The organism is Streptomyces sp. CA-278952, from assembly GCF_028747205.1.
Lineage (GTDB): Bacteria > Actinomycetota > Actinomycetes > Streptomycetales > Streptomycetaceae > Streptomyces.
In genome coordinates this window covers 6,607,501-6,722,064 of record NZ_CP112880.1, presented here as the reverse complement: position 1 = coordinate 6,722,064, position 114,564 = coordinate 6,607,501, and the positions used below count along the sequence as shown (strand labels likewise).

97 protein-coding genes, 2 rRNA genes and 3 pseudogenes (2 of these 102 cut by a window edge) are annotated in these 114,564 nt (G+C 72.2%); 31 read left to right on the top strand and 71 right to left on the bottom strand.

Annotation, left to right across the window (positions count from 1 at the left end):
* A protein-coding gene (locus N7925_RS29775; RefSeq protein WP_274345703.1) for an acyl-CoA dehydrogenase family protein crosses the window boundary here: on the top strand, positions 1-482 show its final stretch. 733 nt of this gene lie to the left of the window's left edge; only the last 482 of its 1,215 coding nucleotides appear in the window; its start codon lies beyond the left edge, outside the window; the stop codon is at positions 480-482.
* Positions 483-552: 70 nt separating this feature from the next.
* Here N7925_RS29775 and N7925_RS29770 read toward each other — a convergent pair whose 3' ends face one another.
* The 4 genes from N7925_RS29770 to N7925_RS29755 form a co-directional block, all read right to left on the bottom strand.
* Positions 553-1,887 carry a M28 family metallopeptidase gene (locus N7925_RS29770; RefSeq protein ID WP_265602477.1) on the bottom strand — a complete coding sequence of 445 codons (1,335 nt, stop codon included), beginning with the start codon at positions 1,885-1,887 and terminating at the stop codon, positions 553-555.
* Between the two features lie 311 nt (positions 1,888-2,198).
* Positions 2,199-2,792, bottom strand: a complete 594-nt coding sequence (locus N7925_RS29765) for a TetR/AcrR family transcriptional regulator (protein ID WP_265602476.1) — start codon at positions 2,790-2,792, stop codon at positions 2,199-2,201.
* A gap of 49 nt (positions 2,793-2,841) precedes the next feature.
* Positions 2,842-4,554, bottom strand: coding sequence for a class I adenylate-forming enzyme family protein (locus N7925_RS29760; protein ID WP_274345702.1), 1,713 nt, complete (start codon positions 4,552-4,554; stop codon positions 2,842-2,844).
* The gene (locus tag N7925_RS29755; protein WP_274345701.1) at positions 4,551-5,321 is read right to left on the bottom strand and encodes an SDR family oxidoreductase; all 771 of its coding nucleotides are present in this window, start codon (positions 5,319-5,321) and stop codon (positions 4,551-4,553) included. The genes N7925_RS29760 and N7925_RS29755 overlap by 4 nt, the downstream gene beginning before the upstream one ends.
* Before the next feature lie 201 nt (positions 5,322-5,522).
* Here N7925_RS29755 and N7925_RS29750 point away from each other — a divergent pair, with 201 nt between their 5' ends.
* Complete coding sequence (locus N7925_RS29750; protein ID WP_274345700.1) at positions 5,523-6,803, top strand: exo-beta-N-acetylmuramidase NamZ family protein; 1,281 nt, start codon at positions 5,523-5,525, stop codon at positions 6,801-6,803.
* Between the two features lie 247 nt (positions 6,804-7,050).
* Positions 7,051-7,665 (top strand): hypothetical protein, encoded by a 615-nt coding sequence (locus N7925_RS29745; RefSeq protein ID WP_274345699.1) that lies wholly within the window; start codon positions 7,051-7,053, stop codon positions 7,663-7,665.
* Between the two features lie 53 nt (positions 7,666-7,718).
* Here the strand turns inward: N7925_RS29745 and soxR are convergent, their stop codons facing one another.
* Entirely contained in the window at positions 7,719-8,195 is a 477-nt protein-coding gene (gene soxR, locus N7925_RS29740; protein WP_265602471.1) for a redox-sensitive transcriptional activator SoxR, read from the bottom strand.
* 114 nt (positions 8,196-8,309) lie between these two features.
* On the opposite strand from soxR, the gene N7925_RS29735 reads away from it, so the two are divergent.
* Entirely contained in the window at positions 8,310-8,771 is a 462-nt protein-coding gene (locus N7925_RS29735) for a MaoC family dehydratase (RefSeq protein ID WP_265602470.1), read from the top strand.
* A gap of 56 nt (positions 8,772-8,827) precedes the next feature.
* On the opposite strand, the gene N7925_RS29730 is transcribed toward N7925_RS29735, so the two are convergent.
* The 3 genes from N7925_RS29730 to N7925_RS29720 form a co-directional block, all read right to left on the bottom strand.
* Positions 8,828-9,460, bottom strand: coding sequence for a TetR/AcrR family transcriptional regulator (locus tag N7925_RS29730; RefSeq protein WP_265602469.1), 633 nt, complete (start codon positions 9,458-9,460; stop codon positions 8,828-8,830).
* A gap of 88 nt (positions 9,461-9,548) precedes the next feature.
* Positions 9,549-9,839 carry a YiaA/YiaB family inner membrane protein gene (locus tag N7925_RS29725; RefSeq protein WP_069754201.1) on the bottom strand — a complete coding sequence of 97 codons (291 nt, stop codon included), beginning with the start codon at positions 9,837-9,839 and terminating at the stop codon, positions 9,549-9,551.
* A gap of 85 nt (positions 9,840-9,924) precedes the next feature.
* Entirely contained in the window at positions 9,925-11,076 is a 1,152-nt protein-coding gene (locus N7925_RS29720) for an acyl-CoA dehydrogenase family protein (RefSeq protein WP_274346574.1), read from the bottom strand.
* 92 nt (positions 11,077-11,168) lie between these two features.
* On the opposite strand from N7925_RS29720, the gene N7925_RS29715 reads away from it, so the two are divergent.
* Both N7925_RS29715 and N7925_RS29710 read left to right on the top strand, forming a co-directional pair.
* A complete protein-coding gene (locus tag N7925_RS29715) occupies positions 11,169-11,936 on the top strand; it encodes a TetR/AcrR family transcriptional regulator (RefSeq protein ID WP_274345698.1) in 768 nt (255 codons plus the stop codon).
* Positions 11,937-11,990: 54 nt separating this feature from the next.
* A complete protein-coding gene (locus N7925_RS29710; protein WP_274345697.1) occupies positions 11,991-12,971 on the top strand; it encodes a DMT family transporter in 981 nt (326 codons plus the stop codon).
* 202 nt (positions 12,972-13,173) lie between these two features.
* Here the strand turns inward: N7925_RS29710 and N7925_RS29705 are convergent, their stop codons facing one another.
* Entirely contained in the window at positions 13,174-14,256 is a 1,083-nt protein-coding gene (locus N7925_RS29705; RefSeq protein WP_274345696.1) for a Zn-dependent alcohol dehydrogenase, read from the bottom strand.
* A 34-nt stretch (positions 14,257-14,290) separates the two neighbouring features.
* Positions 14,291-15,685 (bottom strand): aldehyde dehydrogenase family protein, encoded by a 1,395-nt coding sequence (locus N7925_RS29700; RefSeq protein WP_274345695.1) that lies wholly within the window; start codon positions 15,683-15,685, stop codon positions 14,291-14,293.
* Between the two features lie 318 nt (positions 15,686-16,003).
* Here N7925_RS29700 and N7925_RS29695 point away from each other — a divergent pair, with 318 nt between their 5' ends.
* The gene (locus N7925_RS29695) at positions 16,004-16,504 is read left to right on the top strand and encodes a DinB family protein (RefSeq protein WP_265602464.1); all 501 of its coding nucleotides are present in this window, start codon (positions 16,004-16,006) and stop codon (positions 16,502-16,504) included.
* A 13-nt stretch (positions 16,505-16,517) separates the two neighbouring features.
* On the opposite strand, the gene N7925_RS29690 is transcribed toward N7925_RS29695, so the two are convergent.
* The 5 genes from N7925_RS29690 to N7925_RS29670 form a co-directional block, all read right to left on the bottom strand.
* On the bottom strand, positions 16,518-17,888 hold the full coding sequence (locus N7925_RS29690) for an ABC transporter ATP-binding protein (protein ID WP_274345694.1): 1,371 nt from the start codon (positions 17,886-17,888) through the stop codon (positions 16,518-16,520).
* A 126-nt stretch (positions 17,889-18,014) separates the two neighbouring features.
* A complete protein-coding gene (locus N7925_RS29685; protein ID WP_274345693.1) occupies positions 18,015-19,394 on the bottom strand; it encodes an MFS transporter in 1,380 nt (459 codons plus the stop codon).
* A complete protein-coding gene (locus N7925_RS29680; RefSeq protein WP_274345692.1) occupies positions 19,394-20,839 on the bottom strand; it encodes a CitMHS family transporter in 1,446 nt (481 codons plus the stop codon). The genes N7925_RS29685 and N7925_RS29680 overlap by 1 nt, the downstream gene beginning before the upstream one ends.
* A 135-nt stretch (positions 20,840-20,974) precedes the next feature.
* A complete protein-coding gene (locus N7925_RS29675; protein ID WP_274345691.1) occupies positions 20,975-23,179 on the bottom strand; it encodes a molybdopterin oxidoreductase family protein in 2,205 nt (734 codons plus the stop codon).
* Positions 23,180-23,549: 370 nt separating this feature from the next.
* Positions 23,550-24,170 carry a TetR/AcrR family transcriptional regulator gene (locus N7925_RS29670; protein ID WP_274345690.1) on the bottom strand — a complete coding sequence of 207 codons (621 nt, stop codon included), beginning with the start codon at positions 24,168-24,170 and terminating at the stop codon, positions 23,550-23,552.
* Positions 24,171-24,393: 223 nt separating this feature from the next.
* Here N7925_RS29670 and hmgA point away from each other — a divergent pair, with 223 nt between their 5' ends.
* From hmgA to N7925_RS29650, 4 genes are all read left to right on the top strand, one after another.
* Positions 24,394-25,713 carry a homogentisate 1,2-dioxygenase gene (hmgA, locus tag N7925_RS29665; RefSeq protein WP_265602458.1) on the top strand — a complete coding sequence of 440 codons (1,320 nt, stop codon included), beginning with the start codon at positions 24,394-24,396 and terminating at the stop codon, positions 25,711-25,713.
* A gap of 40 nt (positions 25,714-25,753) precedes the next feature.
* Complete coding sequence (locus tag N7925_RS29660) at positions 25,754-26,641, top strand: GntR family transcriptional regulator (protein ID WP_274345689.1); 888 nt, start codon at positions 25,754-25,756, stop codon at positions 26,639-26,641.
* 71 nt (positions 26,642-26,712) lie between these two features.
* Positions 26,713-28,068 (top strand): type ISP restriction/modification enzyme, encoded by a 1,356-nt coding sequence (locus N7925_RS29655; protein WP_274345688.1) that lies wholly within the window; start codon positions 26,713-26,715, stop codon positions 28,066-28,068.
* 70 nt (positions 28,069-28,138) lie between these two features.
* The gene (locus N7925_RS29650) at positions 28,139-29,335 is read left to right on the top strand and encodes a CaiB/BaiF CoA transferase family protein (protein WP_274345687.1); all 1,197 of its coding nucleotides are present in this window, start codon (positions 28,139-28,141) and stop codon (positions 29,333-29,335) included.
* Between the two features lie 44 nt (positions 29,336-29,379).
* Here N7925_RS29650 and N7925_RS29645 read toward each other — a convergent pair whose 3' ends face one another.
* Positions 29,380-29,643 (bottom strand): hypothetical protein, encoded by a 264-nt coding sequence (locus N7925_RS29645; RefSeq protein WP_003970092.1) that lies wholly within the window; start codon positions 29,641-29,643, stop codon positions 29,380-29,382.
* A gap of 275 nt (positions 29,644-29,918) precedes the next feature.
* A complete protein-coding gene (locus N7925_RS29640) occupies positions 29,919-30,722 on the bottom strand; it encodes an SGNH/GDSL hydrolase family protein (protein WP_265602454.1) in 804 nt (267 codons plus the stop codon).
* 236 nt (positions 30,723-30,958) lie between these two features.
* Here N7925_RS29640 and N7925_RS29635 point away from each other — a divergent pair, with 236 nt between their 5' ends.
* Entirely contained in the window at positions 30,959-32,053 is a 1,095-nt protein-coding gene (locus N7925_RS29635) for a DUF5925 domain-containing protein (RefSeq protein WP_265602453.1), read from the top strand.
* Between the two features lie 38 nt (positions 32,054-32,091).
* On the opposite strand, the gene N7925_RS29630 is transcribed toward N7925_RS29635, so the two are convergent.
* A complete protein-coding gene (locus N7925_RS29630; RefSeq protein WP_007448684.1) occupies positions 32,092-32,466 on the bottom strand; it encodes a GntR family transcriptional regulator in 375 nt (124 codons plus the stop codon).
* A gap of 70 nt (positions 32,467-32,536) precedes the next feature.
* Between N7925_RS29630 and N7925_RS29625 the strand changes: the two genes are divergently transcribed.
* Both N7925_RS29625 and N7925_RS29620 read left to right on the top strand, forming a co-directional pair.
* On the top strand, positions 32,537-33,454 hold the full coding sequence (locus N7925_RS29625; RefSeq protein ID WP_274345686.1) for a GNAT family N-acetyltransferase: 918 nt from the start codon (positions 32,537-32,539) through the stop codon (positions 33,452-33,454).
* The gene (locus N7925_RS29620; RefSeq protein ID WP_274345685.1) at positions 33,438-33,947 is read left to right on the top strand and encodes a DUF402 domain-containing protein; all 510 of its coding nucleotides are present in this window, start codon (positions 33,438-33,440) and stop codon (positions 33,945-33,947) included. The genes N7925_RS29625 and N7925_RS29620 overlap by 17 nt, the downstream gene beginning before the upstream one ends.
* Before the next feature lie 173 nt (positions 33,948-34,120).
* Here N7925_RS29620 and N7925_RS29615 read toward each other — a convergent pair whose 3' ends face one another.
* From N7925_RS29615 to N7925_RS29600, 4 genes are read right to left on the bottom strand one after another with little or no spacing between them, the layout of a single operon-like run.
* Positions 34,121-35,614, bottom strand: a complete 1,494-nt coding sequence (locus N7925_RS29615) for a trifunctional class I SAM-dependent methyltransferase/NUDIX hydrolase/VOC family protein (RefSeq protein ID WP_274345684.1) — start codon at positions 35,612-35,614, stop codon at positions 34,121-34,123.
* Between the two features lie 13 nt (positions 35,615-35,627).
* Positions 35,628-37,157 carry a tripartite tricarboxylate transporter permease gene (locus N7925_RS29610; protein WP_274345683.1) on the bottom strand — a complete coding sequence of 510 codons (1,530 nt, stop codon included), beginning with the start codon at positions 37,155-37,157 and terminating at the stop codon, positions 35,628-35,630.
* A gap of 3 nt (positions 37,158-37,160) precedes the next feature.
* A complete protein-coding gene (locus N7925_RS29605) occupies positions 37,161-37,754 on the bottom strand; it encodes a tripartite tricarboxylate transporter TctB family protein (protein ID WP_274345682.1) in 594 nt (197 codons plus the stop codon).
* The gene (locus N7925_RS29600; RefSeq protein ID WP_274345681.1) at positions 37,751-38,734 is read right to left on the bottom strand and encodes a Bug family tripartite tricarboxylate transporter substrate binding protein; all 984 of its coding nucleotides are present in this window, start codon (positions 38,732-38,734) and stop codon (positions 37,751-37,753) included. The genes N7925_RS29605 and N7925_RS29600 overlap by 4 nt, the downstream gene beginning before the upstream one ends.
* A 125-nt stretch (positions 38,735-38,859) precedes the next feature.
* Between N7925_RS29600 and N7925_RS29595 the strand changes: the two genes are divergently transcribed.
* Both N7925_RS29595 and N7925_RS29590 read left to right on the top strand, forming a co-directional pair.
* The gene (locus tag N7925_RS29595; protein WP_265604047.1) at positions 38,860-39,537 is read left to right on the top strand and encodes a response regulator; all 678 of its coding nucleotides are present in this window, start codon (positions 38,860-38,862) and stop codon (positions 39,535-39,537) included.
* A gap of 163 nt (positions 39,538-39,700) precedes the next feature.
* Positions 39,701-40,738, top strand: a complete 1,038-nt coding sequence (locus N7925_RS29590; RefSeq protein WP_274345680.1) for a lytic polysaccharide monooxygenase auxiliary activity family 9 protein — start codon at positions 39,701-39,703, stop codon at positions 40,736-40,738.
* Positions 40,739-40,868: 130 nt separating this feature from the next.
* Here N7925_RS29590 and N7925_RS29585 read toward each other — a convergent pair whose 3' ends face one another.
* From N7925_RS29585 to N7925_RS29575, 3 genes are all read right to left on the bottom strand, one after another.
* The gene (locus N7925_RS29585) at positions 40,869-41,762 is read right to left on the bottom strand and encodes an esterase/lipase family protein (RefSeq protein ID WP_265602445.1); all 894 of its coding nucleotides are present in this window, start codon (positions 41,760-41,762) and stop codon (positions 40,869-40,871) included.
* 237 nt (positions 41,763-41,999) lie between these two features.
* Entirely contained in the window at positions 42,000-43,598 is a 1,599-nt protein-coding gene (locus N7925_RS29580) for an MFS transporter (RefSeq protein ID WP_265602444.1), read from the bottom strand.
* A 208-nt stretch (positions 43,599-43,806) separates the two neighbouring features.
* Positions 43,807-44,202, bottom strand: coding sequence for a winged helix-turn-helix transcriptional regulator (locus N7925_RS29575; protein ID WP_416222941.1), 396 nt, complete (start codon positions 44,200-44,202; stop codon positions 43,807-43,809).
* A 122-nt stretch (positions 44,203-44,324) separates the two neighbouring features.
* Here N7925_RS29575 and N7925_RS29570 point away from each other — a divergent pair, with 122 nt between their 5' ends.
* Complete coding sequence (locus N7925_RS29570; RefSeq protein ID WP_274345679.1) at positions 44,325-45,374, top strand: DUF3533 domain-containing protein; 1,050 nt, start codon at positions 44,325-44,327, stop codon at positions 45,372-45,374.
* 202 nt (positions 45,375-45,576) lie between these two features.
* The gene (locus N7925_RS29565) at positions 45,577-46,074 is read left to right on the top strand and encodes a phospholipase (protein WP_274345678.1); all 498 of its coding nucleotides are present in this window, start codon (positions 45,577-45,579) and stop codon (positions 46,072-46,074) included.
* Positions 46,075-46,168: 94 nt separating this feature from the next.
* Here the strand turns inward: N7925_RS29565 and N7925_RS29560 are convergent, their stop codons facing one another.
* Positions 46,169-47,254: a S1 family peptidase gene (locus N7925_RS29560; protein ID WP_443032269.1), complete on the bottom strand. Its 1,086-nt coding sequence runs from the start codon at positions 47,252-47,254 to the stop codon at positions 46,169-46,171.
* Positions 47,255-47,692: 438 nt separating this feature from the next.
* On the opposite strand from N7925_RS29560, the gene N7925_RS29555 reads away from it, so the two are divergent.
* Positions 47,693-48,604 carry an alpha/beta fold hydrolase gene (locus tag N7925_RS29555; RefSeq protein ID WP_265602440.1) on the top strand — a complete coding sequence of 304 codons (912 nt, stop codon included), beginning with the start codon at positions 47,693-47,695 and terminating at the stop codon, positions 48,602-48,604.
* 18 nt (positions 48,605-48,622) lie between these two features.
* Here the strand turns inward: N7925_RS29555 and fxsT are convergent, their stop codons facing one another.
* The 4 genes from fxsT to fxsA form a co-directional block, all read right to left on the bottom strand.
* Complete coding sequence (fxsT, locus tag N7925_RS29550; protein ID WP_274345677.1) at positions 48,623-52,558, bottom strand: FxSxx-COOH system tetratricopeptide repeat protein; 3,936 nt, start codon at positions 52,556-52,558, stop codon at positions 48,623-48,625.
* Entirely contained in the window at positions 52,555-53,895 is a 1,341-nt protein-coding gene (gene fsxC, locus N7925_RS29545; protein WP_228924939.1) for an FxsC protein, read from the bottom strand. Before fsxC ends, fxsT begins: the two co-directional genes overlap by 4 nt.
* A gap of 74 nt (positions 53,896-53,969) precedes the next feature.
* Entirely contained in the window at positions 53,970-56,312 is a 2,343-nt protein-coding gene (gene fxsBH / locus N7925_RS29540; RefSeq protein ID WP_274345676.1) for a radical SAM/SPASM protein FxsBH, inactivated beta-hydroxylase extension form, read from the bottom strand.
* A 30-nt stretch (positions 56,313-56,342) separates the two neighbouring features.
* Complete coding sequence (gene fxsA, locus N7925_RS29535) at positions 56,343-56,507, bottom strand: FxSxx-COOH cyclophane-containing RiPP peptide (RefSeq protein ID WP_274345675.1); 165 nt, start codon at positions 56,505-56,507, stop codon at positions 56,343-56,345.
* Between the two features lie 800 nt (positions 56,508-57,307).
* On the opposite strand from fxsA, the gene N7925_RS29530 reads away from it, so the two are divergent.
* Positions 57,308-58,234: a DUF4231 domain-containing protein gene (locus N7925_RS29530; protein ID WP_274345674.1), complete on the top strand. Its 927-nt coding sequence runs from the start codon at positions 57,308-57,310 to the stop codon at positions 58,232-58,234.
* A 70-nt stretch (positions 58,235-58,304) separates the two neighbouring features.
* Here the strand turns inward: N7925_RS29530 and N7925_RS29525 are convergent, their stop codons facing one another.
* From N7925_RS29525 to N7925_RS29510, 4 genes are all read right to left on the bottom strand, one after another.
* Complete coding sequence (locus N7925_RS29525; RefSeq protein WP_274345673.1) at positions 58,305-58,784, bottom strand: hypothetical protein; 480 nt, start codon at positions 58,782-58,784, stop codon at positions 58,305-58,307.
* Positions 58,785-58,985: 201 nt separating this feature from the next.
* Positions 58,986-59,885: a S1 family peptidase gene (locus N7925_RS29520; protein ID WP_265602435.1), complete on the bottom strand. Its 900-nt coding sequence runs from the start codon at positions 59,883-59,885 to the stop codon at positions 58,986-58,988.
* 230 nt (positions 59,886-60,115) lie between these two features.
* A complete protein-coding gene (locus N7925_RS29515; RefSeq protein ID WP_274345672.1) occupies positions 60,116-60,937 on the bottom strand; it encodes a DUF1684 domain-containing protein in 822 nt (273 codons plus the stop codon).
* A gap of 76 nt (positions 60,938-61,013) precedes the next feature.
* Positions 61,014-62,246 carry a DUF5685 family protein gene (locus N7925_RS29510; RefSeq protein WP_274345671.1) on the bottom strand — a complete coding sequence of 411 codons (1,233 nt, stop codon included), beginning with the start codon at positions 62,244-62,246 and terminating at the stop codon, positions 61,014-61,016.
* Positions 62,247-62,554: 308 nt separating this feature from the next.
* On the opposite strand from N7925_RS29510, the gene N7925_RS29505 reads away from it, so the two are divergent.
* Positions 62,555-62,998 carry a cell division protein SepF gene (locus N7925_RS29505; RefSeq protein WP_274345670.1) on the top strand — a complete coding sequence of 148 codons (444 nt, stop codon included), beginning with the start codon at positions 62,555-62,557 and terminating at the stop codon, positions 62,996-62,998.
* A gap of 67 nt (positions 62,999-63,065) precedes the next feature.
* Here N7925_RS29505 and N7925_RS29500 read toward each other — a convergent pair whose 3' ends face one another.
* Complete coding sequence (locus tag N7925_RS29500) at positions 63,066-64,286, bottom strand: acyl-CoA dehydrogenase family protein (protein ID WP_274345669.1); 1,221 nt, start codon at positions 64,284-64,286, stop codon at positions 63,066-63,068.
* Between the two features lie 102 nt (positions 64,287-64,388).
* Positions 64,389-66,182 (bottom strand): MFS transporter, encoded by a 1,794-nt coding sequence (locus tag N7925_RS29495; RefSeq protein WP_274345668.1) that lies wholly within the window; start codon positions 66,180-66,182, stop codon positions 64,389-64,391.
* A gap of 498 nt (positions 66,183-66,680) precedes the next feature.
* Here N7925_RS29495 and N7925_RS29490 point away from each other — a divergent pair, with 498 nt between their 5' ends.
* Entirely contained in the window at positions 66,681-67,724 is a 1,044-nt protein-coding gene (locus N7925_RS29490; RefSeq protein ID WP_274345667.1) for a phosphatase PAP2 family protein, read from the top strand.
* Positions 67,725-67,879: 155 nt separating this feature from the next.
* Here N7925_RS29490 and N7925_RS29485 read toward each other — a convergent pair whose 3' ends face one another.
* From N7925_RS29485 to N7925_RS29470, 4 genes are all read right to left on the bottom strand, one after another.
* Positions 67,880-68,095 carry an I78 family peptidase inhibitor gene (locus N7925_RS29485; protein ID WP_265602428.1) on the bottom strand — a complete coding sequence of 72 codons (216 nt, stop codon included), beginning with the start codon at positions 68,093-68,095 and terminating at the stop codon, positions 67,880-67,882.
* Positions 68,096-68,474: 379 nt separating this feature from the next.
* Entirely contained in the window at positions 68,475-69,440 is a 966-nt protein-coding gene (locus N7925_RS29480) for a helix-turn-helix transcriptional regulator (protein WP_274345666.1), read from the bottom strand.
* Between the two features lie 159 nt (positions 69,441-69,599).
* Positions 69,600-70,445 carry a transferase gene (locus N7925_RS29475; protein WP_274345665.1) on the bottom strand — a complete coding sequence of 282 codons (846 nt, stop codon included), beginning with the start codon at positions 70,443-70,445 and terminating at the stop codon, positions 69,600-69,602.
* Positions 70,442-71,725, bottom strand: a complete 1,284-nt coding sequence (locus tag N7925_RS29470) for a glycosyltransferase family 4 protein (RefSeq protein WP_274345664.1) — start codon at positions 71,723-71,725, stop codon at positions 70,442-70,444. Before N7925_RS29470 ends, N7925_RS29475 begins: the two co-directional genes overlap by 4 nt.
* 487 nt (positions 71,726-72,212) lie before the next feature.
* On the opposite strand from N7925_RS29470, the gene N7925_RS29465 reads away from it, so the two are divergent.
* Together N7925_RS29465 and N7925_RS29460 are read left to right on the top strand one after the other, a co-directional pair.
* Entirely contained in the window at positions 72,213-72,995 is a 783-nt protein-coding gene (locus N7925_RS29465; protein WP_274345663.1) for a hypothetical protein, read from the top strand.
* Positions 72,996-73,132: 137 nt separating this feature from the next.
* Entirely contained in the window at positions 73,133-73,474 is a 342-nt protein-coding gene (locus tag N7925_RS29460) for a hypothetical protein (protein WP_265602423.1), read from the top strand.
* Positions 73,475-73,580: 106 nt separating this feature from the next.
* Here the strand turns inward: N7925_RS29460 and der are convergent, their stop codons facing one another.
* From der to aroH, 5 genes are all read right to left on the bottom strand, one after another.
* Positions 73,581-75,050, bottom strand: coding sequence for a ribosome biogenesis GTPase Der (der, locus tag N7925_RS29455; protein ID WP_265602422.1), 1,470 nt, complete (start codon positions 75,048-75,050; stop codon positions 73,581-73,583).
* A gap of 68 nt (positions 75,051-75,118) precedes the next feature.
* Entirely contained in the window at positions 75,119-75,775 is a 657-nt protein-coding gene (locus N7925_RS29450) for a lysophospholipid acyltransferase family protein (RefSeq protein WP_265602421.1), read from the bottom strand.
* Positions 75,772-76,467 (bottom strand): (d)CMP kinase, encoded by a 696-nt coding sequence (cmk, locus tag N7925_RS29445; protein WP_265602420.1) that lies wholly within the window; start codon positions 76,465-76,467, stop codon positions 75,772-75,774. Before cmk ends, N7925_RS29450 begins: the two co-directional genes overlap by 4 nt.
* Positions 76,468-76,613: 146 nt before the next feature.
* Positions 76,614-77,699, bottom strand: a complete 1,086-nt coding sequence (locus tag N7925_RS29440; protein WP_274345662.1) for a prephenate dehydrogenase — start codon at positions 77,697-77,699, stop codon at positions 76,614-76,616.
* Positions 77,696-78,058: a chorismate mutase gene (gene aroH / locus N7925_RS29435; protein WP_265602418.1), complete on the bottom strand. Its 363-nt coding sequence runs from the start codon at positions 78,056-78,058 to the stop codon at positions 77,696-77,698. The genes N7925_RS29440 and aroH overlap by 4 nt, the downstream gene beginning before the upstream one ends.
* A 251-nt stretch (positions 78,059-78,309) precedes the next feature.
* On the opposite strand from aroH, the gene N7925_RS29430 reads away from it, so the two are divergent.
* Together N7925_RS29430 and N7925_RS29425 are read left to right on the top strand one after the other, a co-directional pair.
* Entirely contained in the window at positions 78,310-78,783 is a 474-nt protein-coding gene (locus tag N7925_RS29430) for a Rieske (2Fe-2S) protein (RefSeq protein ID WP_274345661.1), read from the top strand.
* A 55-nt stretch (positions 78,784-78,838) separates the two neighbouring features.
* Positions 78,839-79,618: a nucleotidyltransferase domain-containing protein gene (locus N7925_RS29425; RefSeq protein ID WP_274345660.1), complete on the top strand. Its 780-nt coding sequence runs from the start codon at positions 78,839-78,841 to the stop codon at positions 79,616-79,618.
* Here the strand turns inward: N7925_RS29425 and N7925_RS29420 are convergent.
* From N7925_RS29420 to N7925_RS29355, 14 genes are all read right to left on the bottom strand, one after another.
* Positions 79,584-80,027: an SRPBCC family protein gene (locus N7925_RS29420; RefSeq protein ID WP_265602415.1), complete on the bottom strand. Its 444-nt coding sequence runs from the start codon at positions 80,025-80,027 to the stop codon at positions 79,584-79,586. The two genes, N7925_RS29425 and N7925_RS29420, sit on opposite strands and share 35 nt — an antisense overlap.
* Before the next feature lie 119 nt (positions 80,028-80,146).
* Positions 80,147-81,172, bottom strand: a complete 1,026-nt coding sequence (locus N7925_RS29415; protein ID WP_274345659.1) for an ADP-ribosylglycohydrolase family protein — start codon at positions 81,170-81,172, stop codon at positions 80,147-80,149.
* Between the two features lie 103 nt (positions 81,173-81,275).
* Complete coding sequence (locus tag N7925_RS29410; RefSeq protein WP_274345658.1) at positions 81,276-82,025, bottom strand: NUDIX hydrolase; 750 nt, start codon at positions 82,023-82,025, stop codon at positions 81,276-81,278.
* Positions 82,022-83,101 (bottom strand): AAA family ATPase, encoded by a 1,080-nt coding sequence (locus N7925_RS29405; protein ID WP_265602412.1) that lies wholly within the window; start codon positions 83,099-83,101, stop codon positions 82,022-82,024. Before N7925_RS29405 ends, N7925_RS29410 begins: the two co-directional genes overlap by 4 nt.
* Positions 83,098-83,754: a nicotinamide riboside transporter PnuC gene (pnuC, locus tag N7925_RS29400; RefSeq protein WP_265602411.1), complete on the bottom strand. Its 657-nt coding sequence runs from the start codon at positions 83,752-83,754 to the stop codon at positions 83,098-83,100. The genes N7925_RS29405 and pnuC overlap by 4 nt, the downstream gene beginning before the upstream one ends.
* 130 nt (positions 83,755-83,884) lie before the next feature.
* On the bottom strand, positions 83,885-85,309 hold the full coding sequence (locus N7925_RS29395) for a pseudouridine synthase (protein WP_274345657.1): 1,425 nt from the start codon (positions 85,307-85,309) through the stop codon (positions 83,885-83,887).
* Positions 85,309-85,965, bottom strand: coding sequence for an SMC-Scp complex subunit ScpB (scpB, locus tag N7925_RS29390; protein WP_274345656.1), 657 nt, complete (start codon positions 85,963-85,965; stop codon positions 85,309-85,311). The genes N7925_RS29395 and scpB overlap by 1 nt, the downstream gene beginning before the upstream one ends.
* On the bottom strand, positions 85,962-86,936 hold the full coding sequence (locus tag N7925_RS29385; RefSeq protein ID WP_274345655.1) for a segregation and condensation protein A: 975 nt from the start codon (positions 86,934-86,936) through the stop codon (positions 85,962-85,964). The genes scpB and N7925_RS29385 overlap by 4 nt, the downstream gene beginning before the upstream one ends.
* Before the next feature lie 83 nt (positions 86,937-87,019).
* On the bottom strand, positions 87,020-87,586 hold the full coding sequence (locus N7925_RS29380) for a hypothetical protein (protein ID WP_274346573.1): 567 nt from the start codon (positions 87,584-87,586) through the stop codon (positions 87,020-87,022).
* A complete protein-coding gene (locus tag N7925_RS29375) occupies positions 87,583-88,701 on the bottom strand; it encodes a ParA family protein (RefSeq protein ID WP_007448578.1) in 1,119 nt (372 codons plus the stop codon). Before N7925_RS29375 ends, N7925_RS29380 begins: the two co-directional genes overlap by 4 nt.
* A 368-nt stretch (positions 88,702-89,069) precedes the next feature.
* Positions 89,070-90,185, bottom strand: coding sequence for an alanine dehydrogenase (gene ald / locus N7925_RS29370; RefSeq protein ID WP_265604044.1), 1,116 nt, complete (start codon positions 90,183-90,185; stop codon positions 89,070-89,072).
* A 143-nt stretch (positions 90,186-90,328) separates the two neighbouring features.
* Positions 90,329-92,461 carry an ATP-binding protein gene (locus N7925_RS29365; RefSeq protein ID WP_274345654.1) on the bottom strand — a complete coding sequence of 711 codons (2,133 nt, stop codon included), beginning with the start codon at positions 92,459-92,461 and terminating at the stop codon, positions 90,329-90,331.
* 189 nt (positions 92,462-92,650) lie between these two features.
* A complete protein-coding gene (locus tag N7925_RS29360) occupies positions 92,651-93,277 on the bottom strand; it encodes an NUDIX domain-containing protein (protein ID WP_265602406.1) in 627 nt (208 codons plus the stop codon).
* A gap of 88 nt (positions 93,278-93,365) precedes the next feature.
* A complete protein-coding gene (locus N7925_RS29355; protein WP_265602405.1) occupies positions 93,366-95,033 on the bottom strand; it encodes a CTP synthase in 1,668 nt (555 codons plus the stop codon).
* A gap of 442 nt (positions 95,034-95,475) precedes the next feature.
* Between N7925_RS29355 and N7925_RS29350 the strand changes: the two genes are divergently transcribed.
* The gene (locus N7925_RS29350) at positions 95,476-97,278 is read left to right on the top strand and encodes a glycoside hydrolase family 15 protein (RefSeq protein WP_274346572.1); all 1,803 of its coding nucleotides are present in this window, start codon (positions 95,476-95,478) and stop codon (positions 97,276-97,278) included.
* 59 nt (positions 97,279-97,337) lie between these two features.
* On the opposite strand, the gene N7925_RS29345 is transcribed toward N7925_RS29350, so the two are convergent.
* Positions 97,338-98,144 carry an aminotransferase class IV family protein gene (locus tag N7925_RS29345; protein WP_274345653.1) on the bottom strand — a complete coding sequence of 269 codons (807 nt, stop codon included), beginning with the start codon at positions 98,142-98,144 and terminating at the stop codon, positions 97,338-97,340.
* A gap of 63 nt (positions 98,145-98,207) precedes the next feature.
* Between N7925_RS29345 and N7925_RS29340 the strand changes: the two are divergent.
* Positions 98,208-98,417 (top strand): annotated as a pseudogene (locus N7925_RS29340) (MerR family transcriptional regulator); the annotation flags it as partial.
* A 427-nt stretch (positions 98,418-98,844) separates the two neighbouring features.
* Positions 98,845-100,470 carry a PucR family transcriptional regulator gene (locus tag N7925_RS29330; protein WP_274345652.1) on the top strand — a complete coding sequence of 542 codons (1,626 nt, stop codon included), beginning with the start codon at positions 98,845-98,847 and terminating at the stop codon, positions 100,468-100,470.
* Between the two features lie 33 nt (positions 100,471-100,503).
* Here the strand turns inward: N7925_RS29330 and N7925_RS29325 are convergent, their stop codons facing one another.
* The 5 genes from N7925_RS29325 to N7925_RS29305 all read right to left on the bottom strand — a co-directional run bounded on the left by N7925_RS29325 (position 100,504) and on the right by N7925_RS29305 (position 105,730).
* Entirely contained in the window at positions 100,504-101,601 is a 1,098-nt protein-coding gene (locus N7925_RS29325; RefSeq protein ID WP_274345651.1) for a glycosyltransferase family 4 protein, read from the bottom strand.
* Positions 101,602-101,870: 269 nt separating this feature from the next.
* Positions 101,871-103,613, bottom strand: a complete 1,743-nt coding sequence (recN, locus tag N7925_RS29320; protein ID WP_274345650.1) for a DNA repair protein RecN — start codon at positions 103,611-103,613, stop codon at positions 101,871-101,873.
* Positions 103,614-103,708: 95 nt separating this feature from the next.
* A complete protein-coding gene (locus N7925_RS29315; RefSeq protein ID WP_265604042.1) occupies positions 103,709-104,614 on the bottom strand; it encodes an NAD kinase in 906 nt (301 codons plus the stop codon).
* Positions 104,615-104,622: 8 nt separating this feature from the next.
* Positions 104,623-105,438, bottom strand: coding sequence for a TlyA family RNA methyltransferase (locus N7925_RS29310; protein ID WP_265602400.1), 816 nt, complete (start codon positions 105,436-105,438; stop codon positions 104,623-104,625).
* Positions 105,439-105,445: 7 nt separating this feature from the next.
* Complete coding sequence (locus tag N7925_RS29305) at positions 105,446-105,730, bottom strand: hypothetical protein (protein ID WP_265602399.1); 285 nt, start codon at positions 105,728-105,730, stop codon at positions 105,446-105,448.
* A gap of 42 nt (positions 105,731-105,772) precedes the next feature.
* On the opposite strand from N7925_RS29305, the pseudogene N7925_RS29300 reads away from it, so the two are divergent.
* A pseudogene (locus tag N7925_RS29300) lies at positions 105,773-106,119 on the top strand (SCP2 sterol-binding domain-containing protein).
* Positions 106,120-106,249: 130 nt separating this feature from the next.
* Here the strand turns inward: N7925_RS29300 and N7925_RS29295 are convergent.
* Positions 106,250-107,053, bottom strand: a complete 804-nt coding sequence (locus N7925_RS29295) for an ABC transporter ATP-binding protein (RefSeq protein ID WP_265602397.1) — start codon at positions 107,051-107,053, stop codon at positions 106,250-106,252.
* A 223-nt stretch (positions 107,054-107,276) separates the two neighbouring features.
* Positions 107,277-108,308: an HAD-IIA family hydrolase gene (locus N7925_RS29290; RefSeq protein WP_274345649.1), complete on the bottom strand. Its 1,032-nt coding sequence runs from the start codon at positions 108,306-108,308 to the stop codon at positions 107,277-107,279.
* A 71-nt stretch (positions 108,309-108,379) separates the two neighbouring features.
* Between N7925_RS29290 and N7925_RS29285 the strand changes: the two genes are divergently transcribed.
* Positions 108,380-109,660, top strand: a complete 1,281-nt coding sequence (locus tag N7925_RS29285; RefSeq protein WP_274345648.1) for a DUF1015 domain-containing protein — start codon at positions 108,380-108,382, stop codon at positions 109,658-109,660.
* 89 nt (positions 109,661-109,749) lie between these two features.
* Here the strand turns inward: N7925_RS29285 and N7925_RS29280 are convergent, their stop codons facing one another.
* The 4 genes and pseudogenes from N7925_RS29280 to N7925_RS29265 form a co-directional block, all read right to left on the bottom strand.
* On the bottom strand, positions 109,750-110,514 hold the full coding sequence (locus N7925_RS29280; protein ID WP_274346571.1) for a tetratricopeptide repeat protein: 765 nt from the start codon (positions 110,512-110,514) through the stop codon (positions 109,750-109,752).
* A gap of 120 nt (positions 110,515-110,634) precedes the next feature.
* Positions 110,635-111,579 (bottom strand): annotated as a pseudogene (locus N7925_RS36245) (hypothetical protein); the annotation flags it as partial.
* A 470-nt stretch (positions 111,580-112,049) separates the two neighbouring features.
* Positions 112,050-112,166, bottom strand: a 5S ribosomal RNA gene (gene rrf, locus N7925_RS29270).
* Positions 112,167-112,277: 111 nt separating this feature from the next.
* Positions 112,278-114,564: ribosomal RNA gene (locus N7925_RS29265) — 23S ribosomal RNA — on the bottom strand (it continues 838 nt past the right edge of the window).

Genomic DNA, 114,564 nt, shown 5'->3' with positions numbered 1-114,564 from the left:
TCGGCGAGGAGGGCGGCGGCTTCGCCATCGCGCAGGCGCGGCTGGGTCCGGGGCGGATCCACCACTGCATGCGGCTCATCGGGATGGCGGAGCGGGCCATCGAGCTGATGTGCCGGCGGGCGGTGGCGCGTACGGCGTTCGGCAAGCCGCTCGCCCAGCAGGGCGTCGTGCAGAACTGGATCGCGGACGCCCGGGTCACGGTGGAGCAGTTGCGGCTGCTGGTGCTGAAGACGGCCTGGCTGATGGACACCGTGGGCAACAAGGGCGCGCACACCGAGATCCAGGCCATCAAGATCGCCACCCCGCGCGCGGTGGTGGACATCCTCGACTCCGCGGTGCAGCTGTACGGCGCGGGCGGGGTGAGCCAGGACTTCCCGCTGGCGGAGCTGTGGGCCTCGGCGCGGACGCTGCGGCTGGCGGACGGGCCGGACGAGGTGCACCAGCGGTCGCTGGCCCGGCGGGAGATCAAGCGGTACGTGTGACGGACAGCGGTGCGGCCCCCTCCCGAGGTGCTCTTCGGGAGGGGGCCGCACCCGTACGTATACGGCAGGCTCAGAAGGTGAGCTTCCAGCTGTCGATGTAGCCGGTGTCCTGGCGGGCGACGTCCTGGACGCGGAGCTTCCAGGAGCCGTTGGCCACCTCGGCCGAGGCGTTGACCGTGTACGTCGTGATGACGTTGTCGGCCGAGTCGCCGCTGCTGGAGTTCTTCAGCCGGTACGCGGTGCCGTCCGGGGCCACCAGGTCGACGACCAGGTCGCCGCGCCAGGTGTGCTTGATGTCGACGCCGACCTGGAGGGCGGCCGGGGCGTTGCCCGTCCGTCCGGTGACCGCGACCGGCGAGGTCACGGCCGCTCCCCCGTCCGGGATGGCGACATCCGCGGTGTTGCTGAACACGTCCCCGGCGGGCGGTTCGCCGGCGGGGGAGGACAGGGTCCAGATGGCGTGGGCGGCGGCGTCGCTGTTGCGGTCCAGGGCGGTGTCGTTGATGTTGCTCGTGGTGTCGCAGGACGAGTGGTAGCAGCGGTCGAAGGCCTGCCCCGCGGTCCCGCCCCACTTCTGCGCCTGGGCGGCGGACTTGGTGTAGCCGGCGCCGGTGAAGAGGCCTCCGACAGGGACGCCGACGTTCTTGAACGGGGCGTGGTCGGAGCGGCCGTCGCCCTCGGTCTCGATCTCGGTGGGGACGTTCAGCCCCGCGAAGTAGTCCTTGAAGGTCTTCTCGATGACCGGGTCGTCGTCGTAGACGAAGTAGCCGGCGTTGGGCGAGCCGATCATGTCGAAGTTGAGATAGCCGGAGAGCTTTGAACGCTCTGCGGACGGCAGGTTGTTGACGTAGTACTTCGAGCCGATCAGGCCCAGCTCCTCGGCGCCCCACCAGGCGAACCGCAGGTGCTTGTCGGGCTGGTACCCGGCGCGGGAGACGGCCAGGGCGGTCTCCAGGACGCCGGCCGAGCCGGAGCCGTTGTCGTTGATCCCGGCGCCGGAGGAGACCGAGTCGAGATGGGCCCCGGCCATCAGGACCTTGTTCGGGTCGCCGCCGGGCCAGTCGGCTATCAGGTTGTAGCCGGTGGCTCCGTTGGAGGTGAACTGCTGGAGCGTGGTGGTGTATCCGGCGGCGTCGAGCTTGGCCTTCACGTAGTCGACGGACGCCTTGTAGCCGGGGCGGCCGTGGGCGCGGTTGCCGCCGTTGTTCGCGGCGATCGTCGAGAGCTGCGTGAGGTGGGCCTTGACGCCTGCCAGGGGGATGTCGGGCGCCGCGACGGCGGCTGTCGCCGGTGCGGGCTCGCCGGCGGCCTGGGCGGCCGGTGCTCCGGCTCCGAGGACGGCGGCGAGGGCGAGCGCCGCGACGGCCGTCGGGGATCTGCGCAGGGTGAAACGGTTCGGTCTCATTCACGGGCTCCGGATTCCGTTGGGGACTGACGGAACGTGCGGGGGGTCCCCGGCCGTGCGGTGATCCGGCCGGGTCCTGGAGCATGGGCCCGGACAGGCGGCCCAGAGGTGCGCGATGCGTGACCGATGCTCAAGGAAATGACCGTGCTCCGTCAAGAGCGGAAACCGGACACAGCCGTTCTATTAACGAACAGCGGTTCGCCCGTGAACCTCAACACCTCATCGGGAGGCAGGACATTCGTCATACATCCAGACTCGCCCCGACCGGCGGAGCGGGCCAGTGGACGGCCCCGGTTCCGGTCCGGAGCCGCTTACGGGCGCAGGGCCCGCAGCAGCAGATCCGCGAGGTGGTCGGCGACCTCCTGGCGGCTGAGCGGGCCGTCCGGGCGGTACCAGGTGGAGAGGTGGTGGACCGAGCCGAAGTGGTAGTCGACGACCAGGTCGGCGGGGGTGGCCGAGGAGAACACGCCGCCGCGCTGGCCCTCCTCGACCAGGGCCCGGAAGCGCTCGTGGTAGCGGCGGCGCTCGACGCGCACCTGCTTGTTCTTCTCGGGGCTCAGGTGGTGCATGGAGCGGAAGAAGATCGCCGCGTCGTCCAGGTTGTCGATGGTCGTGACGACCACGTCGGCCGCCGCGTCGCGCAGCCGCTGCTCGACGGGCGCCTCGGCGTCCGCGAAGGCGTCCAGCCGCTCCTGCTGGAGCCGGAGCACCCGGGCGTAGACCTCCTGGAGCAGGTCCTCCTTGGAGCCGAAGTAGTGGTAGAGCGCCCCCTTGGTGACGCCCGCCGCCTCGACGATCTCCTGGACCGAGGTGCGGTCGTACCCGCGCTCGGCGAAGAGCCGGGTGGCGGCGGCCAGCAGCCTCTGAGGGACGGGAGTGCCGTTCTGATCCGTCGCCTTGGCCATGAGCCGCCACCTTCCTTTCGTACCGTGCGCGCGCTGTTTCGACGCCGTTCTAACGGGGGGAACGCAGTTCCCGCCTGAGGATCTTCCCACTCGCCGTCTTCGGCAGCTCGGCCAGGATCTCCACCTCGCGCGGATACTTGTACGCGGCGAGCCGTTCCCCGCAGTAGGCGCTCAGCTCGCCGGGCTCCACCGAGGCCCCCGGACGCAGGCTCACGTGCGCCCGGACCGTCTCCCCGCGGTACGCGTCGGGCACGCCCACGACGGCCGCCTCGCGCACCGCCGGGTGGGTGTAGAGGACATCCTCCACCTCGCGCGGCCACACCTTGAACCCGGAGGCGTTGATCATGTCCTTCTTGCGGTCGACGACGTACAGCCAGCCCGCCGCGTCCATGAAGCCGATGTCGCCGGTGCGCAGCTCGCCGTCCGGGAAGGCGGCGGCCGTGGCCTCGGGGAGGTTCCAGTAGCCGGAGACGACCTGGGGGCCGCGCACCGCGATCTCGCCCTGCTCCCCGAAGGGGACCTCCCGGCCGGTCTCGTCGAGGATCCGTACGAAGGTGTCGGGGCCCGGGACGCCGACGGAGAGGGTGCCCGATACCGGGTCCACCGGGGCCTCGTGCTCGGGCGGGACCGAGGCGCAGGGGGCGGTGCACTCGGTGAGTCCGTAGCCGTTGCGGAGGTACGGGCCGAAGCCCGCGCGGAACTTCTCCACGAGCGCGGGCGGCAGGGGCGCGCCGCCGGAGGAGATCACCCGGAACGAGGCGAAGTGGTCCGGGGTGGCGTCCGGATGCGCGGCCAGCGCCATGAAGGCGGTGGAGGGGCCGACGGTGTAGGCGGGGCGGTGGGCGGCGAAGGCTTCCAGGACGACGCCCGCCTCGAAGCGGTAGGCCAGGACGAGTGTGCCCGCGTTGGCGACGCAGGCGGCGAGCTGGCAGACCATGCCGGTGATGTGGAAGAGCGGGGCGAGGGCGAAGTAGGAGGAGCCCTCGGCGATCGGGTGGCCGGTGCGCTGGCGTTCGGCGTTGACCATGATGTTGCCGTGGGCGTTCATCGCGCCCTTGGGGGTGCCGCTCGTCCCGGAGGTGTAGCTGATCAGCGCCGTGTCGGCTGAGGTCAGCTCCCGGTCCGCCGGGGCCGGGTTCCCTGCTCGGGCGGCGGTCAGCAGGTCGTCCGCCAGGTCGTCGGGGCCGGGGGCCGGGAGCCGTTCGAAGCCGAGGACGCGGGGGTCGTTCACGGTCTGGAGGTCCAGCTCGCAGGCGGTGAGCGCGACGGTGAGGTGCGGGGCCGCCGCCGCGGTCTCCCGCAGATACGCCTCCCACGCCCGGTCCGAGCAGATCAGCGCGGTGACTCCGGCGTCCGCGAGGACATGGCCGACCTCGCCCGACTTGTACATCGGGTTGAGGGGAACGACGACGGCCCCCGCCTTCCACGCGCCGAGCAGCGCTAGGACGAAGTGCGGGCTGTTCTGGAGCATGATCGCGACCCGGTCGCCGCGGCGCACCCCGCGGGCGGCGAGGTGTCCGGCCACCGAGTCGGACAGCTCGTCGGTCTCGCGGTAGGTCAGGCGGCCGTCGAAGTAGGCCAGGGCCGGGTGCCCGGGTGCGCGCCCGACCGCGGCGCGGAAGGCGTGCAGCACGGTCGCAGGCGGGGTGACGGGGGCGCGCTGGGCGTCGCTGAGCAGGGCGAGCCACGGCTGGGCCGCGTAGACCGAGCCGTCGGATCCGGGGGCGTCGGAAGCCGGACGGCCGGGGGTCGGGTCGTTCATGCGCCGCTCGCCTCCCACTTCTGCTGGAGGCGGTTCATCTGGCCCATCCACCGGTCGGGATCGGTGGCGCGGGCCTGGTAGTAGCCGGCCACCTCGGGGTGCGGCAGGACCAGGAAGCGGTCGGCGTCCATCGCCTCGAACAGCGCGTTGGCGACCGCGTCCGGCTCGATGGCGCCGGGAGCGAGGACCAGCTCGCCGGCCGAACCGGCGGCGGTGAGCATGTCGGTGCGCACGCCCTGCGGGCAGATCGCGTGGACCTTGATCCCGCGGTGGCGGTAGGTGAGGGAGAGCCACTCGGCGAAGGCGACCGCACCGTGCTTGGTGACGCTGTACGGGGCCGCGCCGATCATCGTCAGCAGCCCGGCGGCGGAGGCGGTGGTGACGAAACGGCCGCTGCCGCGCTCCAGCCACTCCGGCAGGAGTGCCCTGGCCGCGCGGACGTGGGCCATCACGTTGACGTCCCAGGCGGCGGCCCAGACCTCCTCGTCGGCGAACGCGTCGCCGGGCGAGGCGAGGCCCGCGTTGGCGCAGTAGACGTCCACCGTGCCGTCCAGCGCCTCCCGGGCGGCGTCCACGATGCCCGAGGCGTCCCCGGCGACGGCGAAGCCGCCGATCTCCTTCGCGAGCGGTTCGACCCGCGCGAGGTCGAGGTCGTTGACGACGACCCGTGCGCCCCCGGCGGCGAACCTGCGGGCCAGAGCGGCTCCGATGCCGCCTCCGGCCCCTGTGACCACTACGCCGGCGCCCTGCACCGTACCCATCGTCATCCCGCCCTTCCCATCCGGCTGCACCGGCAGACTAACCGGTCGGTATGTGATCCGGAAAGGGTCGGGAACGAGTCGGGCGGGGCCCGTACGGATCCCAGGGCCCGGCCGGGGGAATCGGCGCGGTCCAGGTCGTTCCGTGCGGCCCCGGCCCGCGCTAGCGTGCGTGGCCATGACAGTCGACGTGATCATGGAGGTAGCGGAATGAGCCTGTCCCGACGTGGTGTGCTGGCCGCGGGAGGCGCCGTGGGCGCGCTCGCGGCTACAGCGGCCGGCACCGGTATCGCCGCGGCGTCGGCCGCCCCCGGCCGCGGCTCGGGGCACGGGCGCGGCCGGGTGCTCACCGGTTTCGACCGGCTGGCGGCCGACGGCTACCGGATGCTGCGGGACCAGAAGGTCGGGATCGTCACCAACCCGACCGGCGTCACGGCCGACGTCCGGCACATCGTCGACGTGATGCACCCGGACGCACGGGTGGAGCTGACCGCCGTCTTCGGCCCCGAGCACGGGTTCCGGGGCACCGCGCAGGCGGGCGGCTCCGAGGGCCGCTACGACGACCCGGCGACCGGGCTGCCGGTCTACGACACGTACCTCAAGAGCGGGCAGCCGCTCGCGGACGTCTTCACCGCCTCGGGCGTGGACACGGTCCTCTTCGACATCCAGGACGTGGGCGCGCGCTTCTACACGTACATCTGGACGCTGTACGACTGCATGGAGGCGGCGGCGCTCGCGGGCAAGCGCCTCGTCGTGCTGGACCGGCCGAACCCGATGACCGGGCGGGCGGCGCTGGGCCCGGTGCTGGACCCGGCGTTCGGCACGTTCGTCGGCCGCCGGGAGATCGCCCAGGCGCACGGGATGACGGTGGCGGAGCTGGCGCTGTTCTTCAACGCCGAGTTCCTGCACGCGAATCCGGTACGGCTGGACGTGGTGACGATGTCGGGGTGGCGGCGCTCGGACTTCTTCGACGACACCGGGCTGCCGTGGGTGCCGCCGAGTCCGAACATGCCGACGCCCGAGACGGCGCTCGTCTACTCCGGCACCTGCCTCTTCGAGGGCACGAACCTCTCCGAGGGCCGCGGCACCACGCGCCCCTTCGAGCTGCTGGGCGCGGAGGGCGTCGACCACCGCTGGGCGGCCGCCGCGAACGCCCTGGAGCTGCCGGGGGTGTCCTTCCGCGAGGCGTACTTCGCGCCGACCTTCTCCAAGTTCGCGGGGAAGACGGTGGGCGGGGTGCAGGTGCACGTCCAGGACCGGGACGTCTTCGACCCGGTGCGCACCGGGATCGCCCTGCTGGTGACGGCGAAGCAGACGTGGAGCGGCTTCGCCTGGCGGCCGGACAACTGGATCGACAAGCTCACCGGGAACACCCGCGTCCGCACGATGATCGACGCGGGCGCGGACACCGACACGGTGGTACGGGCGTGGCAGCGTGACCTGTCGGCGTTCCGGGCGAAGCGGCGGAGGTATCTGCGGTACGGAGGGTAGGCCCCCGCGTCCGGTCGGGCGCGGCCCATGGGATTCCGGGCGCGCCCGCGAGGCCGGGCGCGCTCGCGAGGCCCGTCCGCACGCCCGCGCACCACCCGTCCGCGCGCCGCTTCGCTCCCGCCCGGGCGCCCCTTCCCCATGGGGAGTCTCGGCCAATGGACGGATTTCATCTTTCGATGGATCCGAAACGGGCAGGCGTACGTCCATTCCTTGACGTCCAAGGACGAGCGACGGAGGTGGCGGTGTCATGGCCGGTTTCCGGAGTCTTGCGAGACAGGTCCGCGATCCGATGGGGGACCTGGCCCTGCGGCGGTATTCGCTGCGCAAGTGTTTGGAGAGGTTCGCCCCGTACGGGCACCGGGCGACCTGGGACCATCTGTGCGCCCGGCACGGGATCGATCCCGAGGACCGGGCGCCCGATCCGGTGCGCCTGGTGGGCGCGCTGGACGAGCTGGAGGAGGCGCGGGCCGTCTGGCTCGCGTACGAGGCGGGGTTCGCCGAGCGGCGGCGGCGCGAGAAGCACGCGGGGGTGCGGCGGCCCGGGGCGTTCGACGACTGGCACCGCCGCACCTGGGGCGGTCACGGGGTGGCCCGCTGCTCCGATCCGGACGTCCATCCCACCGAGCCGCTCGCCGAGGTCCTGCGCCGCCTGATCTCGGCTCTGGGCGCCGGCCCCGGCTCCGCCTGCCCGGTCTGCGCGGACACCGGCATCGAGTGGCGGCAGGAGTGGGGCGAGGCGCCGTGGGCGGGCCCGGTGTGCACGGGCTGCGGGATCGCGGTGCCGCAGCCCGCCCTGACCGACCGCACACTGGCCAGGGCCCGGCTGCCACGGCACCGGAGGCCGGCCACCACAGCGGCGTGAGGACCGCGCCCGGGGAGCTACGTGCGCCTGGGGAGCTACGTGCGCCTGGGGAGCTACGTGCGCCTGGGCGGCTTCCGGCCCTCGGGCATCAGACGGGAGCCGGTGATCCGCTCACCGACGATGTCGTCGGGGTTGGACAGCACACAGGTCTCCAGCGAGAGACAGCCGCATCCGATGCAGTCGGTCAGATGGTCGCGCAGGCGGTGCAACTGCCCGATGCGCTCGTCCAGTTCCTTGCGCCAGACCTCGGAGAGGCGGGCCCAGTCCTCGCGGTTCGGCGTGCGCTCCTCGGGCAGTTCGGCGAGCGCCTCCCGAATCGTGACCAGGGGGATACCGACGCGCTGGGCCGCCCGGACGAAGGCGACCCGGCGCAGCGCGTCCCGCGAGTAGCGGCGCTGGTTGCCGCTGGTGCGGCTGCTGGTGATCAGGCCTTTGGCCTCGTAGAAGTGCAGGGCCGAGACGGCCGCGCCGCTGCGCGCCGAGAGCTGGCCGACCGAGAGTTCGTGGAGTGTCTGTGGAATCTGGGGCACCCCTGGAATCTACTGCCATGTCGTTGACAGGAACGCGCCGCACGAACGATGCTGAGCAAGCGCTTAGACATCGCGCCTGATGGTGCGCCGAGCCGGAAGGCAGGAACCGGGAACATGGCAGAGCCGAGGATCTTCACGTCCGCGCAGGAGCTGCGGGACGGAGTGGGCGAGCAGCTGGGACACAGCGACTGGCTGGAGATCGACCAGGAGAGGGTCGACCGGTTCGCCGACGCGACCGGCGACCACCAGTGGATCCACGTGGACCCGGAGCGGGCGAAGGACGGACCGTTCGGCACGACCATCGCGCACGGCTATCTGACGCTCTCGCTGCTGCCCGCGCTGGTGCCGCAGGTGATGCGGGTCGAGGGCATGAAGATGGGCATCAACTACGGGACCAACAAGGTCCGTTTCCCCTCGACCGTCCCGGTCGGCTCGCGGCTGCGGGCGACGGCGGTGCTCCGTGACGTCGAGGAGGCCGGCGGCGGCGTACAGGTCACGGCGGTCGTCACGGTCGAGCGCGAGGGCGGCGAGAAGCCGGCCTGTGTCGCCGAGTCGGTGTCCCGCTACTACTTCTGATCCTCCTGAAACCGCCGGCTGCTTCTGCAACCGCCGGCTACCCCTGGAGCCGCCGGCTACTCCTGGGCCTGCCGGGCTCCGACCATCCGCAGGACGAGGCCGGCGTACAGTTCGCCGACCTCGTCGGGAGTGCGGGTGCCCCGGGCGTTGAACCAGCGGGCCACGTCGATGCAGAGGGAGAGCACCGCGAGGGCGGTACCGGGGACGTCGGCGACGTCGAACTCGCCGTCCCGAACCCCTTCGCCGATGATCCGGCGCACCACCGCGTCGCTCCTGCGCCGCAGCGCGACGATCTCGGTGCGGTGCTCCTCGCCGAGCGCGTCGAGCTCGTACTGCACGACCCGGGCGGTGGTGTGCCGCTCCGCGTGCCAGCGGACGAAGGAGCGGACGGCCCCGGCGAGGCGTTCGGCGGCCGTGCCGTCCCGGTCGGCCTCGGCTTCGAGCACGTACAGCGCCCGCTCGTGGCCGATCTTGCTGATCCGGTGGAGCAGCTCTTCCTTGGTCTTGTAGTGGATGTAGAGCGCGGCCGGGCTCATTCCGGCCCGGCCGGCGATGTCACGAGTGGTGGTCGCGTGGTACCCGCGCTCGGCGAAGGCGTCCACGGCGGCGACGAGGAGCCGCCTGGCCGCCTCGGGAGTGACCTCGCCCCACGGCGCGTCCTCGCCGCTCGTCTCCTCCGCCGCACACATCGCCCAGGGCCCCTCTCCGTCAGCAGGACGAACACCATACCCCGAACCTGAGCAAGCGCTTAGCGGCTGCTCGGACGATCTTGCCGGGTCAGAGCTTCTGGAAGGGGTCGTGCTCGGCGAGGATCTTCTCCAGCCGGGCCTGGTCCACCCGGCTGACGATCTGCCCGGCCTCCTGGCGGTCTCTGATCACCTTGGCGAGCGTGAAGCAGGACGTGACGAGGTAGAGCACGCCGATGGCGAGGAAGCCGCGCACCCAGGCGTCGGCGTCGAGGAAGAAGATACCGAAGGCGACCGCGCCGATCGCCACCATGAAGGAGGCCACGGCCTGCAGGTAGAAGGCGGCGGTGCTCTGCTGCTTGACCGATGTCGTGTCACTCATGGGTTCAGCCTCCGCCGACGTGGCGCGCGCCACATCCGTGCCCGTACTCAGGCCCGTACTCAGACACCCGTGCGACCCGAGCCGGTCAGAAGGCGGAGACGCCGGTCAGCGCGCGCCCGATGATCAGCTTCTGGATCTGGCTCGTGCCCTCGTAGAGCGTCATCACGCGGGCGTCCCGCAGCAGCTTGCCGACCGGGTACTCGTCGATGTAGCCGTAGCCACCGAAGACCTGGAGGGCGTTGTTGGCGCAGCGGACGGCGGCCTCGGACGCGTACAGCTTGGCCTTGGACGCGGCGGTGGCGAACTCCTGGCCCCGGTCGATCAGGTCGGCGACCCGCCAGGTCAGCAGCCGGGCCGCGTCCACGTCCACGGCGATGTCGCTGAGCAGCTCCTGGACGAGCTGATGGCGGGCGATGACCTTTCCGAACTGTTCGCGCTCACCGGCGTAGCGCACAGCCGCGTCCAGGGCGGCCTGTGCGATGCCCACACAGCCCGCCGCGACGGACATCCGCCCCTTGGCCAGGGCGGACATGGCGATGGAGAAGCCCTTGCCCTCGGGGCCGAGGAGGGATCCGGCCGGTATCCGGACATCCTGGAGGACCAGTTCGGCGGTGGCCTGGCCGCGCAGGCCGAGCTTGCCGTGGATGGTGCGGCGGGTGAGGCCGGGGGTGTCGGCGGGGACGAGGAAGGCGGAGACGCCCCGGTGGCCGGGGGTGTCGTTCGTCCGCGCGAAGAGCAGCACGAGATCGGCCCAGGTGCCGTTCGTGATGAACGTCTTGGTGCCGTTGACGACGTAGTCCGCGCCGTCGCGAACGGCCCGGGTGGCGAGGTTTCCGGCGTCCGATCCGGTGCCGGGCTCGGTGAGGCCGAAGCAGCCGATCGCCTCGCCGGAGGTGAGCCGGGGCAGCCAGGCCCGCTTCTGCTCCTCGTCGCCCCAGGACGCGACGGTCTTGGCGACCAGCCCGAGCGATACGGAGACGATGCCGCGCACCGAGGAGTCACCGCGCCCCAGCTCCTCGGTGACCAGGCAGTAGGACAGGTGGTCGCCGCCGGAGCCGCCGTACTCCTCGGGGACGGTCAGACCGAGGAAACCGAGGTCCCCGAGCTTCTTCACGATCGACCTGTCGACATTCTCGGCGCGGTCCCACGCGACGACATGGGGGGCGACCTCGCGGGCGACGAAATCCTCGGCCAGCTTCCGGACGGCTTCCTGCTCCTCGCTGAGCGCCAGGTCCATCGTGCCCACCCACTGCCTCTCCCGAGCGCCGCCCCGGGCGCACTTTAATTAGCACTGCTAGTTTCTGGTTCGCAGGCCCTACTATGAGCCGCATGGCCCGACCGCGCAAGCCCCTCCTCAGCAGAGACCGCATCGTCGGGGCGGCGAGCGCGCTCGTGGACTCCGAAGGACTCGACGCCGTCTCCACGCGTCGGCTGGCGGCCGTCCTGGGGGTCAGCGGTCCTTCGCTCTACAACCACTTCCGCAACAAGGAGGAGATCCTCGACGCCGTCGCCGACGCGGTCTCCGTACAGGTCGACCTGTCGATGTTCGCGGAGTCGGACCCGCGCGACTGGCGCGAGGCCCTGCGCGACTGGGCGCTCTCCTACCGGGCCGCCCTCGCCGCGCACCCGCACATCGTCCCGGTCCTCGCCCGGGGCCCCGGGCGGCGCCCGGCGGGGCTGCGGGTGGCGGACGCGGTGTTCGGGGCGATGGTGGGGGCGGGGTGGCCACCCGCGCAGGCGACCAGGATCGGGGCACTGATGCGCTACTTCATCACCGGCTCGGCGCTGGGCTCCTTCGCCGGGGGCTTCGTCGACGACGAGACCGCCTACGACCCCGCCGACTACCCGCACCTCGGCCAGGCCCACCTGCTCGCCGACCACCGCCACCAGGTCGACGAAGGGGCCTTCGAAACCGGGCTGCGGGCCCTGCTGGACGGGCTGGCGATCCAGTACGAGCAGTACGCGCGGCCCACGGAAACGGCTCGGCCCGCGCCGAATCGTCGCTGCCGCGGGCCGGCCCCGAACAGCCCGTCCGAGCCGTTTCCGGAGAGACACGGACAGGGCGAGGGTGGACGGGCCGGATTGGTCGCCGATTGACGGTCCTCGACAATTCAGTGGGGGTCGGAGCGTTCCGGCTCTACGGTCGTGGCCATGACGACGACCCCGACACCCCTTCCGGTCTCCCCGCCGGCCCACCGCTGGCGCGCCCCCGCCGCCGCCTGCACCACCGTCGTGCTGTGGGCCTCCGCCTTCGTGTCCATCCGGAGCGCGGGCGAGTCCTACTCCCCCGGCGCACTCGCCCTCGGGCGGCTGGTGACGGGCGCGCTGGTGCTCGGGGCGATCCTCCTCGTACGGCGGGAGGGGCTGCCCGGGCGCGGCGCCTGGCGCGGAATCATCACGTCCGGCGTGCTGTGGTTCGGGCTGTACATGGTGGCGCTCAACTGGGGCGAGCAGGAGGTCGACGCCGGGACGGCGGCGATGCTGGTGAACATCGGGCCGATCCTGATGGCCCTCATGGGCGCCCGCATGCTCGGCGAGGGGCTGCCGCGCCGCCTGCTGCTGGGCATGGGCATCTCGTTCTCGGGCGCGGTCGTCGTCGGGCTGGCGATGTCCGGGCACGGCAGCTCCTCCGTGCTGGGCGTGGCGCTCTGCCTGCTGGCCGCGGTGGCCTACGCGCTGGGCGTGGTCAGCCAGAAGCCGGCGCTCGCGCACGGCTCCTCGCTGCAGATCAACACCTTCGGCTGCGTGATCGGTGCCGTCGCCTGCCTGCCGTTCACCGGGATGCTGGTCTCCGAGGCGACCGACGCCCCCATGTCCGCCACGCTGAACATGATCTATCTGGGCGTCTTCCCGACCGCGCTGGCCTTCACCACCTGGGGCTACGCCCTGGCCCGGACCACCGCGGGCCGGATGGGCGCCACCACGTACGCCGTCCCGGCGCTGGTGGTGCTCATGGCGTGGCTGCTGCTGGACGAGGTGCCGACGCTGCTCGGGGTCCTCGGCGGGCTGCTCTGCCTGGTCGGGGTGGCGGTCTCCCGGAGCCGTCAGCGGACCGGGGCCACAGGCGGAGATCCGGCCCGGCCGGTGGAGGGGGCCCGTCATGACGAGGAGCGCCAGGCGGAACGGACGTAGCGGGGCCTCCCGGCGGTTCGAGGAGGGCGCGATGGACGCCCGGCTGCCGGTGGCCCGGTGACGTCGGCGTCCCGGACCACCGGCTTCCAGCGCACCATCGGCTTCTGGCGCACCACCGACTTCTGACGGACCACGGACTTCCGGCTGGTCACGGACTTCCGGCTGGTCACGGGCTACCGGCTGGTCACGGGCTTCTGGCTGGTCACGGGAAGACGACCAGGGCGCGGCCGCCCTTGCCCTCGAGCATGTTGTCGAAGGCGGCGGGAATGCCGTCCAGGGCGATGTGCTCGGTGACCATCATCGACAGGTCGAAGCGGCCAGCGCGGATGTGGCCGGCGAGGACGGGCAGGTCGCGGGCGGGGTCGCTGTTGCCGTAGACGCAGCCCGTCAGGGACCTGCCCCAGTGGAAGAGCTCCAGGGCGTTGAAGGTGACTTCCTGGTCCTTGCCGCCGATCCCGACGACCGTGGTGCGCCCGCCGCGCCGGGTGGACTCCCAGGCGGCCCGGATGGTCGCGGGCCTGCCGACGCACTCGACGGCGACGTCCGTGCCCTGGCCGCCGGTGAGCTTGCGGATCTCGCGCGGAGTGGTGGCGGAGGCGACGACGTAGTCGGTGGCGCCCGCCTGCCGGGCCAGCTCCTCCTTGGCCGGGGAGACGTCGACCGCGATGATCCGGGAGGCGCCTGCGATCCGGGCGGCCTGGAGCACGGCGAGGCCGACGCCGCCGATCCCGAAGACGACGACGCTCTCGCCCTCGCGGACCCGGGCGCTGTGGTGGACCGCCCCGTAACCGGTGAGGACCGCGCAGCCGAGGAGGGCGGCGTCGGTGAGCGGGATGCCGTCGGGGGCGGGGAGCACGCATTTCGCGGCGACGACGGTCTCCTCCGCGAAGGCCGCGACGTTGAGGCCGGGATGGAGGTCGGTGCCGTCGGCCGTACGGGCGTGGAGGTTGGCGGTCCCCTTCAGGGCGTCGGCGCAGAGCCAGACCTCGCCGATCCCGCAGTGGAAGCAGGCCCCGCAGGAGGGGGCCCAGTTGAGGACCACGCCGTCGCCCGGGGCCACATGAGTGACGCCCTCGCCGACCGCCAGGACCGTACCGGCGCCCTCGTGGCCGAGGACGGCGGGCACCGGGACGCGCATGGTGCCGTTGGACAGGGACAGGTCGGAGTGGCAGACGCCGGCGGCGGCGAGGGAGACGCGCACCTGGCCGGGGCCGGGCTCCGGCAGGACGATGTCGGTGATCTCCAGCGGAGCTCCGACGGCGGGCAGTACGGCGGCGCGGACCACGAGCAGGCTCCTTGTGCGGGAAGGGTTACGGGGTTCAGAACTGGAGCGACTTGGTCTGGAGGTACTCCGTGAGACCGTGTGGCCCCAGCTCGCGCCCCACCCCCGACTGCTTGTAACCGCCGAACGGGGCCAGCGGGTTGAACCGTCCGCCGTTGATGTCGACCTGCCCGGTGTCCATCCGGCGGGCGAAGGCCACCGCCTCCTCGTCACCGGCGGCCCACACGGCGCCCGCGAGCCCGTACACGGTGTCGTTGGCGATGCGGAGGGCGTCGTCCACGTCCTCGTACCGCAGGATCGAGATCACCGGGCCGAAGATCTCCTCGCGGGCGATCGTCATGTCCGGGGTGACGTCGGCGAAGACGGTCGGGCTGACGTAGTAGCCGGTCTCCAGGGGCGCGTCCGGGCCGCCGGCGACCAGCCGGGCGCCCTCCTCGACGCCCTTGGCGATGTAACCGCGCACGCGGGCCTGCTGCTTGGCGTTGACGAGCGGCCCGACCCGCTCACCGACCACGTACTTGGTGACGGCGTTCGCCGCGAGCTCCACGGCCTCCTCGTACCGCTCGGCGTCCACCAGCATCCGGGTCCAGGCGCTGCATGTCTGGCCGGAGTTGGTCATCACGTTGGCGATGCCGACGTTGACCGCCTTGGCGAGATCCGCGCCGGGCAGGATCACATTGGCGGACTTGCCGCCCAGTTCGAGCGCGACGCGCTTGATCGCGGCCCCGGCGGTGGCGCCGATCCGCCGGCCCACGGCGGTGGAGCCGGTGAACGAGACCAGGTCGACGTCCTCGTGGGCGGCGAGCGCCTGGCCCGCGACCGGTCCGAGGCCGGTGACGAGGTTGAAGACGCCCGGCGGCAGACCGGCCGCCTCGGTGGCCTCCGCGAAGAGCTGGGCGGTGAGCGGGGTGTCCTCGGCGGGCTTGAGGACGACGGTGCAGCCGGCGGCGAGCGCGGGGGCGACCTTGGCGACGATCTGGTGGAGCGGGTAGTTCCAGGGGGTGATCGCGCCGACCACGCCGACCGGCTCCAGCAGCACGGTGGAGTTGCCGATCCGCTCCTCGAAGGCGTGGCGGGCGGCCAGTTCGGCGTACGAGGCGGCCACCAGCACGGGCACGCTCGCGTGGACCATCCGGGACAGCGGCAGCGGTGAGCCCAGCTCGGCCGTGATGGTCTCGGCCAGTTCGTCCTTGCGGGCGGTCAGCGCGTCGGCCAGCGCGGTGAGCCGGGCGGCGCGCTCGGCGGGCGGGGTCGCGGCCCAGGCGGGGAAGGCGGCGCGCGCGGCCCGTACCGCCGCGTCGACATCCTCGGCCGTCCCCGCCGGCACGTGGGCGATGACCTGCTCGTCGGCCGGGTTCACGACCGCGATCGTGTCCTGGCCGACGGCGGGCCGCCACGCACCGTCGATGTACATCTGGTCATGGGCCTTCATGGCTGTTTCCTCCCGGACGTGCTGTGCGGAGCCGTGCTGTGCGGAGTGCCGGAGCCGTGCGGCGCGGGGCAGCACGTCGCACCCGCCCAAACTAGCGCCGTTAGTTTTCTGACGCCAGGGAGCCTCCGGAGACTCCGGTCACGCCCCGGTACGCACGCCCCAGCACGCACGCCTCGGTACGCACGCCCGGCACGCACGCCCGGCACGAGCACTCCTGCCTCGCGCCGCCTTGCCGGAACGGCATGATCCCTTGCCCTGGCGACGGTGGACCGGCCGAGACTGGAACGAGCACGCGAACCCGGTTCCCAGGAGGCACCCATGACCGCCGAACCCCGCCCGCGACGCCGCCGGGACACCCCACCGCCCCGGACCGGGAGCAGCGAGGCCGAGGTGCTGCGCGGCTTCCTCGACTACCTGCGCGCATCGGTCGCCGCGAAGGTCGAGGGAGCCCCGGAACCGGAGGCCCGCGCCGCCGCGGTGCCCTCGGGCACGAATCTGCTCGGCCTGCTCAACCACCTGACGTCCGTCGAGCGGTCCCTGTTCCTCGGGGAGCGGGTCGCCGACTGGCCGGCGACCTTCCACGCCGCCCCCGCGCACGGCGTGGCCGAGGTCGTCGCCCGCTACCGGGAGGCGGTCGCGGAGGCGAACGGCGTACTCGACACGTGCACCGACCTCGGCGCGCCGGTGCCCCGCCCACGCCCGGACGACCCCGCCCCCAGCGTCCGTTGGGCCCTCACGCACATGATCGAGGAGACCGGTCGCCACGCCGGTCACGCGGACATCCTCCGGGAGCTGGCCGACGGCTCGACGGGGCGCTGAGCCGGCGGGCCCCTCAGCCCTGGGGGAGGTCGTCGAACCCGGGGGCGTCCCGGGGCAGGGGGCAGATGCGGCGGCCGTAGTGGTCGAAGACGTACAGGTGGGCCAGGTCCACGAGCAGGGGCACCTGTCCCCCGGTCCGCAGTCGCATGTCGGGGCCGGTGCGGACGACCAGGTCGCCGGAGGGGGTGGAGGGGTGGTCGGGGCCCCGGGTCTCCGCGGGGTCCGGGGCGGGTTCGTCGAGGGTGACGACAGGACCGCTGATACGGCTGCCCGTCCGCCCCCTGAGCCGTTCCAGGATGCCGACCCCGCCTCCCCCGCCGGCCGCGGCCCTGCGGCGGCGGGGCATCGCCCGGGGCCGGGCGGATTCGAGGTCCGGGACCACGGCGGGCCGCGAACCGGTCCTGAGGTGGACCAGCGCCTCGTGCCCCTGGTATTCGACATGCTCGACGATGCCGCTGAGGGCGACCTCGCCAGGCCGGGCCTGGCTGGGCGGGGCGATTCGGACCGCCTCCGAGCGCAGCCCCACGATGATCCGCCGGCCCTGCTGGATCCGGAGCAACTGGTGGTCGGGGCTGAGGGGTTCGGGCAGGGCGAGCCGCTGCCTGCCGAGGTCGATCGCCATCCGGCCCTCCAGCGGGGCGTGCACGACGGCCTGGAGGAGGTTGATGCGCGGGGTGCCGATGAAGGCGGCCACGAACACGTTGTCCGGCAGGGCGTAGACCTCGCGGGGCGGACTGACCTGCTGGAGGACTCCGCCGCGCATCACGGCCACCCGGTCGCCGAGGGACATCGCCTCGGCCTGATCATGCGTGACGTAGACCGTGGTGACGCCCAGTTCCTTGGTGAGCAGGGCGATCTCGGCACGCAGATGGCTGCGCAGCTTCGCGTCGAGGTTGGAGAGCGGCTCGTCCATCAGGAACACGGAGGGCCGGCGGGAGATGGCCCGGCCCATCGCGACCCGCTGCCGCTCGCCGCCGGAGAGCTGGGCCGGGTAGCGGTCGAGGACGTGCCCGATCCCGAGCATCCGGGCGGTGGCCTCGACGCGCGCGGTGTTGTCCTCGCGGGGGTTCTCCAGTTTCAGCGGGAAGCCGATGTTGGCCCGGTTGGTCATGCTCGGATAGAGCGCAAAGTTCTGGAACACCATCGCCATGCCGCGTTCGCGCGGCGGGGTGTGGTTGGCGTACTCCCCGTCAAGGAGCAACTCGCCCTCGGTGATCTCCTCCAGGCCCGCGATCATGCGCAGCACGGTGGACTTGCCGCAGCCGGAGGGTCCGAGCAGCACGACGAACTCGCCGGGGTCGATGGAGAGCGTGAACCGGTCGACGGCCCGCCGGTCCCGGCCGTAGTTCTTGCTGACTTGATGCAGGGAGATCGCGCGCGTCATGAGGGTCCGCCCGGAGGAAGTGGTGGCATCGCGGTGGGGAGCGGCTGTGTGGGGAAGCTAGCCCACCGGACGGGGTGTGGGAATGACTCGCGCGAAGGTTGGGGCATACGGGTCCGGTGGGACCGGTCAGCCGGGGTTCTCGGCCCTGTTCCGTACGGTCGGCGGTACGGGCCCACTGCCGGCCGGTGCGTCCTGCGGTACGGCCGCGGGCACCGTGTCCGGCGGGGCGGGGGCGGGCTCCATGTCCGGGGATGCCGGTGCCGGCCCCGTATCCGGGGGTTCCGGTGCCGGCCCCGTGTCCAGGGGTGCCGGCGTTCGCTCCGGGCGCCCGTCGCCGCGCAGGCCGAGTCCCGCCGCGCCGAGCAGGCCCACGCCGAGCAGCACGAACGGGGCGGCCACTCCCACCGCGCCCGCGATCAGCCCCGCCGCGGCGGGGGCGGCGACCTGGCCGAGCCGGTTGCCGGTCAGCCGCAGGGCGAGCGCGGTGGACCGGGCCCGGTCGGGGGCGGCCCGGACCACGGTGGTCATGGACAGCGGCTGGCCGACGCCGAGGCAGAAGCCGAGCACGGCGAGCATGACGGCGAGGACCGGGACGGACACGGGGAGGGCGACGCCCGCGCAGAGGAGTCCGGCGAGCAGGCAGCTGGTGGTCAGCAGGGCCCTGCGGCCCACCAGTCCCAGCAGCGGCGACATGACCAGCCGGCAGGCGATCGTGGCGGCGGCCCGCAGGCTCAGCAGCAGCCCGACCGTGGCCGGCGCGATGGAGCGGTGCTCGCCGACGACCGGCAGGTAGGCGGTGAGGATGTCGGTGGCGGACAGCACCGCCATGCTGATGAGGATGCCCGCGGGGACGCCGCGCGCACCCAGGATCGCGCGGACCGGGACCTTGTCGCCGGGCCTGCCCCCGGAGCCGGTCGCCCGGCGGTGCTCGATGCGCCAGAGCGAGGCGAGGGCGACGGCGGCGACCGCGGCCGATACGAGGAGGGCGAGCGCGCTCGTAGGCCCCAGGGTCCCGCCCTGCCCGGAGATGAGCGCGCCCGCGGCGACCGGGCCGATGAGCTGGCCGAGCGAGGCCCCGATCGTGAAGTGCCCGAAGTTGCGGTCCTGTTCGTCGGGCGCGGACTGCCGGGCCACGATCGACTGCGCGCCGATCACGAAGCACAGGTGGCCGAGGCCCATCACCCCGCTCCAGGCGGCCATCGCGGGCAGCGAGGAGACGATGCCGCTGACCGCGCAGCCGCCGGAGATCAGGAGCACGCCGAGCGGCAGCAGGGGCGCGCAGCGGCCGTGGTCGGTGCGGCGGCCGAGCGGCACGGCGGCGAACAGCGGGAGCAGGGCGTAGACCCCGGCGATGACGCCGACGGCCGTCTCGTCCGCACCGAGCGCGAGGGCCCGGTAGGAGACGGCGGGCCGCGCCATCGACACCGCCCCCTGCGCGAAGGCGAAGGCGATGACGACGCGCAGCAGCCAGCCCCTGCCGGGCCCGGTTCGCGGTGTGCGGTTCATTACATGATGCCGAAGAGGACGCCCGCCGCGAGCACCACGAGCGAGGTGAGGACGGCCCACTTGACGGTGAAGCGGGTGTGGTCGCCGAACTCGACCTTCGCCATGCCGACGAGGACGTAGACGGCGGGCACGAGCGGCGAGGACATGTGCAGGGCCTGGCCGGCCAGGGAGGCGCGCGCGATCTCCAGCGGCGAGACCCCGTGGGCCGCGCCCGCCTCGGCGAGGACGGGGAGGACGCCGAAGTAGAAGCCGTCGTTGGACATGAAGTAGGTGAGCGGGAGGCTGAGCAGGCCGGTGACGATGGCCATGTGCGGGCCCATCGCGTCGGGGACCGCGCCGACGACCCAGTCGGCCATGTTCTCGACCATGCCGGTGCCGGTGAGGACTCCGGTGAAGACGGCGGCGGCGAAGACCATGCCGGAGACGTTGAGGACGTTGTCGGCGTGCGCGGCGATCCGGGCCCGCTGGTCGGGCATGTGGGGGAAGTTGACGGTGAGCGCGAGGGCCGCGCCGAGCAGGAAGAGCACCGGGATCGGCATCAGTTCCATGATCATCGCCGTCAGCAGGGCGGCGGTGAGTCCGGCGTTGAACCAGTAGAGCTTCGGGCGGAGCGTGGACCGGTTCGGGTCGAGGCCCTGGAACTCGTCGTCGTCGTCCCCGTCCACGGGGTCGGCGGCTTCGGCCCCCGTACCCGTACCCGTACCGCTCGCGGAGGCGGAGGCGCCCTTGCGGAGGCGGTCCTGGCCGCCACCGCCCGTGCCGGTGCCGCCCGCGCCGGTGGTCACCGTCTCCGGCTCCGGCTCCCGGGCCAGCGCCTCGTCGAGCGTGAGCATCCCCAGGCGCTTGCGCTCCCGGAGGCCGAGCACGTACGCCAGAATGAAGACGGCGAGCAGCCCCATGGCCAGCGCCGGGATCATCGGCACGAAGATCTCGGAGGCGTCCAGCTTGAGGGCGGTGGCGGCACGGGCGGTGGGGCCGCCCCAGGGGAGGGTGTTCATGACGCCGTTGGCGGTGGCCGCGACGCCGGTCATGACGACCAGGCTCATCTTCAGGCGTTTGTAGAGGGGATACATCGCCGAGACGGTGATCATGAAGGTGGTGGAGCCGTCGCCGTCCAGCGAGACGATCGCGGCGAGCACCGCCGTACCGACGACGATGCGCATCGGGTCGGCCTGGCAGAACTTCAGGATGCCGCGGACGATCGGGTCGAACAGGCCGACGTCGATCATCACGCCGAAGTAGACGATGGCGAACATCAGCATGGCCGCGGTGGGCGCGAGGTTGCCGACGCCTTCGATGACGTAGTCGCCGAGCTGCGCTCCCTGTCCGACGGCGACACAGAACAGTGCGGGGATCAGTACCAGCGCCGCGATCGGCGACATCTTCTTCGTCATGATCAGGACCAGGAAGGTCGCGATCATGGCGAAGCCGAGGATTGTCAGCATGGGGGATACCTAACGTTCATCCTTGAACTCCCACCGGTGTCGGCGGTCCGGATGACGTTAGGGGCGTTCTCGCGGCGTTAACAAGATGTTGACGTGTGAGCAATACGAGCAAAACCCCAGGTCAACAGGGGGATGTTAGAGAGCGGGGGTCACGGAGACCGGAATGGCGTTCAGTACGGCGGTGCCGGACAGCGGGTCCAGGAGCGTGCCGTCGAGCAGTTGGTTCACGTTCACCCCCGGGTGCGCGGCGGCGACCTCCATACGAGTGCCGGGGCGGCTGTGGCCCCAGCCGTGCGGCAGGCTCACCACCCCGCTGCGCACGGTGTCGGTGATCTCGGCGGGGGCCTCGATCCGGCCGCCCGACGACTCGATCCGGGCGGTGGCCCCGTCCACCAGCCCGAGGCGGGCCGCGTCGTCGGGGTGGATCTGGAGGGTGCAGACGTTGGACCCGCCGGTGAGCGAGCCGACGTTGTGCATCCAGCTGTTGTTGGAACGCAGATGGCGGCGGCCGACAAGGACGAGCGGGGCGGGCCGGGCGCCCAGCGCCCGGCGCAGGCGCGGCAGATCGGCGGCGATCGGCTCCGGGAGCAGTTCGATGCGGCCGGAGCGGGTGCGCAGGACCTCCGGGAGACGCGGTTTCAGCGGGCCGAGGTCGATGCCGTGCGGGTGGGCGAGGAGCTGCTCCAGCGTCAGCCCGTACGGGCCGAGGCGCAGCATCAGGTCCAGTCGCCGTTCGGGACCCCCCTCGCCGGTGAGGCCGGTGGACAGCTCCTTCGGGGCTCCGGCGCGGGTGAGGGCGGTTTCGATGGCCAGGTCGTCGACGGCGGAGGGCGGCGCGCCGTGCATGCCGCTCACCGCGAGGACGAGCCGGGCGTGGATCTCGCCCTCGTCCATCCGCCCCTCCTCCAGGGGCACGGCGGCGCGGGTGTAGCGGACCTGGTTGTGGACGGCGAAGCCGTTGAACGCGAAGTCGAAGTGGGCGCTCTGCGAGGGCGGGGGCGGTGGCAGGACGACGTCGGCGTGCCGGGAGGTCTCGTTGAGATACGGATCGACGCTGACCATGAAGTCGAGCCCGTCGGCGAGGGCCGCGTCGAGGCGGTCGCCGTCGGGCGCGGAGAGCACGGGGTTGGCCGCGATGACCAGCAGGGCGCGGATGCGGTCCTCGCCCGGGGTGTCGATCTCCTCGGCGAGGGCGGCGATGGGCAGTTCGCCCTTGGCCTCGGGGTGCCCGGAGACCCGGCTGGACCAGCGGCCGAGCGCGAAGCCCTTGCCCGGTACGGCCTTACGCGCCCCGGGTTCGGCGGGCCGTGGGGCGCGTGCGGTCGCGGAGAGCGGGAACAGCGCGCCGCCCGGCCGGTCGAGGTTGCCGGTGAGGATGTTGAGGACGTCCACCAGCCAGCTGGCGAGGGTGCCGTGCTCGACGGTGCAGCTGCCGATGCGCCCGTAGACGGCCGCGGTGGGGGCGGCGGCGAGTTCGCGGGCGATGGCGGTAATGGTGTCCGTGTCCACGTCGCAGGCGGCGGCGACGGCGTCCGGGGTGAAGTCCACGAGGGCGGCGGCCAGTTCGTCGATCCCTTCCAGGTGGCCGGCGAGCGGGCCGGGGTCGGCGAGCTTCTCGTCGATGAGTGTGTGCGCGAGCGCGGCCAGCAGCAGGGCGTCCGCGCCGGGCCGGATCGCGACGTGCCGGTCGGCGAGGCGGGCGGTGCGGGTGCGGCGCGGGTCGATGACGGTGAGGGTGCCGCCGCGCCTGCGCAGCGCCTTGAGCCGGCCGGGGAAGTCGGGGGCGGTGCAGAGGCTGCCGTTGGACTCCAGCGGGTTGGCGCCGATCAGGAGGAGGTGGTCGGTGCGGTCCAGGTCCGGTACGGGGATGGCGTGCGCGTCGCCGAAGAGCAGGCCGCTGGAGACGTGCTTGGGCATCTGGTCCAGGGTGCTCGCGGTGAACACGTTGCGGGTGCGCAGGGCCGCGAGCAGCAGGGGCGGGTAGAGGGAGCCCGCCATCGTGTGCGCGTTGGGGTTGCCGAGGACCACGCCGACCGCGTTCGGCCCGTGGGTCTTCGTCAGCTCCGGTATCCGTGCGGCGATCAGGTCGAACGCCTCGCTCCAGGCGGCCTCGCGCAGCTCCCCGTCGTCGCCGCGCACGAGGGGGACGCGCAGCCGGTCGGGGTCGGCGTCGAGCCCCCCGAAGGAGGCCCCCTTGGGGCAGATGAACCCCCGGCTGAAGATGTCGTCGCGGTCGCCGCGGGCACCGGTGACGGTGGTGCCCTCGATGGTGAGGGTGAGGCCGCAGGTGGCCTCGCAGAGGGGGCAGATGCGCGGTGCGGTGCGGGTGTCGTGGGACATGGGCCCTCCCCGGGGCGGCGGCGGTGGCAGGCGGACGTCGGCGACTCGGGCCGGGCGTGCGTGGGAGCCCCGGCACGGGCGAGCATACCGACCGGTACGCACGGTGGGGAGGTGTTGCGCGGACGAGAAGGTGGGCGGGCCCCGCCAGGAGCGGCGCGAAAGGCGCACAGGCAGGCGGGCGCACAGGCAGGCGGGCGCTCCTGCGGCCGGGCACGCCGAACGGCCGAGGACTCCCCGGTCAGGGGCCCTCGCGAGGCGCACAGGCCGCAGGCGCACCCGCGGCCGGGCACGCCGAACGGCCGAAATCGCCCCCGGCCAGAGGCCCTCGTTCAGGGCCCCCGTTCACGGGTCCTCGTTCAGGGTTCCTCGCTCAGTCGAGTGTCTGGGCGAGGTAGGACCTGACCAGGGTCCGGGTCTCGGCGACGATGGCCGCGTCCCCCGACGGTTCCGTGCGGAAGGCCAGTTGGAGGAGCGCGTCGGCGGCCTCGACGCTCACCAGGATCGCCCGGGTCAACACCTCGTCGGGCCGTCGGCCGAGGTGGCCGGCGAGCAGTGCGGCGAGCCGGTCCGCCAGCCGCCGGTTGGCGTCGTCCGCCGCGCCCTCGGCGGGGAGAGGCGGCCCGAAGTCGACGAGCGCGAAGCCGGGGACGCTCCGCTTCATCGCCAGGTACTCGTCGAGCACCGCGTCGATGGCGGCGCGCCAGTCGCCGGCCGGGAGGTCCGCGAGCCGGGCGGCGATGCGGTCGGCGTAGGCGTCCAGGTTGCGGAGCGCGAGGGCGTCGACGAGCGCCCGCTTGTTCGAGAAGAACCGGTAGACGGAGCCGATGGGCACGTCGGCGCGCTCGGCGACGGCCCGCGTGGTGAGCTGCTCGTAGCCGGTCTCGTCGAGGAGGCCGGCGCAGGAGTCGAGTATCCGGGCCAGCCGGTCGGCGCTGCGCTGCTGCACGGGGGCGCGGCGGAGGTTCGGGTTGACTTGGGGCACGGGCCCCATGATGCCGTGCCCCGACCGACGCGGCGGACCGCGCCCGCCACCCGGTGGACAGCGGCGACACCCCGCCCACAGGCCCCGCCCCGCACCCGCCACGACGGGCGCGGCACAGGCCACGAATGGCGCGATGTATGCCGTTGACGTGCCCCGCTCCTATTCCTACGGTAGTACATAGGATTCGTCGTCCGGCGGATCCGAGAGCTTTCTTGGGCACCAGGAGTGCGGGATGAGCGCGATCGACCAGGCGAGGAAGACGGCCGAGGGGCTGACGTACTCCTCGGGCTTCGGCAACGAGCACGCCTCGGAGGCGGTTCCCGGGGCGCTGCCGCACGGCCGCAACTCCCCCCAGCGCGCCCCGCTCGGGCTGTACGCGGAGCAGCTGAGCGGCTCCGCCTTCACCGAGCCGCGCGCGGACAACCGCCGCTCCTGGCTCTACCGGATCCGTCCCTCGGCCGCCCACCCGGCGTTCGCCCGCGTCGACAACGGGGGCCTGCGCTCGGCGCCCTTCACCGAGACCGTGCCGGACCCGAACCGGCTCCGCTGGAACCCGCTGCCCGACCCCGCGCCGGGCACGGACTTCCTGAGCGGCCTGTGGACGCTCGGCGGCAACGGCGACGCCGCGCAGCGCGCGGGTATGGCGATCCACCTGTACAACGCCGACTCCTCGATGACGGACCGTGTGTTCAGCGACTCCGACGGCGAGTTGCTGATCGTCCCCGAGCGCGGCGGACTGCTGCTGCACACCGAACTGGGCCTGCTGCGCGCCGAGCCGGGGCACGTCGCGCTGATCCCGCGCGGGATCCGCTTCCGGGTGCAGTTGCTGGAGGAGACCGCGCGCGGATACGTCTGCGAGAACTACGGCCGCCCGTTCGCGCTCCCCGACCTCGGCCCGATCGGCGCCAACGGCCTCGCGAACGCCCGGGACTTCCTCGCGCCCGTCGCCGCGTACGAGGACCGCGAGGGTCCCGTGGAGGTGGTCAACAAGTTCTGCGGAAACCTCTGGTCGGCGACGTACGACCACTCGCCGCTCGACGTGGTGGCCTGGCACGGCAACCACACCCCCTACGTCTACGACCTGCGCCGGTTCAACGTGATCGGCACGATCAGCTACGACCACCCCGACCCGTCGATCTTCACGGTGCTGACCTCGCCGTCCGACACCCCCGGGCTGGCCGGGGTGGACTTCGTCGTCTTCGCCCCGCGCTGGCTGGTCGGCGAGGACACCTTCCGCCCGCCGTACTTCCACCGCAATGTGATGAGCGAGTACATGGGCCTGATCGACGGTGCTTACGACGCCAAGGCGGACGGCTTCGTCCCGGGCGGCGGCTCCCTGCACAACATGATGTCGGCGCACGGGCCGGACCGGGAGACCTTCGACCGGGCGAGCGCTGCGGAGCTGAAGCCGCAGAAGATCGACGACGGCCTGGCCTTCATGTTCGAGACGCGTTGGCCGGTCACGGCGACGGCGCAGGCGGCCGCCGCCGAACATCTCCAGCGCGGCTACGACGACGTGTGGCAGGGTCTGAGCCGCAACTTCCGGCCGTAGACGGCGGAAGGCCGGAGGGGCGGGACGGGACGGGGACGACATGACAGAGAGCCAGGAGAGAGCCGGGGCGGACACCCGAAGGACCGACGGCGACACCACCAGCGCAGCCGGGACCGGGACCGACGGCGACGCCACAGCCGGGTCCGGCGGGGACGCCCAGGCGGTCCCCGCGCCGCCCTCGCCCGCCTTCGCCCCCGACTCCCTCGTCCTGAACCGGAAGCTGCCTCTCTGGTACCAGGTCTCCCAGTCCCTGCGGGCCTCCATACTGGGCCGCCCCCGGGACGCCTCCGCCCGGCTGCCCACCGAGGAGCAGCTCGCCGCGCACTACGGGGTCAGCGTGCTCACGATGCGCCAGGCGCTCAAGGAGCTGGAGGCGGAGGGGCTGATCAGTCGGCACCGGCGGCGCGGCACGTTCATCGAGCCGCGCGCCCGGCGGGTCTCCCCGGTCCGGCTGCTGGGCTCGGTCGACGCGATCGTGGCGCAGCAGTCCGGGGAGGCGACGACCGTTCTCGGCCACGGCCCGACGGCGGTGCCGGGTGATCTCGCCGAGTTCTTCCCGGACTGCGCCGAGGTGACCTGCTACCGGCGGCTGCGCCGCGACGGGCAGAGCGACGAACCCACCAACTGGGCGGAGAACGCGGTCCGTCCCGACATCGCCGCCCGGATCGACGTGGCCGACCTCGAACGCTGGCCGATGACCAAGGTCCTGCGCGACGTCGTCGGCGTGCGCATCTCCCGGATCACCGACACGGTCGAGGCGCGGCTCGCCGACCCCGTCACCGCCGAGCTGCTCCAGGTCCCGCTGCTCAGCCCGATCCTGCACTACACGGGCGTGACGTACGACGAGGAGGGGCGCGTGGTGGACGTGGCCCGGATCCGCTACCGGGGCGACCGGTTCTCCTTCTCCGTGACGGTGGAGGCCCACTGACCCCGCCCCACGGGCGCGCCGCCCGCCGTTACGATGCGAAAGGGTCACGGCGGACAGGGGAGGACGGGCAGGTGACAGCGCACGGGACAGCGGCGGCCGGCGGCGACGGAAACGCCCGGTCCTCGCCTCCAAGGACACCGGGGACACCCCGGCCTTCGGATGGGTCCCTGGCGTCGGACGGGTCTCCGTCCCCGGACGGGCTGCTGTCGCTGGACGAGCTGATGCCGTGGTCCGTACGGCCGCTGCGGACCGGCCGTGCCTGGGTGAGCGGCCCCGACCCCGTGGCGCTCCGGGCGCGCTGGGAGCGGCTGGCCGCCGCCGGCCCCGCCGAACAGGAGAGGCTGTTCGCGCCCAGCCGTTCCCGTACGCCGCACACCTCGGTCGCCGCCCTGCCCGGCCGGTCCGCCGGAACGGGCCGCTTCGCCCGGAACCCGGGTCCCTGCCCCGACCCCGTACGGATCCTCCACGGCCCCTACGACGAGCAGTGGCTGCTCCCCGACCACCGGCTGATCGACGCGGCCCGTCCGGAGCTGTGGCGGGTCGCCGACGGGCGGCAGCTCTTCGTGGTCGAGCACAGCACCGCCCCCGAGGATTCCGGGCCCGCCCTGTCCGTGACCGCGCTGCTGCCCGACGGGCACTCCCCCGCCGGGCGGCCCGGCCGGATCAGGCCGCTCTACCGCAGGCCCGGCGGCACGGAACCCAACCTGGCTCCGGACCTCACGGAGCTGCTGCGCGAGCGGCTCGGTGGCGCGGCGGAGCCGGACGCGTTCACCCCGGAAGCGGTGCTGGCCTGGGTCCTGGCCGCCGCCCGGCCCTCCGCCACCGGCCCCCGGGTTCCGTTGCCGGCCGACGCGGAGGTGTGGTCGTCGGGGGTGGCGCTCGGCCGGGAGCTGATGCGGCTCCAGTCGCGCGGGGCCCGGGGCGGGGAGCGGCCCCGGCTGCCGGGCGGGCGGAGGCCCTATGTGCGGGCGGCCCTCCCGGCCCGCCCCACCGAGCTGGTCCATGAGGCCGAGGGCGAGGCGCTGGTCGTCGGCGATGGCCGGATCTCGCCGGTGCCCGCTGCGGCCTGGGAGTTCACGGTGGGCGGGGTGCGGGTGCTGGAGCTCTGGTTCGGGCGCCGAGCGGCGGCGGCGACGGGCCGGGGGCCGGACGGGGCCGCCCCGGACGGACTGGACGCGGTCGGTGCGCGCGGCTGGCCCCGGGAGTGGACCTCGGAGCTGCTCGAACTCATCACCGTGCTTGCTCTGCTGGACGGCACGGCGGGGCTCCGGAAGGAGCTGTGGGCGGCGCTGGAGGCGGGGCCGCTGATCGGGCCCGCCGAGCTGCGGGCGGCCGGGGTGCTGCCGGTGCCGTCCTCGGCACGGCGTCCCGCGTCGGTGCTCGGCCACCAGGAGGAGGGCCCGGAGGGGCAGTTCGCGCTGCTGTAGCGACCGGCCGGGGAGCCCGCGGGGCGGCCGGAGGTGGCACGAGCGGCGCTCAGAGGGTAAGCACGGGGTCATGAACACCTTGCCACTCCCCCTCGACGGCATCACCGTGGTGGCCGTCGAACAGGCGGTCGCCGCCCCCTTCGCCACCCGGCAGCTCGCCGATCTCGGAGCCAGGGTCGTCAAGGTCGAGCGCCCGGACGGCGGCGACTTCGCGCGCGGCTACGACACGGCGGCGCGCGGCCTCGCCTCGCACTTCGTCTGGTGCAACCGCGGCAAGGAGTCCCTCGCCGTCGACCTGAAGGACCCGCGCGGCCTCGCGGTGGTCCACGAACTCGTCGCCGGGGCCGATGTGTTCGTCCAGAACCTGGCCCAGGGGGCGGCGGCCCGGCTGGGGCTCGACGCCGCCTCGCTCTGCGCGGTGCACCCGCGCCTGGTGGCGGTCGACATCTCCGGTTACGGCGCGGTGGGACCGTACGCGCACAAGCGGGCCTACGACATGCTCGTGCAGTGCGAGGCCGGCCTGGTCTCGGTGACGGGAACGGCCGAGCAGCCGGTGAAGGCGGGCATTCCGGCGGCGGACATCGCGGCGGCGATGTACGCGTTCTCCGGGGTGCTCGCGGCGCTGCTGCGGCGGGCGTCCACCGGGCGGGGCGGTCCGGTGGAGGTCTCCATGCTGGACGCGCTGGCCGAGTGGATGGGCCACCCGCTGCACCAGGGGACGCACGGCTCCGCTCCCCCGGCGCGCACCGGTCTCGCGCACTCGGTGATCGCCCCGTACGACGCCTACGCGACGGCCGACGGGGAGCAGGTGCTGCTCTCCGTGCAGAACGACCGGGAGTGGCGGCGGCTGGCGGAACAGGTGCTCAGGCGGCCCGAGTTGGCCGACGACCCGGACTTCGCGACGAACGCGGCGCGCACCGCGAACCGGGAGCGGACCGACGAGGCGGTGGGCCGGGCGCTGGCGGGCCTGACGGGGCGGGAGGCGCTGGCCGGTCTGGAGGCGGCGGGCGTCGCCTGTGCCCGGCTGAACACGGTGGCCGATGTGGCGGCGCATCCGCAGCTCGCGGCCCGGGACCGGTGGCGGGAGGTGGGGACACCGGTGGGGCCGCTGCGGGCGCTGCTGCCGCCGATCACGCTGCCGGGGAGCGAGGAGGCACGGATGGGTGCCGTACCGGCGCTGGGTGAGCACACCGATGCGCTGCTGCGAGCCCTGGGGATGACGGACGAGCAGACATCGGTGCTGCGCCGGGACGGAGTGATCGTCTGAACCGCCCCGAGCGGCGGGCCGGTCCCGACGGGCGGTGCCGTGGGTCAGCGGCGGCTGCCGAAGAGCGAGCGCCGCAGTCGCCGCAGCGGCGCGAAGAGCGACACGCGTGCGCTCCTGCTCCTGCGGGTGTGCGCGGCATCGCGCGAGGTCAGTTCACGCATGAGCAGCGTCGCTTCCGCCGACTCGCGCTGCGGGACGACAGGGCCGCCGAGCACCGCGAGATGGCGGTCGAGGCGCGTACTGGTCGCACCGCTCCCGCATGTGATGGCAGGCACACGCGGCCTGCTTCGCACCGTTATCTGTTCCATGTCACTCCCCACCCGTACGAGGGCACCCGGTCCGGGCAGGTTAACCCTATCGTCCCGCGGTGACACCCGTGTATCCCGGCCACAGGATTACGCACACACATACGGAGGTTGACGCCTCGTTACCGAATCCGCGCGATTCCAGGGCGACTTCGGACAGTCCAAGCGGTTGGAGCGGTTCGCGCGGTTCGGAGCGATCGCCGGACCGTCCCCCGCGCGCAGGCCGCGTGGGGGACGGCGGGGGCGGAGCGCTCGGGTCGGAAGCGCCGGGCCTCCGGTCAGAGAGCGGAGTTGAGGACGGGGAGATAGCCGCCCGACTGCCCGGCGGCGGTGGGGTGGTAGGACTCACCGATATTGAGCCAGTTCACGCTGTGCAGCCAGGCGTTGCCCGAGCAGATCTCGTGCCCGGCGAAGGTCGTCCTGACGTCGCCGAAGGTGAAGCCGTGGTCCGCCGCCCGCTTGGCGGTGGCGGTGCTGAGGTGGTCGGATGCCCCGTTGATGGCGGAGCGCTCCTTCTCGCTCAGACCGGCGATGCAGCCGCCGCCGAGCTGGTAGAAGCGGGGGTAGCCGAGGACGACGACCTGCGCGGAGGGGGCCTTGGAGCGGATGGCGGTGTACACCGAGTCGAGCCTGCCGGGCAGCGTGGAGTCGACGTAGGCGCGGGCGGTGGCGATCCGGTTGAGGCAGGTGGCCTCGGACTGCAGGACACAGGTCGTCATGACGTCGGCGAAGCCCGCGTCGTTGCCGCCGATGGAGATCGAGACGAGGTCGGTCGAGGCGTTCAGCCGGCCCAGCTGACTGCCCGTGACGTCTCCGGTCCTGGCCCCGGAACAGGCGGCGAAGTCGAAGGACGAGGGGGAGTTGGCGGCCGCCCAGAGGGCGGGGTAGGCGCGGCTGCTGCGCTTGCAGCTGGAGCCGTCGTAGCTGCCGGCTCCGACGCCGGAGGAGTACGAGTCGCCGAGGGCGACGTAGTCGACGGCCGCGGCGGACGAGTCGGCGTTTGCGACCCCGGCACCGGTGAGGGCGAGGGCGGCGCCGAGCAGGAGCGAGGACGAGAACGCCACGAGTCTGGACATTTTCATGGGACCTCCTTGAGCAGGGGGTATCTGCCTACTCCGTAGTAGCAGCACGCGCACCACTCTGGAAGTGTCCATGCCAAAAATAGGGGTGGAGTGCTTCCGTCCGCCCCCGGTCGTTCAACGGGCGCTCCTTGACGTGGCGCTGTCGCCCCGTCGGTTCCCGGGCGCCCCGCCGGTCCGGCGCGCGAGCCTGCGAAACCCGGGTGCACGGGGGCAACCGGTACCGGATCATGGGCGCCATGCCTGACTCCCCCGAATCCGCTCTGCCGATCCGGCTCACCGTCGACGACAGCGATTCACCGTCCGACGTCGTCGACGCGCTCTTCCTCGGCCGCTTCGTGACGGGCGAGCAGCCGTACGCGCACAGTTCCTCCCTCGACCGGGTCAAGGCCGGGGCGACGCTGCTGCCGCCGGACGCCACGGTGCTGCGGGCCGCCCGCGACGACGACCGCAGCGCGACGCTCGCGGAGGGCGAGGGCTGGACCCTGCTGGCGTCCCGGTGGAACCGGGGCGCGGACGTCACCGTCACCGCGACCAGCGAGGAACTGGCGGTGAAGGTCCTCGGCCAGGCCACCGAGGGGGCGCAGGACGAGCCGGAGCCCCAGCCCGACAACGTGACCATGGGCTTCTGGTACGTCTCCCCGCGCCGCGGCCCGTACCGCACCACCCGCCGGATCACCGCCGGAAGCTGGGACGAGGTCCGCCCCAACTACACCGCGCCGGTGGCCGAAGCGATGGGCCGGCTGATGAAGGTGACGCCGGACGACATCGCGGGCCGGCTCCTCCTGCTGCACGGCCCGCCCGGCACCGGCAAGACGTCCGCGCTGCGCACCCTGGCCCGTTCCTGGCGCGACTGGTGCCAGGTCGACTGTGTGCTGGATCCCGAGCGGCTCTTCAACGACGTCGGCTATCTCATGGACATCGCGATCGGCGAGGACGACGGCACGGCGAAGGGGCGGTGGCGGCTGCTGCTCCTGGAGGACTGCGACGAGCTGATCCGCGGCGAGGCCAAGCACACGGCGGGTCAGGCCCTGTCCCGGCTGCTGAACCTGACGGACGGCCTGCTGGGCCAGGGCCGCAACGTGCTGGTGGGGGTCACCACCAATGAGGACCTGGAGCGGCTGCACCCGGCGGTCGTCCGCCCCGGCCGCTGTCTGGCCAGGGTCGAGGTCGGACCGTTGACCCGCCAGGAGTCGGTGGCCTGGCTGGGCACGGAGGAAGGGGTGAGCCGGGAGGGCAACTCCCTCGCCGAGCTGTACGCGCTGCGCCGGGGCATCGGACCCGCGTCGGTACCGAAGCAGGACGCGGGGTCGGACGCGGGGCTGTATCTGTAGCAGCCGGCCGACCGCTACGGGTGCCCGCGGCTGACGCTTCAGTCCCCGTACGCCGCGCGCACCGCGTCCTTGGCCAGCGACAGGGCCTGCTGCCGGGTGAGGCCGAGCCGCTCGGCGGTCTCGGCGTACAGCCGCGCGGCGGTCGCCGCCCGCTGCTCGGCCGCTCCCCCGGCGGCCGCGACGAAGGTTCCGTTGCGCCCCCGGGTCTCGATCACCCCGTCCGCCTCCAGGGCCCGGTAGGCCTTGGCGACGGTGTTGGCGGCGAGGCCCAGCTCCTCGGCGAAGCCGCGTACGGTCGGGAGCCGGTGGCCGACGGGCAGCGCGCCGGAACGGGCCAGTTCGGAGAGCTGGGTGCGCAGTTGCTCGTACGGCGCGATGCCGGAGTCCGGGTCGAGGACGATCTTGTCAGTCACGGGGCGATTCTCCCCCACCGGCGAAAAAAGGGGAGGCGTTCGGGGAGCGGCTGCGCATACGGTCCACCGCATGACTGTGATCGTGCGCGATTTCCGGCCGTCCGACGCGGAGGCGTGGACCGAGGCCCGCCGGGCCTCGGTGCCCTGGATGGTGGCCACCCCCGAACAGATCGTCCACGACCTGGCCCACGCCCATCCGGACCGGCATTACCGGCTGCTGGTCGCCGAGGAGGACGGCGAAATCATCGCCACGGCGCAGGCGGGCATCGCCCACGACAGCCCGGAACCGGGGCAGGGATACTTCACGCCGCAGACGCTTCCCGGCCGCACCCACCGCGGCGCGGGCTCGTTGCTGCTGCGCACGGCTGAGGAGCACCTGGCCGAGGCCGGGGCCACCGTCCTGTACGCGTGGGTCCTGGACAACCCGGAGAGCCTGGAGTTCGCCCGCAAGCGGGGCTACCGGCCCAGCCGCTCCGCGCACTTCCAGCGCCTCGATCTCGCGGGCGGGGCCCTGCCGCCGCGCCAGGAGCTCCCGGTCGGCGTCGAGCTGCGTCCCGGCTCCGACTTCGCCGACGATCCTCGGCCACTGTTCGAGGCGGACGCCGAGGTGACGGCCGACGAGCCGGGCGACATCGCTGCCGAGCTGGACGACTACGAGGACTGGCTGACGAGCGTCTGGCAGCACCCGGCCTTCGACCAGGGGCTCACCTCGGTGGTGCTGGTGGACGGGAAGGTGGCGGCGTTCAGCGCGGCCACCACCGACGGCGCGCGGACGTATCTGAGCGCCATGACCGGCACCCTGCGGGACTTCCGGGGGCGGGGACTGGCGAAGCTCGCGAAGAACGACTCGCTGCACCGGGCCCGGGCGGCCGGCTACACGGACGCGTACACCTCCAACGACACCGGCAACGGCCCGATGCTGGCCGTCAACCAGTGGTTCGGCTACCAGATCTGCGCGACGGAGGTCCGCCATGTCCGCACCCTCTGAGCCCCGCGCGGGCCGTACGAAGGGCATCGTCGTCGCCCTGTCCAAGGCGGGCCGCACCAAGATCAGGTATCCGGCGGAGCTGGTCCGGGACGACGGCGTCCGCGTCACCGTCCGGGCGCCCTGGGCCGCCCCGGGGGTGCGGGACTTCGGCTTCGTCCGGTTCGAGCCGGGCGACGTCCTCACCGAGCACTACTGGCGGGACCGGTGGTTCGCGGTGAAGGAGGTCCGCACCGGCGACGGCCGGCTCAAGGGCTGGTACTGCGACATCACCCGGCCCGCCGTGCTGGCGGACGGGGTGCTGGCGGTCGAGGACCTGGACCTGGACCTGTGGGTCTCGGCCGACGGCGCTTCGGTCCTGCGGCTGGACGAGGACGAGTTCGAGGAGAGCGGTCTGGCCGGGCACGATCCGGCGGCGGCCGGGGCGGCGCTCCGGGCCCTGGACGACCTGGAACGCCTGGCCCGGACGGAGGGGCTGACCGCCCTGCTCGGCTGAACGGCCCCGGGCGACGATGGCGGGCGGGGGGCTCGCACGGACCCGCCGGGCGCGGCTTTCCTACGGACCGCCGGGCGGGGGGGCGTACGGACCGCAGGCGCGGCTTTCGTACGGACGCCGGGCGCGGGCGTACGGACCGCAGGGCGCGGCTTTCGTACCGACCGCAGGGCGGCTCAGGGGCGGGGCCGGGAGTCGGCGACCAGCTCCACCTCGTATCCCGCCGGGTCCTCCAGATAGGCGGCGTGATGCCCCTCGCCGCCCGCGTACGGATGACGGTCGGGGAACAGCAGCCGCCAGCCGTACGCCGGGGCCTCGGCGACCAGGGCGTCGAGGGAGGCCCCGTCCGCGACGTGGAACGCCAGGTGGTTGAGGCCGGGGCACAGGCGGTCGTGGTCCCCGGCGGCCAGGTCGGGCGACTGCTCCAGCACGACGTACGAGTCACCGCGCCGCCAGCTGCGGCCGTGGGCCCAGCGCTGGTACGGCACATGGCCGAGCCGGCCCAGCAGCCAGCCCCAGCCGCGCTCCGCCTCCGCCAGGTCCGCCACCCACAGCTCGATGTGGTGCACCCGCCCGGTGACCTCCTCGGCGGCGGGCAGCGGGACGACGCGGCCGGCGCCGCCGGGAACGTACGCGATCGGCTCCCCGTCCCGGTGCCAGTGGATCATGAAGTGCTCGCCCGCCCGGTAACCGTCCAGGCCCGCCCGGCAGTACGCGACCATGTCGTCCGGCAGGGCGGCCAGCGGGAACCAGTCCAGCTCGGAGCACTTCTCCGGCTCCGCGTTGCGCGGCGGGCGGGCCGCGTCGTGCTCCGCGACGAAGAACCAGCCCATGCGCGCCCCGCCGCCGGGGCCCCGGTGCTGCATCACGAGGGCCACCTTCAGCTCCTCGGGCTCCAGGTCGAGGCCGATCTCCTCGGCGGCCTCCCGGATCATCGCCTCGCGGACGTCCTCGCCGTCCTCCGCGTGGCCGGAGGGCATGTGGAGCAGTCCGTCCGCGTACCCCGTGTTGGAGCGGCGGGCCAGCAGGACGTCCGGGCCGCGACGCAGGATCAGATGGACGTCGACGACCTCGGTGTGCCGGTGCGGCGGCATCGCGCGGGCGACCAGCGCATAGCGCTCGTCCTCGACCTCCTTGCCCCAGAGCCGGGAGTCGGGGGCCAGGTCCTCGTGGTGGATGCGCTCGGTGTGGGCGGAGAGCAGGGCGGTGAGCGCGGTGGCGGACAGGCCGGCGCCGCCCCACACCCCTTCGACGAGAACGAGCCGCCCGCCCGGCTTCAGCAGGCCGAACCAGTGCTCCAGGGCTGCCGCGGGGTCGGGCAGCAGCCAGACGACATGCCGGGCCACGACGACGTCGAACACCCGCTCCCCGACCGGGGGCCGGGCGGCGTCCCCGACGAGGACCTCCGCGCCGGTCCCGGCGAGCTTGGCGCGGGCCCGGTCGGCCATGCGGGGCGAGCGGTCGACGGCGGTGACGCGGTGGCCCTGGCCCGCGGCGAGCAGGGAGAGGCTGCCGGTGCCGCACCCCAGGTCCAGCACGTCGGCACGGGTGCCGGGCAGCCAGCTCTCCAGCCGCCCGGCCCAGGCGTCGCGCACCGCGGGGTCGAGGAGCCCGTGGTCGGGCTCCTCGTCGAAGGATCCGGCGGCCGCGTCCCAGTCGATCGTGGTCATGGAGCCGATGCTCTCAGCCGCCACTGACAGTGCGGGACCCCTCTGCCGTTTTCCGGCCACCGCGCAGCCGGACGACCAGCCGGCTGATCAGCGGCCACGCCACGATCAGCACCACGATCGCGTAGACCGTGACGGAGAACGGGGTGTTGACCAGGCCGGACACGCTCCCGTCGCTGATCTGGAGCGCTCGGCGCAGCTGCTGTTCGGCGGCCGGGCCGAGGATCACCCCGATGACGGCGGGCAGCACCGGCAGTCCGTAGCGCCGCATGCCGAACCCGATCAGCCCGATGATCAGGAGGATCACCAGGTCGAGGGACTCGCCGCCGACCGCGTACGCCCCGACGGCGGCGAAGAAGAGGATGCCCGCGTACAGGTAGGGGCGCGGGATCCGCAGGAGCTTCGCCCAGACGGGGGCGAGCGGCAGGTTGAGGGCGAGCAGCAGCACCATGCCGACGAAGAGCGAGGCGATGAGGCCCCAGACCAGCTCCGGTTCGCGTTCGAACAGCAGGGGGCCGGGCTGGATCCCGTACTGCTGGAAGGCGGCCAGCATCACGGCGGCGACGGCGGTGGTGGGCAGTCCGAGCGTGAGCATCGAGACGAGGGTTCCGGCGGCGGAGGCGGAGGCGGCGGCCTCCGGTCCCGCGACGCCTTCGATGGCCCCCTTGCCGAACTGGTCACGGTGGTTGGACAGCCGCTTCTCGGTGACGTAACTGAGGAAGGTGGGGATCTCCGCGCCGCCCGCCGGGATCGCCCCGAAGGGGAAGCCGATGACGGGACCGCGCAGCCAGGGCTTCCAGGTGCGCTTCAGGTCGGCGCGGCCGAGCCACGGTCTGCCGACGGGGATCGGCTTTCCGGTGGAGCGGCGCAGGTGGGCGGCGACCCAGAGCGCTTCGCCGATCGCGAAGAGTCCGACCGCGACGATGACCACGTCGACGCCGTCGGCCAGTTGGAGCGAGCCGAAGGTCAGGCGCTGCTGGCCGGTCATCTGGTCGAGGCCGACCAGTCCGATGGTGAGGCCGATGAGGAGCGAGGCGACGCCGCGGATGCGGGAGGCGCCGAGGACGGAGGTGACGGCGATGAAGGCCAGCACCATGATGGCGAAGTAGTCGGGGGCGCCGATGCCGATGGCGAGGGAGGCGACGGTCGGGGCGAGGACGACCAGCAGGATCGTACCGATCATGCCGCCCGCGAAGTGACCGATCGCGGCGGCGGCGAGAGCCTGCGCTCCGCGTCCGCCCTTCGCCATCGGGTTGCCCTCGATGGCGGCGACCACGGCCGCGCTCTCCCCGGGGGTGTTGAGGAGGATCGAGGTGGTGGAGCCGCCGAACATCGCTCCGTAGTAGATCCCGGCGAACATGATGAACGCGCCGGTCGGGTCGAGTCCGTACGTCACCGGGAGCAGCAGCGCCACGGCCATCGCCGGGCCGATGCCGGGGAGCACGCCGATCGCGGTCCCGAGCAGGACGCCGATCGCGGCCCACAGCAGGTTCATCGGGGTGAGCGCGGTACCGAAGCCGTCGATGAGGGAGTTGAGGGAATCCATCGGTCAGAGCACCCCCATCAGCGGGCCGCCCGGAAGGGGGACACCGAGCAGGTTGTCGAAGACGAAGTAGGTGGCGAGGGAGATGCCGGCCGCGATGAGCGGGTCCCGGCCGTGGTGCCGGCTGCCGAGCGCGTAGGCGGATCCCCAGAAGAGCAGCGCCCCGGCGATCGGGAAGCCCAGGGGGCCGATCAGGACGGCGGCGCCGAGGAAGACCCCGGTGAGCAGGAGGACGGTGCGCCAGTCGGCCGGTTCGTCGAGGTCGACGTCCTCGCCGCCCTCCGCCTCGCCCCGGCCGCCGCGCAGGACGTCGCCGGCGAGCAGGACGGAGATGAGGAGGAACAGACCGCCGATGACGAAGGGGACCGTCCGGGGGCCGACGGGACCGCGCTGGGCGATGTCGACGCTCATGGTGAAGGCGTCGGTGAGAACGAGCACGCCGAGCGCGAACAGCAGGACGCAGACGCCGAGTTCGGAGTGCTCGCGGAGCCAGGAGAGGACGGTGGTCTCCTCCTGTACGGCTTCGGCCTGTACGGCTTCGGCGCTCGGCTGCGCTGCCGAACCGGGAAGTTCGGTGGGGTCGGTGGGTTCGGTGGTCACAGCCCCAGCTCCTTGAGAACGGTGGCGACGCGCTGGTTCTGCTCGTCGAGGAAGTCGCCGAAGGGTTCACCGATGAGGAGGGCGTCGTCCCAGCCGTTCTTCTTCATCGACTCCTGCCACTGCTTCGTGCCGTGGAGTTCGCGGATCAGGCCGGTGAGCTTGTCGCGTTCGGCCGGCGAGAGGCCGGGCGGGGCGACGACGCCGCGCCAGTTGGTGAACTCGGTGTCGAGTCCGGCCTCGCGCAGGGTGGGGGCGTCGAGGCCCGGCACCCGCTTCGGACCGGTCACGGCGAGCAGGCGCAGCTCGCCCGCCTCGATCTGGTCGCGGTACTCGCCGAGACCGGAGACCCCGAAGCCGACCTTGTTGCCGAGGATGGAGGCGAGGAGTTCGCCGCCGCCGTCGAACGGGACGTAGTTGACCGTCCTCGGGGCGATGCCGGCCGCCTGCGCCATGAGCATCGGGGCGAGGTGGTCCGGGCCGCCGGGTGAGGAACCGCCGCCGACCGGGACGTCGGCCGGGTCCTTCTTCCAGGCGGTGAGCAGGTCGGAGATGGTCCGGTGCGGGGAGTCCTTGGAGACGACGACGATGTCCGGCTCCTCGGTGAGCCGGGCGATCGGGGTGGTGTCGGCCAGCGTGCTCGGGGACTTGTTGGTGTGGACGGCTCCGACGACGCCGAGTCCCATGGAGAGGGCGAGCTTGCCGTTGCCGTGTTCGCCGACGAGCCGGGTCAGGCCGACCGTTCCGCCGGCGCCCGGCAGGTTGAACACCTCGATGTTGTGGGTGAGTCCGGCGTCCTCGGCGTTCTTGGCCAGGGTGCGCGCGGTGATGTCGTAGCCGCCGCCGGGAGTGTTGGGGACCATGAAGCGGAGCCCGGGAATCTGGGTGCCGGTGTCGGAACCGTCACCGGTGGACAGCAGGGGTGGCCCCACCACCACCAGCAACGCGGCCCCGAAGAGGGCGAGGAGAGTGCGCAGTCGCACAGGTTCCGCCTTTCGACTGTGAAGTGGCCCACATGTTGCCTGTGCGTTAAGAAGCTGTCTCTCTTCCGGTATCAACGGACGTTGTGGTCGTTGTGGTCGCCGCCTAGCGTGGCGGCGTGACAACTGTGCTGGTGGTGGACGACGACTTCATGGTCGCGAAGCTGCACAGCCGCTATGTGTCCGCTATGGACGGCTTCGCGGTCGTCGGGGTGGCGCACAACGGTGCCGACGCCTTGCGGGCCGCCGAGCGGCTGCGCCCCGATCTGGTACTGCTGGACATCTATCTGCCCGATATGGACGGGATCGGAGTGCTGCGCGCCCTGCGTGCGGCGGAGGAGCGGGACACCTCGCGCCCCAGCGCGGACGCCCTGTTCATCACGGCGGCCCGGGACGCGGGGGTGATCCGGGCGGCGCTGCGGGCGGGGGCCCTGCACTATCTGATCAAGCCGTTCAGCCGGTCCGCGCTCCAGGAGCAGATGCGCCACGTCGCCTCGCTGCGTACCCGCCTGGACAGGCTGGGAGAGGCCCGCCAGGAGGACGTCGACCAGATCTTCGGCACCCGCCCGCCCGGCTCGCGCGAGCTGCCGAAGGGCCTGGCCGCCCCCACGGCCGACCTGGTGGAACGCACCCTGCGCGACCACCCCGAGGGCCTGTCCGCTTCGGAGTGCGCCGAGGTGGGAGCACTGTCCCGGGTGAGCGCGCGCCGCTACCTGGAGTACTTCGCCGGTACGGGGCGCGCGGAGGTGACCTTGCGCTACGGAGGCACGGGGCGGCCGGAGCGGCGGTACCGGTGGACGGGGTGAGGCGGCACATCCCGGCCCTCCACCTGAGCGCCCACTTAGCGGCGCCTTAAAGCCACCATAAGGATCATCACCACCCCCTCCCATCAGGCGTTTTCGGCCTTCGGAGCGGCTAGCTTGCTGAGCGCCACCCTCACAGCTGTGCCGTTTCGAAGGAGATCCATCCATGACCGCTCGTCGCAAGGCCGCCGGTGTCCTCGCCCTCGGTCTGGCCCCGCTCGCACTGGCCGGGCTGGCCTCCGCCCCGGCCGTCGCGCACGGTTCGCTCACCGACCCGGTGAGCCGGGTGTCCGCGTGCTTCGCGGAGGGGCCCGAGAGCCCGGAGTCGGCGGCGTGCCGGGCGGCGGTCGCGGCGGGCGGGACGCAGGCGCTGTACGACTGGAACGGGGTGAACATCGCCAACGCGGCGGGCAAGCACCGTGAGTTGATCCCGGACGGCAAGCTGTGCAGCGCGGCCAACGACAAGTTCAAGGGCCTGGACCTCCCGCGCGCCGACTGGCCGGCCACCGCGATGTCCGCGGGCGAGCACACCTTCCGGTTCCGCGCGACGGCCCCGCACCGGGGATCGTTCGAGCTGTACCTCACCAAGCCCGGGTACGACCCCACGAAGCCGCTGGCCTGGTCGGACCTGGAGGCGAAGCCCTTCGCCGAGGCCACGGACCCGGCGCTGGAGAACGGTTCGTACGTCTTCGACGGGACGGTCCCCGAGCGCTCGGGCCGGCAGCTGGTCTACACGGTCTGGCAGCGCTCCGACTCCCCCGAGGCGTTCTACGCCTGCTCCGACGTGACGTTCGGCGGCGGGACGCAGGACGGTGGGGCGGAGAAGGAGGAGGGGCAGCAGGGGCCCGGTGGTGACTCCGGTGCCGAGGCCCCGGCGGCAGCCCCCTCCGCACCGTCCGAGGACGCCATCGCCGACGGTTCCGAGAAGTCGTCGGTCGAGCACAACGGCCACGGGGACGACGACGCGAACACCGGGGCGAAGGTCACCGCCGCCGCCCCGGCCGCCCCGGCCAAGAAGGCTGAGGGCAACGCCCCGGAGGTCAACGCCGCGGGCTCCGACGAGGTGCTGGCCGAGACGGGCGGGTCCACCAGCAGCACGTATCTGGCGATCGGCGGCGCGGGGGTCCTCGCCGCCGGTGCGGCCGTGCTGTTCGCCTCGCAGCGCCGACGGGCCACCGCCGCTGCCGGCCGCCACAGCCGCTGACCGTCGCAGCACCCCTCCCCATACCCCTGCCGCGTCCCTCCGGGACGTCGGGCGCGGCAGGACGTGACGGGCCGGGGTCCGCCGTCCGCACCGTCGGACGCCGGGCCCCGGCCCGTCGTTGCGCGGCCGGTCAGCCGATGACCGAGGCGCAGGTGGTCGGGGTGGCGCGTGCCGGGTCGAGGGCGTTGGCCACTTCGTGGAAGGCGATGCGGTCGATGGTCCCGATCGCCACGTGCTCGGACAGGTCGAGCGGGCACAGGTCCTGGAGCAGCACGTTGCGTACGTTCGGCCCGTCCAGGTACTGCGTGCGGTACGGGGTCACGACCTGGTCGTACTGGGTCGCGATGACGGTGTAGCGGACGCCGGGGACGGTGTCGCCGCCCGCCGTGAGCTTGGTGATGAAGGGCGATCCCGCGACCTGGTCGGCGAGTCCGGGGGTCTTGTCGCTGATGAACTTCTCGACGCCGGGGAAGAACGGCAGCAGCTTGGTGAGGCCGAGCAGCGTGGTGCCGTGGTTGTCCGGGGCGATGCCGACGAGGGCGTTGACCTTGTCGGCGCCGCCGAGGAACTTCAGGTAGTAGTTCGGCATCATGCCGCCCTGCGAATGGCCGACGAGGTCGGCCTTGGGGGCTCCGGTGGCGTCGAGGACCTTGTCGACGAACACGTCGAGCTGTTCGGCCGACTTGTCGATGGGGCCGAGGCCGTGGAAGAACGGCACGCCGGGGAGCCGGCCGTAGTCGAGGGAGAAGACGCAGTAGCCCCGGTTGACCAGGTAGGGGGCGAGGACCAGCCAGTTGTCGATCGAGTTCCCGAAGGTTCCGTGGACCAGGACGACGGGGCGGGGATGGGCGGCGGAGGGCTTGCAGGAGTAGTCGTTCCAGCCACGCGAAGTGGCCTCGGCGGCGGCCGGGGTCGCCGCGGTCGCGGTCGCCGTGGGGGCGACGAGAACGGTGAGGGCGAGGAGCAGGGCGGCGAGCAGACTGCGCGTGCGGGGAACGCGCGCAGCACGGATCCAGGGCAGCATCGTGTGGTCTCCTTGCGGCTCAAGGGAGGTGCGATGGCGGTGCGCCCTGTGGCCCGGACCACAAGCTTTATGTGCTCATGCCAAATTACGCACGAGTAAGGAGGCGAGGGAAGTTACGCGTCGGTAAAAACTGGCGGGGCGGCAGTGCTCGTTCTCGGCCGCCGACGCGGTCGGCCATCCGTCTCCCCCCGAAGAGGGCGACCCATGGCCGGCCGCATGACGAGGGGTCGGGTCAGTTCACGACGCCGCCCCCGCCGTAGACGTCGACTTGCCGACCTCTCCCGCTTCCCCCGCCTCCCCCTCCTGGCCCGTGCCCCCATCGGCGCGCCCCACGTTCCGGAGCAGCACCGTGGCCGTGACAGCCAGTGCGAGCATGACCGGGACGGCTCCCATCGCGATCCAGGAGAGGCCCTGGGCGAAGGAGTCCCTTGCCACGAAGACGAGTTGGGCCCCTGTCTCCGCAGGCATCCGACCGGCGACCTCGAGGGCCGCGGGCAGGTTGTCGGTGACCGTCTCCCGGGCGGGAGCGGGTACGCCGTCCGGCACCGAGCCGGTCATCCCCCCGTGGTACGCGACGTTGAGCACGCTGCCGAGAACCGCGATGCCGAGGGCGCCGCCCAGTTCCTGGGTCGTCTCCCCCACCGCGGCCGCCGAACCCGCCCGCTCGGGCGGTGCGGCGTCGACGATCATCCCGATCCCGAGGGACGAGACCGGCATCAGACCGGCGAACAGCAGCGACGCCGCCGTGACGACGGTTCCGATCCCGGATCCGCTGTCCACCCGGGAGAGCACGGCGAAGCCGATGGCGGCGATCGTGAGACCGGCGCCAAAGACGTACGCCTTGCCCACCTGGGCCGCCACACCCTGGGCGACGAACATCGCGAGGGTCCCGCTGACGACCATCGGCAGGCTCCACACCGCCGACTCCAGCGGTTCCATGCCCAGCACCATCTGGATGTACTGGGCGATGAGGAACTGGCTGCCCAGCATGAACACCACGGTCAGGGTCAGCGTTCCGAGGGAGACGCTGAAGCCGCGGTCAGCGAAGAGCCTCATGTCGAGCAGCGGGTCGGTGAGCCGGCGCTGCCGTACGACGAAGAGGGCGCCGATCACGAGGCCGGCCACCAGGGCGAACAACGCCGGCCAGGTGACGCCCTCCCCGGCGAACTCCTTCACGCCGAGGACGACCAGCAGGATGGCGGCCAGCGACATCGCGGCGCTGGTCAGATCAAGCCGGCCGGCGTCCGGATTACGGACCTCCGGGAGCACCAACGGGCCCGCCACCAGCAGGAACACCATGACAGGCACCGCCACGAGAAAGACCGAACCCCACCAGAACGCCTCCAGCAGGACGCCGCCGACCAACGGGCCGACCGCGCCGCCCAGCATGAAGCTCGTCATCCAGACGGTGATGGCGAAACCGCGCTGCTCGGCGTCGTGGAACATGGCGCTGATCAGCGACAGCGTCGACGGGCCCAGCACCGCACCGGCGAGGCCGAGGAGGGCGCGGGCCACGATCAGCGTCTCCGCGGTCGGAGCGTAGGCGGCGAGCACCGAGGCGGAGCCGAAGGCCACGGCCCCGATCATCAGCATCCGGCGACGGCCGATGCGGTCGCCGAGCGTACCCATGGTGATCATCGCGCCGGCGATGACGAACCCGTAGACATCGGTGATCCAGAGCAGTTGCGCCCCTGAAGGCTCCAGATCCCGGCTCAGGGTCGGCAGCGCCAGATGGAGCACGCTCATATCCATGATCACGAGCATCGCGGGCAGCGCCAGGGCCGCCAGCCCGATCCACTCGCGCACCCCGGCGCGCGGCGCGGTTTCCGTATCCACCGAATTCTCCCTTCCGGGCCACTCGACCCGTCGGGCTTACCCTAGGTTTCAAGCTTTCGATGGGTAAGGGCTTACCTGTCGGTCAGCCCCGGACCGGGCCGATAGCGCGCAGGCCGGACCGCCGGGCCCGGGGAAACTTTCGAGAAGTCGCCCGACAGGGAAAGGCGCCCCGCTCCACAGGGAGCGGGGCGCCGGACGGACAGCGGGTTCACTTCACGTCGTCATGGCGCTCGCGCGCGGCGAGGACATCTCCGATCCGATGCGTGATCCACTCGACCAGGCCGCCCAGTGTCACCGCCAGCTCCCGCCCCAGAGGGGTGAGCGAGTAGGTCACCCGGGGCGGCACCGTGGCTTCGACCTCACGGGCGATCAGTCCGTCCCGCACGAACACCCGCAGATTCTGGGACAGCATCTTCTCGCTGATGCCGCCGATCCTGTCCCGCAGCACGTAGAAGCGCATCGGCCCCTCCTGCAACGCGGCCAGGATCAGCACGCCCCATCGGCTGCTGACGTGATTCAGCACCGTGCGGGCCGGGCAGTCCGCCGTGAATGCGTCGCTCATCGCGACGGCCTTCTCGTCCTTGACCTCAGAGCTCACGTCCACGGCTGGAACTTACCGCAGAGCATGCCCTTACGAAAGGAAAGCCCTAGGCCCGCCCGCCCCGCGCTACGCCGTTCGGCCCCGCCCCGCCTGCGCGGACGCCGTCACGCCGGGACGGTGGGGGCATGACTTTCGTCGACGAGGTGAAGAACGCCGTCACCCCACGGGCCGCCCTGCTCGTCATCGGTGTGCTCGGTCTGCAACTGCTGTTCATCGCCTCCTACGTCGGAGCGCTGCACAAGCCCACGCCGACGGATGTGGCCTTCGGGGTGGTGGCCCCGCGGCAGATGTCCCAGCAGCTCGTCGACCGGCTGGACGGGCTCCCCGGCGGGCCGCTCGACCCCCGTGCGGTGAGCAGCGCCGCCGAGGCCCGCGAGCAGATCACGAACCGCGACATCGACGGCGCCCTGATCGTCTCGCCGAAGGGCCGCACCGACACCCTGCTGGTCGCCTCCGGGGGCGGGACCGTGCTGTCCGGCGCCCTGGAGAAGATCATCGCCCAGGTCGAGGGCTCCCAGCAGCGGGCGGTGCGGACCGTGGACGTGGCGCCGGCCTCCGCCGACGACTTCGACGGACTCTCGTCCTTCTACCTGGTGGTCGGCTGGTGCGTCGGCGGCTATCTCTGCGCCTCGATCCTGGCGATCAGCGCGGGCACGAAACCCGCCAACCGGCAGCGGGCCACGATCCGGACCTTGGTCATGGCGCTGTACGCGATCGCGGGCGGCATCGGCGGCGCGGTCATCATCGGCCCGATCCTCGGAGCGCTGCCGGGCAGTTTCTGGGGCCTGGCCGGCCTCGGCGCCCTGGTCGTCTTCTCGGTCGGCATGATCACGCTCGCCCTGGAGGCGCTGACCGGCATCGTCGGCATCGGCCTGGCCGTCCTGATCATCGTCATCGCCGGCAACCCGAGCGCGGGCGGAGCCTTCCCGCTCCCGATGCTCCCGGACTTCTGGCGGACGATCGGCCCGGCCCTCCCTCCGGGCGCGGGCACCTGGGTGGCCCGCTCGATCGCCTACTTCCGGGGCAACGCGGTCACCGGGCCCCTGCTGGTGCTCTCGGCCTGGGCGGTCGTCGGCACGGCGCTGACCCTGCTGCTGTCGATGCGGCACCGGGCGGGGCGGGACGACGACGGTACGGAGACGGCACGCGCGGCGGGCGGATCGACGGCAGCCTGACGCCCGCTCCCGCTTCCGCTCGGTAAAACGTTCATGGGGCCGCCCTGCCGGGCGGCCCCATCTGACGTGCGCACCAATTCTTGATGTCCGGTCAGCGCGACGCCTAGTCATGACAGGGGCATGACGACATGCTGGAGCGGCCTCGTACCACCCGACGAGGAGCACGGCCAGGACCACTCCTTTCACCTCACGGAGGTCGCTCATGCGTCGTCGATTCACGGTTCCGCTCGCCGCGGTCGCCCTGTCGCTCCCGCTCAGCCTGATCACCGCCGCCTCCGCCGCGGCCGCCCCCGCCGACAAGCCCCAGGTGCTCAGCTCCTGGACCCAGACGAGCGCCTCCAGCTACAACGCCTGGAACGCCGCCCGCAACAACCAGGGCGCCTGGTCGGCGTTCGGTTTCAACTGGTCGACGGACTACTGCAGCAGCTCCCCCGACAACCCGTTCGGCTTCCCCTTCCAGACCTCCTGCGCCCGCCATGACTTCGGCTATCGGAACTACAAGGCCGCCGGTACGTTCTCCGCCAACAAGGCCCGCGTCGACTCCGCCTTCTACGAGGACCTCAAGCGCGTGTGCGCCCGCTACTCGGGCGCGACGAAGACCTCGTGCAACGGCACGGCCTGGACCTACTACCAGGCCGTGAAAGCCTTCGGCGTCTCCCCGGCCAAGGCGGACGCCGACATTCTGCCCAAGGCCGCCTGACCTCCCTGCCCGGCCACGCCACCCGCTCCACCCCGCACCGCACAAGGGAGAGGCCCCCGGTACGCCGGGGGCCTCTCCGTGACGCGGTGGAACGTCAGCCGATCTCGGCGCCGTAGGCGGCCAGCGCCTCCGGTACCGGCTGGAAGAAGGTCGTACCGCCCGAGGAGCAGTCGCCGCTGCCGCCCGAGGTCAGACCGAGCGCGGTGTCGCCCGCGAAGAGGGCGCCGCCACTGTCGCCGGGCTCGGCGCAGACCGTCGTCTGGATGAGGCCGTTGACGATGTCGCCGTTGCCGTAGTTGACCGTGGCGTCCAGCGCGGTGACCTCACCGTCGTGCACCTGGGTGGTGGAGCCGCTGCGGGTGACCGCCTGGCCGACCGTCGCGTCGCCCGCCTGCGTGATCGCCTGGGTCGAGCCGTCGTAGAGGTTCACCTCGCTCGGGTGCGCGGTGTCCGAGGTGTACTTGACCAGGCCGTAGTCGTTCTCCGGGAAGCTGGACCCCTCGTTCGCCCCGACCTCCGCGCCGCCCTGGGTGTCCGACCAGCTGGTGACCGACTCGGTGCAGTGGCCGGCGGTCAGGAAGTACGGCTCCCCGCCCTTGACCACGTTGAAGCCGAGGGAACAGCGGGAGCCGGAGCCCCAGATCGCGTCGCCGCCCGCGATCAGCGGCGTGAACTCACCCGCCGTCCTGTTGAGTTCGGCCGTGCCGCCGAGACCCTCGACCACGGCCGAGAGCTTCTTCCAGGCCGCGCCGTCGACCGTGCTGTCGGCGGTGACGAGCACCTTGTTGCTCACCGGGTCGACCGCCCAGGAGGTGCCCGGGATCGTCGCCCTGTCGGTGAGGGTCCCCCGGGCCGACTTCAGCTCGGCGAGGGAGTTCTCCACGATTCTGGCCTTGCCGCCCGCCTGGCGGACCTGCTCGGCGGCGGCCTCGTCGACGACGTTCACGACGAGGTTCTTCGCCGTGGTGTCGTAGTACGAGCCTGCCGCGTCCGCGCCCAGGTCCCGGTCCAGGGCGGTGGCCAGTTCTCCGGCCGCGTCCGCGCTGAGGGTCTTGGCCGCGAACGCCGGCACATCGTCACTGGCGTTCGCAGTCTGGAACGTGAATCCCGCTGCGACCAGGGCGACGACGGCCGTGCCGGCCAGCGTCGCGCGCTTCCTGGATATACGTCGATGCTTCAACTTCGACCTCCTGTGGGGCCGCGCACGGAGCAAGTGGGGTGCTCGTACACGGAGGATGGGGCGCCCACTATTCCGACGCGGGGAAACGCACACAAGGTCGACTTCCAGACGTGCACACGACAGCGACGCTTCGCCCGCGAGGTGTTCACCTACCCCGGGTCCTGCCACGTCGGTTCCGATCGCGAACACCCGGTGCAACCGTCGACGGCCCCTGGGTGAGGACTAGTCCTGTCCGGTATTCGCCGGTGCCGGTCCGGATGGTGTGCCGACCCGTCCGGATGCCGACGGAAATCGTCCGCCGGGAGCCTCCCCGTACCTTCACAGTTCCTGACGCTCAACCGTCCCGGTAACGCCCCTGATGGGTCATCATCGAAAGGGCAGCACACGCCGGGCGCACCGTGCCCGGGCCGGCCGGGTGACCGAGCGGAGGAGGAACGGGTGCGCAATCGGGTGCTCGCGGCGGACGGGCGGCATCTGATGGTGGAGCGGATGGGCGACCCACGGGGGAGACCGGTCTTCCTCCTCCACGGCACCCCGGGCAGCAGGCTCGGGCCCGCTCCCCGCGGCATGGTGCTGTATCAGCGCCATACGCAGCTGATCACCTACGACCGCCCGGGATACGGCGGCAGCGACCGGCACGAGGGCCGCCGGATCAAGGACGTCGTCGAGGACGTCCGGGCCATCGCCGACTCCCTGGGCCTGAAGCGCTTCGCCGTGGTGGGCCGCTCCGGCGGGGCCCCGCACGCCCTGGCCTGCGCGGCGCTGATGCCGGAACGGATCACCCGGACCGCGGCACTGGTCAGTCTCGCGCCCCCGGACGCGGCCGGTCTCGACTGGTTCGACGGGATGACCGCGTCCAATGTGCTCGCGTACTCCACGGCGGCCGACGACCCGGAGAGCCTTGCGCAGTCCTTCATCATGCGCTCGGCGCAGATCCGCCGGGACCCGGTCAGGCTCCTGGACGACCTGCGCCGGGAGCTGACCGACTCCGACCGGGTGGTGGTCAACGACGCGGGGATCCGCTCCATGCTGCTGCGCAACTACAGCGAGGGGCTGCGCACCTCGGCGTACGGCTGGATCGACGACGCCATCGCGTTCTGCAGCCCCTGGGGGTTCGATCCCGGCCGGATCACCGGCAAGGTGCTGCTCTGGCACGGAGTGCAGGACGTCTTCTCCCCGGTCGGCCACTCCCGCTGGCTGGCCGGGCAGATACCGGGCGCCACCGCCGTACTCGAACCGGAGGCGGCCCACTTCGACGCGTTCCCCATGCTCCCGCGCGTCCTGGACTGGCTGCTGGACGAGCGGGAGCCCCCGGACGGGACCGTGCGGGCCGGCCGGCCGGGAGGGTGAGCCCTCCCGGCCGTCCGGTCACACCGACATCGGTTCCAGTTCCCGCCGGAACCGCTCCTCGGTCCGGGCCATCCGGACCAGCGGATGGTCGTCGCCGAGCTGGCGCGACAGCTCGGGGACGATCTCCGCCCGCAACTGCACCGCCTCGTCCTCCCGCCCCACGGCAGCGAGCGTGACCGCCATGTTCGAGGACATGGCCAGGGTCTCCGGATGGTGCGCCCCGAGCGCCTCGCGCAGCTGTCCGGCCAGCCGCTGCTCCGTCTTCAGCACGATGTCCAGCTCCCCCCGGTCCGCCGTCGCGCTGGCCAGGTTCATCACACAGAACAGGGTGTTCGGGTGCTCGCGGCCGAAGGTCTCCCGCATGGAGGCGACGACCAGCTTCAGCACCCGCTCCGCCGCTTCCGTCTCCCCGGCCCCCGTCAGATAGACGCCGAGGTTGTTCTGTGCCGCCAGGGTGTACGGGTGCCTCTCCCCCGGCACCTTCATGAACTGGTCGACGACCTCCTGCGCCGTGTCCCTCGCCTCGACGCTCTCGCCCGCCGCGAACAGGTCCGCGGCGAGGTTGAGGTCGCAGGCGAGCGAATCGGGGTTGGCGGTGGTGTACTTCGCCCGGTACCGGGCGCGGGTCGCCACCGTGAGACGGCGGGCGTCCTCCAGCCGGCCCGCCCTGCGCAACGACACCGCGAGGCTCTTCGCGGCGCTCAGCGTGGTGGGGAAGCTGCGGCCCATCGTCTCCTTGAAGCTGTTGTACGTGGTACTGAGCAGCCCCACCGAGTCCTCGTACCGTCCGACCTCCCGCAGGTCACGGGCGAGGTTCATCGCGGAGGACAGGCTGTAGGGGTGCTCCGGTCCGAGCACCTGGGAGCGGAGGTCGTAGACGTCCTGGTCGATCTCCCGGGCGCGGGCGTACTGGCCGACGCTGCGCAGGTTCAGGGCCAGGTTGTTGGCGGCGGCCAGGGTCCGGGGGTGGGAGTCGTGGAAGATCTGCCCGAACCCCTCGTGGGCCTCGGTCGCCATCTCGATCGCCCGGGCGTAGTCGCCCAGCAGACCGAGGTCGATGGCCAGGCTGCTGGTGGTCATGTACGTGTGCGGGTGCTCGGGCCCCAGCACCGCCCGCTGCCGCTCCAGGGTGAACTCGTCCAGCTCCTTCGCCTCCACGTAACGCCCGCGGGTGCGCAGGATGTTGGAGAGGTGGAAGCAGAGGTAGAGGTACTGCAGATCCCGCTCCCCCAGCTTCTCCCGCCAGATCTCCCGCAGCTCGTCGCCGAGCGCGCCCGCGGTCCTGACATCGCCGCGCTTCCAGAGGTAGCGGACCCGGTCGATCAGGAGCCTGCGGGTCTCCGGCTCCTTGCAGTTGCGGGCGTCGGAGGGGCCGAGGTGCGGCCAGATCGTCGCGAAGCGCGGCCACGTCTCCGGGTTGTCGATCGGCTCGTCGTCGTCGGGCCGGGCGCCGGCCAGGATGCGGTGGACGACGTGCCGGGCCTCGCGCTGCTCCTCCTCGCTGAGCTGCGCCTTGATCACGGCCTGGACGAGGCGGTGGACCTGGATGGAGTTGGAGACCTGGTCGACCTTGGCGAGGGCGAACCGGCCGATCTCCCGGATGACCCGGCCCAGCACCAGCTTCTCCTGGAGCGAGGAGTCGTACGGCTTCAGCGCGTCGATCATCTCCTTGCTGTAGAGGAGGTTCGCGGAGATCGGTTCCGGGGCGAAGAAGGCGCAGAGCTGGAGGAGCCGCACGGCGGCGGGCGAGCGCTCCTTGAGCCGGGCGATGGAGATGTTCCAGGTCGCGGCGACCGGTTCCGGGTAGCCGGCCGGCTGGTTGAGCCCGAGGACCTGGGGAGCCTGCCGGGCGAGCTGTTCGAGATAGGCGTCGATGGGAGTGGCGGTCTCCGCGATCCAGGCGGCCGCCTGCTCCACGGCGAGCGGCAGGTCGCCCACGGCGGTCGCCACCTGGTCGGCGTCCTCGTCGCTGAGCCCCGGCGCCCGGCGCTGGAGGTGTTCGATCGACTCCTCGCGCAGGAAGACGTCCACGGGCAGCGCGTCCCCGTGCTGGGACCAGCTCTGGTTGCGGGAGGTCACCAGGATGTGGCCGGAGCCGCCCTGCGGGAAGTAGCGGCGCAGCTGCTCGGGGTCGTCCGCGTTGTCGAAGACCAGCAGCCAGCGGTCCGAGGGCACGCCGCGCCGCAGCAGGTCGACGGCCTCCTGGGAGGCGGCGGCCATGTCGTCGCCGCCCTGGGCGCCGAGCCGGACGGCGAGCTCGGCGAGCGAGGCGACCACGTCGTCGGTCTGCTCGGACGATATCCACCACACCAGGTCGTAGTCGGCCATGAAGCGGTGCACGTATTCCAGGGCCACCTGGGTCTTGCCGACGCCGCCGAGTCCGTACAGGGTCTGCGGCTGCGGCAGGACGACGGCCAGGCCGCCGCCGAGCTGGTCGCGCATCCGCTCCAGGACGAGCGAGCGGCCGGTGAAGCCGGGGTTGCGGGGCGGCGCGTTCCAGATCCTCGGCACGGTGCCGGGGAAGCGGGGCCCGGGCGAGACCCCGTCCGCCACCTGCACCGGGCGATCCAGGGCCCGCATCACGGCGGTGGTGGCGTGCACCTCGTCCAGCCGGAAGAGGTCGACGGGGTTGCGGTCGATGTAGGGGGCGCTCAGGCGTACGTCCCCGACCCGCAGGGGGACCAGTCGGCGGCGGCCGCTGCCGACGGCCTCCGCGGCGGTCCGCTCCCACAGCTCGACCGCGCGCTGGGACTTCAGGTAGGCGCTGGAGAGCAGCACGACGGTGCGGGCGGCGCTCTCCGCGGTGGTGTCGGCTGGCTCGTCGGGGGAGCGTTCGGCGGAGACGTCACGCGGGACCACCCGGAAGCCGGCCCGGGTGAGGATCGATTCGAGCCAGTCGGCCCACATCCGGTTCTCCGCCACATAGCTGAGGAAGAGATCGGCGGGCAGGGCGGGCCTGCGCCGGGTGAAGGCGTCGCGGATCCGCAGGCGGACCTCCTCGCCGATCGGGGGCATCGAGGTGATCTCCCGGTCGGTGATGACCGCGACGAGCCGTTCGAAGGCGGAGAGCAGCGAGTTGGAGAGCCCGGCCTCGTCCCCGAAGGTGGCGAGCGTCTCCTCGTAGGCGTAGTAGGGCCGGTAGGGAATCTCCACCGCGCCCCAGTAGGCGGTGAGTTCGTCGCCGGACAGGTCGCGCGGGAGCCGGTCGAACTTGAGCCGGGCCAGCGCCCGCCCGGCGTCCGCCTTCTCCTTCTCACCCTCGTCGATGCGCATCGGGACGGGGTAGAGGGCGATGGGGCGGCCGGTGTTGCGCTCGGCGATCTGGCGGGCGACGGAGGCCGCGCCGTCGATGGACTGGTCGCTGAGGGTGAAGCAGTCGACGAGCACGTCCGGGAGGTGGACGGTGCAGATGTCGGCGATGTCGCTGAGGCCGGTCCGGCTGTCGATGAGGACGTAGTCGTAGTTGGCCTTCATGTCGTCGCGCAGCGCGTCGAAGAAGTGGCCGCCGCCGAACCGGTCGTAGAAGTTGTCCCAGTCGAAGGTGGAGACGGTCGCGGAGTATTCGCGGTTCTGCCGTCCGGCGGAGACGAAGTCGAGCGTCCCGCCCTGCGGGAACTCCCAGCCGAGCGACTCCGGGGTCAGCGACACGGCGTGCGGCTGGATGCGGGCGTAGTCGCGGTGCCAGTCCTCGGGGCGCTGGGCGGGGCTGGTCGCGGCCCAGGCGTACTCGGTGATCAGGTCGATCACGCCGGTGGTGGCGCCGAGGGTGGCCGGGTCGAGGAAGGGGTGGAAGAACCGGTGCAGCCCGGGGGCCTCCAGGTCCCAGTCGACGGCCAGCACCCGCTTGCCGTTGGCCGCGAGGATCCAGGCGGTGTTGGCGAGCGCCATGGTGCGCCCGGTACCGCCCTTGTACGAGTAGAAGGTGACGATGCGCCCGTCACGACCGGCACTCATAGGTCCTCCGCTTCCGTCGCAGGGTCGTGCGGGTCGGGGATGTAACTCGTGCTGCCCATGGGGCCGGTGAGCCGGGTCCGCTCACCGGAGCCGCCGCCGGATCCGGGAGGGTAGGCCTTGGCGTGCTTGAGGTACTGCTGGGCGGCCACCTCGACCACCTGGGGCAGGAGTTGACCGAACGCCTCCATGGTGGGCACTCCCTTCGCGGCGGCCCGGCACAGGGCCCGGCCCTGGCCCATCTTGATCGGCATGGTCGCTTCGAGCGTCTGGGTGAGCTCGCTCTCCGCCGCTCTGCTCTGGTGGTCGTCGCGGCTCCACGGCACGACCATGGTCACCCAGGGCCGGTTCTCCGCGTCGAAGGCGGCGAGCCTGCGGCGGTGGTCCTCGTCCCGGAGGGCCCAGCGGTCGACGAGCAGGATCTCCGGGGTGGTGGGCGGGGTCTTGCCGTCGTGCCGGTCCTCGTCGAACGAGGTGATGACGGCCTGGTAGTTGAGGGAGCGGACCAGTTCCTCCGCCACATAGGCCAGCGGGCGCGCGGCGGCCGGGTAGTAGGGGTTCCAGTCCTGGGGGTGGTCGCCGTAGTGGTCGCTGTTGCGGCCCTCGGGCAGATCGTGGCGCGTCGGCGCCGCGATGGTGATCTGCATCGGCCGGGGGGCGCCGACTCCGCTGCTGGGGGAGCCGAAGGCGCTGGGCGCGAGGCGGTAGTCGACGGGCCGGCCGGTGTCGATGCGGACCGAGTCGGCGACGCTCACGATGCGTTTGGCCAGTTCGTAGACGGCCCGTTCGTACTCCTCGGCGAAGAGTCTGAGCTTGATCAGGCCGTACAGGCCGTCGCTGACGTACCGTTCCCCGAAATCACGGTGGTTGAACTGCAACCGCTCCGCGGAGCCGGGCAGTTGGCTCGGCGGCACCGGTACCCAGAGTGCCGGGACGATGGCCTCGGCGGGCTGGTTGGAGCGGGCGCGGTGGTGGATGGCGCGCTGTTCGAAGGCGTACCACTCCTTGCCGCACATCTCGCTGGCGAAGTAGCGCGGCGAGAACAGCGGGACGAAGACCCGGCAGGTGGCGAGGACATCGCCGAGCCGTTCCGACCAGCCCTCTCCGGAACGTATCTCCCGGTCCATGAAGCCCGCCGGCGCGCCCGCGGGTAAGTCGGTCATGGCCATCACGTGGCCGCAGAGGTCCTGGAAAAGCCGTTCGACCCACATATCGGGGTCCGTGCCGCCGCCGTACCCCGGCGTGTGGGCGTAACTCAGAAAGAAATACGGCCGATGGCCCACCGCTCGCTGTTGCGTCGATGCGTGCACACGACCCCCGTCCTGTGTGAGCACTCGCATCCCGGAAGGAGGAAGGGAGTGGAAGCGAACTCATCATTCCGGAGCGGACCGCTTTCCACCCCCCTGCCGTTCGGTCATTCGAACGTCACTTTCTGGTCAGATCCCCGGACGTTCGCCGCATGACCGGACGGCGGGAAGCTCCTGCCGCGATTCTTCTCGGTCGCACTCCGTGTTCCGCTGATCTCCTTGCGGACAGCGGAGATCAGCTGTTTTCCGTCGACCGTCACCTCCGCCGCGTTTTCGATCTTGTCGAGAGCTTCCGGAACACCCGTGAGGAAGCGCGGGTCGTAAAGCCCGAGCCCCGCCCGTTCGAATGTCTCGGCCAGCAGTCGGGAGAACGTCACGTGTTCGTTCCCCCAGGGCGTCCGATGTTCCCAGGTACCGTCCAAGGCGTAAAGATCCGTCACTTCACCGAGCGCCCGCAGTTTCGCCCGGCGGAATCCGCTCAGCAGGCCGAGTGCCAGTTCGTTCGGCTCCACCGACGGCCCGACGCCGAGCGCGCCGGGCCCGTGGCGCCCCGGCTCGGCGTCCCCGGTGGACAGCGGGGTCAGCGTGGTCAACGTCAGGGCCGCCTCGGCCGCCTGGCCGGGTACGGCGTCGGCCAGCAGCGACCAGGCTTCGCCGACCCGGTGCGCCCAGGCGTCGGCCTCCTCCGCTTCCAGGCGGTCGGTCGCGGGGGCGTCGAAGCAGTCGCGGAGGGGGTCGAGGTCGTCCAGCAGGAGTACGGGGGCGGGTGCCCGGCGCAGGACGTGTACGGGCAGCCAGTGCGGGCCCTCGGGCTCATCGGGGGCGATGCGCAGCTCCGTGCCGGGCGTGTCCCGCGGCCGGCGGACGAGGAATCCGTCCCCCGTGGCGCGCACCACGGCCGTTCCCCGCTCCCCCGGGCCGCCGAGGACCACGGTGCCGAGGGTGGGCAGGTACAGGCCTCCGTCCCGGTACGCCACCGGCACGGCCAGGTCGCGTCCGGCGCGGACGGCGGCGGCGGCCACGGTGGCGCCGAGCCGTTCGGCGGCGGGTTCCGCCAGGCCGCGTCCCGCCTCCACGTCCGCCAGGGCGTCGACCAGCCAGGTGCGGGTGTAGGGGTGGGCGAGCACCGTGTCGAGCGCCTCGGCGCCCGGGGCGTCCGCCTCCAGCGTCGCCGCGAGCCGCCAGGCCTCGTCCCAGAGGGCCCCGCCCTGCCCGTCGAGGGTGTCGTGGAGAGCCGCGAGCAGGGTCCGGGTCAGGTCCTGATGGGCGGCGAGCAGTTCGTCCGGCGCCCGGACGGCGGGCGACTCGGTGGCCGCGGCCGTACGCTCCTCGATGCCCCGGATCAGGGCGGCCAGGTCGGCGCAGTAGACCGACGGGTTGTCGAAGCCGCTGTCGAGACCTTCGGGGCCGCTGCCGGAGCGGTACCGGTGGGTGTAGAGCCCGCCGCCGCACGAGCGCACGACGGGGCAGCGGCGACAGGTCTCGCTGACCCCGGCCAGACCGAGCTGCCGCGCCCGGACGCCGGGGTGGGCCGCGACCTCGTCGAAGGTGTTGCGGAAGACGTCGAACCCGGTGGCGGCGGCACCCTCGTAGGCGCTCTTGAGCGAGTCGACCTGTTCCAGCTGCCCGTCGGTCTCGATGACGACGAGGTCGGTGGGGGCCAGGCCGAGGGACTCGGTGAGGCTGGGGCCGCCGTTCAGGCTGGAGAGCACCGAGGCGAACAAGCGGACGGGCATGGGGCGGCCCTGCTCCGTCCAGCGGTCGAAGGCCGTCAGGAGCCAGTCGGCGTACGCGGTGGGCGATCCGTCCGGCCGCGGGGGCGGGTCGTCCCAGGTGGCGTGCGGCAGCAGGAAGTCGACGAGTGGGGGTTCGAGTCCGGCGAGAGCGTCCTGCACGGCCACCGGGTCGTTGTGGATGTCGACCGTGCACAGCAGGCCGAGGTCCAGGTGGCGGTAGCGCTCCTCGCGGAGCAGTTCGACGGCGCGCAGCACCATCGGGTGGCTGCTGCGTCCGTCGGCGAATCGGCGGTGGCGGTCGTTGGCCGCGCGGTCGCCGTCGAGCGAGATCCCGACCCGGACGTGGAACTCGTCGAAGAGGTCGAGGTAACGGGGGCTGAGCTGGACGCCGTTGGTGTGGATCCTGAGGTCCAGCTCAGCGATGCCGTTCAGAGCCGAGCCGAGCTCCTCGCAGACCCGTCGCAGTCGCGCGGGCCCCGCCAGGAGCGGTTCCCCACCGTGCAGGATCACTGTTACGGAGGGAAGCGCATGAGTCGTCGCATGCTCGGCCAGGCGCCGGGCAGTCCAGGAAATCGCCTCGTCAGAGATGGTCTTGGGGCGTGTCAGCCAGCTCTGGTCGGCATGTTCGTAGACATAACAATGATCACAGGCCAGATCGCACCTGCTGTGCACTTTCAGCACGAATTCACGGAAGGGGACCAGGGGTCCTGTCATCCCGCCATTCTAGCCGCTTCTGACATCGACTCAGAGAGCCGAATTGAACGTGGAGATGCGGGTGGACCTGGCCGTTGTCGCACCGCATACGCGGTTGATCTTCCTGGCGGCCTCGGCGCTGTGGACGTCGGTCGCCGAGAGGGTCGCGCGGGTCTTCGCGGAGGCGAAGGCGGGGGTGGTTCCGTAGGTCTTCACGGCCGTCCTAGGGGGATCCTGAAGGGGTCTGTTTCCGGACATTGAAACGCTGCCGGATTGCATGTCATCACACGTCCCGGCACGCGCACTTTACTACCGCGGAGGCTCTTCCACATGCCGGCGGAGCGGCCTTCACACCTGGATTCGAAACTCGAAACGCACCTTCCGCTCGGCCGCTCGGGTGAGCGGGGGACGAGCGGCGGAACCGGCGGCCCCGGGGGCCGGCCTCGCTGCCGCCGGCCCGCGCAGGTGAGAGGCTTCCCGCCACCGGCGAGACCGCCGGCACAGGTGCCGGGCGCGCGCACCGCGCGGGTCCCGGACGGCGGGCGGCGGGAGGCTCCGGCGGGACGGCGGTTCACCCGTTCACCAGCCTCTCGCCAGGGAGATCGTGTTCCGTCCCGGGCCATGCGCACGCGGTCCGGGGCGGGTTCGTGGCCGTCGCCCGCGGCACCCGCGGCCCGGGCCCGGGCGCGCGGTGCGTCGACCCGCTCGGCTCGCCGCTGCGAGCAGACGCCCACCATCCCGGTCACCCTCGATGGCCCCTCCCCGCACGGAGGTGGTCGCGCCCACCGCACGGGGGCCGCAACTCACTGTTCGCTCAACCCAGTTGCACCACCTTGCCACAGCCCCGCGATGTGAGGAAGGACACCCGCCCGCACGTGGCCGAACCCTGTCGTGGTGACCGTCCGAGGTGCCGGGACGCTCTTGCCGCGTCGGGTGCTCCCCCCTACTCTCGTGGCCCGGGCGGGGCAGGCACCACGGCCGGCCGGGTCATACGACAACTGCAGACGGAGGCGTCCATGACGGCGTTGCCCGAGCCGCTGAGGTCCATGGTCTTCAGGAACGACGACCTGCCGGCGCTGTTCCACCACACGGACGCGGTCGCCGTGGCCCGCCAGCGTGAGGCCGTGAACACCACCCGGGCGCAGCTCGCGCTGCTCGTGGCGGGCACGGTGCCCGCGGCGCTCCCCTGGCACACCGAGGACGGCCCGGCGGCCCGTGCCCTGTACGGCGCCGCGGTGCTGGCCTATCTGGGCGTGCTCTTCGCGACCTTCCTCGCCTCTCACCGCAAAGCAAAGTCGCACTGGCAACTGAACCGCTCGGCGGCCGAGTTCATCAAGTCCAACTGCTGGCGCTACGCGGTCCACGGCGCGCCGTTCGACAGCGCGTCCGAGCACCCGGAGGCGCTGTTCGCCAATCGCCTGGAGGACGGCCTCCAGGAGCTGCGAAAAGTGGGCTGGGCCGACCCGCGCGAGGAACTGCCGGATTCCGGCGGCCTCATCACGGAATCCATGCGCGCGTTACGGAACAAGGCCTACACGGTCCGCAAGGAAACGTATGTACGGGACCGGCTCATCGAACAGCGGCGCTGGTACCGCAGACGTCAGCAGGCCTCCCGGCGCGGGGCGATCCTGTGGTCGGGCGCCATTGTCGCGCTGACGCTGCCGGCGTTGGCGCTGAGCGTGTTCCAGACCTTCGGGGTGGGGCGCTCGTTCGGCCTGACCGGGGCGTTCTCCGCGGCGGCGGCGGCCTGTCTCGCCTGGAACGAGATGCGCCGGCACCATCCGCTGATCTCGGCGCACTCGCTGGTGGAGAAGGACCTGGAGTCGATGCAGGCCGCCATGGAGACCACCCTCACCGAGCGGCACTGGCCGGCGGCGGTGTTCGAGACCGAGCGGATCGTGTCGCCCGAGCACACCGACTGGCTGGTCAGACATCGCGTGTGAGCCGGTGAGGCCGCCGTACGGGGTCGGGAGCGTCCCTCTCCGTACGGCCTGTTCGGCGGGCGCCCGCCGGTCAGCCGCGCAGTACTCCGTCGCGCCAGATCACGGTGACCGGGCGGCCCAGGGTGCGGGCGTACGTCACGATGTCGCCCGTGCCGCCGAGGCCGCGGGCCGGGAGACCGTCCCAGACGGCGAGCAGCCGGTCGCAGTGGTCGGCGATGTAGGCGCCCGCCGCGTAGTACGCCTCGTCGGTGGAGTGCGGGAAGTCGAGCCGGACCTCCCGCGCCGCGCGCGCCTTGAGCATCCGGTAGCGGGCGAGGTCGACGGCGTTCTCGAAGCAGGCCTCGTAGTCGCCGCTGGGGATCACGGCGGTCAGTTCGGCGCCGCAGGCGAGGGCGAGGTCGGCGAAGAGCTGGTCGGCGCCGACCGCCAGGCTGGAGAGCGCGTGCGTCGCGCCGTCGAGGCCGCACAGCGCGGACCGCAGACCCGCGAGCACATGGGCCTGGGCCTCGGCGGGGATGGAGCGGTGACCGGTCACTCCGATGCGATTCACGGACCTGCTACCCCCTGATGCCAGCGGAGCGCGGCCGGGGGCGCGCCCGCCCCGTCGCCCCGCCCCCCGTCGCCCCGTAGCGGCGACCCGTCGTGGCGACATCCTCTCAAGAGCTCCCCGGCGAGCGGGAGCCCCCGTCCGGAATTCCGGACGGGGGCACGTTTGTACGGACTGCTCCGTACCCGGCCTGGGTGGGACCGGTCAGTACACGCTGACGCCGTACGCGCTCAGCGCCTCGGTGACCGGCTGGAAGAAGGTCGTTCCGCCGGAGGAGCAGTTGCCGCTGCCGCCGGAGGTGAGACCGATCGCCCGGGTGCCGGAGTAGAGCGGGCCGCCGGAGTCGCCGGGCTCGGCGCACACGTTGGTGCGGATCATGCCGTAGACGACGTCGCCGCCCCCGTAGTTGACGGTGGCGTTGAGTCCGGTGACCGAACCGCTGTGGGTGCCGGTGGTGGAGCCGCGGCGGGTGACGGCCATGCCGTTGGTGGCGTTGGCGGCGCTGGTGATGTCCTGGCCGCCGACCGTGCCGTCCTTGGGGATGGTGGTGTTGGTGTAGCGCACGATGCCGTAGTCGTTGTTCGGGAAGCTCGACCCGGCGGTCGTGCCGAGCACGGTGGTGCGGGCCGAGTTCGCCCACCAGGTGGTCGCGCCGTCCGTGCAGTGGCCGGCGGTCAGGAAGTAGTAGGTGCTGCCGCTGCGGACGTTGAAGCCGAGCGAGCAGCGTCCGGTGCTGGAGTAGATCGCGTCGCCGCCGGAGATCAGCTTGGTGAACTTGCCCGGCGTGCGCTCGATGCGCAGCGCGTCGGCGTTGGCGCCCGCCGACTTCTTGATCTGGTTGATCTCCGCCTTCGAGACCGTGCTGTCGACGGTGACGACGAGGCGCTTGGACTGCGGGTCGATGTTCCAGGCGGTGCCCGCGATGTCGGCGCCGAGCACGGCGTCGCTCGCCGCGGTCAGCTGGTTGGCACTGAACGTCCGGGGGGTTTCGGCGTTCGCGGTGGGAATGGCCATCGCCGCGACGGCGGCGAGCCCCGCGAGTACGGCCGTGGTACGGACGCGTCTGGCCGCGTTCGAGCGGTTGTTGGTGCGCTTGATCCTCACTTCGGGTTCCTCCGAGGGGAATCGGGGGCCCTCCTGTGGGGTGGCGGGCCCGTGAGGCGCAGTCGGGGGCCTGTCCGGATTCCGGAGTTGCCGTGCCCCTGACAATCGCTGACCGGAGTATCGAGGGGTCCGGACAGGGGGCGCAAGAATGTCTTTCGGCCACGCGGGTCACACACGCCTCCGGCCCCGGGAGCCGTGGGGCTGCCGGGGCCGGAGGGACCGCTCGCGGGTCAGGCGTCGATCCGGTTCCGCTCCCCCGCCGGGACCGCCGCGGAGAGCGTGTTGCCCGGGGGCGGGAACGGGCAGATGAAGTGATCGGCGAAGGCGCACGGCGGCAGCAGCGCGCGGTTGAGGTCGACCTCCACGCGGCCGTCGGCGGCGGGCGCCGCGGGCCGCAGGAAACGGAAGCGGTAGCTACCGTTCCCGCTGGTCGCGTCGGCGAAGACGGCCCACAGCGTCCCGTCGGGTTCGACCGCGACCTGGAGCGTGTGCTCGTCGCCGTCCACCGCGAAGGCGATCTCACCGCCGAGCCCGAGACCGCGCTCGACCCCGTCCGCGTTGACCACCCGCACGGTCCGGTCGTCGCCGTAGGGACGGAAGATCCCCGGCAGCGCCCAGCGGGGGTCGTACGGGGTCGCCTCGATGGTCGAGAAGGCGTGCCGGGCCGGTGATCCCGGGTCGAAGACCCGTACCGCCCAGAGCCCTTCGCGGCGGAGCACCACCAGCCGCCGCTCCCTCTGCGCGACCCGGGAGTCGTCGACGGCCCCCCGGTCCGCCCCCAGCCTGACCTGGCCGGTCAGCGGCTTGCCGTCGACGACGACGCCCTCCTCGGCGGCGGCCGTGAGGACCACCTCGTCGCCGTCCTCGCGCCACTGCCCCGGGACGGCCGGAATTCGCCCTTCCGGGTAGTCGGAGAGCCAGTGGGTTCCGGTCAGGGAGAGCGGGCCGTACGGGGCGGCGACGGCGACGACGCGCCCTTCGTGCCACCGCTGCCAGTCCTGTGCGGGGTCCGGCCCGCCGCCCTGCCCCTGCCGCTGTGCGTCTGTGCTCATGCGGTCAACCTTTCCATACCGGCTCCGGAGTGACCTGACGCCGGCGCCGCCCGCCGCACCGGCGGGCGGCGCCCGTTCAGCAGTCGCAGCCGCAGGAGTCCCCGCAACAGCAGCAGCCCTCGCCGCAGCAGCTGCAGGTTTCGCAGCAGTCGCCGCAGCTCTGGCACGGCGACTGCCGCTGCTCCCGGCTCCAGGGGTCCTCGAAGCTCCCGCAGCACATCTGGCAGGTGCAGGCGAGCCCGGCCCACACGAGGCATCCGGCGATCAGCCCGCGCCGGTCGCGGGGCGGGCGCGGCGGAGGCGGCGAGCCCGGGCCGCCGGGCGGCGGACCGTACGGATGTCCGGGCGTCGGGCCGTACGGCTGACCGGGCGGCGCGCCGTAGGGACTTCCCGGCGGCGGCCCGAAGGCGCCCTCGGGCAGTTGAAGCCCCTGCTGCCCCTGATGGGAGCAGGAGGAGGTGCCGAACGCCCGGTCGACCGAGCGCCGCAGCTCATGGGCGAGGAGGACGTGGACGAGCTTGCCGTCGGTGAACTCCGCCTCCCGCAGTGCGAGCCGCACGCCGTGCAGCGCGTCGTCGCAGAGCCGGCGCGCCTCGGACAGCGGGGTGCCAGTGGCGGTGAGCGGGTTCCAGGCGCCCGCTGCGGCGTCGGCCTCCTGGTCCTCCACGGCGTCCAGGAGGTGGGCGAGCCGCCCGAAGAGCCGGCCGGCCTCCGCGAGCGGAGCGGCGTTCTGCGGCTTCCCGGCGAGCTGGGCGGTGTGCGCGAAAGCGGCCGCCGTGGCGGTCTCGGTCGGTTCGGTGACCGTCAGCAGCGGGGTGCCGGGCCCGGCGAGCGTCTCGATCCCGGTCTGCCGGTCGACCGCGTCGACCAGGAGGGCGGTGTCGAAGCCGAGGGCCGCCCCGGTCCGCGCGCCCGCCCGGTCCCACCCGGCGGCCACCCGGCGGGCGGCGGCGGCGACCGGGCGGCGGGCCAACAGCCCGTCCCGGTCGGCGACGTGGTCGCGGACCTTGGCCGAGGCGAGGACGAGCGAGACGGCCGCGGCGAGCCGCGCCCCTTCCCCCGTCGCGACCGGCGCGGTGCGCATGGCCCGCAGCGGGCAGGGCCCGGCGGTGCGCCGGCCGTCGGGCGCCCGCCCCGTCTGAGCCTCCGTCAGGACGGAGACGATCAGGCCGTCATAGTTCGTAACGATACGGGCGAACTGTCCGTGATCCGCCCTCAGGGCCAGGCACAGACCGCAGAGATGGGCCATCCACTCGACCTTGAGACCTTCGGAGAGCCGATGGGTACAGGGCCTGACGATTCCGAACACGACGATCCCCCGTGAGCCGTTCAGCCGGTGCGCGACGCTCGCGCACCGGAGCGTCGTGCATCGTATCGAGTGACCCGTTCACCCGTACGTCCCCCGGATCACCCGTACGGCCGGAGCATCATATTTTCCTTCTACAAGCCCCCTTACGTAGGAGGAACCCTGACGAATCGCCACATCTTCTGCACCAGTAGCGTCACGAATCGCCTGCGAGCCGACTATCCACTTGGCGCGGTATCCGCATCATGGACGACCATAGGGATACGAAAGAGATGCGGAACACCAAGGAACCGCGGTGAGAGGAGGCGTCCATGGGATCGGTGCGCAAGGCGAGTGCCTGGCTTGGCCTCGTAGAGGACAACGACGAGCGGTACTACGACGACGAGTACGCCGAGGGTGCGGAGACCGGTACGGGCAACCAGGCCTGGGTCACCGACCCGCGGGTGCAGGTGGCCGCGGAGACGGCCGAGGAGCAGGACCGCCGGATCGCCACGGTGACCCCGGACAGCTTCCGGGACGCACGCGCCATCGGCGAGCTGTTCCGGGACGGCGTCCCGGTGATCGTCAACCTCACGGCCATGGACCCCGCCGACGCCAAGCGCGTGGTGGACTTCGCCGCCGGGCTGATCTTCGGCCTGCGCGGTTCGATCGACCGGGTGGCCACCCGCGTCTTCCTGCTGTCCCCCGCCGACACCCAGGTGGTGGCGGGCGAAGCCGCCGGCCGCAAGGCCGGCGGCTTCTTCAACCAGAGCTGAGCAGGGCGCTCGCCGGAAGGATCCGGTCAACGCATCCGGTCGGCGCGCGCGTACCGGCGCGTCCCGCTCACCGGAAGGCGTCGAGACCGGTGAGCGCCTTGCCCAGCACCAGCTGGTGCATCTCCACCGTTCCCTCGTAGGTGAGCACCGACTCCAGGTTCGTGGCGTGCCGCATCACCGGATACTCCAGCGAGATCCCGTTGGCCCCGAGGATCGTGCGCGAGGTGCGGCAGATCTCGATCGCCTCCCGCACGTTGTTGAGCTTGCCGAAACTGACCTGCTCCGGCCGGAGCCGGCCCGCGTCCATGCGGCGGCCCAGGTGGTGGGCGAGCAGGATGCCCTTGTGCAGCTCCAGGGCCATGTCCGCCAGCTTGGCCTGGGTGAGCTGGAAGCCGCCGATCGGCCGGCCGAACTGTTCCCGGCTCCTCGCGTAGTCGAGGGCCGACTCGAAGCTGGCCCGCGCCGCCCCCATGGCACCCCAGACGATGCCGTAGCGCGCATGGCTCAGACAGCTGAGGGGACCGCGCAGCCCGCTCGCGTCCGGCAGCACCGCGTCGGCGGGCAGCCGTACCTCGTCCATGACCAGCTCGCTGGTGACCGAGGCGCGCAGCGACCACTTGTGGTGGATCTCCGGGGCCGAGAAGCCGGGGGCATCGGTCGGCACGACGAAGCCCCGGATGCCCCGCCCGTCCTCGCCCTCACCGGTCTTCGCCCAGACGACGGCGACCCCGGCGACCGAACCGTTGGTGATCCACATCTTGCGGCCGGTGAGGACCCAGTCCTCGCCGTCGCGCTTGGCGTACGTCCGCATCCCGGCCGGGTCCGAGCCGTGGTCGGGCTCCGTCAGGCCGAAGCAGCCGATGACCTCGCCGGACGCCATGCCGGGCAGCCACCGCCGCTTCTGCTCCTCGGAGCCGAAGCGGTGGATCGCGTACATGGCGAGCGACCCCTGTACGGAGACGAGTGAGCGGATCCCGGAGTCGGCGGCCTCCAGCTCCAGGCAGGCGAGCCCGTACTGGACGGCGCTCGCCCCGGCGCAGCCGTACCCGTCCAGCGACATGCCGAGCGCGCCCAGCGCGCCGAGCTCCCGGGCCAGCTCCCTGATTCCGGGCAGCTCGCCCTTCTCGTACCACTCGGCGATGTGCGGCAGGACGCGGTCGGCGGCCCAGGTGCGGACGGTGTCGCGGATCGCGAGGTCGTCCGCGCCGAGCAGGTCGTCGATGCCGAGGGGATCCGACGCGTCGAACGGCGGGAGCTTCGACGGCTTCGGTGACTCGGTGCTGGACATGAGGGTGCCTCCGGCGGCTCGCACGGTGCTCGGAGGGACCGGGAGACGCCCGCCCTCCGAAAACTAGCAGTGGTAGTCAGGGCTTCGTGCTGACGTTACGGCTCAGTGTGCCGCTCGTCCAGAGCCGGTCGCCTCGGCCGGCTCGCGCCGCGCGGGCACCATCGGGCGCGGGGCCGGCCGGTCCGGCCCGGCGGGGCGGTCCAGCCCGGACGGACGGGGGGCGCCGGTGACCTGGTGCTCGCCCGCCCCGTGGGCGGAAGCCCCGTACGCGGCAGCCGGGGACGCGAAGGGGGCTGTGGGCACGGCCGTGGTTACGGCGTCGTCCGCCTCGCCCCGGCTCCACGCCTCCTTCGGCGGACACTCCATGGCCTTCGGCAGCCGCAGGGCGGCCAGCGCCCCGAGCAGCAGCAGCCCCGCGCTGACGAACAGCGTGACGTGGAGTCCGCCGATGAAGGCGTGCCGGGCCGTGGAGCGCAGCAGGTCGCCCATCGGGCCGCCCAGCTGCGCGGCCACCTGATAGGCCTCGCCCAGCGAATGGGAGGCCTCCGCCCCGGCGCGGGCGGGGACGCCCTTGTCGCGCAGACCGGCGAGGCCGGGAGCATAGGCGGCGTTCATGACACTGCCGAGCAGGGCGATGCCGAGGCCCGCGCCCAGTTGGTAGGAGGTCTCCCCTATGGCCGCCGCGCCACCCGCCCGCTCCGGCGGGGCGTCGCTGAGCATCGACTCGTACGCCCCGAAGAGCGTGGTCTGGAGGCCGAAGCCGAGCAGGACGAAAGCGCAGGTCAGCAGGGTGGGCCGGTCGTGCTGGCCCATCGAGGTGAGCAGCAGCACCGAGGTCGCGGTGAGGACGAAGCCCCAGCCGACCATCCGGCGCGGCCCGACGCGGCGCAGGGTGTGCGAGCCGGTGGCGCCCGCGGCCATCGCCGCGAAGGTCAGCGGCAGCAGCCGCAGCCCGGTCTCCAGCGGGCTGAGCCCCAGCACCAGCTGGAGGTACTGGACGGCGATCAGCTGGAGGCCGACCAGCGCCAGCATGGCGAGCACGATGCAGCCGACGGCGGTGGAGAAGGCCGGGCGGGCGAACATCGAGACGTCGATCAGCGGATGCCTGCGGCGCTTCTGACGGCGTACGAAGAGGATCAGGAGCGCGAGCCCGAGGGCCAACGGGCCCAGCGAGAGAGGATCCAGGAGCCCCCCGCCGCTGCCCAGACGCTTCACGCCGAGGACGACGCCGAGCACTCCCGCCGCGGCGGTCAGCGCGCCCAGCACGTCCCACGGGCCGTCGCCGCCGCCGCGCGACTCGGGCAGCAGCCAGCGGCCCAGCGGCAGGATCACGGCCATCAGCGGGATGTTGATCAGAAAGACCGAGCCCCACCAGAAGTGCTCGACCAGGAAGCCGCCGACGACCGGTCCGGTGGCGGCGCCGACCGCGGCGACCGCAGTCCACACGCCGATGGCGAGCGCCCGCTCCCGGCGGTCGGGGAAGACCTGGCGCAGGATCGACAGCGTGGCGGGCATGATCATCGCGCCGCCGACGCCGAGGAGGGCGCGGGCCGCTATCAGGACGGCCGGGGTGTCGGCCGTCGCGGCGAGCGCGGAGGCGACGCCGAACAGCGCGTAGCCGAGGAGCAGCACGCGACGTCTGCCGATCCGGTCACCCAGCGTGCCGAAGAGGATGAGCAGCGAGGCGCAGACGAGGGGGTAGGCGTCGACGATCCACAGGAGGGCGGTGCCGCTGGGACGCAGGTCCTCGGTGAGCGCCGGGACGGCGACGTGGAGCACGGTCGCGTCGAGTGCGACGACCAGGAGACTGAGGCAGAGGACCACGAGGACGACCCAGCGGTTGGCGTCGTCGGCGGCCTTGCGCAGCCGGGCCCCGGCCGTGGTCGTCCCGGACATCTACGTACCTCCCGATGAGTCCCTCGCGCTCGGCGGACCGACGGTGACGTGGGGTGCGCGTCCCTGGGGCCCGGCATCGACGGGCGAGTGAGCCGTCAGCGTACGCGAGTCCGGCGAGGTCACCTGTGGTCCACGTCATACCGCGCTCCGCCGCACAGTGTGGCCCACGCCCTTCCGGAACCGGCCGGGGGGCTCCCGTCCGAGGAGCCGTGACGCCCGCCGTGGCGGGGGTCCCGGCGGGCGTCGGGGGGCGCGGCGCGACGGCGCGCGCCTCCCCCGAATGGCGGGATCAATTGCCGCGGATTCCGGTGCGCCTCTTTTTCCGAGAGATCAAACACGCTTACGAACGGAACCGGCGGGCAATTGGCCACAAGATCACGGAGATTCTTCTCCGCGCCCGGAAAAGACGCCGTTCCGAGACAAAGTCCACATCACATCGTCATCACAAAGAGCCCGGATTGGCCTGCTCGCACACTCACTCGCTGTAACGTCGATTGGGTGCGTACCGACATCTTTGCCCGGCTGGACCGGGAGCCGGAACCGCCGAAGATAGTGGCACCGCGGATGAGCCGTCACCGCATCGCCCTCTTCGGCGGGACGTTGGCGTTCTATCTCGCCATCGTCTGGGCGGTGCTGATCACGTCCTGGCTGGTGGCCCTGGACTGGAAGGTCATGCTGTTCCGGCCCTACCAGCAGTGGCCCGAACTGCACGCCTTCCTGGACTACTACGTCGTGCTCGGCCAGCGCGGCCCCACAGCGGTGATGGTCGCCTGCTGGCTGGGCTGGCGCTCCTGGCGCCAGCACACGCTCCGGCCGCTGCTGGTCCTCGGCACGTCCCTGCTGCTGCTCAATGTGACGGTGGGCGCGGTCAAGCTGGGGCTCGGGCGGCTCGGCCCGCACTACGCGACACAGATCGGCTCGGCCGAGATGTTCGCCGGCGGCGATATATTTCCCTCCGGGCACACCGCGAACGCCGTCGTGACCTGGGGAATCCTCGCCTATCTGGCCACCACGCCACGCGCCAGGCGCTATCTGTCGGCGGTCTCCGCGACGGTCTCGCTGGGCGTCGGCCTCACCACCGTGTACATCGGTACGCACTGGCTCAGCGACGTCGTGCTGGGGTGGGCGGCCGGGCTGCTCATCCTGCTGGCGCTGCCCTGGTTCGAGCCGCTGATCGCCCGGACCGAGGCCTGGATCTTCGCGATGCGCGAGCAGTGGCGCGAGCGTCGCGACGGCGCCCGTCCGGCAACCGTGACCGGTCCCGGGACAGGGACAGGGACAGAACCGCAGCCGGTGCTGCTCACGCAGTCGATGGCCGCCGACGGCCTCGCCGCCGAGACCGTGACCGCCGCGGCCGAGCCGGTGCTCCCCGCCGGACATCCGGCCCCGGGCGCCAGAGCGCGGGCCCACGGCGGGCACCCCGTGCGTCCGGGCTCCATGCCGGTCGCCCCGGCGGGCGTCCGCCGTCCGCCGCCGCACACGGAGCGGGGCGCGCGCGGCACCGGCACCGGCAGTGCGGCGCGACCGATGACCGGCGGCTGACCCCGCTTTCCCGCGAACGCGGGGACGGGGGCGCACATCCTCCCCCGCACGCATCCTCATCCTCATCCTCACCCGCACGCACCGAAGGCCCCGACCGCGGTCGGGGCCTTCGGCCGTCGGGGGCCCGGCCCGGTGCGGCCGGTGGGTCAGCCGGGTCAGCCCACCCAGCAGCGCGTCACCGTGGCGTCCTCGACCTGGAAGTTGATGCGGCCGTGACGGAACTCCATGGTGAGGAACGCGCCCGGGGGAACGGCCCGGACCGTGTCCCAGCCGCGGCTCCTGGCCTGTCGTTCGGCGGCGTCGGCGGTGAGACCGACGTACGACTCGGCGGCGTCGTCCGGCTGGGCTGGAGGGGTCGGTAGAGATGCCATGCCTTCACCGTAGGCGGCCCCGGACGGTGGCGGAAGGCCGGGCCGGGAGGACGTTCCCCTGCATCCCCACATGCCGTGACGGTCACGCTTGTGTCACAGGATCCCCACACGTCTATACGCGATCCTATTCACTCGAACGGTCTGTTCGGAAGCATCGGCGCGTATTAACGGGAAACCCCGGTCACCGGCGTGAGGGGGTGTCGGAAGGCTTCCGGAATCATGGGATGACCTGCTTCTTTTCCCATCGGCGGGGAGTACCGCCCGAATGGCCGCGACACCGGGAATTCCCGCCCCCGTAAACCGGCCTTTCCTTGATCGCACGCTTCCCCCACCCGCCCGCCGAGGTGCGGAACGGCGGCCCGGCACCACACCCGGAGTCTCACGGCCCGTCAAGGGCGCGCGTCAGCCGGTCCCTCGCCTCCCGCATGACCTCGATCAGCTCGGGCGGCTCGATCACCTCGAAATCGATCCCCATCATCAGCACGTGGATCACCAGCACGGTGAGGTCCGGCGCGCCCGCGGTCAGCCGGCAGGTGTCCGCGTCCACGGCCTCCAGCACCCCGGCGGACGGTGACACCCGCCGGGCTGCCTGGGCCAGCGGCGCCTTCAGCAGGATCACGGCCCGGGCCGCGTACGCCGAGACCGCGACGCCCCGGGAGACGTACGCCGCCAGATCCTCCGCCGGCGGGGGGCGGGGGGTGAAGCGGGGGCCGTGCGGCGGGGTCGGAGTGATCCGGTCCACCCGGAAGGTGCGCCAGTCCGCCCGGTCCGGGTCCCAGGCCACCAGATACCAGCGGTGCTCGGTGCAGACGAGCCGGTGCGGCTCCACGGTCCGGCGCGAGACCTCCCCGCCGTGGGTCCGGTAGGCGAACCGGAGCCGCTCCGCGTCGCGGCAGGCGGCCGCCAGCTCGGTGAGCACAGCGGGGTCCACGGCGGAGTCGTCGGCCCCGTGCAGCATCGGCACGGTGAACGCGCCGATCGCGCTCACCCGGCGGCGCAACCGGTGCGGCAGCACCTGTTCCAGCTTGGCCAGCGCGCGTACGGAGGTCTCGCCGATGCCCTCGATGCCGTGCCCGGCGGCCGTGCGCAGGCCCACGGCGACCGCGACGGCCTCCTCGTCGTCCAGCAGCAGCGGCGGCAGCTCGGCGCCGGCCCCGAGCTGGTAGCCGCCGCCGGTGCCCCTGCTGGCGTTCACCGGATAGCCCAGGTCGCGCAGCTTGTCGACGTCCCGGCGCACGGTGCGCGGGGTGACGCCGAGCCGGTCGGCCAGATCGGCGCCGGACCAGTCCCGGTGGGCCTGGAGCAGTGAGAGCAGGCGCAGCAGTCGTGCCGAGGTCTCCAACATGCGGGTGAGTCTGCCAGGGGTTGAGGACAGCTCCGGTCCGCAATCGCCTCGGCCGCGATCCCCTCGGCTGCAACCCCTCACCCCGCGATCCCTCCGTCCGCGATCCCTCCGTCCGTGAGCCCCTCCCTCAGCGAGCCTCTCCGTCCGCGATCCCCTTTCTCAGCGGTCCGCCGGTCCGGGCTCCAGCCGGAGGCAGAGGTCGTTGTCCGCCGTGTAGCAGGGGGTGGCGAGCACTCCGGGGACCGGCGCCCGGGTCGGGTAGACGAAGGACTTGCCGCGGGACCAGACGTCGTCGAGGATGCGGGAGATCCTGACCCCGGGCGCGCCCGACGCCGGGACCAGCCACAGCTGCCAGAGCTGCGCCCCGTCCACCGGTCCCCCGGCCGGCGGGCCGTAGGGCAGGGTGAAGGCGAAGGCGCCGGGCGCCCCTCCGGCGGGGGTGAGCGGGAAGCGGTGCGCCCGGTCCTGGTCCCCCGGCAGCCGGGCCTCCACGGCGGCCCCCTCCCCCACGGTGACGCCGTACAGCACGCCCTCGACCGTCATGCCGGCCGGGCCGACGACGACGGCTCCCGCCTCGGCGTGCGGGGCGCGGACCCAGCAGCGCAGGGCGAGCCGGCCGTCGGTGGTCGGGTAGGGAACCCGGGCGCTGACGCTCGCGGCTCCGGTGTCCGGGCTGCGGTCGACGAGGGCCCGCAGGTCCCGCAGCCCCGGCTCCACGGTCCGGGCGGTCTCGGATCCCGGCTCCTCGACATAGGCGTCCCAGCGCCCCTCGGACAGTTCGGTGGAGGCCGGGAGCACCCCCCGCAGCCGCCCGGGGCCAGACCCGCTGAGCGGGATCCGCACCGTGCCGCCGGGCCTGCCGCCGGCCGCGCCCCGGCGCCGCAGGAGCAGCACGGACGCGGGCGTGGGGGCCGGGGACGGGGTGGGGGCGGTCAGCTCGAAGGTGAGCGTCCCGGCCGGATCGGCGACGCAGTCGGCCCGTACGGTGGCTATGGCGGGGGTCATGCGGCCCTTCCCTTGCGGAGCACGTCGGCGGCTTTGTAGCGCAGGGCGTAGGCCCCGTCGAGGACGCTGCCCCGGGTGCGGTGCAGCGCGGTGCGCAGGACGCCGTGCCCGTGCCCCTGAGCGCCGCGGGCGACCAGTTCGGCGAACAGGCTCTCGTGGCGCTCGGCGATCCGCGCCGGGTCGAAGCGGGCCGAGGCGGTGAGCGCGGCCCCGCCCATCCGGTGGCGCAGTTCGTCGTCCTCGATCAGCTGGAGCAGCGCGGCGGCGATCGCGTCCGGGTCGCCGACCGGGACCAGCCGCCCGTCGACGCCGTCCTCGACGATCTCGGCCGGCCCGTGCGGGCAGTCGGTGGCGACGACCGGCAGACCGCCGCGCATCGCCTCGACGATCGTCATGCCGAAGGACTCGCGGTCCGAAGTGACGGCGGCGATCGACCCCTTGGGCCACTCGGCTTCCATCGGGTTGGCCGAGCCCATCAAAAACACGTGGTTGTGCAGGCCGAGTTCGTCGACGAGGGTGCGCAGCGACGCCTGTTCGTCGCCGGTCGCGTCCCCGCCGCCGTAGATGCGCAGTCGCCAGTCCGGGCGGGCCGCGGACACCTGGGCGAAGGCCCGCACCAGGAGGTCGTAGCGCTTGACCCGGTGCAGCCGGCCCGCCGCGACGACCCACTTCAGGTCGCCGCTCGCGGGCGGGCAGGCGGGTTCGGGAACGGCGTTGGGGATCGCCTCGATCCGTACGCCCGGCAGCTTCAGCCGGCTTCGGTAGTCGTCCGCGTCGGCACGAGTGACGGTGGTGAGCGCGTCGAGCAGGGTGTACCGGTGGGCGATCTCGCGGCGCAGCCGGTAGTTGTGGCTGTCGAGCGTCAGATGCTCCTGCCCGACGCGCACCGGTCCGCGGCGGGTCCCCCGGCTGAGGTGGACGTTGAGCCCGGGGCGGGTGCCGACGACGACGTCCGCCTCGGTCGTCCGGAGATGGTCGGCGATGCGGGCGTCGGTGAGCCTGCTGTACTGCTTGTGCCTGCTGTCCCCGCGCGGGAACACCGCTGCGGGCCGGGCGTGTTCGGCGTCGCCGCCGTCGTACGTCGCGCTCTTCTTCCGCAGGTCCACGAGGTGGCGCAGCGTCACGCCCTCGGGCGCGCCGAGGGCGGCGGCGTCACGGTGCCGGAAGACGGACACGATCTCGACGTCGTGCTGCTCGGCGAGCGTACGGGCGAGCGTGAACGTCGTCCGAATGGTTCCTCCGATTCCGTAGGCATTGTGCAGAAGAAAAGAAATATGCATGGTTTCGCTGTTTCCCCTGTCGGCCCGGCCTTGTCAAGTCTGCGCTTCCCGGCGATTTTCCGCCCGAAATACACCAGGAAATCCCGGAGCATCCGCGACATCCCTCACGGTATGCCCGCCCCGGCGTCGGACCACCGCTGACCTGCGGCTATCTGGAGGCATTCAATCCGGATAGCGGCAGGCCCCGGAAGTAACGGGACCGCGTGTGCGGGCCACCGGTGTGGCAACCCGGACGGCTACCGCCATCCGTTCACCAGGACTTTCCTTCGAGCTTGACGTAGGAGAATGCCGCGGGGTTGCCTGCGCCCCGGTAAAAACTTTCCCGGCGGAACGCGGGAGCCGTACGTCGACTGCTCGACGTACCGATGTGTCGACCTGTGCCGCACTTCCGTGCGCCCCGGTGCGTGACCCCGGCCACGGATGCCGCGTTGTCTCTTCATGGAGTCCGGGAACCACCCGGCCCACGCACCGAGTTCGAGGAGTCCCCGTGCCGCGCATGCTCGACGTCAGCCAGGACGTACGCGCCGAGATCGGCGACGACGAAGCCGACCGGCTGCTCGTCGGCGACAACGCCCCGGGCAGTTACGACTGCACTTCCTGCCGCACCCCCGGCGACTCCGACCAGGAACGCACCAGCACGGTGCTGTTCATCGGCGACGAGACCGCCGTTCTCGCCTTCGCCCACGCGACGTGCATCCCCTCGCAGGTCGTCAAGGTCGCCGAGGACCAGCTCCAGGGCGCGGTGCGCAGCATCACCGGAAGCGAGCAGAAGGATACGGAGGGGCGCATGCCCGAACAGGCCGTCCTCGGCATCACCAGCGGACTCGTCCTCATCGAGGACGATCTCCGCCCGGCCCTGGTCGTGGAGCCGACCGGTCCGGTCGCCCGGCCCGGCACCGCCGGCAGCGGGGGCGACGAGTTCCTCCAGCTGCTGCTGGAGCAGGGCTTCCGCACCGCCCCCGACCTGAACCGGCTGCCGGAGGTCCTCGCGGGCTGGTCCGTGCTGCTGGCGGTGGGCCAGCTGCACGCCGTGCTGCAGCCGAGCGCCGGCGGCGGCAACCCGGTCGCCTGGTGGCAGGCCCACCAGCCGCTCCAGGTGACCGAGGGCTGGCGGGCCGCGGCCAACAAGTCGCAGACGGTCCTCGTCTTCGCCGCCCCGGCCGGCACCATCGGCCAGCAGCCGCGCGAGGACCTGCTCCGGGACGCCCTGGAGAAGGCGGCGGTCAACGGGCTGCTGGTCGCCGCATCGATGCCGCTGGCCGGGACCTGATCGTGTCCGGCCGGCTCGGACGCCCCCGCCGAACAGCGATTTCTCCGGCGGAGCCGCATCCGACGGGCGGTGAGGTCGTTGGCACCTACGTGCACTCATACGACTCCTCCCGCCAGCATCAGAGTCAGATCCCTGCCATGCGGCCTTCGCAGGATCCGTCGGGGGGCGTGTCCCCCACCCCGATCTACGACGCGCTGTACTCCGAGTACCGGCGCTCGTTCCGGGCGTTGCCGGGCGACCGGAGCGGCGAGGAGAATCTCGGTTTCCCGGCCTTCGGCGCCGGTCTCTTCGCCTCCAGGACCGCGCTGAGCGGCCACCCCGCCCCCTCCGGGCACAGCGGCAACGGTGGGCACAACGGCCAGGGCGGGAGTGGCGGGCAGAGCCAGCACACCGGGGGCCTCGGCTCCTGGCAGCGGGTGGGGCGGCATGCGGGGCGCCCCCGGCCCGCGGCGCTGCCCCCGGGGTCACGGGACTCCTGAGGCCCGAGGACGGAAGCCGCACGACACGGCGAAGCCCCGGGCCGCTCTCGCGAGAGCGGCCCGGGGCTTCGCCGTGTACGGGTGCTGTTTGTCGCGCCCGCCGGTGCTACTTGTTGCGGCCGCGCTTCTCGCGGACCCGGACGGAGATGTGGATCGGGGTGCCCTCGAAGCCGAACTCCTCGCGCAGACGGCGCTCGACGAAGCGGCGGTAGCCGTGCTCCAGGAAGCCGGAGGCGAAGAGCACGAAGCGCGGGGGCTTGGTGCCCGCCTGGGTGCCGAAGAGGATGCGCGGCTGCTTTCCGCCGCGGATCGGGTGCGGGTGGGAGGCGACGATCTCACCGAGGAAGGCGTTGAGCCGGCCGGTGGGGATCCGGGTCTCCCAGCCCTCGATCGCGGTCTCGATCGCCGGGACCAGCTTCTCCATGTGCCGGCCGGTGAGGGCCGAGACGTTGACGCGCGGGGCCCAGGCGATCTGCGCGAGCTCCGTCTCGATCTCGCGCTCCAGGTAGTAGCGGCGCTCCTCGTCGAGGGTGTCCCACTTGTTGAAGGCGACGACGATGGCGCGCCCGGCGTCCACGGCCATGGTGATGATCCGCTGGTCCTGGACGCTGATGGACTCGCTGGAGTCGATCAGGATGACGGCGACCTCGGCCTTCTCCACGGCGGCGGCCGTACGCAGCGAGGCGTAGTAGTCCGCGCCCTCCTGGAGGTGGACGCGGCGGCGGATGCCGGCCGTGTCGATGAACTTCCAGGTGATGCCGCCGAGCTTGATCAGCTCGTCGACCGGGTCGCGGGTGGTGCCGGCCTGCTCGTTGACGACGACCCGGTCCTCGCCCGCGACCTTGTTCAGCAGGGAGGACTTGCCGACGTTCGGACGGCCGATCAGGGCGATGCGGCGGGGGCCGCCGAGCGCCGTGCCGAACTTCTGCGCCGGGGCGTCGGGCAGGGCCTCCAGAACCGCGTCCAGCATGTCGCCGGTGCCGCGGCCGTGCAGCGAGGAGACCGGATAGGGCTCGCCGAGGCCCAGCGACCACAGGGCGCTGGCGTCCGCCTCGCCGCTCTGTCCGTCGACCTTGTTGGCGCAGAGGACGACGGGCTTGCCGGCCCGGCGCAGCAGCTTGACGACGGCCTCGTCGGTGTCGGTGGCGCCGACGGTCGAGTCGACGACGAAGACGACCGCGTCGGCCGTCTCGATGGCGTACTCGGCCTGGGCGGCGACGGAGGCGTCGAGGCCCAGCACGTCCTGCTCCCAGCCGCCGGTGTCGACGACCTTGAAGCGGCGTCCGGCCCATTCGGCCTCGTAGCTGACGCGGTCGCGGGTGACGCCGGGCTTGTCCTGCACGACGGCCTCGCGGCGGCCGATGATCCGGTTCACCAGGGTCGACTTGCCGACATTGGGGCGGCCGACGACGGCGAGCACGGGGAGCGGGCCGTGACCGGCCTCGTCGAGGGCGCCCTCGACCTCCTCGGGATCGAAGCCTTCCTGCGCGGCGAGCTCCATGAACTCCGCGAACTCGGCATCGCCAAGTGCTCCGTGCTCGTGGCCCGAGCCGTCGGAGTGAATCTGGTCGTTCATGAAGTCCGTTCCTCTTTGCATCATCATCGATGGACCGCGATCAGCGTGGTCCACTACTCAAGTCTCGCCTATCGCCCGGTGAGGCGCTTGGCACTTTCCAGGTGGGCGGTCAGCTTCGCCTGGATCCGCAGGGTCGCCTCGTCCAGCGCCCTGCGCGTCCGCCGCCCGTCGCCCGCACTCGCGTCGAACGCGTCGCCGAAGACGACGTCGACCCGGCTGCGCAGCGGGGGCAGCCCCCGTATCAACCGTCCGCGCCGCTCGGTGCTTCCCAGAACGGCCACGGGGACGATCGGAGCCCCGCCGCGTACCGCGAAGTACGCGAGTCCGGCCCGCAACGAGGCGAAGTCCCCTTCGCCCCGGGAGCCCTCGGGGAAGATCCCGAGGACGCCGCCGTCCTCCAGCACGCCGAGCGCGTGGGTGATGGCGGTGCGGTCGACGGATCGGCGGTCCACCTCGATCTGCCCGATTCCGTGCAGGAACGGGTCGAGGGGGCCGACGAACGCCTCCTTCTTGATCAGGAAGTGCACCGGCCGGGGTGCGGTGCCCATCAGCATCGGTCCGTCGATGTTGTGGGAGTGGTTCACCGCGAGTATGACGGGTCCGGCGGCTGGCACGCGCCACGCGCCCAGGACCCTGGGCTTCCACAGCCCGTACATCAGGCCGATGCCGATGGACCGCCCGACGGCCGCTCCGCGCGGCGTGGGCGCGCCTGTGGCATCGCTCACGCGGCGACCCGCTTCCCCTCGACGAGGGTGACGACGCACTCGATGACCTGCTGGAGGGTCAGCTCGGTGGTGTCCACCTCGACGGCGTCGTCCGCCTTGGCGAGCGGCGAGGTCTTGCGCCCGGAGTCGGCGGCGTCCCGCTTGATGAGGGCCTCACGGGTGGCGGTCAGGTCGGAGCCCTTGACCTCACCGCTGCGACGGGCGGCGCGGGCCTCCGGGGAGGCGGTGAGGAAGATCTTGAGGTCGGCGTCGGGCAGCACGGTGGTGCCGATGTCCCGGCCCTCGACGACGATGCCGCCGGTCGCGGCCGCGGCGATGGAACGCTGGAGCTCGGTGATGAGTGTGCGCACCTCGGGGACCGCGCTGACGGCGCTGACCTTGGAGGTGACCTCCTGGGTGCGGATCGGGCCGGAGGCGTCCTCGCCGTCGACGGTGATCGTCGGGGCGGCGGGGTCGGTACCGGAGACGATCACCGGCTTGGCGGCGGCGGTCGCGATCTCGGCCGGGTTGCCCACATCGATGCCGTTGCTCAGCATCCACCAGGTGATGGCCCGGTACTGCGCGCCCGTGTCAAGGTAGCTCAGGCCGAGCTTGGCGGCGACGGCCTTGGACGTGCTCGACTTGCCGGTGCCCGAGGGCCCGTCGATGGCGACGATCACGGAGGAGCGTGCGGTTTCCACGGTGGTGGACACCTTCCTGGTACACGGTGCGGGGACGGACGGGCCTGGGAGACGGCCTCGTACCAGGTTACCGAGTACCGGGCGGGCCCTTGTACCCCGTACGGGGGAGGCGGGCCACCCGGGCGGGGGTGGCGCCGCCCCGTCGTACGGGTCCGGGCTCAGTCGCGGATCGACCAGCCGCGTTCCTGGAGGGCCGCGCCGAGCACCGGGGCGGCGCTGGGCTCGACCATGATCTGGACGAGGCCCGCCTGCTGGCCGGTGGCGTGCTCGATGCGGACGTCCTCGATGTTGACGCCGGCCCGGCCGGCGTCGGCGAAGATCGCGGCCAGCTCACCTGGCTTGTCGCCGATGAGGACGGCCACGGTCTCGTAGGCGGCGGGGGCCGCGCCGTGCTTGCCGGGGACCCGGACGCGGCCCGCGTTGCCGCGGCGCAGGACGTCCTCGATGGCTTCGGTGCCGGCGCGCCGCTTCTCCTCGTCGGCGGAGTGCAGGCCGCGCAGCGCGGTCACGGTCTCCGCAAGGTCGGCGGCGACCCCGGCGAGGACGTCGGCGACCGGGCCGGGGTTGGCGGAGAGGATCTCCACCCACATCCGGGGGTCGGACGCGGCGATCCGGGTGACGTCGCGGATGCCCTGGCCGCACAGCCGTACGGCGGTCTCGTCGGCCTCCTCCAGCCGGGCGGCGACCATCGAGGAGATCAGCTGCGGGGTGTGCGAGACGAGGGCCACGGCCCGGTCGTGGGCGTCGGCGTCCATGACGACGGGCACGGCCCGGCACAGGGCGGCCAGCTCCAGCGCCAGGTTGAGCACCTCGGTGTCGGTGTCCCGGGTCGGGGTGAGGACCCAGGGACGGCCCTCGAAGAGGTCGGCGGTCGCGGCGAGCGGCCCCGAGCGCTCCTTGCCCGCCATCGGGTGCGTACCGATGTACGGGGTGAGGTCGAGGCCGAGCGCCTCCAGCTCGCGGCGCGGGCCGCCCTTGACGCTCGCGACGTCCAGGTAGCCGCGGGCCACCCCGTCGCGCATGGCCCCGGCCAGGACGGCGGCGGTGTGCGCGGGCGGCACGGCGACGATCGCCAGGTCGACGCGGCCTCCCGGCGCCTCCTCCGTGCCGGCGCCGAGCGCGGCCGCGGTGCGGGCGGAGTCGGGGTCGTGGTCGACGAGGTGCACATGGACGCCGCGGCCGGCCAGCGCGAGGGCGGCGGAGGTGCCGACGAGCCCGGTTCCGATGACGAGGGCGGTTCTCACTGGGCGATGTCCTTGCGCAGAGCGGCGGTGGCGCCGAGGTAGACGTGGCTGATCTCGGCGCGCGAGAGATAGGTCTCGACATGCACGAGGATACGGACGACCCGGGGCATGGCCCCCTCGATGTCCAGCTCCTGGGCGCAGATCAGGGGTACGTCGACGATCCCCAGCCCGCGCGCGGCGGCCGCGGGGAAGTCGCTGTGCAGGTCGGGGGTGGCGGTGAACCAGATGCTGATCAGGTCGTCGGCGACGAGTTCGTTCCGGTCCAGGACGGCCGTCAGCAGCTCACCGACCCGCCGGCCCATGTGCCCGGCCTCGTCCTCGTCCAGTTGGACGGCGCCCCGGACCGCTCGTACCGCCACGTCGTGCTCCTCGCTCTTCGCCGATCGTCCGCGCCTCCGGCCCGGCGCTCCGTGGCGCGGCCGGCTGCTCACCTCAGCCTAGATCGGCAGCGGTGGACCTGATCACGGCGTTCCGTCCGTGAGACGGGCGGGCCGCAGCCGTCGGAGTCCCATCCGCCACTCGGTCGGGGGCACGGTCCGCGCGGTTGCTTCGCCCGGGGGCGCGCCGCCGCCACGATGGCCCCCGACCCACCGCCATCGAAGGAGAGCCCATGAACGCACGGCGAAGGACGGTGCTGGCCGCTGGTGCGGCGGGCGCCGCGGCCCTGGCCACCGGCTGCGGATCCTCCGACGGGAACGGCGACGGGGACGCGAGCCCGACGCCGACCGCATCGGACGGGGCGTCGCCGACCGCGTCGGACCGGGCGTCGGACGGGGCGTCGCCGGGCGCCTCGGACGGGGCGGAGCTGGCCAGGACCGAGGACATCCCGGTCGGCGGCGGCACCGTCTTCAAGGAGCGCAAAGTGGTGGTGACACAGCCGGAGGAGGGCGAGTTCAGAGCGTTCTCCGCCGTCTGCACCCATGCGAGCTGCCTCGTCTCGACGGTGAGCGACGGCACGATCAACTGCCCCTGCCACGGCAGCAAGTACAGCGTCACGGACGCGGCGGTCGAAGCCGGCCCGGCGACCCGGCCGCTGCCCGCCGAGCGGATCACCGTATCGGGGGGCGCCATCCGGCTGGGCTGAGAGCGGGCGGGAATCTTCGAGGCGCGGCGGCCATCGCGCACGTACGCTCGCGGGCATGATCACCGCCGCCGCCGCCGACGAGACAGACGACGAGACACTCGTGCGCGACCACACGGTCTACGCCTGCGTGATGGGTTCGCGCGCGTTCGGACTGGCCACGGAGGAGAGCGATACGGACCGGCGCGGGGTGTTCCTCGCGCCCACCCCGCTGTTCTGGCGCTTCGAGAAGCCCCCGACGCATGTGGAGGGCCCCGCGCCGGAGCAGTTCTCCTGGGAGCTGGAACGCTTCTGCGAGCTGGCGCTGCGGGCCAACCCGAACGTGCTGGAGTGCCTGCACTCCCCGCTGGTGGAATCCGTGGACGACACCGGCCGCGAGCTGCTGGCACTGCGCGGGGCGTTCCTGTCGCTCCTCGCGCACGGCACGTTCGTCCGGTACGCGCTGGGCCAACGGAGGAAGCTGGAGGCCGACGTACGGGTCCATGGCTCGCCACGCTGGAAGCACGCGATGCATCTGCTGCGGCTGCTGGCGAGCAGCCGGGACCTGCTGCGCACGGGCGAGCTGCGCATCGACGTCGGCGAGGCCCGTCAGGAGCTGCTGGCGGTGAAGCGGGGCGAGGTTCCCTGGCCGGAGGTGGAGCGCCGGATGAACCGCCTCGGCGAGGAGAACGACGAGGCGGCGACCCGCTCCCCGCTGCCGCCGGAACCCGACCGGGCGGCCGTGGAGGACCTCCTCGTCCGGGCCCGGCGGGCCTCGGCGGCGCGCGATCAGGCGCCGACCGGGCCGCCCGAACCGACCGCGCTCACACCGTACGGGGCCCGCCCGAGGCGGCCGTGAGCTCGGCCAGCTTCTGGAACTCGCCCAGGTCGTAGTTGGCCAGCGCGGAGTCGAGGTTGGTCAGCGCCCCCAGGTGCTCGATGAATCCCTGGGGGTCGTACTCGATCTGCAGGGCGACCCGGCTCGATGTCTCGTCGAGCCGGTGGAAGGTGACCACTCCCGCGTGGTGGACTCCCTCGGTCGTCTTCCAGGCGATGCGGTCCTCGGGGACCACCTCGGTCAGCTCCGCGACGAACTGCTTGTCCGCACCGGGCAGCGAGAGCTGCCAGGCGAAGCGCCGCTCGTCGATCGGATCGACGCGCTGGACGTGGCTCAGAAACCTCGGCCACTGGGTGACATCGCTCCACAGGGACCAGGTGACGGCCACGGGCGCCTTGATGTCGACGGTCTCGACGAGTGAGGAGGACACGGATACCACCAGGCCTTCGTACGGGAACAGGTCCGCCCTCTCGTACCCGGTCGTCCTCCGCTCACTCGGGGCACTCCCGCCAGGAGCGGCGATGACGCGCACCCGCCGGCCGGTACGGCTCAGGCGTCCCAGAGCGCGGCGAGGGAGAGCAGGTCGCTGCGGTACTCGATGCGCTCGGACCATTCCTTGGGCCAGGCCGCCGCGCCCAGGTGCGCCCCGGCCAGCGCCCCGGTCAGGCAGGCGATCGAGTCGGAGTCGCCCCGGGTGCAGGCGGCCCGGCGCAGGGCGGTGACGGGCTCCTCGGGGAACAGCAGGAAGCAGTGCAACGCGGTGGCGAGGGCCTCCTCGGCTATCCAGCCGTCCCCGGTCCGCTCGCACGGGTCGGTCTCCGGTGACGGATCGCGCAGCGCGTCCTGGACGCGTCCCAGCGCGGTCAGGCACTCGTCCCAGCCTCGCTGGATGTACCCCTGCGGGGTGGCGTCGCCCGCGTGGCGCCAGAGGTCACCGAGCCAGCGGGTGTGGTAGCGGCCCCGGTTCTCGTAGGCGTAGCTGCGCAGCTGTCCGATCAGGCCGAGAGGTTCGGCGCCCTGGGCGAGCAGGAACACCGCGCGGGCCAGCAGGTCGGAGGCGGCGAGCGCGGTGGGGTGGCCGTGGGTGAGGGCGGCCTGGAGCTGGGCGGCCCCGGCGCGCTGTTCCTCGCTGAGGCCGGGGACCAGGCCGATGGGGGCGACCCGCATGTTGGCGCCGCAGCCCTTGGAGTGCGTCTGGCTGGCCTCCTGCCAGACCCGGGTGTGTTCGAGCAGGCGGCAGGCGGTGAGGCAGGTGTTGCCCGGGGCCCGGTTGTTGTCCGGTGAGTGGTACCAGGCGACGAACTCGGCGCGGACCGGGTCCACCAGCCGTTCGGGGGTGAGCAGTCCGCTGTCCATGGCGGTGCGGATGCCCCGGCCCAGGGCGATCGTCATCTGGGTGTCGTCGGAGACGACGGCGGGTGTCAGGAGGGGAAGCTGCCGCCAGGGGCCGAACTGGGCGAGGATGGCGGGCACGTCGTTGAACTCGGTGGGGAAGCCGAGGGCGTCGCCGAGCGCGAGTCCGGTCAGCACGCCGGTGGCGGCCTGCTTGGTGAGGGGCGGGGTGGCGATGGTCATCTGTCTCGTCCTTCCGGTACGGAGTGCGACGGGGCTGCGGATTACGCGTACGCGCGGAGCTGCGGATCGCGCGCGGGTCTGCGCATGACGACGGGGCCGCGGGTCACAACGGGTCCCCCGGGGCGTCCGGTCGTGGCGGGCGCAGGAGCGGCGGGTGCAGGGCGGTGGCGTCGCCCGCCCGGTAGAGGGCGGCCGGTTTGCCCCGGCCGCCGGTGCGGCGCGGCGGGCCCTCGACGGCCTGGACGAAGCCGGGCGCGTTCAGGACCTTGCGCCGGAAGTTGGGGCGGTCGAGCTCGACGCCCCAGACGGTCTCGTAGACCTGCTGGAGCTCGCCGAGGGTGAATTCGGCGGGGCAGAACGCGGTGGCCAGGCAGCTGTATTCGAGCTTGGCGCCGATCCGGTCGTGGGCGTCGGCGAGGATCCGGTCGTGGTCGAAGGCCAGCGGTCCGGTGGAGTCCGCGTCCCACCACCGGGCGCTCGCCGCGTCGCCGCCGCCGCGCGGTTCGGGCAGGTCCGGCAGGAGTGCGGCGTACGCGACGGAGACGACCCGCATCCTCGGGTCGCGGTCCGGGGCGGTGTAGGTGCGCAGCTGTTCGAGGTGGAGGGCGCCGACGGCGCCCTGGCCGAGGCCGGTCTCCTCGGCGAGTTCGCGGCGGGCGGCGTCCTCGGCGGACTCGCGGGGCAGCAGGAAGCCGCCGGGCAGCGCCCACCGGCCCCGGAAGGGCTCCTGGCCGCGTTCGACGAGCAGCACGTGCAGCCGGGCCTCACGGACGGTGAAGACCGCGAGATCGACGGTGACCGCGAACGGGGCGAAGGCATGCGGGTCGTAGCCCTCGGGTACGGGGGTGCTCATCGCTTCTCCGGAAGGGGTGCGGCGAAGTCCCAGCCGGTGGCGAGGAGTTCGTCGACGGCGGCGACGGCGGCGGCGAGCCGCGCCTCGGGCGGGCCGGTGACCTCGATGAACCGCCTTCCCGTGCGGGTGAGTTCGGCGCGGAAGCGGTCGGTCATCCAGGGGCGCAGCTCCTCGCCGTCGCGCAGTCCGTCGTCCTCGAAGGGCACGCCCTCGTGGTCGGTGAGCAGCCACAGGTGGTGGGCGGCGCGGTCGGCGATCTCCTCGACGAGCGGGTTGCGGCCGCCGACGTACCGCTCGTGCCAGACGGTGGTGGCGAAGGAGTCGGTGTCGCAGAAGAGCACGGGGGACCCGGCGCGGGCGGCCTCCTCCTCCCGGTCGTTCTGGGCCTGCGCGATGAGCGGGAAGTCGTCGGTGGTGAAGCTGACGTCCTCCCAGGCGGCCCCGGGCCACCGTGCGCGCAGGGCGGCGAGCTTGTGCTCGCTGTACTCGCGCCCGTACTCGGCGACGTAGCCGGTGCGCGCCCACACGCCGCCGCGTGCGCGGTAGCGGGCGGCGAGCGCCCGCGCGAGGGTGGTGGTGCCGGTGGACTCCGCGCCGAGGACGACGACCCGGCGGGCGAGGGCGGCCCGCACCGGCGGCCGGAGGAAGTCCCAGCAGTCGGCCGGGGACCGGCGCACGGCGGTGCCGGAGACCGGGAAGAGGGTGCGGTCGGGGTCGACGAGGACGGACGCCGCGCCGAAGCGGCGGCCCAGCTCCTCCCCGTACGCCTCCGAGGTGAAGACGGCGTCCACCCGCTCGGGCACGGCCGCGGTGAAGACCGCCATGTGCGCGTCCCAGACGGCCGGGTCGGCCACGTCCATGTGCGTGTCGTCGACCGCGCCCACCACGGTGACGTCCGGGTGGACCTCGCGCATCCAGGCGACGCGGTCGGCGAGCGCGACGGACTCCACGGAGGCGGCGCAGACCAGCACGGTCAGCCGTTCGCAGCGGTCCCGGGCGGTCTCGACGAGGTGGTGGTGGCCGGCGTGCGGCGGGTAGAACTTGCCGAGGACCAAGCCGTGTTCGTAGCGCTTCATGCCGCGGCCACCTCCGGGGTCCGGGTGTCGCGTGCGGTCAGGTCGCGGTGCCAGTTACGCAGGCCGACGAGGCAGAGCGCGAGGAACCCGGCGTACAGGAGCGAGGTCAGATACAGCCCCTTGTGCGCGTACAGCGGGATGTAGACCACGTCGGCGGCGATCCACAGCCACCAGGACTCCAGCCGCTTCCGGCACTGTCCGTACGTCGCCATCAGCGACAGGGACGTCGTAGCTGCGTCCCAGAACGGGACGGTGGAGTCGGTGGCCCGGGACAGCAGCAGAGTGATCCCGAGGGTCCCCACCACCCCCGCCGCGAGCAGCCAGGTCCATTCGGTGCGGGTCGTTCTGCGCACCGGCAGGACGGCGGTTCCTGGTCCACCCCCGTGGGTCCAGGTCCACCAGCCGTACGCGGCGAGGGTGATGAAGACGATCTGGAGGCCGGCGTCGGCGTACAGACCGGACTGGGCGAACAGCAGGATGAAGAAGAGGTTGTTGGCGATGCCGATCGGCCAGTTGGCGAGGTGCTGGCGGGCCACGAGCCAGACGCACAGCGCCCCGCTTCCGAAGCCCAGCACCTCGGTCCAGCTGACCGGGGTGTCCAGGATCGTCACCAGGGGCTGTTGCAGGGGATCGAGTACGTCCGCGAGACTCACTCCCGCCTCCTTCTTTATAGTCACTCTGACTATAAAGGCTGGACGGGGACGGCAAAAGGCCCGCGGCCGGTTCTGTTCGAACTTTCCGAACAGAACCGGCCGCGGGCCTTCGCGTGGGTACGGATACGGGCTAGAGGCCGACCTCGCGCATCAGCATGCCGACCTCGGTGTTGGTGAGGCGGCGCAGCCAGCCGGACTTCTGGTCGCCCAGCGGGATCGGCCCGAAGGACGTCCGCACGAGGCGCTCGACCGGGAAGCCGGCCTCGGCCAGCATCCGGCGCACGATGTGCTTGCGGCCCTCGTGGAGGGTCACCTCGACCAGGTAGTTCTTGCCGGTGTTCTCGACGACGCGGAAGTGGTCGGCGCGGGCGTAGCCGTCCTCCAGCTGAATGCCGTCCTTGAGCCGCTTGCCGAGGTCGCGCGGCAGGGGGCCCTGGATGGCGGCCAGGTAAATCTTCTTGACGCCGTACTTGGGGTGGGTCAGGCGGTGGGCCAGCTCACCGTGGTTGGTGAGCATGATGATGCCCTCCGTCTCGGTGTCCAGCCGGCCGACGTGGAACAGCCGCGTCTCGCGGTTGGTCACGTAGTCGCCGAGGCACTGGCGGCCGTCCGGGTCCTCCATCGAGGAGACGACGCCCGCGGGCTTGTTCAACGCGAAGAACAGGTAGGACTGGGCGGCGACGGTCAGACCGTCGACCTTGATCTCGTCCTTGTGCACATCGACGCGCTTGCCCTGCTCGACGACGATCTCGCCGTTGACCTCGACGCGGGACTGCTCGATCAGCTCCTCGCACGCGCGGCGCGAGCCCATGCCGGCCCGGGCGAGGACCTTCTGGATCCGCTCGCCCTCCTCCTCGGCTCCCGGGTGGGTCTTGGGGAGGTTGATCACGGGCTTGTTCGCATACCGGTCGCGGTTGCGCTGCTCGATCTTGGCGTCCAGCTCACGCGGGCGCGAGGGGGCTGCGCGGCGGAAACCGCCGGTGCGGCCGCTGCCGCCCTGTGCGGGCTTCGGGCCGCCCTTGGCCCCGCCGCGGGCGGCCGAGCCACGGCCCTTGCGGGGGCCTTCCTGCTCGCGGGCCTCGCGGGCTCCGGGGGCGTCGTTGCCGACGTCGTAGCGGCGCTCCTCCGGGCGGGGACGGCGGGGGCGCTGCTCCTCGTCACGGCCGCCCTGGTAGCTCGGACGTCCGTCCTGGTAGCTCGAACGCCCGTCCTGAGAGCCCGGGCGTCCGCCCTGGGAGCCCGGGCGCCCGCCCTGGCCGGTGGGACGCCCACCCTGGCCGCCGGGACGGCCGCCCTGACTGCCGCCGCGCCCGCCCTGAGCGGAGGGACGACCTCCCTGACCGCCGGGACGGCCGCCCGGGGCTCCGGGCCGCCCGCCCTGGCTGCTGCTGCCGCCGCGTCCGCCGCCCTGGCCGCCGGGACGGCCGCCCTGGCCGCCGCCGCCCTGGCCCTGGCGGGAGGAGCCGCCGCCACTGCGGCCGCCGCTGCCCGCGCCTCCGCCACTCCGGCCGCTGCCGCCGCTGCCGCTTCCGCTGTTCCTGCCACTGCTTCGCATCAAAATTCCGTCTTGTCGTCTGCGTGAGTATCCGGGGTGTCCGGTGCGTCCGGATCGAACGACGGCACACCCTCTAGCGTCTCAGCCTCGATCGCGTCCGCCTCGGGGAGGAAGGGCGCGAGTTCCGGGAGCTCGTCCAGGCCTCGCAGGCCCATTCGCTCCAGAAAGTAGTTCGTCGTCCTGTACAGGATCGCACCTGTTTCGGGTTCCGCGCCCGCCTCCGCCACCAGGCCCCTCTGGAGGAGGGTCCGCATGACGCCGTCGCAGTTCACTCCGCGCACCGCCGAGACCCGCGAGCGGCTCACCGGCTGCCGGTAGGCGACCACCGCCAGGGTCTCCAGCGCGGCCTGGGTGAGCCGGGCGTGCTGGCCGTCCAGGACGAAGCCCTCCACGGCCGCCGCGTACGCGGGGCGCGTGTAGAACCGCCAGCCGCCCGCGACGAGCCGCAGGTCGAAGCCCCGGCGCTGCACGGTGTACTCGTCGGCCAGCTCCCGCAACGCGTCCGCCACGGCCCTGCGGGGCCGCTGGAGCACCTTGGCCAGGTGGTCGACGGTGGCGGGCTCGTCGACGACCATGAGGACCGCCTCCAGGGCGGGCTTCAGATCGAGCGCGGCGACCGCGCCCTCGTCGGTCTCCCGCGTCGGCTGCTCGCTCATTCCCGTACGTCCTCCTCGTCAGCGCGCCCGTTGAGCTCCCGGTCGAACTCGTCCGTCACCCCCGGTTCCGCTTCCGCCCCGCCGCACCAGGTCACCAGCAGGTCGCCCAGCGCCTCGTCCTGGTCGAGGGTGACGGCCTTCTCGCGGTACAGCTCCAGCAGGGCCAGGAACCGGGCCACCACGGTCAGGGTGTCCGGCGCGTCCCCGGCCAGCACCGCGAAGCTCACCGCCGCCCCGGCCCGGCGCAGCCGCTCCACCACGAGGCCCGCCTGCTCCCGGACGCTGACCAGCGGGGCGTGGATGTGGTCCACGTACACCTGGGGCCTGGGCTTCGGCTGCATCGCCTTCACCGCGAGCCGGGCGAAGCCCTCGGGCCCGATGCTGATGACCACCTCGGGCAGCAGCGCCGCGTGCTGGTCCTCCAGGCCGACCGTACGGGGGTGGCGGCGGGCCTCCGACTCCAGGCGGCCCTGGAAGATCTCGGCGATCCGCTTGTACGCGCGGTACTGGAGCAGCCGCGCGAAGAGCAGGTCCCGCGCCTCCAGGAGCGCGAGGTCCGCCTCGTCCTCGACCTCGGCGGCGGGCAGCAGCCGGGCGGCCTTGAGGTCGAGCAGCGTGGCGGCGACGACGAGGAACTCGGTGGTCTGGTCGAGGTCCCAGTCGGGGCCCATGGCGCGGATGTACGCCATGAACTCGTCGGTGACCTTCGACAGGGCGACCTCGGTCACATCCAGCTTGTGCCTGGAGATCAGCTGGAGGAGCAGATCGAAGGGGCCCTCGAAGTTCACCAGCCGGACGGTGAAGCGCTTGTCGTCCGCTTCCGGCCCCGGCGCCCGCTCCGGCACAGCGTCTCGCACGGGTACGGGCCCAGGCTCTTGTACGGGAGCCGCCTCCACCGGGGGCGCCACCGCACCCGGCCCCCGCCCCAGGGCGCGGCGGCGCGGGGTGGCGGGGTCGTCGGGCGTGGGCATGGTGGTCCAGGGGTGGGGCGGCGGCGCGGGCGGGTCCCGCCGGCCGGCGGGACCTGCGGTGCAGGCTACCCGCGCCGTGCCGCTCAGCGGCCGCGCAGCCGCCGTACGAGGATGCTCGCGTCGCCCCGGGACTCCAGGTCGGCCAGGACCACCGCCACCGCCTCGCGGACGATGCGGCCGCGGTCGACGGCGAGGCCGTGTTCGCCGCGCAGGACGAGCCGGGCGTGTTCGAGGTCCATCAGCTCCTCGGCGGAGACGTAGACCGTGATCTTCTCGTCGTGGCGTTCCCGGCCGCTGGGGCGGCGGTTCGCGCCGCGTCCGCCGCCGCGTCTGCGCTGCTGCTGGACCGCCGGGGGCTGCTCGGCCGGGGCGGCGGAGGGCGCGGGGCGCTCGCCGGAGGCGGCCCTGGCGGACGGGGGGCGCTCGCCCTCGCCGCCGCGGCCCCGCGAGTCGCCGCCGTCGGCGTCGGCCGCCGCGTGCTCCTCACGGTCGGCCGGCGGGGCCTGGCCGGAGGGGTCGCTCTCCCCGGCGGGCGCGGGCACCCGCGGCTCGCCGTTCGCCCTGCGCCGCCGCTCCGCCGGCGAGGACGGCTGGAGGCCCATCCCGCCTCCGGTGGTACGGAACAGCTCGTCGGCCCCCGGCAGACTCACTCGGCGTGACACCGGGCGAGCACCTCCCTGGCGAGCTGACGATAGGCGGCTGCGCCGACCGAGTTGGAGGCGTAGGTGGTGATGGGCTCGCCGGCGACCGTGGTCTCCGGGAAGCGGACCGTGCGGCCGATGACCGTGTGGTAGACGTGCTCGTCGAAGGCCTCGACGACGCGCGCCAGGACCTCGCGGCTGTGCACCGTACGGGAGTCGTACATGGTGGCGAGGATGCCGTCGAGCTCCAGCTCCGGGTTGAGCCGTTCCTGGACCTTCTCGATGGTCTCGGTGAGCAGCGCCACCCCGCGCAGGGCGAAGAACTCGCACTCGAGCGGCACTATGACCTTGTGAGCGGCCGTCAGGGCGTTCACGGTGAGCAGGCCGAGCGAGGGCTGGCAGTCGATCACGATGTAGTCGTAGTCGGCCATCAGCGGCTTGAGGGCGCGCTGGAGCGTGGACTCGCGGGCCACCTCGCTGACGAGCTGCACCTCGGCCGCGGAGAGGTCGATGTTGCTGGGCAGCAGGTCCATGTTGGGGACCGCGGTCTTGAGCAGGACGTCGTCGGCCGTCATCCCCCGCTCCATCAGCAGGTTGTAGACGGTGAGGTCCAGCTCCATCGGGTTGACCCCGAGGCCGACGGAGAGCGCGCCCTGTGGGTCGAAGTCGACGAGCAGGACCCGGCGTCCGTACTCCGCGAGCGCGGCGCCCAGGTTGATGGTCGACGTGGTCTTGCCGACGCCGCCCTTCTGGTTGCACATCGCGATGATCTTCGCGGGGCCGTGGTCGGTCAGGGGGCCCGGGATCGGGAAGTACGGCAGGGGCCGCCCGGTCGGGCCGATGCGCTCGCGGCGCTGACGCGCGGCGTCGGGCGCGAGGGTGGCCGCGTACTCCGGATCGGGCTCGTACTCGGCGTCGGGGTCGTAGAAGTGCCCCTCGGGCACCTCGGCGAAGTCGGCGAAGCGGTCGGTGTCCCGGCTGCTCTCGTTGCCGGCCGTGGCGTTCACGTGTAGGCCGTCCATCATCTGGGGGGCTGTCGTCATGTGCTGTTGGGTGGCGAAGGTGCGGACAGCGACGGAGCCGACAGCTTCGAGCCCGATCGGGCTCAGACCCCGTGCAGGCATCCCTGGTTGACCACCCCCGGGAGTAATTGTCGACTCATTCACAAGTCGTCTTACCTCCTTGGACGTGACCAGGAAACTTATCGATAGGTCAGCGTGGCACCATGCCGACGATTGGCGACTCTATGGCGTGTCACCGGTCCGCAGCAACACAATCCGCCGGACCCGGCCCGATGTGTCGGCAATCGAACGCCTCGCTGTCAAGGGTGCACAGCGACCAAGCCGCACATTTCACCGCAGCACGAAACGGGTAAAGGGCTACGTTCGGCACGAGTTGCGCAAGGGCCCCACAGGGCCCGATACACGTCCGGCCGGACCTTGCTCGGCAAGGTCCGGCCGGACGCGCGATGTTGACGGAGGGAGTTGACCCGTCAGCCGAGGAGCGTGCTCAGCTCGACGTGCGGGAGTCCGTGCGCTTCGGCCACCTCACGGTAAACCACCTGGCCCTCATGGGTGTTGAGGCCCTTGGCGAGCGCGGCGTCGCGGCGCAGGGCGTCGGCCCAGCCGCGGTTCGCGAGCTCCACGATGTAGGGCAGCGTCGCGTTGGTGAGCGCGTAGGTGGAGGTGTGGGGCACCGCGCCGGGCATGTTGGCGACGCAGTAGAAGACCGAGTCGTGGACCTGGAAGGTCGGCTCGGCGTGGGTCGTCGGACGCGAGTCCTCGAAGCAGCCACCCTGGTCGATTGCAATGTCGACAAGTACACTTCCGGGCTTCATCTTGGCGACGAGCTCGTTGGTGACCAGCTTCGGGGCCTTGGCTCCGGGGATCAGCACGGCGCCGATGACGAGGTCGGCCTCGACGACGGCCTTCTCCAGTTCGAAGGCGTTGGAGACGACGGTCTGCACCTTGGTGCCGAAGATCTTGTCGGCCTCGCGCAGCTTGTTGATGTCGCGGTCGAGCAGCGTGACGTGGAAGCCGAGGCCCACGGCGATCTGCGTGGCGTTCCAGCCGGAGACACCGCCGCCGATGACGACGGCCCTGCCCGCCGCGGTGCCGGGGACGCCGCCGGGCAGCACGCCGCGGCCGCCGACGGAGCGCATCAGGTGGTACGCGCCGACCTGCGGGGCGAGGCGGCCCGCGACCTCGGACATCGGGGCGAGCAGCGGGAGGGCGCGGTTCGCCGTCTCGACCGTCTCGTAGGCGATGGCGGTGGTGCCGGAGGCCAGCAGCGCGTCGGTGCACTCGCGGGAGGCGGCGAGGTGCAGGTACGTGAAGAGGGTCTGGTCCTTGCGGAGGCGGTGGTACTCCTCGGCGACCGGCTCCTTGACCTTCAGCAGCAGGTCGGCGGCGGCCCAGACCTCATCGGCGGTGGCGAGGATCTGCGCGCCGGCGGCGACGTACTCCTCGTCCGGGATGGACGAGCCGACACCGGCGTCGTGCTCGATGACGACCTGGTGGCCGTGGCGGACGAGCTCATGCACTCCGGCGGGGGTGATCGCCACCCGGAACTCGTTGTTCTTGACTTCGCGGGGGATGCCGACCTTCACGTCGATCACGGTCCTTGGCTCGGAGGGTCATCCGGGCAGAACGGTGCACACCCGGACATATACAGCATAAATGGAGACGCCACGGAGGAACGCGGCAGAGCCAGTCTAATGAAGGACTTCGCGCTGTCTAGCCTTACAAAGCATTAACTTTCCAACGAAGCACTACGGATTTCGTAGGCAGGAGCCTCCTCGCCCAGCAATCTATCGGCCGCGCTCCGGTGCAACCCGGCCGCCGCGGGGTCCCCGAGCCGGTCCAGCGTGTCGGCAAGCCGCAGCTGGAGCGCCGCCTGAAGCCGCACGTCACCGGCGCGCCTGGCCAGGTCGACGGCCTCCTTGCAGGTCTGGAGCGAGTCGTGCGGCCGGCCCGCGTACTCCTGGACCCGGGCGGCCTCGCTGAGCGCCCGCGCCTGGGCCGCCGGATCGCCGAGCCTGCGGTGGCCCGCGGCGGCGGCCCGCCAGTTCCGCAGCGCCTCGCCGTAGCGACCGGCGTACGTGTGGACCGCGCCGAGCCGCCCGTACAGCCGGGCCTCGTCGGCGCGCTCCCCCTGGGTCAGCCGCTGGGCGAGCGCCCGGCCGTACCAGTCGGCGGCCCGGTGGTAGTCCCCCAGCTCCTCGTACGCGCCGCCCACGGATTCCATCGCGCGGCCGGTGGCGTACAGGTCCTTCGCCGCCTTTCCGGCGTCCAGCGCGGCCCGGTAGCGGGTCAGCGCGTGCCGGGTGCGGCCGGTGCGGGCGTCCAGGTCCGCGAGGTTCAGCAGGGCGGCCGCCTGCTCGCGGGGCAGCTCGCGGCGGAGCGCCACGTCCAGGACGAGGCCGTGCAGCCCGTACAGCTCGGGGGCGGCCTGCTCCGTCCCCCGGTGCGCGGCCAGCGCCCGCACCAGGGCCGCCACCAGTCGCCGCGCCAGGGTGTCGAGCTCGCCGTCCGCCACGGCGAGCCGGGCCGATGCGAGCAGGGCGGGCTGGCGGACCCGCAGCCACGCGCCCGCCTCGTCCGCGTTCGGGAAACGCAGCGAGCGGGGCAGGCCGGCGAGCTTGCGGCGGGCCGTGGAGCTCTCCGGCTCGGTGACCGCCCGGCAGGACTGGAGCCGGCGCACGGTCCGCTCCAGCATCCGGGCGCGGGCGAGCTGGATCTCGGCCGGCCGGTCCCGGTCCTCCAGGAGGGCCAGCAGCATCGGGGCGAGGCAGCCGGGCACCGCGTACTGGGGGTGGGCCGCACTGTCCGTCCGCAGCAGCCCGAGCTTCACGAAGTCGTCGAGGGTGGAGCGGGCGGCGGAGACCGAGCAGCCTGCCAGCGCGGAGGCCGTGTGGGCGTCGGCGAGCCCGGCGGGGGCGAGGGCCAGCAGACGCAGTATCCGGGCGGCGGCCTGGGGCAGGGAGTCGTGGACGAGCCGGAGCGCGCGGGCCAGCGGGCGGGCGCCGGTGGGCAGTTGCTCGCCGGGGTCGGGGAGATCGTGCAACTGCTTGGCGACGTCGGCGACCGAGGCCATGGGGTGCGCGGCGAGCAGGCCGCCCATCAGGGCGAGCGCCGCGGGCTGCCCCCCGCACTCCTCGGCCAGGCTCTCCGCGGTGCGGGGGTCGACGGTGATGCGGACCTGTCCGATGACGCGGGCGAGCAGCCGCACCGCCGCCCCCGCCTCCAGTCCGCCGAGGGTGCAGGGCCGTACGTCGGGGATGCCGGTCAGCGGTCCGGTCGCGGTGGCGAGGACCAGGCAGTCCGGGTTCTCCGGGAGGAGCGGGTCGACCTGTTCGGCGTCGGCCGCGTCGTCGAGCACCAGGACGAGCCGGCGTACGGCGAGGGCCTCGCGGACCATCTCGGAGAGTTCGTCCTGATCGGCGCCGGGCGGGACCGCCACCCCGAGGAGGCCGAGGATCTCGCCCGCGGTGCGTTCGGTGGGGACGCGTCCGCCGCCGGGGTCGGTGAGGCCGACCCGGAGCACCCCGTCGGGGTAGTCGCCGGAGCCCGTGCCGGGAACGGCCCAGGGCAGTACGCCCGGGGCGGTGGCGGCGGCCCCGGCGGCGTCTGTTCCGGTGAGCGCTCCGGCCAGCTCCTCGGCGAGTGCGCTGCGACCGGAGCCGGGCCGGCCCGCGATGAGCAGGACTCGGGCGCGGGGGGTCTTACGGCCGGCCAGGGTGTCGAGGCCGGCCCGCTCGATGTCCGCCCGCAGGGCCTTCAACTCACGTTCGCGGCCGAAGAATCGGGGCGGGGCGGTGCCGGACGGCTCCTCGGCCCCCGGGGCCTTTGCCGGGCCGCTGGTGTCCACCGCCTGATCGGTCACGAGCCACGCTCCACTTCGCTGCACGCGGTGCCCGCCGGAACTCCGGTCGGGTGCTTTTCGAGCGTAGTTCAGCGGTGACGACGATCACTGCGGAGTGGGGCGGAGCGCGGGGAACATCCCCCGATCGGATCAGCATTTCTTCATTTTTAATGACCGACCGGGGGGTGGGGCAGGGGTCCAGACTGCCCGTCAGGCCTCGAAGGGCCGGGCCGGCCAGGGCGCCTCGGCGGGGCGCAGGGAGTCGACGCCGTCGCCCGCGCGTACGGCGGAGAGCGCGAGCACCCCGACGACCAGGCAGTTGTTGTGCACGTCCCCCGCGATCACCGAGCGGACCAGCTCGGGCAGCGGCACCCGGGCGTGCTCCATGTCGGCCTCCTCCTCGGAGACCGCGTACCGCTCGCCCTCCGCCTCGGAGAGATCGCGGGCGAGGAAGACGCGCACGGCCTCGTCACAGCCGCCGGGCGTGGTGTAGACGTCGGCCAGCACCCGCCAGTCCTCGGCCTTGACGTGCGCCTCCTCGTACAGCTCGCGCTGAGCGGCGTGCAGGGGGTTCTCGCCGGGGACGTCGAGCAGTCCGGCCGGGATCTCCCAGAGCCGGTGGCGCACCGGGTGGCGGTACTGGCGCAGCACGATGACCCGGTCGTCGTCGTCGAGCGCGAGGACGGCCACGGAGCCGGGGTGGACCTGGTAGTCACGGCCGTGGACGGATCCGTCGGGCATCACCACCTGGTCGGTGCGGACGCTGGTCTTGGCGCCGGTGAAGGGGGTCGCGGTCGCGGTGACCTGCCACTCCTCGGGCTTGTCCTGGATACCCATGTACGTCCACGTCCTCCCACGAACCAACGGAAACCGGGGTACCGATCCGCGCAGGATCCGTACCCCGGTCAACCGTAATGCCTCGGCGTTACGCGTCCGCGCCCTTCGCGGCGGCGACCTGGCGCGCGACGGCGGCCTTCACCAGACCCGCGAAGAGCGGGTGCGGGCGGGTCGGGCGGGAGCGCAGCTCCGGGTGCGCCTGAGTGGCGACCAGGTAGGGGTGCGTCTCGCGCGGGTACTCGACGTACTCGACGAGCTTGTTGTCCGGGGAGGTGCCGGAGAAGACCAGTCCGGCCTTCTTCTCCAGCTCGCCCCGGTAGGCGTTGTTGACCTCGTAGCGGTGGCGGTGGCGCTCCTCCACGTACGGCTGGCCGTCGTAGGCCTCGCGGACGAGGGAGCCCTCGGCGAGCTTGGCCGGGTAGAGGCCGAGCCGCATGGTGCCGCCCAGGTCGCCCGCGCCCTCGACGTAGGCGAGCTGCTCCTCCATCGTCGAGATGACGGGGTGGGAGGTGGCGGCGTCGAACTCGGTGGAGTTGGCGTCGGGGATCTCGGCGAGCGAGCGGGCCGCCTCGATCACGATGCACTGGAGGCCGAGGCAGAGGCCGAGCAGCGGGACCTTGTTCTCGCGGGCGTAGCGGATGGCGCCGACCTTGCCGTCGACACCGCGCTCGCCGAAGCCGCCCGGGATGCAGATCGCGTCGACGTCCCCGAGGTGCTCGGCGGCGCCCGCCGCGGTCCGGCAGTCGTCGGAGGTGACCCACTTGACCTTGACCCGGGCCTTGTTGGCGAAGCCGCCGGCGCGGATCGCCTCGGTGACCGAGAGATAGGCGTCGGGCAGGTCGATGTACTTGCCGACCAGCGCGACGGTGACCTCGTGGTCGGGGTTGTGGACCCGGTCCAGCAGGTCGTCCCAGGTGGTCCAGTCGACGTCCCGGAACGGCAGGTCGAGCTTGCGCACGACGTAGGCGTCCAGGCCCTCGGTGTGCAGCACCTTGGGGATGTCGTAGATCGACCGGGCGTCCGGGCAGGCCACCACGGCGGTCTCGTCGACGTCGCACATCAGCGAGATCTTGCGCTTGATGGCGGTGGGGACCTCACGGTCGGCGCGCAGCACGATGGCGTCCGGCTGGATGCCGATGTTGCGCAGGGCGGCCACCGAGTGCTGGGTGGGCTTGGTCTTCAGCTCGCCGGAGGGGCCGATGTAGGGCAGCAGCGAGATGTGGACGACGAAGACGTTGTCCCGGCCGACCTCGTGGCGGACCTGGCGGACGGTCTCGAGGAACGGCAGCGACTCGATGTCGCCGACCGTGCCGCCGACCTCGGTGATGACGACGTCCACGTCCTCGGCGGCCATGCGGCGGATGCGGTGCTTGATCTCGTTGGTGATGTGCGGGATGACCTGGACGGTGTCGCCCAGATACTCGCCGCGCCGCTCCTTGGCGATGACCTGCGAGTAGACCTGGCCGGTCGTCACGTTGGCGGAGCCGTCGAGGTCGACGTCGAGGAAGCGCTCGTAGTGGCCGATGTCCAGGTCGGTCTCGGCGCCGTCGTTGGTGACGAACACCTCACCGTGCTGGAAGGGGTTCATCGTGCCCGGGTCGACGTTGAGGTAGGGGTCGAGCTTCTGCATGGTGACCCGCAGGCCCCGCGCCTTGAGCAGGGCACCCAGGCTGGAGGCAGTCAGACCCTTGCCGAGGGAGGAGGCGACACCCCCGGTGACGAAGATGTGCTTGGTCGTCGTGGATGTGGGCTGCATAGCCAAAGGGGGCTCCCGTGGTCGCGATTCTGAGGTGCGTACCGGCCGCCCAACCGGGGATTCCGGGGGCGCCGTCGCTGCGGTTCGGGGGCCTCGTGCGCTGTCGCGAACGACCACCGGTCCACGGGCTACCAGGGTAACAGCGACGGCGGGAGGCTGCTTCCGGCCACACCCTGCACAGGGGCGTCACACCTTCACCCCAGCCACTCCACGTCCCACTCGGTCAGCTGGGAGATCTTGCGGAGACCGTCGCGCGGATCTTCGCGGCGCGTCGTATCCTGCTCAAACACTCGCTGCCGAGACGGCCGGGCGGCGGCGCCACCCAGGCCGCCCACCGGTACAGGACTCGTCGGATCTTCCCGGGTGAAAGACCCTACGACCCCCTTGACCAGCAGTAAGCGCCCTTCGACAGGGCGACATGGCCGTTCGACTGGAGACGCACGTGGCCGGGCGCATCGAGGATTACGCACTCATCGGAGACATGCAGACCGCAGCCCTGGTCTGCCGGGACGGCACAGCGGACTGGCTGTGCCTGCCCCGCTTCGACTCGCATGCCGTGTTCGCGGGGCTTCTGGGCACCGAGGAACACGGCTTCTGGCGCATGAGCCCCGCGAGAGCGGAAGGAACGGAGCCGGCCTTCGCCGACCGGCGGCGCTATCGCGGTGACTCCCTCGTCCTGGAATCGGAGTGGGACACGCCGCGCGGCACCGTACGGGTGACCGATTTCATGCCCCCGCGTGATGGCGCGCCGCAGCTCATCCGGATCGTGGAGGGCGTCAGCGGCCGGGTGCCGATGCGCTCGGAACTGCGGATGCGTTTCAGCTACGGCCGGGTGACGCCCTGGGTGCACAAGGTCGACAACCGCACGGTCGCCGTCGCCGGTCCGGACTCCGTCTGGCTGGACACCGAGACGGAGACGTACGGCAAGAACCTGACCACCTACTCCGACTTCACCGTCGGCCCCGGCGACCGGGTGGCGTTCACGATCAGCTGGCAGCCCTCGCACCACGGGCCGCCCGCCCTCCCCGAACCCGAGGGGTCTCTGGAGGCGACCGAGCTGTTCTGGCGCGAATGGGTCGATCAGTGTACGTACCACGGGCCCTATCGGGAGGCGGTCGTCCGCTCCCTGATCACGCTGAAGGCCCTCACGTACGCACCGACCGGCGGTATCGTCGCGGCCCCGACCACCTCGCTGCCCGAGGAGATCGGGGGCGTACGGAACTGGGACTACCGCTACACCTGGCTGCGGGACGCCGCGATCACCCTCTCCTCGCTGCTGCGCACCGGATACCGGGAGGAGGCCCGCGCCTGGCGCGAGTGGCTGCTGCGGGCGGTGGCGGGCGACCCGGAGAACCTCCAGATCATGTACGGCATCGCCGGCGAGCGCGAGCTCGGCGAGGCTGAGCTGGACTGGCTGCCCGGTTACGAGAACTCCGGCCCGGTCCGGGTCGGCAACGGCGCGGCCAACCAGCTCCAGCTCGATGTGTACGGCGAGGTCACCGAGGCACTGCACCTGGCGCACATGACCGGGCTGACCCGCAACGACTACGCCATGGGCCTCCAGCTCAAGCTGATCGAGTATCTGGAGAAGCACTGGGAGGAGCCCGACGAGGGCATCTGGGAGGTGCGCGGGCCGCGCCGGCACTTCGTGCACTCGAAGGTGATGGCGTGGGTCGCGGTCGACCGGACGATCAAGCTGGTCGAGTCCGGGGACGTCGAAGGTCCGCTGGAGCGGTGGTACCAGCTCCGCGACGACATTCACCGGGACGTCTGCGACCGCGGCTACGACAAGGAGCGCAACACCTTCACCCAGTCCTACGGGTCGAAGGAGCTGGACGCCTCCCTGCTGCTCATCCCGCAGATGGGCTTCCTGCCGCCGGACGACAAGCGGGTCATCGGCACGATCGAGGCGATCCAGCGGGAGCTGTCCACGGAGGACGGCTTCATCCTGCGCTACCCGACGGAGGGCGAGCACGCGGGCGTCGACGGTCTGGCGGGCGACGAGGGCGCGTTCCTGGCCTGCTCGTTCTGGATGGCCGACGACCTCGCGATGATCGGCCGGGTCGACGAGGCACGCCAGCTGTTCGAGAAGCTGCTGGCGCTCCGCAACGACCTGGGCCTGCTGGCCGAGGAGTGGGACTCCAACCTCCAGCGCCAGGTGGGGAACTTCCCGCAGGCGTTCAGCCACGTCCCGCTGATCGACACGGCTCTGCGGCTGACGGCGAGCGGCGCGTACGTCGGCTGAGGCCCGGATCGTCCTGACGGTGGCTGCCCCTTCTCTTCCGGGGGCAGCCACCGCGCGTCTCAGGGTGCGGCGAGCGGTTCCGCCTCGTACGCCCGGTGGAGCTCCGCCAGGAACCGGGGCGCGGCGGGCAGCTCGACCGCGCCGATCCGGTGGACGGCCACGCCCGGCGTCCAGGAGTTCATGACGACCGCTCCGGCGAAGGCCGGCAGGTCGTCGGGGGTGATCGCGGCGGTCCGCTGCCGGACCCCGAGCCGGTCCAGCTGCCGGCGGACGATGCTCATGGTGGTCCCGGTCAGGACCTCGGCCCGGGGCCACACCACCGCCTCGCCGTCCCAGAAGGCCAGGTTCCAGATCGTCGCCTCGCTGAAGCGGCCCTCCCGGTCCAGGAACGCGGCGTCGTCGAAGCCCTCGGCGACGGCCTGCCGGAGGAGGTGGGTCTTGGCTGTCTCGCCGACGTGCTTGACGTGCGGCAGGTACCGCTCGTGCTCGACGGCGGCGAGCGCCAGCGGACCGCGGGGGCCGGTGGACGGCGGCCCGGTCCGTACCAGCAGTGCCAGCTCCGCGTCGGCCGCGGTGAACTCTCCGGCCGTGGAGGAGACCGTGGCCGTCAGCGAGAGGTCGGCAGGCCCGTCCCGGAGTGCGGTACGCAGGTGGGACCGGACCAGCTCCTCGGGCAGGGCCCGGCCGAACAGCTCGACCGACGCGGTCCGCAGCCGCTCCAGGTGGAGGTCGAGGCCCCGGGCCCGGCCGCCGCGGATCTGTACCGCGGTGAAGTGGGCGTGGCCCGCGAAGGCGAGCGGCGCGAGGTCGCCGGTGGTGGCCGTCCGGCCGTTCACCTGCACGATGTACGGGGAATCCTGGTTCATGGTCGGGACGTTAGGGCCTGACACCGGTGACAAGGTCAAGAGGGAACGGGGCACGGGCACACGCTGATCGGGGAGTTGTCCCGGCGGACGGGCGTCAGCGCGCGGTCGCTGCGGTACTACGAGGCGCAGGGGCTGTTGTCGGCCGGGCGGGGCGCGAACGGCTATCGCGCCTACGGCGAGGAGGCCGTGGTGACCGTCACGCAGATCCGCGCGCTGCTGCGGGCGGGCCTGTCCACCGAGGTGATCGCCCAGGTGCTGCCGTGTGCCCGGGGCTAAGGGCTGTCCCGCAATTCCCGGTGGATCAGCGCGCGGCGTCAGATGCGGTGCATCGCAAGGCGGAGGGACGTCCGCATACTGGATGTATGTGGATGTTCCGACAACGCGGCGAGGTGCCGTAGCTGTCGTCGTGCGCCCGCCGGGAATTGCGGGACAGCCCTTAGGGGCCCGCGTTCGACTGGTGCGCGGAGTTGCGGGAGATCCTCGGCGGGGAGCTGGCGGTGATGGACGAGCGGATCGAGTCGCTGCGGCTGAGCCGGGGCGCGCTCGCGGGGTTGCTGACGAAGCCCTGACCGGCGGGCCCGGTGCGGTAGCGCGTCCGCGCTCCTCCCCTGCGGTGCGCGCCCCGCACCCCGGGCGGTAGCGTCCTGAACAGGACGACCGCCCGATCGACGGGCGGGGCACGAGGGAAGCGGGCCGGTACGTGGAGAGCCACAGCGGAATCACCGTGCAGCGGGCGCTGGAGCTGCCGGGGCTGCGCGCCGGGCTCCCGGAGGTGGTGGCCGGCGCCGACCGGCTGAACCGTACGGTGCGCTGGGTGCACGCGGGAGAGGTTCCGAACATCGCCTCCCTCCTCAAGGGCGGCGAGCTGCTCCTGACCACCGGTCTGGGCCTGGGCGCCCGCCCCGCAGAACAGCGCGCCTTCGTCCGCCGCCTCGCCGACCGATCCATCGCGGCCCTGGTGGTGGAGCTCGGCCCACGCTTCGGCCGGCTCCCCGCCTCCATCGTGGACGCCGCCCGCGCGGCCGGGCTCCCGCTGGTCCAGCTGCACCGCGAGGTGCCGTTCGTCGCGGTGACCGAGGAGGTGCACACCGAGATCGTCAACGGGCACTACGCGCTGCTCCAGCAGGCGGAGGAGGTGCACCGGCGCGCCACCCGGGCACTGCTCGACGGCGGCGGGGTGCCGCAGGTCCTCGGGATCCTCGCCGACTTCACCGCCAACCCGGTCTTCCTGGAGACGCCCGACGGCCGGCTCCTGTACGCGGCGTCCACCGGGACCGGCCCGGTGGGCGCGGACCCGCTCCAGGTCTGGGAGGGCATGCGCGGCGACCGGGCGGCCCGGGAGAGCCCGCCGGCCGGGGCGGTGCTGGTGGACGTTCCCGGCGGCGGGCCCGAGACCGGTGCGGTACGGGCCCGGCTGGTGCTGCTCGCGGTGGCCGGTCCGCTGGCGACCGTGCACCGGATGGCGGTGGAGCGCGCGGCGGGCCTCCTCGCCGTCGTGCTGATGCAGGCCCGGCAGGAGGAGGAGCTGGCGGCCCGGGGCCGGGGCGACTTCCTGACCGATCTCGCGGAGGGCCGGATCGCCCCGGAGGACGCCCCCGCCCAGGCCCGGGTGCTCGGCTTCCGGCCCGGCGACACCCCGCTGCTCCCGGTGGTGATGCGGCTGGCCCCGGAGCTGTCCCCGTCGGGCAACTGGGCGGTGCTGGCCCGTGCGGTCCTGGAGGAGCTGGCCTCGGTCGGGGTGCCGGTGCTGCTCGGCGTACGGCCCGTGGAGGGGCGGGTTCCGCTGCTGGTCGGGCTGCGTTCGGAGGGCGAGCGCACCGCGGTCGCGGACCGGGTGGCGGCGGCGCTGCGGGCAGGGGTGGAGCGGGCGGGCCTCGACCGCGCCGGATCGCGGCCGCCGGTGGTCGTGGCCGGCGTCGCGGGCGGCTGGGCCGCGGTGGGCGCGGGGCTGCGGCACGCGTCGGAGACGGCGACGGCCGCGCAGGGCCTGGACGACCGGCCCTGGTACGACGCCCGGCGCCTCGACATCGACCTGCTGCTGTGGCGGCTGCGGGACCATCCGGACCTGGCGGCGTTCGTCAACCGGGCGATCGGTCCGCTGCGCGAGCACGACCGCACCTCGCGCCCGCCGCTGCTCCCGACGCTCCAGGCGTATCTGGCGCACGCGGGCCGCAAGGCGGAGACCGCCCGCGAGCTGCACCTCAACCGCCAGACGCTCTACAACCGCCTGGCCCGGATCGGCGAACTGCTGGGCACGGACCTGGACGACCCGCAGACGGTCCTGGCGCTGAGCCTGGCACTGCGGGCCCGCCGCCACACCTCCTGAGAGCGGGCGGACCGGGCCCCGGAGCCGGCCGCTTCAGCGCACCCGCCCTGTCGCCAGCGGCTGCGCCAACTCGTCGTAGACGCTGAGCACATGGGCGATCGTGTCGTCCTCGGTGGGCCAGCCCGCCGCCTGCACCCGCCCGGCCTCGGCGAGCCGGGCGCGCTCCGCCGGGTCGCCGAGCAGCCTCACGACCGTACGGGCGAGCGCCTCGGCGTCGCCATAGGGCACCAATGCGGCTGCCGGACCGACCAGTTCGGGCACCCCGCCGACCGCCGTGGCGACGAGCGGCACCCCGGCCCGCAGCGCCTCCTGCGCCAGCAGGGCGCGGCCCTCCCACCGGCTCGGCAGCAGGGCCAGATCGGCGGCGGCCAGCAACTCCCCGGCTCCGTCCCGGCTTCCGATGAGGGTGACGGGCAATTCCTCGGCCCTGATCCGCCGTTGCAGAGCACCCCGGTCGCGCACCTCCCCCGCGATGACGAGCAGCGGGACGGGGTCCAGGCACCGCCAGACGCGGGCCGCGTCCAGCAGGACGTCGAAGCCGTGATGCGGTACGAGACTGCCGACTGCCATCAGCAACGGCCGGTCCACCGCCCCCAGTTCGGACCGGGCCTTGTCCTCGTCTCCGACGGCGGCGGGGCGCGGGTGCGCAACCGCGACGGGGGCGAACCGGGCATCGCGGGCGCCCCGCTCGCGGGCCCGGTCCACCAGGTCGGACGAGGGGGCGAGGACCACGGCCGCCGCCCGTGCGGCGCGCCGTTCCAGCAGGTGCAGGATCTGGCGGCGGGCGCCTTCCGCGTACCGCCGCGTGTGCCAGGTCATCACCAGGGGCACGGCACGGCCGCGCAGCGCGAGGGCGGTGCGGGCGGCCGCGTGGAGCCCATGGGCGTGGACGACGTCCGCACCCGCGCAGGCGGCCCGCAGCGCGGCGACGGCGGCCGGGTCGCTGCGCCGGGGCACCGGAAGGAAGCGGGCGCCTGTCGCCGTGAAGTCGTAGGCGCGGTCCACCGCGGACGGGGCGCAGACGGTCACCCGCACCCCACGCGCCACCAGCCCGGCGGCCAGCGAACCGACGTGCGCGCTGCTGCCCGCACTGCCGCCGCCCAGGACTTGGACCGTACGCAGTTGTGACACGTTGATTGGCTCCCCGGGGCTCCGGAGTCGGCGGAAAGTACAGCGCCAAGGATGCCAGCCCGTACGCACGTTCCGGGACCGGCGTAACGTTGCTGCCGCACTCATGGCGACAACCGACCGCACCGCACCACCCTCACGGGTGAATCCCGAGGCGCGAAGTTGTCGACGCCCGCCCACCGGAAGCACGTAGGGGCGGCCCGTACGGCCGTACGGGGTACGGGCGGGAGGAATCCCCCGCCCGTACCCCGTACGGCCGCCGCCACGAGCGGCTACTCGGCGCGGGCCGTGGCCAGCAGCTCCTCGGCGTGGGCGCGGGCCGTCTCGGAGTCCTCCTGGCCCGCCAGCATCCGGGACAGCTCCCGGACCCGGTCCTCGCCCTCCAGGACCGTGACGCCGCTGCGGGTCACCGAGCCGTCCACGGTCTTCTCGACCAGCAGCTGCCGGTCGGCGAAGGCCGCCACCTGCGGCAGATGGGTCACGACCACCACCTGGGCGGACCGGGCGAGCTTGGCGAGCCGCCGGCCGACCTCGACGGCCGCCTTGCCGCCGACGCCCGCGTCGACCTCGTCGAAGAGATACGTCGGTACGGGGTCGGAGCCCGCGAAGACGACCTCGACCGCGAGCATCACCCGGGACAGCTCACCGCCCGAAGCGCCCTTGGCGATCGGCCGGGGCTGGGCGCCCGGGTGCGGGGCGAGCAGCAGCTCGACCTCGTCCGCTCCGGAGGGGCCGTAGGCGACGCTGCGCCCGCCGATGTCGATGCCGGACGCCTCGTCCGCGGCCTCGGTCTGCCGGATGGCGAAGGAGACCCGGGCGTGCGGCATGGCGAGCGAGGCCAGCTCGCCCGTCACCGCCTCGGCGAACCGGGCCGCCGCCTCCGTGCGCGCGTCGGTCAACGCCTGTCCGAGCACGGAGAGTTCGGCCCGCAGCCCGTCACGCTCGGTGGTCAGCTCCCCGATGCGCTCGTCGTCGCCCTCCAGCTCGGTGAGCCGGCCCGCGCCCTCCTGGGCCCAGGCGAGCACGGCCGTGATGTCCGTGCCGTACTTCCGGGTCAGCGTGGTCAGCGCGGCCCGGCGCTCCTCCACGGCGGACAGCCGCAGCGGGTCGGCCTCCAGCTGGTCGGCGTACCCGGCCAGCTCGCCGGAGACGTCGGCGATCAGGATGGAGATCTCCCCGATCCGGTCGGCCAGCGCGGCCAGCGCCGGGTCGTGGGCCCGCACCGCTTCCAGGGCCTGCCCGGCGGCGGCGACCACGCTCGTCGCGTCGACGCTCTCCGGATCCTCCGGGTTCCCCGCCAGCGCGGTGTGCGCGAGAGAGGCGGCGGAGGCGAGGGCCTCCGCGTGCCCGAGCCGCTCCGCCTCGGCTGCCAGCTCGACATCCTCACCCGGCAGCGGCTCGACGGCGGCGACCTCGTTCAGGCCGAAGCGCAGCAGATCCGCCTCCTGGGCCCGCTCCCGGGCCCGGGTGGTCAGCTCCTCCAAGGTCGCGGCGACGGTCCGCAGCCGCCGGTAGGCCGCCGTGTACGCGGCGTGCGGGACCGCCACGCCGTCCCCGGCGTACCGGTCGAGCGCCCCCCGCTGCCGCGCGGGCTTGAGCAGGCCCTGCTGGTCGGTCTGGCCGTGCACGGCGACGAGCTCGTCCGCCAGCTCGGTCAGGACCCCCACCGGCACGGATCTGCCGCCGAGATGGGCCCGTGAGCGTCCTTCCGCCGAGACCGTACGGCTGATGAGCAGCGCGCCGTCGTCGAGTTCCGCCCCGGCCTCCTCGGCCCGCAGCGCCGCCGCGTCGCCCTCGGACACCGTGATCCTGCCCTCGACGACCGCGGCCTTGGCCCCGACCCGTACGAGAGCGGGGTCCGCGCGCCCGCCGAGCAGCAGCCCGAGGCTCGTGACGACCATGGTCTTGCCCGCGCCGGTCTCACCCGTGACCGCGGTGAAACCGGGTGACAGCTCCACCACCGCGTCGTCGATGACTCCGAGCGACCGTATCCGCATCTCCTCCAGCACGGACATGACCTTACGAGGTCCCGGGCCGGGCGCGCGACGGCCCCCGCTCCCGGATTCACTCTCCCGAGGGTCGCGGGGGCCGCGGCGCGTCCTCGGAACCGTCAGTGAGGGGCGCCCCGCCAGCCCGAGACGGGCAGCGCGAACTTCGCCACCAGCCGGTCGGTGAACGAGGCCTGGTGCAGCCGTGCCAGCCGTACGGGCACCGCACCGCGCCGCACCTCGACCCGCGCCCCGGCGGGCAGCTCCACGGTCCGCCGCCCGTCGCACCAGAGCACCCCGTGCGGGGTGTGCGGCTGGACCTCGACCGCGAGCACGGACGTGGGCGAGGTCACCAGCGGCTTGGCGAACAGCGCGTGGGCGCTGATCGGGACCATCAGCAGCGCCTCGACCTCGGGCCAGACGACGGGCCCGCCCGCCGAGAAGGCGTACGCGGTCGAACCGGTCGGGGTCGCGCAGACGATCCCGTCGCAGCCGAACCCGGTGACCGGACGGCCGTCGATCTCCAGGACCACTTCGAGCATCCGTTCGGGCGACACCTTCTGTACGGCCGCCTCGTTGAGCGCCCAGTCGGTGTGCACGACGTCGCCGTTGCTGTGCACGACGACGTCGATGGTCATCCGCTCCTCGACCTCGTAGTCGCGGGTGACGACCCGGGAGACCACCTGGTCGAGGTCGTCGCGCTCTGCCTCGGCGAGGAAGCCGACGCGTCCCAGGTTGACACCGAGCATCGGCACCCCGGAGGCCCGGGAGAACTCCGCGCCCCGCAGCAGGGTGCCGTCACCGCCGAGGACGATCAGCAGCTCGCAGCCGTCCACGGCGGAGGGGCTGGTGTCGGTGACCGTCTCCACGGTGTCCGGCAGCGGCAGATCGGCCGCCTCGGTCGCCGAGACCCGCACGCCGAGCCCGTTGCGCAGCAGCCCCTGCACGACGAGCTCCGCGCTGCGGATCGCGGCCGGCCGGCCGGTGTGCGCCAGAAGAAAGACAGTTCGTGCCGCATTCGTGGTCACATTCGTCGTCAACGGGGCCCCTCCGCCACTGCACGGTCGACATCCGCGGGATCCAGCTCAGGTGCGCCGGCCCGCAGCCACAGAAAGTACTCGACGTTCCCCGACGGGCCGGGCAGCGGACTGGCCGTCACCCCCCGTACACCGAGACCGAGCCCCCAGGCCCGGCGCGCCACTTCGCGCACGGCTTCGGCGCGCAGCTCCGGGCTCCGCACCACTCCGCCGCTGCCGAGCCGCTCCTTGCCCACCTCGAACTGCGGCTTGACCATGAGGACCAGGTCGGCCTCGGGCCCGGCGCAGCGGGCGAGGGCGGGCAGCACGAGGCCCAGCGGGATGAAGGACAGGTCCCCCACCACCAGGTCGACCGGCTCGCCGTCGATGGCCTCCAAGGTCAACTCCCGCACGTTGGTACGGTCCTTGACGACGACTCGTTCATCGGACTGCAACGACCACGCGAGCTGCCCGTAGCCGACGTCGACGGCGACGACCTGCCGGGCCCCGGCCCGCAGCAGCACGTCGGTAAACCCACCGGTCGAGGCGCCGGCGTCCAGCGCCCGCCGCCCCTGAACGGTCAGCCCGAGCGGCACGAAGGCGGCGAGCGCCCCGGCGAGCTTGTGGCCGCCGCGCGAGACGTAGTCCGGGTCGCCGTCGTCCTCGGTGACGACGATCGCGGCGGCCGTCTCGACCTGGGTGGCGGGTTTGGTCGCGGTGGTGCGGCCGACGGTGACGCGCCCCGCGGCGATCAGCTGGCTCGCGTGCTCGCGCGAGCGCGCGAGCTTGCGGCGTACCAGCTCGGCGTCGAGGCGGCGACGTGCCACTCCTGCCACGTTCGGTTCAGCTCCTGTTGTCGTGATGCGTGTGCTGCGAAGACGTGGGTACGGGACCGGGTACGGCGGCCGGACGGGTGTCCAGCGAGGTCAGCTCGGCCCGCAGCCCACGGTGTACATCCTCGTACACCTCAATGTGCCCGTCCGCCGGGAGGTGGTCCGCATCGGCCAGGCGCTCCAGCCGGACGTCCACCGCTCCATGGCCGGTGGGGGTGCGCACGACCCCCAGGGGTACGGGCTCGGCGGGCGTGCTCACGGGCGGTGTCCCCGCCTCCGGCGTCCAGTCGCTCATGCCGAAACGCTACATCGACGGGCCGGTGTACCGTCGAGCACGATGGCGACCATGGCTGAGTGCCGCAGCGCACTGACACGACTTTCCGACAACCTCGCAGCCGCCGAGGGCGACGTGCGCGGCACAGCGCCCTCGACCGCTCGCTGAGCTGTCACATCAAGGACCTCGACATCACGTTCACCGGCAGGCTGTCCGACGGCCGGATCCAGGTGCGGGACACGGTCGAGGGCCCGCCCCGGGAGAAGGCCGAGATCAGGCTCGCGATGACGGGCGACGACCTGGTGGCGCTGGTGGACGGCGACCTGAACTTCGCGAAGGCGTGGGGCTCGGGCCGCGTACGCCTGGAGGCGGGCTTCCGCGACCTGCTGAAACTGAGATCGCTGCTGTAGGTGTTTCGAGCCCGTCCCGGCCCGCACTGTCACGGACGAGCGACGGCACCATCAAGCCCGTCCGGCGGTTGAGGACAGAGCGCGCACCGGGGCGCACCCCGCACCCGCCACCGCACCCCCGGCCCACCCCCTACGCGGCGGCGGCCTTCCGAGCCTTACGGGCGGCGGGCACCACCAGCGGCGTACCCGTCTCCGGGTCGTCGATCACCTGGCACCGCATCCCGAACACCCGCTCCACCAACGCCGCGTCGACCACCTCCGAGGGCGGTCCCTCCGCGACGATGTCCCCGTCCCGCATCGCGATGAGATGCGTGGCGTACCGCGCGGCGTGGTTCAGGTCGTGGAGCACCGCGACCAGCGTGCGGCCCTGCGTCTCGTGCAGCTCCGCGCACAGGTCGAGGACATCGATCTGGTGCTGGATGTCGAGGTACGTCGTCGGCTCGTCGAGCAGCAGCAGCGGCGTCTGCTGGGCCAGCGCCATGGCGATCCAGACCCGCTGGCGCTGCCCACCGGACAGTTCGTCGACATAGCGATCGGCCAGCTCCGCGACGCCGGTGGACTCCATGGACGCGTCGACGACCCGCTCGTCCTCCGGCGACCACTGCCGCAGCAGCCCCTGGTGGGGGTAGCGGCCGCGGGCGACGAGGTCGGCGACGGTGATCCCGTCGGGAGCTATGGAGGACTGCGGCAGCAGCCCCAGCGTCCGGGCGACCTTCTTCGCCGGCAGCTGGTGGATGGCCTGCCCGTCCAGCAGCACCTGCCCCCGGCTCGGCTTCAGCATCCGGGCGAGGGCGCGCAGCAGGGTCGACTTGCCGCAGGCGTTGGGACCGACGATCACGGTGAAGGAGTGGTCGGGAATCTCCACCGAGAGGTTTTCGGTGATGACCCGCTGGTCATAGCCGAGGGTCACCGATTCCGCGGTGAGGCGCTGCATGGTCGTACTCCCGGAGTCGGTGAGGTGGAGCGGCACGGCGCGGGGCACGGGCCGACCACCGAGCAGGACCAGGTTAGGTTAACCTATCTTCCTCTTCGGGCCACGGGTCCCGGGCCACCGCCCCCACGCTCAACACCTTCACGTGCCGAGGGCGTCGGGCCGCGCCGGGGCCCGGTGCGCGGGGCGCCCAGGGGGCGGTCCGTCGGGCTGCGCCGAGGGCGGTTCAGAGCCCGAGCCCGGCGAGGGCCTTCCCCGTCTCCAGCCCGCACACACCCGGACCGGCGAAGGCCCAGGCCGCCGCGCAGAGCGCCCGCAGCCCGTCGAGCGCCTCGCCCTCGCCCTCCAGCACCAGCCGGCCCCCGCGCACGGCAGCCGTCCAGCCCCCGCACCGGTACGCGTCACCGGCGGGCGTCACCTCGGGCTGCCCGGTCAGCAGCCCCCGCAGGTCCCGGTCCACATAGGTCGGCCGGTGCTGCGGCGGGGCGGCCAGCAGCTGCGCCGCGTCGGTCACCCCGGTCAGCACCAGCAGCGAGTCCACGCCCCCGTTGAACGCGCCCTCGATGTCCGTGTCCAGCCGGTCCCCGACGACGATCGGCCGCTTGGCCCCGGTCCGCAGCACGGTCTCGCGGTGCATCGGCGGCAACGGCTTCCCGGCGACCTGCGGCTCCGCCCCGGTGGCGATCCGGACGACCTCGACCGCGGCCCCGTTGCCGGGCGCGATGCCCCGGGCGCCCGGGATGGTCAGGTCGGTGTTGGACGCGAACCACGGCAGCCCGCGCCGGATCGCGTAGCTCGCCTCGGCGAACCGCCCCCACGCCATGTCCGGTCCGCCGTAGCCCTGGACCACCGCCGCCGGGTCGTCGTCCGCCGACTCCACCGGCACCAGCCCGCGCTCGCGCAGCGCGACCCGCAGCCCTTCGCCGCCGATCGCCAGCACCCGTGCCCCGGGAGGCAGTTGATCGGCGACCAGCCGGGCGACGGCCTGGGCGGAGGTGATCACGTCGGAGGGTTCGGCGGGCACCCCGAGCTCCGTCAGGTGGTCCGCCACGGCGTCCGGCGTGCGCAGCGCGTTGTTGGTGACGTACGCGAGGTGCATGCCCCCGGCCCGTGCCCGGGCCAGCGATTCCACGGCGTGGCCGATGGCCTCGCCGCCCGCGTACACGACCCCGTCGAGGTCGAGGAGAGCCGTGTCGTACGCCTCGCTCAGCGGCGTGCTGCTCCCCGACGGCCGGGACCTGTCCTGCTGGTGGCTCATATGACTCGCTCCTCTTCCACGCGTTCTGCCCCGATCATCGCGTATGCCCTCTGCACACATACGATGCCCTGATGAACACTTCAGGCCCCGTCGACCGGGGACTGCGGCTTTCCCCGTTCCGCGGACTGCGTTACGTCCCCGAGCGGGTCGGCAGCCTTGCCGCCGTGACCTCGCCCCCGTACGACGTGGTCGTGAGGCCCGACGGGCTGCACCACCTGGAGTCCGCGGATCCGCACAACATCGTGCGCCTCATCCTCCCCCAGGCCGACACCGCCCGGGACCGGCACCGGCAGGCGGCCGCCACACTGGACCGCTGGCTGGCCGAGGGCGTCATCGCCCCGGACCCGGACCCGGTGCTGTACGTCTACGAGCAGCGCAACGACGAGATCCTCCAGCGGGGCCTGATCGGCGCCCTGGCCCTCTCCCCCGCCTCCGAGGGCATCGTGCTGCCCCACGAGGACGTCATGGAGGACGTCGTCGCGGACCGCGCGGAGCTGATGCGTACGACGGGGGCCCACCTGGAGCCGCTGCTGCTGACCTACCGCGGCGAGACGGGCGAACCGGCCGGGGCGGCAGCGGTGATCGAGCGCACGGTCCTGCGGGAACCGCTGCTCGCCACCACGACGGAGGACGGCTTCCGGCACCGCCTCTGGGCCGTGACGGACCCGGCCGAACGGAGCGGGATCGCGACGGACCTCGCCCGGCACCAGGCGCTCATCGCGGACGGCCACCACCGCTGGGCCACCTATCTCCGGCTTCAGCGGGAACAGACCGCGCCCGGGCCGTGGGACCACGGCCTCGTCCTCCTCGTCGACACGGCCCGCCATCCCCTCCAGGTCCGCGCCATCCACCGGCTGCTGCGCGGGCTGCCGGTCTCCCGGGCCCTGAAGGCGCTGACCGGCCTCTTCCGCGTCCGACCGGTCGAGGGGCCACTCCCCCGGGCCCTCGACGCGCTGGCCGGAGCGGCGGCCGACGGCAACGCGTTCCTCCTCGCCGGCGACGGCGGCTTCCACCTGGTGGACCGCCCCGACCCCGCCCTGCTGGCCCGCACCATTCGGACGGACCGCCCCGACGCCTGGCGCACCCTGGACGCGACGGTCCTGCACTCCGCGCTGCTCGACGACGTGTGGCGCATCCCGGACGCACCGGAACACATCGGCTACATCCACGACACCGCGGCAGCCGTGGAGCAGGCGGAACGGCTCGACGCCACGGCGGTCCTGATGCATCCCGTACGCGAAGAGGTCGTCCGGGACCTGGCCCGGCAGGGCGTCACCATGCCCCGCAAGTCGACGTCGTTCGGCCCGAAGCCGGCCACGGGCCTGGTCATGCGGAGCCTCGCCCTCGACTGATCCGCAGAGCCACGCGGGGACGTTCGACCTGCCCGGAACGTGAAGAGGGGCGGCACTCCGACCGGAGTGCCGCCCCTCTTCACCAGCTGCTAAGCCTTGGCCGAACCGTCCCCGGAACCGTCCTCGTCCTCGTCCTGCTCGTCATCGAGGTCGACGTCGCCACGGGCGTCGTCCTCGTGGTCGAGGTCTCCGGGCGCGACCTCGTCGGCCGCGTCCTCCTCGGCCGTCTCGTCGTCACCGAGGACGTCGACGAACTCCACGCCGTCGAGCGCGGCGAGCCGGTCCGACGCATCGGTGGAACCGTCCTTGTCGGCCTCCAGCGCCTTTTCGAACCACTCCCGCGCCTCGTCCTCGCGCCCCGCCTCCAGCAGGGCGTCCGCGTACGCGTAGCGAAGTCGCGGCGTCCACGACTGCACCGAGTTGGACGCGAGCTCGGGGCCCTGGAGCGTCACGATGGCGGCGTCGATCTGGCCCATGTCACGACGTGCCCCGGCGGCCACCAGTCGCATCTCGACCTGTCCGGCCTTGTCCAGCTTCTGCACCTCGGGCTCGCCGGCCATGGCCATCGCCCGCTCGGGACGCCCGAGCCCACGCTCGCAGTCCGCCATGACGGGCCACAGGTCCACGGACCCGGTCATCCTCCGGGACGCCCGGAACTCGGCGAGCGCCTCGGCGTACTTCTGCGTCGCGTATGCCGCGAACCCGGCCGCCTCACGCACCGCGGCGACGCGGGACGCGAGCCGGAGAGCGATACGGGCGTACGCGTACGCCTCCTCGGGGTCCTCGTCGATCAGCCGGGCCACCATGACCAGGTTGCGCGCGACGTCCTCGGCAAGGGTCTTCGGCAGGCTCATGAGCTCCTGGCGTACGTCCTTGTCGATCTCGTGGCCCGTGACGTCGTCCGGAATCGGCAGCCGCTTGATCGGCTCACGATCGCGGTCGCCGCCCCGGTCATCGCGTCCCCGGAAACCACCACGGTCCCGGTCGTCGCGCGGACCGCCGCGGTATCCGCCCCGGTCCCTGTCGCCGCCACGGTTGTCGTCCCGGCGGAAATCGCCGCCGGAGGGCCGGTCGTCGTCACGACGGGGACCGCGCGGCCGGTCGTCACGGCGCTCGAAGCCACCGCTCGGACGGCCACCACGGTCATCGCGCTGCTGACCGCCCCGGTACCCACCACGGTCGTCATCACGACGGGGCCCACGATCACGGTCCCCACCACGGTTGTCATCACGACGGAACCCACCACCGGCAGGCCGGTTGTCATCGCGACGGAACTGACCGCCGCCGGAGCCACCGCCACGACTGTCGTCACGGCGGAAACCACCGCCGGCAGGCCGGTCGTCGTCACGGCGGAAGCCACCGCCGGAGGGCCGGTCGTCGTCACGACGGGGACCGCGCGGCCGGTCGTCACGGCGCTCGAAGCCACCGCTCGGACGGCCACCACGGTCATCGCGCTGCTGACCGCCCCGGTACCCACCACGGTCGTCATCACGACGGGGCCCACGATCACGGTCCCCACCACGGTTGTCATCACGACGGAACCCACCACCGGCAGGCCGGTTGTCGTCACGACGGAAACCACCGCCCGAGCCACCGCCACGGTTGTCGTCACGGCGGAAACCACCGCCGGAGGGCCGGTCGTCGTCACGACGGGGACCGCGCGGCCGGTCGTCACGACGCTCGACGCCACCGGCAGATCGGTTGTCATCGCGACGGAACTGACCGCCGCCGGAGCCACCACCACGGCTGTCGTCACGGCGGAAGCCACCGCCGGAGGGCCGGTCGTCGTCACGGCGCGGACCGCGCGGCCGGTCGTCACGGCGCTCGAAGCCACCGCTCGGACGGCCACCACGGTCGTCACGCTGCTGACCGCCCCGGTACCCACCACGGTCGTCATCACGACGGGGCCCACGATCACGCTCCCCGCCACGGTTGTCATCGCGACGGAACTGACCGCCGCCGGAGCCACCGCCACGGCTGTCGTCACGACGGAACCCACCACCGGTCGGCCGGCTGTCGTCACGACGCGGGCCCCGGTCGCGGTCACGGTCGTCACGGCGGAAGCCACCGCCAGTACCGCCACCGGTGCCGGCGCCGGAAGGCCGGTTGTCGTCGCGGCGGAAGCCGCCACGGTCGTTGTCGCGTCGAGGTGCGCCGGAACCGGACCGGTCGTCACGACCACCGCGGTAACCGCCCCTGTCACCGCCGTCCCGGCGACGCGGCTCGCGCTCCGGACGATCGTCGGGAGAGTTGGTGGACATGGGTGTGACTCCTGTCTTCGGGTACCACAGACATTCTCGCGCAGCCGACCAGTCGACGCGCTTCGGGAAAAACAAAAGGACCCCTGGTCCCAGCGTTGAACGCTGGGACCAGGGGTCCTTGAAAGATTGTTCGGCGGCGTCCTACTCTCCCACAGGGTCCCCCCTGCAGTACCATCGGCGCTGAAAGGCTTAGCTTCCGGGTTCGGAATGTAACCGGGCGTTTCCCTAACGCAATGACCACCGAAACCCTATCGGGTTCTAGCGAACAAGCACACTCTTCAATTAAGTAGTGAAACTGTTCAACCGGTGCGATAACTGTTCGCAACCCGGGAACAACACAGTGGACGCGAGCAACTGAGGACAAGCCCTCGGCCTATTAGTACCAGTCAGCTCCACCCGTTGCCGGGCTTCCACATCTGGCCTATCAACCCAGTCGTCTACTGGGAGCCTTAACCCTTCAAGAGGGTGGGAATACTCATCTCGAAGCAGGCTTCCCGCTTAGATGCTTTCAGCGGTTATCCTTTCCGAACGTAGCCAACCAGCCATGCCCTTGGCAGGACAACTGGCACACCAGAGGTTCGTCCGTCCCGGTCCTCTCGTACTAGGGACAGCCCTTCTCAATATTCCTGCGCGCGCAGCGGATAGGGACCGAACTGTCTCACGACGTTCTAAACCCAGCTCGCGTACCGCTTTAATGGGCGAACAGCCCAACCCTTGGGACCGACTCCAGCCCCAGGATGCGACGAGCCGACATCGAGGTGCCAAACCATCCCGTCGATATGGACTCTTGGGGAAGATCAGCCTGTTATCCCCGGGGTACCTTTTATCCGTTGAGCGACAGCGCTTCCACAAGCCACTGCCGGATCACTAGTCCCGACTTTCGTCCCTGCTCGACCCGTCGGTCTCACAGTCAAGCTCCCTTGTGCACTTACACTCAACACCTGATTGCCAACCAGGCTGAGGGAACCTTTGGGCGCCTCCGTTACTCTTTAGGAGGCAACCGCCCCAGTTAAACTACCCATCAGACACTGTCCCTGATCCGGATCACGGACCCAGGTTAGACATCCAGCACGACCAGAGTGGTATTTCAACGACGACTCCACAACCACTGGCGTGGCCGCTTCAAAGTCTCCCACCTATCCTACACAAGCCGAACCGAACACCAATATCAAACTATAGTAAAGGTCCCGGGGTCTTTCCGTCCTGCTGCGCGAAACGAGCATCTTTACTCGTAGTGCAATTTCACCGGGCCTATGGTTGAGACAGTCGAGAAGTCGTTACGCCATTCGTGCAGGTCGGAACTTACCCGACAAGGAATTTCGCTACCTTAGGATGGTTATAGTTACCACCGCCGTTTACTGGCGCTTAAGTTCTCAGCTTCGCCACCCCGAAAGGCAGCTAACCGGTCCCCTTAACGTTCCAGCACCGGGCAGGCGTCAGTCCGTATACATCGCCTTACGGCTTCGCACGGACCTGTGTTTTTAGTAAACAGTCGCTTCTCGCTGGTCTCTGCGGCCACCCCCAGCTCAAGCAGCAAGTGCTATCACCAGTGATGGCCCCCCTTCTCCCGAAGTTACGGGGGCATTTTGCCGAGTTCCTTAACCATAGTTCACCCGAACGCCTCGGTATTCTCTACCTGACCACCTGAGTCGGTTTAGGGTACGGGCCGCCATGAAACTCGCTAGAGGCTTTTCTCGACAGCATAGGATCATCCACTTCACCACAATCGGCTCGGCATCAGGTCTCACCCTTGATGTGTGACGGATTTACCTACCACACGGGCTACACCCTTACCCCGGGACAACCACCGCCCGGGCTGGACTACCTTCCTGCGTCACCCCATCGCTTACCTACTACAAGTCTGGTTCATCGGCTCCACCACTACCCTCAACTCCGAAGAGATCGGGCCGGCTTCACGGACTTAGCATCGCCTGATTCAGTACTGGGCGTTTCAAAGCGGGTACCGGAATATCAACCGGTTGTCCATCGACTACGCCTGTCGGCCTCGCCTTAGGTCCCGACTTACCCTGGGCAGATCAGCTTGACCCAGGAACCCTTAGTCAATCGGCGCACACGTTTCTCACGTGTGTATCGCTACTCATGCCTGCATTCTCACTCGTGAACCGTCCACAACTCGCTTCCGCGGCTGCTTCACCCGGCACACGACGCTCCCCTACCCATCCATACGGGCGTTGGCCCTATGTGTATGAATGACACGACTTCGGCGGTACGCTTGAGCCCCGCTACATTGTCGGCGCGGAATCACTTGACCAGTGAGCTATTACGCACTCTTTCAAGGGTGGCTGCTTCTAAGCCAACCTCCTGGTTGTCTCTGCGACTCCACATCCTTTCCCACTTAGCGTACGCTTAGGGGCCTTAGTCGATGCTCTGGGCTGTTTCCCTCTCGACCATGGAGCTTATCCCCCACAGTCTCACTGCCGTGCTCTCACTTACCGGCATTCGGAGTTTGGCTAAGGTCAGTAACCCGGTAGGGCCCATCGCCTATCCAGTGCTCTACCTCCGGCAAGAAACACACGACGCTGCACCTAAATGCATTTCGGGGAGAACCAGCTATCACGGAGTTTGATTGGCCTTTCACCCCTAACCACAGGTCATCCCCCAGGTTTTCAACCCTGGTGGGTT

Bases quoted from the DNA above. Each gene is read 5' to 3' on its own strand.
- N7925_RS29295 (WP_265602397.1), bottom strand. From the start codon at position 107,053: ATGCAGCGCCTCACCGCGGAATCGGTGACCCTCGGCTATGACCAGCGG.
- hmgA (WP_265602458.1), top strand. From the start codon at position 24,394: ATGAGCGCGATCGACCAGGCGAGGAAGACGGCCGAGGGGCTGACGTAC.
- N7925_RS29405 (WP_265602412.1), bottom strand. From the start codon at position 83,101: ATGAAGCGCTACGAACACGGCTTGGTCCTCGGCAAGTTCTACCCGCCG.
- N7925_RS29770 (WP_265602477.1), bottom strand. From the start codon at position 1,887: ATGAGACCGAACCGTTTCACCCTGCGCAGATCCCCGACGGCCGTCGCG.
- N7925_RS29425 (WP_274345660.1), top strand. From the start codon at position 78,839: ATGATCACCGCCGCCGCCGCCGACGAGACAGACGACGAGACACTCGTG.
- N7925_RS29360 (WP_265602406.1), bottom strand. From the start codon at position 93,277: ATGGGTATCCAGGACAAGCCCGAGGAGTGGCAGGTCACCGCGACCGCG.
- N7925_RS29755 (WP_274345701.1), bottom strand. From the start codon at position 5,321: ATGACGATGGGTACGGTGCAGGGCGCCGGCGTAGTGGTCACAGGGGCC.
- N7925_RS29685 (WP_274345693.1), bottom strand. From the start codon at position 19,394: ATGAACCGCACACCGCGAACCGGGCCCGGCAGGGGCTGGCTGCTGCGC.
- N7925_RS29500 (WP_274345669.1), bottom strand. From the start codon at position 64,286: ATGTCCAGCACCGAGTCACCGAAGCCGTCGAAGCTCCCGCCGTTCGAC.
- recN (WP_274345650.1), bottom strand. From the start codon at position 103,613: ATGTCCGTGCTGGAGGAGATGCGGATACGGTCGCTCGGAGTCATCGAC.
- N7925_RS29505 (WP_274345670.1), top strand. From the start codon at position 62,555: ATGGGATCGGTGCGCAAGGCGAGTGCCTGGCTTGGCCTCGTAGAGGAC.
- N7925_RS29385 (WP_274345655.1), bottom strand. From the start codon at position 86,936: ATGCCCACGCCCGACGACCCCGCCACCCCGCGCCGCCGCGCCCTGGGG.
- N7925_RS29720 (WP_274346574.1), bottom strand. From the start codon at position 11,076: ATGGACCTGGCGCTCAGCGAGGAGCAGGAAGCCGTCCGGAAGCTGGCC.
- N7925_RS29695 (WP_265602464.1), top strand. From the start codon at position 16,004: ATGACCGCCGAACCCCGCCCGCGACGCCGCCGGGACACCCCACCGCCC.
- der (WP_265602422.1), bottom strand. From the start codon at position 75,050: ATGAACGACCAGATTCACTCCGACGGCTCGGGCCACGAGCACGGAGCA.
- N7925_RS29690 (WP_274345694.1), bottom strand. From the start codon at position 17,888: ATGACGCGCGCGATCTCCCTGCATCAAGTCAGCAAGAACTACGGCCGG.
- fsxC (WP_228924939.1), bottom strand. From the start codon at position 53,895: ATGCGAGTGCTCACACAGGACGGGGGTCGTGTGCACGCATCGACGCAA.
- N7925_RS29635 (WP_265602453.1), top strand. From the start codon at position 30,959: ATGCCTGACTCCCCCGAATCCGCTCTGCCGATCCGGCTCACCGTCGAC.
- N7925_RS29680 (WP_274345692.1), bottom strand. From the start codon at position 20,839: ATGCTGACAATCCTCGGCTTCGCCATGATCGCGACCTTCCTGGTCCTG.
- N7925_RS29625 (WP_274345686.1), top strand. From the start codon at position 32,537: ATGACTGTGATCGTGCGCGATTTCCGGCCGTCCGACGCGGAGGCGTGG.
- N7925_RS29660 (WP_274345689.1), top strand. From the start codon at position 25,754: ATGACAGAGAGCCAGGAGAGAGCCGGGGCGGACACCCGAAGGACCGAC.
- N7925_RS29610 (WP_274345683.1), bottom strand. From the start codon at position 37,157: ATGGATTCCCTCAACTCCCTCATCGACGGCTTCGGTACCGCGCTCACC.
- N7925_RS29760 (WP_274345702.1), bottom strand. From the start codon at position 4,554: ATGAACGACCCGACCCCCGGCCGTCCGGCTTCCGACGCCCCCGGATCC.
- fxsT (WP_274345677.1), bottom strand. From the start codon at position 52,558: ATGAGTGCCGGTCGTGACGGGCGCATCGTCACCTTCTACTCGTACAAG.
- N7925_RS29640 (WP_265602454.1), bottom strand. From the start codon at position 30,722: ATGAAAATGTCCAGACTCGTGGCGTTCTCGTCCTCGCTCCTGCTCGGC.
- N7925_RS29355 (WP_265602405.1), bottom strand. From the start codon at position 95,033: ATGCAGCCCACATCCACGACGACCAAGCACATCTTCGTCACCGGGGGT.
- N7925_RS29715 (WP_274345698.1), top strand. From the start codon at position 11,169: ATGGCCCGACCGCGCAAGCCCCTCCTCAGCAGAGACCGCATCGTCGGG.
- N7925_RS29650 (WP_274345687.1), top strand. From the start codon at position 28,139: ATGAACACCTTGCCACTCCCCCTCGACGGCATCACCGTGGTGGCCGTC.
- N7925_RS29485 (WP_265602428.1), bottom strand. From the start codon at position 68,095: ATGGCATCTCTACCGACCCCTCCAGCCCAGCCGGACGACGCCGCCGAG.
- N7925_RS29730 (WP_265602469.1), bottom strand. From the start codon at position 9,460: ATGTGTGCGGCGGAGGAGACGAGCGGCGAGGACGCGCCGTGGGGCGAG.
- N7925_RS29430 (WP_274345661.1), top strand. From the start codon at position 78,310: ATGAACGCACGGCGAAGGACGGTGCTGGCCGCTGGTGCGGCGGGCGCC.
- N7925_RS29345 (WP_274345653.1), bottom strand. From the start codon at position 98,144: ATGAACCAGGATTCCCCGTACATCGTGCAGGTGAACGGCCGGACGGCC.
- N7925_RS29285 (WP_274345648.1), top strand. From the start codon at position 108,380: ATGAACACTTCAGGCCCCGTCGACCGGGGACTGCGGCTTTCCCCGTTC.
- N7925_RS29615 (WP_274345684.1), bottom strand. From the start codon at position 35,614: ATGACCACGATCGACTGGGACGCGGCCGCCGGATCCTTCGACGAGGAG.
- N7925_RS29515 (WP_274345672.1), bottom strand. From the start codon at position 60,937: ATGAGCACAGACGCACAGCGGCAGGGGCAGGGCGGCGGGCCGGACCCC.
- N7925_RS29280 (WP_274346571.1), bottom strand. From the start codon at position 110,514: ATGAGCCTGCCGAAGACCCTTGCCGAGGACGTCGCGCGCAACCTGGTC.
- fxsBH (WP_274345676.1), bottom strand. From the start codon at position 56,312: ATGACAGGACCCCTGGTCCCCTTCCGTGAATTCGTGCTGAAAGTGCAC.
- N7925_RS29570 (WP_274345679.1), top strand. From the start codon at position 44,325: ATGACTTTCGTCGACGAGGTGAAGAACGCCGTCACCCCACGGGCCGCC.
- N7925_RS29670 (WP_274345690.1), bottom strand. From the start codon at position 24,170: ATGGGGCCCGTGCCCCAAGTCAACCCGAACCTCCGCCGCGCCCCCGTG.
- N7925_RS29480 (WP_274345666.1), bottom strand. From the start codon at position 69,440: ATGTTGGAGACCTCGGCACGACTGCTGCGCCTGCTCTCACTGCTCCAG.
- N7925_RS29415 (WP_274345659.1), bottom strand. From the start codon at position 81,172: ATGACCATCGCCACCCCGCCCCTCACCAAGCAGGCCGCCACCGGCGTG.
- N7925_RS29710 (WP_274345697.1), top strand. From the start codon at position 11,991: ATGACGACGACCCCGACACCCCTTCCGGTCTCCCCGCCGGCCCACCGC.
- N7925_RS29590 (WP_274345680.1), top strand. From the start codon at position 39,701: ATGACCGCTCGTCGCAAGGCCGCCGGTGTCCTCGCCCTCGGTCTGGCC.
- N7925_RS29645 (WP_003970092.1), bottom strand. From the start codon at position 29,643: ATGGAACAGATAACGGTGCGAAGCAGGCCGCGTGTGCCTGCCATCACA.
- N7925_RS29395 (WP_274345657.1), bottom strand. From the start codon at position 85,309: ATGCGAAGCAGTGGCAGGAACAGCGGAAGCGGCAGCGGCGGCAGCGGC.
- N7925_RS29735 (WP_265602470.1), top strand. From the start codon at position 8,310: ATGGCAGAGCCGAGGATCTTCACGTCCGCGCAGGAGCTGCGGGACGGA.
- N7925_RS29745 (WP_274345699.1), top strand. From the start codon at position 7,051: ATGGCCGGTTTCCGGAGTCTTGCGAGACAGGTCCGCGATCCGATGGGG.
- scpB (WP_274345656.1), bottom strand. From the start codon at position 85,965: ATGAGCGAGCAGCCGACGCGGGAGACCGACGAGGGCGCGGTCGCCGCG.
- N7925_RS29750 (WP_274345700.1), top strand. From the start codon at position 5,523: ATGAGCCTGTCCCGACGTGGTGTGCTGGCCGCGGGAGGCGCCGTGGGC.
- N7925_RS29620 (WP_274345685.1), top strand. From the start codon at position 33,438: ATGTCCGCACCCTCTGAGCCCCGCGCGGGCCGTACGAAGGGCATCGTC.
- N7925_RS29565 (WP_274345678.1), top strand. From the start codon at position 45,577: ATGCGTCGTCGATTCACGGTTCCGCTCGCCGCGGTCGCCCTGTCGCTC.
- N7925_RS29725 (WP_069754201.1), bottom strand. From the start codon at position 9,839: ATGAGTGACACGACATCGGTCAAGCAGCAGAGCACCGCCGCCTTCTAC.
- N7925_RS29495 (WP_274345668.1), bottom strand. From the start codon at position 66,182: ATGTCCGGGACGACCACGGCCGGGGCCCGGCTGCGCAAGGCCGCCGAC.
- N7925_RS29290 (WP_274345649.1), bottom strand. From the start codon at position 108,308: ATGAGCCACCAGCAGGACAGGTCCCGGCCGTCGGGGAGCAGCACGCCG.
- N7925_RS29375 (WP_007448578.1), bottom strand. From the start codon at position 88,701: ATGCCTGCACGGGGTCTGAGCCCGATCGGGCTCGAAGCTGTCGGCTCC.
- N7925_RS29305 (WP_265602399.1), bottom strand. From the start codon at position 105,730: ATGAGCGACTGGACGCCGGAGGCGGGGACACCGCCCGTGAGCACGCCC.
- N7925_RS29585 (WP_265602445.1), bottom strand. From the start codon at position 41,762: ATGCTGCCCTGGATCCGTGCTGCGCGCGTTCCCCGCACGCGCAGTCTG.
- N7925_RS29410 (WP_274345658.1), bottom strand. From the start codon at position 82,025: ATGAGCACCCCCGTACCCGAGGGCTACGACCCGCATGCCTTCGCCCCG.
- N7925_RS29475 (WP_274345665.1), bottom strand. From the start codon at position 70,445: ATGACCCCCGCCATAGCCACCGTACGGGCCGACTGCGTCGCCGATCCG.
- N7925_RS29470 (WP_274345664.1), bottom strand. From the start codon at position 71,725: ATGCATATTTCTTTTCTTCTGCACAATGCCTACGGAATCGGAGGAACC.
- N7925_RS29460 (WP_265602423.1), top strand. From the start codon at position 73,133: ATGCGGCCTTCGCAGGATCCGTCGGGGGGCGTGTCCCCCACCCCGATC.
- N7925_RS29700 (WP_274345695.1), bottom strand. From the start codon at position 15,685: ATGAAGGCCCATGACCAGATGTACATCGACGGTGCGTGGCGGCCCGCC.
- N7925_RS29530 (WP_274345674.1), top strand. From the start codon at position 57,308: ATGACGGCGTTGCCCGAGCCGCTGAGGTCCATGGTCTTCAGGAACGAC.
- N7925_RS29765 (WP_265602476.1), bottom strand. From the start codon at position 2,792: ATGGCCAAGGCGACGGATCAGAACGGCACTCCCGTCCCTCAGAGGCTG.
- N7925_RS29675 (WP_274345691.1), bottom strand. From the start codon at position 23,179: ATGTCCCACGACACCCGCACCGCACCGCGCATCTGCCCCCTCTGCGAG.